The 115,343-nt window shown below is 56.9% G+C and carries 91 protein-coding genes, 7 tRNA genes, 1 other RNA gene and 2 pseudogenes (1 of these 101 running past the window's edge); 63 read left to right on the top strand and 38 right to left on the bottom strand.

Going from position 1 to position 115,343, the window contains the following annotated elements:
* Positions 1-73: the final stretch of a sulfide/dihydroorotate dehydrogenase-like FAD/NAD-binding protein gene (locus RQ935_RS06750; protein WP_311497711.1), read on the top strand. It extends 2,759 nt beyond the left edge of the window; the window shows 73 of its 2,832 coding nt (coding positions 2,760-2,832); its start codon lies beyond the left edge, outside the window; its stop codon occupies positions 71-73.
* Between the two features lie 207 nt (positions 74-280).
* Here the strand turns inward: RQ935_RS06750 and RQ935_RS06745 are convergent.
* From RQ935_RS06745 to RQ935_RS06735, 3 genes are all read right to left on the bottom strand, one after another.
* Positions 281-361: transfer RNA gene (locus tag RQ935_RS06745), tRNA-Leu, on the bottom strand.
* A 25-nt stretch (positions 362-386) separates the two neighbouring features.
* Positions 387-1,010 (bottom strand): hypothetical protein, encoded by a 624-nt coding sequence (locus RQ935_RS06740; protein ID WP_311497710.1) that lies wholly within the window; start codon positions 1,008-1,010, stop codon positions 387-389.
* Positions 1,011-1,025: 15 nt separating this feature from the next.
* Positions 1,026-1,784, bottom strand: a complete 759-nt coding sequence (locus tag RQ935_RS06735; protein WP_311497709.1) for a vitamin K epoxide reductase family protein — start codon at positions 1,782-1,784, stop codon at positions 1,026-1,028.
* Positions 1,785-2,073: 289 nt separating this feature from the next.
* On the opposite strand from RQ935_RS06735, the gene RQ935_RS06730 reads away from it, so the two are divergent.
* The 3 genes from RQ935_RS06730 (at position 2,074) to rpmG (ending at position 2,481) form a co-directional block, all read left to right on the top strand.
* Positions 2,074-2,146: transfer RNA gene (locus tag RQ935_RS06730), tRNA-Thr, on the top strand.
* Between the two features lie 37 nt (positions 2,147-2,183).
* Positions 2,184-2,257: transfer RNA gene (locus RQ935_RS06725), tRNA-Met, on the top strand.
* A 53-nt stretch (positions 2,258-2,310) separates the two neighbouring features.
* Complete coding sequence (rpmG, locus tag RQ935_RS06720) at positions 2,311-2,481, top strand: 50S ribosomal protein L33 (protein ID WP_295028487.1); 171 nt, start codon at positions 2,311-2,313, stop codon at positions 2,479-2,481.
* Positions 2,482-2,866: 385 nt separating this feature from the next.
* Here rpmG and RQ935_RS06715 read toward each other — a convergent pair whose 3' ends face one another.
* Positions 2,867-4,492 (bottom strand): cell wall-binding repeat-containing protein, encoded by a 1,626-nt coding sequence (locus RQ935_RS06715; RefSeq protein ID WP_311497708.1) that lies wholly within the window; start codon positions 4,490-4,492, stop codon positions 2,867-2,869.
* A 225-nt stretch (positions 4,493-4,717) separates the two neighbouring features.
* Between RQ935_RS06715 and trpS the strand changes: the two genes are divergently transcribed.
* Together trpS and RQ935_RS06705 are read left to right on the top strand one after the other, a co-directional pair.
* Positions 4,718-5,827 carry a tryptophan--tRNA ligase gene (trpS, locus tag RQ935_RS06710; RefSeq protein WP_399532174.1) on the top strand — a complete coding sequence of 370 codons (1,110 nt, stop codon included), beginning with the start codon at positions 4,718-4,720 and terminating at the stop codon, positions 5,825-5,827.
* Positions 5,827-6,156, top strand: a complete 330-nt coding sequence (locus RQ935_RS06705; RefSeq protein ID WP_282922634.1) for an isocitrate dehydrogenase — start codon at positions 5,827-5,829, stop codon at positions 6,154-6,156. The genes trpS and RQ935_RS06705 overlap by 1 nt, the downstream gene beginning before the upstream one ends.
* A 230-nt stretch (positions 6,157-6,386) precedes the next feature.
* Here RQ935_RS06705 and RQ935_RS06700 read toward each other — a convergent pair whose 3' ends face one another.
* The gene (locus RQ935_RS06700) at positions 6,387-8,975 is read right to left on the bottom strand and encodes a glycogen-debranching protein (RefSeq protein WP_298635782.1); all 2,589 of its coding nucleotides are present in this window, start codon (positions 8,973-8,975) and stop codon (positions 6,387-6,389) included.
* Between the two features lie 150 nt (positions 8,976-9,125).
* Positions 9,126-10,355, bottom strand: coding sequence for a tRNA 2-thiouridine(34) synthase MnmA (gene mnmA, locus RQ935_RS06695; RefSeq protein ID WP_298635411.1), 1,230 nt, complete (start codon positions 10,353-10,355; stop codon positions 9,126-9,128).
* Positions 10,356-10,440: 85 nt separating this feature from the next.
* Between mnmA and RQ935_RS06690 the strand changes: the two genes are divergently transcribed.
* From RQ935_RS06690 to nusG, 7 genes are all read left to right on the top strand, one after another.
* Positions 10,441-11,586, top strand: a complete 1,146-nt coding sequence (locus RQ935_RS06690; RefSeq protein WP_311497706.1) for a tyrosine-type recombinase/integrase — start codon at positions 10,441-10,443, stop codon at positions 11,584-11,586.
* 306 nt (positions 11,587-11,892) lie between these two features.
* Entirely contained in the window at positions 11,893-12,219 is a 327-nt protein-coding gene (locus RQ935_RS06685; RefSeq protein WP_297346675.1) for a hypothetical protein, read from the top strand.
* Positions 12,220-12,312: 93 nt separating this feature from the next.
* Positions 12,313-13,518: a pyridoxal phosphate-dependent aminotransferase gene (locus tag RQ935_RS06680; RefSeq protein WP_282921160.1), complete on the top strand. Its 1,206-nt coding sequence runs from the start codon at positions 12,313-12,315 to the stop codon at positions 13,516-13,518.
* 158 nt (positions 13,519-13,676) lie between these two features.
* Positions 13,677-13,752, top strand: a tRNA-Trp gene (locus RQ935_RS06675).
* A gap of 38 nt (positions 13,753-13,790) precedes the next feature.
* The gene (locus RQ935_RS06670; protein ID WP_311497705.1) at positions 13,791-15,047 is read left to right on the top strand and encodes a CapA family protein; all 1,257 of its coding nucleotides are present in this window, start codon (positions 13,791-13,793) and stop codon (positions 15,045-15,047) included.
* 192 nt (positions 15,048-15,239) lie between these two features.
* Positions 15,240-15,500: a preprotein translocase subunit SecE gene (gene secE, locus RQ935_RS06665; protein ID WP_282921162.1), complete on the top strand. Its 261-nt coding sequence runs from the start codon at positions 15,240-15,242 to the stop codon at positions 15,498-15,500.
* A 47-nt stretch (positions 15,501-15,547) separates the two neighbouring features.
* Complete coding sequence (gene nusG, locus RQ935_RS06660; protein WP_298635404.1) at positions 15,548-16,381, top strand: transcription termination/antitermination protein NusG; 834 nt, start codon at positions 15,548-15,550, stop codon at positions 16,379-16,381.
* Between the two features lie 434 nt (positions 16,382-16,815).
* Here nusG and RQ935_RS06655 read toward each other — a convergent pair whose 3' ends face one another.
* The 3 genes from RQ935_RS06655 to RQ935_RS06645 all read right to left on the bottom strand — a co-directional run bounded on the left by RQ935_RS06655 (position 16,816) and on the right by RQ935_RS06645 (position 18,141).
* The gene (locus RQ935_RS06655; protein WP_311497704.1) at positions 16,816-17,307 is read right to left on the bottom strand and encodes a hypothetical protein; all 492 of its coding nucleotides are present in this window, start codon (positions 17,305-17,307) and stop codon (positions 16,816-16,818) included.
* 185 nt (positions 17,308-17,492) lie between these two features.
* Positions 17,493-17,568, bottom strand: a tRNA-Lys gene (locus tag RQ935_RS06650).
* Between the two features lie 132 nt (positions 17,569-17,700).
* Positions 17,701-18,141 (bottom strand): HIT family protein, encoded by a 441-nt coding sequence (locus RQ935_RS06645; protein WP_282921185.1) that lies wholly within the window; start codon positions 18,139-18,141, stop codon positions 17,701-17,703.
* A gap of 147 nt (positions 18,142-18,288) precedes the next feature.
* Here RQ935_RS06645 and holA point away from each other — a divergent pair, with 147 nt between their 5' ends.
* Positions 18,289-19,377, top strand: a complete 1,089-nt coding sequence (holA, locus tag RQ935_RS06640; protein WP_311497703.1) for a DNA polymerase III subunit delta — start codon at positions 18,289-18,291, stop codon at positions 19,375-19,377.
* A gap of 43 nt (positions 19,378-19,420) precedes the next feature.
* Here the strand turns inward: holA and RQ935_RS06635 are convergent.
* Positions 19,421-20,095 (bottom strand): annotated as a pseudogene (locus tag RQ935_RS06635) (ComEC/Rec2 family competence protein); the annotation flags it as partial.
* A 942-nt stretch (positions 20,096-21,037) separates the two neighbouring features.
* On the bottom strand, positions 21,038-22,045 hold the full coding sequence (locus RQ935_RS06630; protein WP_311497702.1) for a ComEA family DNA-binding protein: 1,008 nt from the start codon (positions 22,043-22,045) through the stop codon (positions 21,038-21,040).
* A 180-nt stretch (positions 22,046-22,225) separates the two neighbouring features.
* Between RQ935_RS06630 and RQ935_RS06625 the strand changes: the two genes are divergently transcribed.
* Positions 22,226-23,701 carry a hypothetical protein gene (locus RQ935_RS06625; RefSeq protein ID WP_311497701.1) on the top strand — a complete coding sequence of 492 codons (1,476 nt, stop codon included), beginning with the start codon at positions 22,226-22,228 and terminating at the stop codon, positions 23,699-23,701.
* Here RQ935_RS06625 and RQ935_RS06620 read toward each other — a convergent pair.
* The 6 genes from RQ935_RS06620 to RQ935_RS06595 form a co-directional block, all read right to left on the bottom strand.
* Complete coding sequence (locus tag RQ935_RS06620) at positions 23,683-24,606, bottom strand: metal ABC transporter permease (RefSeq protein ID WP_311497700.1); 924 nt, start codon at positions 24,604-24,606, stop codon at positions 23,683-23,685. The genes RQ935_RS06625 and RQ935_RS06620 overlap by 19 nt on opposite strands.
* Positions 24,603-25,409: a metal ABC transporter ATP-binding protein gene (locus tag RQ935_RS06615; RefSeq protein WP_311497699.1), complete on the bottom strand. Its 807-nt coding sequence runs from the start codon at positions 25,407-25,409 to the stop codon at positions 24,603-24,605. Before RQ935_RS06615 ends, RQ935_RS06620 begins: the two co-directional genes overlap by 4 nt.
* Entirely contained in the window at positions 25,406-26,344 is a 939-nt protein-coding gene (locus tag RQ935_RS06610) for a metal ABC transporter substrate-binding protein (protein ID WP_311497698.1), read from the bottom strand. Before RQ935_RS06610 ends, RQ935_RS06615 begins: the two co-directional genes overlap by 4 nt.
* A gap of 89 nt (positions 26,345-26,433) precedes the next feature.
* The gene (locus RQ935_RS06605; RefSeq protein WP_311497697.1) at positions 26,434-29,355 is read right to left on the bottom strand and encodes a class I tRNA ligase family protein; all 2,922 of its coding nucleotides are present in this window, start codon (positions 29,353-29,355) and stop codon (positions 26,434-26,436) included.
* Between the two features lie 143 nt (positions 29,356-29,498).
* Positions 29,499-29,762, bottom strand: coding sequence for a 30S ribosomal protein S20 (gene rpsT, locus RQ935_RS06600; RefSeq protein ID WP_295027654.1), 264 nt, complete (start codon positions 29,760-29,762; stop codon positions 29,499-29,501).
* Between the two features lie 203 nt (positions 29,763-29,965).
* Positions 29,966-30,448 (bottom strand): hypothetical protein, encoded by a 483-nt coding sequence (locus RQ935_RS06595; RefSeq protein ID WP_311497696.1) that lies wholly within the window; start codon positions 30,446-30,448, stop codon positions 29,966-29,968.
* A 429-nt stretch (positions 30,449-30,877) separates the two neighbouring features.
* Between RQ935_RS06595 and lepA the strand changes: the two genes are divergently transcribed.
* The 6 genes from lepA to RQ935_RS06565 all read left to right on the top strand — a co-directional run bounded on the left by lepA (position 30,878) and on the right by RQ935_RS06565 (position 40,955).
* On the top strand, positions 30,878-32,728 hold the full coding sequence (lepA, locus tag RQ935_RS06590; RefSeq protein WP_311497695.1) for a translation elongation factor 4: 1,851 nt from the start codon (positions 30,878-30,880) through the stop codon (positions 32,726-32,728).
* On the top strand, positions 32,728-33,675 hold the full coding sequence (gene trmB, locus RQ935_RS06585; RefSeq protein ID WP_311497694.1) for a tRNA (guanosine(46)-N7)-methyltransferase TrmB: 948 nt from the start codon (positions 32,728-32,730) through the stop codon (positions 33,673-33,675). Before lepA ends, trmB begins: the two co-directional genes overlap by 1 nt.
* Positions 33,675-35,099 (top strand): radical SAM family heme chaperone HemW, encoded by a 1,425-nt coding sequence (gene hemW, locus RQ935_RS06580; RefSeq protein WP_311497693.1) that lies wholly within the window; start codon positions 33,675-33,677, stop codon positions 35,097-35,099. Before trmB ends, hemW begins: the two co-directional genes overlap by 1 nt.
* Positions 35,100-35,484: 385 nt before the next feature.
* Complete coding sequence (locus RQ935_RS06575) at positions 35,485-35,742, top strand: type II toxin-antitoxin system RelB/DinJ family antitoxin (protein ID WP_311497692.1); 258 nt, start codon at positions 35,485-35,487, stop codon at positions 35,740-35,742.
* A gap of 1 nt (position 35,743) precedes the next feature.
* Positions 35,744-36,004, top strand: coding sequence for a Txe/YoeB family addiction module toxin (locus RQ935_RS06570; RefSeq protein ID WP_311497691.1), 261 nt, complete (start codon positions 35,744-35,746; stop codon positions 36,002-36,004).
* 382 nt (positions 36,005-36,386) lie between these two features.
* Complete coding sequence (locus tag RQ935_RS06565) at positions 36,387-40,955, top strand: cell wall-binding repeat-containing protein (RefSeq protein WP_311497690.1); 4,569 nt, start codon at positions 36,387-36,389, stop codon at positions 40,953-40,955.
* A gap of 135 nt (positions 40,956-41,090) precedes the next feature.
* Here the strand turns inward: RQ935_RS06565 and RQ935_RS06560 are convergent, their stop codons facing one another.
* Together RQ935_RS06560 and RQ935_RS06555 are read right to left on the bottom strand one after the other, a co-directional pair.
* On the bottom strand, positions 41,091-42,242 hold the full coding sequence (locus RQ935_RS06560) for a hypothetical protein (RefSeq protein ID WP_311497689.1): 1,152 nt from the start codon (positions 42,240-42,242) through the stop codon (positions 41,091-41,093).
* Positions 42,239-43,126 (bottom strand): hypothetical protein, encoded by an 888-nt coding sequence (locus RQ935_RS06555; protein ID WP_311497688.1) that lies wholly within the window; start codon positions 43,124-43,126, stop codon positions 42,239-42,241. The genes RQ935_RS06560 and RQ935_RS06555 overlap by 4 nt, the downstream gene beginning before the upstream one ends.
* Before the next feature lie 195 nt (positions 43,127-43,321).
* On the opposite strand from RQ935_RS06555, the gene hrcA reads away from it, so the two are divergent.
* The 9 genes from hrcA (at position 43,322) to RQ935_RS06510 (ending at position 52,946) form a co-directional block, all read left to right on the top strand.
* Positions 43,322-44,359 carry a heat-inducible transcriptional repressor HrcA gene (gene hrcA / locus RQ935_RS06550; RefSeq protein ID WP_311497687.1) on the top strand — a complete coding sequence of 346 codons (1,038 nt, stop codon included), beginning with the start codon at positions 43,322-43,324 and terminating at the stop codon, positions 44,357-44,359.
* 69 nt (positions 44,360-44,428) lie between these two features.
* Positions 44,429-45,550: a molecular chaperone DnaJ gene (gene dnaJ, locus RQ935_RS06545; RefSeq protein ID WP_311497686.1), complete on the top strand. Its 1,122-nt coding sequence runs from the start codon at positions 44,429-44,431 to the stop codon at positions 45,548-45,550.
* Positions 45,547-46,449, top strand: a complete 903-nt coding sequence (locus tag RQ935_RS06540) for a 16S rRNA (uracil(1498)-N(3))-methyltransferase (protein ID WP_311497685.1) — start codon at positions 45,547-45,549, stop codon at positions 46,447-46,449. The genes dnaJ and RQ935_RS06540 overlap by 4 nt, the downstream gene beginning before the upstream one ends.
* A gap of 2 nt (positions 46,450-46,451) precedes the next feature.
* A complete protein-coding gene (locus RQ935_RS06535) occupies positions 46,452-47,462 on the top strand; it encodes a PhoH family protein (RefSeq protein ID WP_311497684.1) in 1,011 nt (336 codons plus the stop codon).
* A 2-nt stretch (positions 47,463-47,464) separates the two neighbouring features.
* Positions 47,465-47,917: an rRNA maturation RNase YbeY gene (gene ybeY, locus RQ935_RS06530; RefSeq protein WP_311497683.1), complete on the top strand. Its 453-nt coding sequence runs from the start codon at positions 47,465-47,467 to the stop codon at positions 47,915-47,917.
* 8 nt (positions 47,918-47,925) lie between these two features.
* Entirely contained in the window at positions 47,926-49,206 is a 1,281-nt protein-coding gene (locus RQ935_RS06525) for a hemolysin family protein (protein WP_311497682.1), read from the top strand.
* A gap of 42 nt (positions 49,207-49,248) precedes the next feature.
* Positions 49,249-50,256, top strand: a complete 1,008-nt coding sequence (gene era, locus RQ935_RS06520) for a GTPase Era (protein ID WP_311497681.1) — start codon at positions 49,249-49,251, stop codon at positions 50,254-50,256.
* Positions 50,257-50,463: 207 nt separating this feature from the next.
* Complete coding sequence (gene ilvD, locus RQ935_RS06515) at positions 50,464-52,344, top strand: dihydroxy-acid dehydratase (RefSeq protein ID WP_311497680.1); 1,881 nt, start codon at positions 50,464-50,466, stop codon at positions 52,342-52,344.
* A gap of 62 nt (positions 52,345-52,406) precedes the next feature.
* A complete protein-coding gene (locus tag RQ935_RS06510; protein WP_311497679.1) occupies positions 52,407-52,946 on the top strand; it encodes a hypothetical protein in 540 nt (179 codons plus the stop codon).
* A 1-nt stretch (position 52,947) separates the two neighbouring features.
* Here the strand turns inward: RQ935_RS06510 and RQ935_RS06505 are convergent, their stop codons facing one another.
* Positions 52,948-54,012, bottom strand: a complete 1,065-nt coding sequence (locus RQ935_RS06505; protein WP_311497678.1) for a hypothetical protein — start codon at positions 54,010-54,012, stop codon at positions 52,948-52,950.
* Positions 54,013-54,027: 15 nt separating this feature from the next.
* The gene (locus RQ935_RS06500) at positions 54,028-56,880 is read right to left on the bottom strand and encodes a DivIVA domain-containing protein (RefSeq protein WP_311497677.1); all 2,853 of its coding nucleotides are present in this window, start codon (positions 56,878-56,880) and stop codon (positions 54,028-54,030) included.
* Between the two features lie 237 nt (positions 56,881-57,117).
* Here RQ935_RS06500 and RQ935_RS06495 point away from each other — a divergent pair, with 237 nt between their 5' ends.
* Complete coding sequence (locus RQ935_RS06495; protein ID WP_311497676.1) at positions 57,118-57,567, top strand: ribose-5-phosphate isomerase; 450 nt, start codon at positions 57,118-57,120, stop codon at positions 57,565-57,567.
* A gap of 41 nt (positions 57,568-57,608) precedes the next feature.
* Here the strand turns inward: RQ935_RS06495 and RQ935_RS06490 are convergent, their stop codons facing one another.
* Positions 57,609-58,838 (bottom strand): hypothetical protein, encoded by a 1,230-nt coding sequence (locus RQ935_RS06490; protein WP_311497675.1) that lies wholly within the window; start codon positions 58,836-58,838, stop codon positions 57,609-57,611.
* A 222-nt stretch (positions 58,839-59,060) separates the two neighbouring features.
* On the opposite strand from RQ935_RS06490, the gene RQ935_RS06485 reads away from it, so the two are divergent.
* Together RQ935_RS06485 and RQ935_RS06480 are read left to right on the top strand one after the other, a co-directional pair.
* Positions 59,061-59,297: a ribbon-helix-helix protein, CopG family gene (locus RQ935_RS06485; protein WP_311497674.1), complete on the top strand. Its 237-nt coding sequence runs from the start codon at positions 59,061-59,063 to the stop codon at positions 59,295-59,297.
* On the top strand, positions 59,294-59,722 hold the full coding sequence (locus RQ935_RS06480) for a TA system VapC family ribonuclease toxin (protein ID WP_311497673.1): 429 nt from the start codon (positions 59,294-59,296) through the stop codon (positions 59,720-59,722). Before RQ935_RS06485 ends, RQ935_RS06480 begins: the two co-directional genes overlap by 4 nt.
* A gap of 15 nt (positions 59,723-59,737) precedes the next feature.
* On the opposite strand, the gene RQ935_RS06475 is transcribed toward RQ935_RS06480, so the two are convergent.
* Positions 59,738-62,527, bottom strand: coding sequence for a DUF3516 domain-containing protein (locus tag RQ935_RS06475; RefSeq protein ID WP_311497672.1), 2,790 nt, complete (start codon positions 62,525-62,527; stop codon positions 59,738-59,740).
* Positions 62,527-63,309 carry a fumarylacetoacetate hydrolase family protein gene (locus tag RQ935_RS06470; protein ID WP_311497671.1) on the bottom strand — a complete coding sequence of 261 codons (783 nt, stop codon included), beginning with the start codon at positions 63,307-63,309 and terminating at the stop codon, positions 62,527-62,529. Before RQ935_RS06470 ends, RQ935_RS06475 begins: the two co-directional genes overlap by 1 nt.
* 228 nt (positions 63,310-63,537) lie before the next feature.
* Between RQ935_RS06470 and gltX the strand changes: the two genes are divergently transcribed.
* The 5 genes from gltX (at position 63,538) to RQ935_RS06445 (ending at position 68,769) form a co-directional block, all read left to right on the top strand.
* The gene (gene gltX / locus RQ935_RS06465) at positions 63,538-65,076 is read left to right on the top strand and encodes a glutamate--tRNA ligase (protein WP_311497717.1); all 1,539 of its coding nucleotides are present in this window, start codon (positions 63,538-63,540) and stop codon (positions 65,074-65,076) included.
* Positions 65,077-65,187: 111 nt separating this feature from the next.
* Positions 65,188-66,813 (top strand): methyl-accepting chemotaxis protein, encoded by a 1,626-nt coding sequence (locus RQ935_RS06460; protein WP_311497670.1) that lies wholly within the window; start codon positions 65,188-65,190, stop codon positions 66,811-66,813.
* Between the two features lie 62 nt (positions 66,814-66,875).
* Positions 66,876-68,561: a methyl-accepting chemotaxis protein gene (locus RQ935_RS06455; RefSeq protein ID WP_311497669.1), complete on the top strand. Its 1,686-nt coding sequence runs from the start codon at positions 66,876-66,878 to the stop codon at positions 68,559-68,561.
* Positions 68,562-68,624: 63 nt separating this feature from the next.
* Positions 68,625-68,695: transfer RNA gene (locus RQ935_RS06450), tRNA-Gln, on the top strand.
* 1 nt (position 68,696) lies between these two features.
* Positions 68,697-68,769: transfer RNA gene (locus RQ935_RS06445), tRNA-Glu, on the top strand.
* 213 nt (positions 68,770-68,982) lie between these two features.
* Here RQ935_RS06445 and RQ935_RS06440 read toward each other — a convergent pair.
* Positions 68,983-69,711, bottom strand: coding sequence for an IclR family transcriptional regulator (locus tag RQ935_RS06440; RefSeq protein WP_298634121.1), 729 nt, complete (start codon positions 69,709-69,711; stop codon positions 68,983-68,985).
* Positions 69,712-69,855: 144 nt separating this feature from the next.
* On the opposite strand from RQ935_RS06440, the gene leuC reads away from it, so the two are divergent.
* From leuC to RQ935_RS06405, 7 genes are all read left to right on the top strand, one after another.
* A complete protein-coding gene (leuC, locus tag RQ935_RS06435; protein WP_311497668.1) occupies positions 69,856-71,256 on the top strand; it encodes a 3-isopropylmalate dehydratase large subunit in 1,401 nt (466 codons plus the stop codon).
* Positions 71,257-71,283: 27 nt separating this feature from the next.
* Entirely contained in the window at positions 71,284-71,922 is a 639-nt protein-coding gene (gene leuD / locus RQ935_RS06430; RefSeq protein ID WP_311497667.1) for a 3-isopropylmalate dehydratase small subunit, read from the top strand.
* Between the two features lie 83 nt (positions 71,923-72,005).
* On the top strand, positions 72,006-73,325 hold the full coding sequence (murA, locus tag RQ935_RS06425) for a UDP-N-acetylglucosamine 1-carboxyvinyltransferase (protein WP_311497666.1): 1,320 nt from the start codon (positions 72,006-72,008) through the stop codon (positions 73,323-73,325).
* On the top strand, positions 73,322-74,152 hold the full coding sequence (locus RQ935_RS06420; RefSeq protein ID WP_311497665.1) for a lysophospholipid acyltransferase family protein: 831 nt from the start codon (positions 73,322-73,324) through the stop codon (positions 74,150-74,152). The genes murA and RQ935_RS06420 overlap by 4 nt, the downstream gene beginning before the upstream one ends.
* Positions 74,153-74,189: 37 nt before the next feature.
* Positions 74,190-74,690, top strand: coding sequence for a DUF732 domain-containing protein (locus RQ935_RS06415; protein WP_282921226.1), 501 nt, complete (start codon positions 74,190-74,192; stop codon positions 74,688-74,690).
* Positions 74,691-74,732: 42 nt separating this feature from the next.
* Positions 74,733-75,860, top strand: a complete 1,128-nt coding sequence (locus RQ935_RS06410) for a D-alanine--D-alanine ligase family protein (protein ID WP_282921227.1) — start codon at positions 74,733-74,735, stop codon at positions 75,858-75,860.
* Between the two features lie 83 nt (positions 75,861-75,943).
* Positions 75,944-76,852, top strand: coding sequence for a RimK family alpha-L-glutamate ligase (locus RQ935_RS06405; protein ID WP_282921228.1), 909 nt, complete (start codon positions 75,944-75,946; stop codon positions 76,850-76,852).
* A 26-nt stretch (positions 76,853-76,878) separates the two neighbouring features.
* Here the strand turns inward: RQ935_RS06405 and glpK are convergent, their stop codons facing one another.
* The 4 genes from glpK to glpA are packed head-to-tail and all read right to left on the bottom strand — an operon-like array spanning position 76,879 to position 82,832.
* On the bottom strand, positions 76,879-78,417 hold the full coding sequence (glpK, locus tag RQ935_RS06400; RefSeq protein ID WP_311497664.1) for a glycerol kinase GlpK: 1,539 nt from the start codon (positions 78,415-78,417) through the stop codon (positions 76,879-76,881).
* A gap of 46 nt (positions 78,418-78,463) precedes the next feature.
* Positions 78,464-79,795: an anaerobic glycerol-3-phosphate dehydrogenase subunit C gene (locus RQ935_RS06395; RefSeq protein ID WP_311497663.1), complete on the bottom strand. Its 1,332-nt coding sequence runs from the start codon at positions 79,793-79,795 to the stop codon at positions 78,464-78,466.
* Positions 79,792-81,096 carry a glycerol-3-phosphate dehydrogenase subunit GlpB gene (gene glpB, locus RQ935_RS06390; protein ID WP_311497662.1) on the bottom strand — a complete coding sequence of 435 codons (1,305 nt, stop codon included), beginning with the start codon at positions 81,094-81,096 and terminating at the stop codon, positions 79,792-79,794. The genes RQ935_RS06395 and glpB overlap by 4 nt, the downstream gene beginning before the upstream one ends.
* Positions 81,093-82,832: an anaerobic glycerol-3-phosphate dehydrogenase subunit GlpA gene (gene glpA, locus RQ935_RS06385; RefSeq protein WP_311497661.1), complete on the bottom strand. Its 1,740-nt coding sequence runs from the start codon at positions 82,830-82,832 to the stop codon at positions 81,093-81,095. Before glpA ends, glpB begins: the two co-directional genes overlap by 4 nt.
* Positions 82,833-83,022: 190 nt before the next feature.
* On the opposite strand from glpA, the gene ssrA reads away from it, so the two are divergent.
* The 7 genes from ssrA to RQ935_RS06350 all read left to right on the top strand — a co-directional run bounded on the left by ssrA (position 83,023) and on the right by RQ935_RS06350 (position 91,423).
* Positions 83,023-83,394: a transfer-messenger RNA gene (gene ssrA / locus RQ935_RS06380) on the top strand.
* A gap of 1,101 nt (positions 83,395-84,495) precedes the next feature.
* Entirely contained in the window at positions 84,496-84,663 is a 168-nt protein-coding gene (locus RQ935_RS06375; RefSeq protein ID WP_311497660.1) for an excisionase, read from the top strand.
* A 158-nt stretch (positions 84,664-84,821) separates the two neighbouring features.
* On the top strand, positions 84,822-86,501 hold the full coding sequence (locus RQ935_RS06370) for a phage/plasmid primase, P4 family (protein WP_311497659.1): 1,680 nt from the start codon (positions 84,822-84,824) through the stop codon (positions 86,499-86,501).
* Between the two features lie 441 nt (positions 86,502-86,942).
* The gene (locus RQ935_RS06365) at positions 86,943-87,470 is read left to right on the top strand and encodes a plasmid mobilization protein (protein WP_311497658.1); all 528 of its coding nucleotides are present in this window, start codon (positions 86,943-86,945) and stop codon (positions 87,468-87,470) included.
* Complete coding sequence (locus tag RQ935_RS06360) at positions 87,442-88,977, top strand: relaxase/mobilization nuclease domain-containing protein (RefSeq protein WP_311497657.1); 1,536 nt, start codon at positions 87,442-87,444, stop codon at positions 88,975-88,977. The genes RQ935_RS06365 and RQ935_RS06360 overlap by 29 nt, the downstream gene beginning before the upstream one ends.
* A gap of 153 nt (positions 88,978-89,130) precedes the next feature.
* Positions 89,131-89,733 (top strand): DNA alkylation repair protein, encoded by a 603-nt coding sequence (locus tag RQ935_RS06355; RefSeq protein ID WP_311497656.1) that lies wholly within the window; start codon positions 89,131-89,133, stop codon positions 89,731-89,733.
* A 91-nt stretch (positions 89,734-89,824) separates the two neighbouring features.
* Positions 89,825-91,423, top strand: a complete 1,599-nt coding sequence (locus tag RQ935_RS06350) for a recombinase family protein (protein ID WP_311497655.1) — start codon at positions 89,825-89,827, stop codon at positions 91,421-91,423.
* A 345-nt stretch (positions 91,424-91,768) separates the two neighbouring features.
* On the opposite strand, the gene arsA is transcribed toward RQ935_RS06350, so the two are convergent.
* Both arsA and arsD read right to left on the bottom strand, forming a co-directional pair.
* Positions 91,769-93,535, bottom strand: a complete 1,767-nt coding sequence (gene arsA, locus RQ935_RS06345) for an arsenical pump-driving ATPase (RefSeq protein WP_311497654.1) — start codon at positions 93,533-93,535, stop codon at positions 91,769-91,771.
* A complete protein-coding gene (gene arsD / locus RQ935_RS06340) occupies positions 93,535-93,903 on the bottom strand; it encodes an arsenite efflux transporter metallochaperone ArsD (protein ID WP_311497653.1) in 369 nt (122 codons plus the stop codon). Before arsD ends, arsA begins: the two co-directional genes overlap by 1 nt.
* A 91-nt stretch (positions 93,904-93,994) precedes the next feature.
* Between arsD and RQ935_RS06335 the strand changes: the two genes are divergently transcribed.
* A complete protein-coding gene (locus RQ935_RS06335; RefSeq protein ID WP_311497652.1) occupies positions 93,995-94,741 on the top strand; it encodes a metalloregulator ArsR/SmtB family transcription factor in 747 nt (248 codons plus the stop codon).
* Between the two features lie 844 nt (positions 94,742-95,585).
* Here the strand turns inward: RQ935_RS06335 and RQ935_RS06330 are convergent.
* On the bottom strand, positions 95,586-96,077 hold the full coding sequence (locus RQ935_RS06330; protein WP_311497651.1) for a hypothetical protein: 492 nt from the start codon (positions 96,075-96,077) through the stop codon (positions 95,586-95,588).
* Between the two features lie 191 nt (positions 96,078-96,268).
* Here RQ935_RS06330 and RQ935_RS06325 point away from each other — a divergent pair, with 191 nt between their 5' ends.
* A complete protein-coding gene (locus tag RQ935_RS06325; RefSeq protein WP_311497650.1) occupies positions 96,269-96,664 on the top strand; it encodes an SdpI family protein in 396 nt (131 codons plus the stop codon).
* A gap of 67 nt (positions 96,665-96,731) precedes the next feature.
* Here the strand turns inward: RQ935_RS06325 and RQ935_RS06320 are convergent, their stop codons facing one another.
* Positions 96,732-97,037, bottom strand: coding sequence for a type II toxin-antitoxin system mRNA interferase toxin, RelE/StbE family (locus RQ935_RS06320; RefSeq protein WP_311497649.1), 306 nt, complete (start codon positions 97,035-97,037; stop codon positions 96,732-96,734).
* On the bottom strand, positions 97,034-97,339 hold the full coding sequence (locus tag RQ935_RS06315) for a type II toxin-antitoxin system RelB/DinJ family antitoxin (protein ID WP_311497648.1): 306 nt from the start codon (positions 97,337-97,339) through the stop codon (positions 97,034-97,036). The genes RQ935_RS06320 and RQ935_RS06315 overlap by 4 nt, the downstream gene beginning before the upstream one ends.
* Positions 97,340-97,739: 400 nt before the next feature.
* Between RQ935_RS06315 and RQ935_RS06310 the strand changes: the two genes are divergently transcribed.
* The 6 genes from RQ935_RS06310 to RQ935_RS06285 all read left to right on the top strand — a co-directional run bounded on the left by RQ935_RS06310 (position 97,740) and on the right by RQ935_RS06285 (position 108,123).
* Entirely contained in the window at positions 97,740-98,792 is a 1,053-nt protein-coding gene (locus RQ935_RS06310; protein WP_311497647.1) for an ATP-binding protein, read from the top strand.
* Positions 98,785-101,001: a S8 family peptidase gene (locus RQ935_RS06305; RefSeq protein ID WP_311497646.1), complete on the top strand. Its 2,217-nt coding sequence runs from the start codon at positions 98,785-98,787 to the stop codon at positions 100,999-101,001. Before RQ935_RS06310 ends, RQ935_RS06305 begins: the two co-directional genes overlap by 8 nt.
* 191 nt (positions 101,002-101,192) lie before the next feature.
* Positions 101,193-102,755 (top strand): class I SAM-dependent DNA methyltransferase, encoded by a 1,563-nt coding sequence (locus RQ935_RS06300; RefSeq protein ID WP_311497645.1) that lies wholly within the window; start codon positions 101,193-101,195, stop codon positions 102,753-102,755.
* Between the two features lie 11 nt (positions 102,756-102,766).
* Complete coding sequence (locus tag RQ935_RS06295) at positions 102,767-103,975, top strand: restriction endonuclease subunit S (RefSeq protein ID WP_311497644.1); 1,209 nt, start codon at positions 102,767-102,769, stop codon at positions 103,973-103,975.
* Positions 103,968-105,005, top strand: a complete 1,038-nt coding sequence (locus RQ935_RS06290) for a virulence RhuM family protein (RefSeq protein WP_311497643.1) — start codon at positions 103,968-103,970, stop codon at positions 105,003-105,005. The genes RQ935_RS06295 and RQ935_RS06290 overlap by 8 nt, the downstream gene beginning before the upstream one ends.
* Positions 104,989-108,123, top strand: coding sequence for a type I restriction endonuclease subunit R (locus RQ935_RS06285; RefSeq protein WP_311497642.1), 3,135 nt, complete (start codon positions 104,989-104,991; stop codon positions 108,121-108,123). The genes RQ935_RS06290 and RQ935_RS06285 overlap by 17 nt, the downstream gene beginning before the upstream one ends.
* Positions 108,124-108,334: 211 nt before the next feature.
* Here RQ935_RS06285 and RQ935_RS06280 read toward each other — a convergent pair whose 3' ends face one another.
* The 3 genes from RQ935_RS06280 to RQ935_RS06270 form a co-directional block, all read right to left on the bottom strand.
* Entirely contained in the window at positions 108,335-108,697 is a 363-nt protein-coding gene (locus RQ935_RS06280; protein WP_311497641.1) for a type II toxin-antitoxin system VapC family toxin, read from the bottom strand.
* A complete protein-coding gene (locus RQ935_RS06275; RefSeq protein WP_311497640.1) occupies positions 108,697-108,939 on the bottom strand; it encodes an AbrB/MazE/SpoVT family DNA-binding domain-containing protein in 243 nt (80 codons plus the stop codon). The genes RQ935_RS06280 and RQ935_RS06275 overlap by 1 nt, the downstream gene beginning before the upstream one ends.
* Before the next feature lie 236 nt (positions 108,940-109,175).
* Positions 109,176-110,405, bottom strand: a complete 1,230-nt coding sequence (locus RQ935_RS06270; protein ID WP_311497639.1) for a polysaccharide deacetylase family protein — start codon at positions 110,403-110,405, stop codon at positions 109,176-109,178.
* 154 nt (positions 110,406-110,559) lie between these two features.
* Here RQ935_RS06270 and RQ935_RS06265 point away from each other — a divergent pair, with 154 nt between their 5' ends.
* The gene (locus RQ935_RS06265) at positions 110,560-111,279 is read left to right on the top strand and encodes an ion channel (RefSeq protein WP_311497638.1); all 720 of its coding nucleotides are present in this window, start codon (positions 110,560-110,562) and stop codon (positions 111,277-111,279) included.
* Positions 111,280-111,410: 131 nt separating this feature from the next.
* A complete protein-coding gene (locus tag RQ935_RS06260) occupies positions 111,411-112,562 on the top strand; it encodes a cell wall-binding repeat-containing protein (protein ID WP_311497637.1) in 1,152 nt (383 codons plus the stop codon).
* Between the two features lie 29 nt (positions 112,563-112,591).
* Here the strand turns inward: RQ935_RS06260 and RQ935_RS06255 are convergent, their stop codons facing one another.
* Positions 112,592-113,008, bottom strand: coding sequence for a hypothetical protein (locus RQ935_RS06255; protein WP_311497636.1), 417 nt, complete (start codon positions 113,006-113,008; stop codon positions 112,592-112,594).
* Between the two features lie 131 nt (positions 113,009-113,139).
* On the opposite strand from RQ935_RS06255, the pseudogene RQ935_RS06250 reads away from it, so the two are divergent.
* A pseudogene (locus tag RQ935_RS06250) lies at positions 113,140-115,343 on the top strand (hypothetical protein); the annotation flags it as partial.

The following is a 115,343-nucleotide window of genomic DNA, read 5'->3' as shown; positions in this document are numbered from 1 at the left end:
CGCCATCGATTGGGACAAATTCCTGCCCCGATTCAACCAGTTCAAGGCCCAAGAAAAAGCCGCCCTCAAGTAGTTAATTTCCCACGGGTATCTGTTGCGGGGTGGTCGCTCGGGGGCGCTCGCGAGAGGCGGAAGGGGGAGTACCCCCTCGCGTTTTGCGCGACTATTGTCGCAAAACGCTCACCCCCCAGCCTCTCGCTGAGTCGCCCCCAACGCTCCCCGCCCCGCCAGACCTCGCGATACGCTGGAGGCCGCGAAAGCGGCGGGTAACAAACAGTAGTGGGCGAGAGGGGACTCGAACCCCCACGTCAAAGACACAGGAACCTAAATCCTGCGCGTCTACCAATTCCGCCACTCGCCCGGGCGCCTATACAGTGTAGCGGATTTCAAGCTAAATCCGTGAGCGTGATGTCCGCTAGGCGCGGGGTCGGCAAATCCTCGCCGGAATCAGGGGGAGCCGGTGTTGCTTTCTTGGCGGCGTCAATCAAATCTTCCAGCGGTTTCGCGTTGCGAATCCAGCCCTCGGGCGAAGGCCATTCAGCTTGCGGACCGGGCGGTTCCGAACCTGCCGCTACCTTCGCCAGCAGAGCGTTCCGCGCAAAACACCACTTGGCTCGGGCAAAATCATCCAAACCGCGCGAATCCAAAATATCCACAATCGGCGGCAGCATCCGCACACAGTTCGCGTAAGCCTGGGGAGAGGAAAACTGCCAAGTCGGGTAAACCCACTTCCGGTCCAGAGTCCGGAACCCCAGCAGACGCCCGTCCCGCACCGCTTTCATAATCGCTTGGCGGGACACTCCCAGCCAGTCGCAAACATTACCGGTCCGACAAACGGGCCCCACCAGACTGTTGAGCGACATCGGTGCCGCCAGGAAAGCCTGGGCAAAGCGCGCCAATCGGTGCATATTTTCCCGGCTAGCCTCAGCCGCGGCGCGCGGGCGAGCCAAGAGCATCGTGCGGATGGTCTCTAAAAATTGTTCCTCTTCGTCGGTTAGTTCTCTCCGCACCGCTTCGCCTTTCGGTCAGAATAAGTAAACAAGTTTGTCTGATAGCGTCACTGCTACCACCAAGACTATCAAAAGCAAGATAATCGCGGTAATAAGCCAGCGTTGCGCCACCCAAACGCGGGCGAACCCGGTGTCAGGAAATAGCCAGCCGAGCCGCATCAGCGCCGCTCCGAGCTGCACCCACAGGACGATTGTGCACATCCAGACGATAAAACAGAACGGGCACAACTTCGTGAACTCAAAAATGGATTGGTGCAGGAAAAACACAATCAACGCCAGCGCTGCGGTCAAGCCCGCCTCAATCAGCATCACCAGCCAGCGTGGCACCCTCCCGCCGAACCAAGCCAGGAACACGCCTGCCAAACCGGCGAACAAACCGACTCCGACCAGTGCGTTAGGGATGCCGAACAGCAGGTGAGCTTGCCAGGTCGTCAGCGACGCCGAGCAGCCAATCAGCGGATTCAAATCGCATCCGAGATGCGCCGTGGGCTGTTTCAGCGTCTGGATTTCGGACAGCACCAGTTCCGCGCTCGCCGCCATCGCGATGACCGCCAGCACAATCAGCAGCACGAGGGTGGGGACGCCGGGCCGGGTTGCGCGAGCGTCCGGGGTGTCCGCATCGGCCGGGTTTTCCGGTTCCTCCGGGGTCACAAGGGAGGTCGGGTCCGGTTTCGTCGCGTTCGTTGCAGCCGCCGCGTCCGGCGCGGGCATTGGCGCTGGGCTCGGCGAGTGTGAGGAATCCGGAGCCGTTGCGTCGTCGGGTTCTTGCTTCATGAGGATTATTCTAACTTTTTTGTCCGCTCACCGGACGTAATGTTCCTGAACAGCGCTAAAACAGCGCAGCAACTACAACGACGGCCGCAGCGCAGCTCAGAAAAATTGTCGCAGCACCACACACCCGAAATCGCCACAAAAAGACCGAAACCTCCGCAACTCACTTGTGCGCCCGAACCCAACGAACTCGTGACGGGTTTAGCCGACAACCCCACCGAAATCTGGCCCGAGCCGCTTGCCGAGTTCAGTTTGTCACGAGCGCCAGAATCCTGTAAACTAAACTTTCGTTGCCCCGGTAGCTCAGTCGGCAGAGCGTCTCCATGGTAAGGAGAAGGTCCAGAGTTCGATTCTCTGCCGGGGCTCGCTTCACGCTTGACGGTTCGCGCCGCTGAGCAGCGAGGCGGGGTAGCTCAGTTGGTGAGAGCGCACGACTCATAATCGTGAGGTCGAGGGTTCGAATCCCTCCCCCGCTACGAACCCGAAACGGGTAACCGCAGGGGATAAGCGATTAGAAAGAAGTAGAACAGTGGCTGCAAAATCGAAAGACATTCGCCCGAAGATTACGTTGGCGTGCTCTGAATGCAAGGAGCGCAACTACATCACCAAGAAGAACCGGCGCAACACCCCGGATCGCTTGGAGCTGAACAAGTACTGCCCGCGCTGCAAGAAGTCCACGTCGCATAAGGAAACCCGCTAAGCGGTTTTTCACAAGCTTCCCGGCGTCGCCGTTACGGTGACGCCGGTTTTTCGTGTCTTAAGAGCCCGGTCACGAGCGCGGAGCGCGGGTTTTGCGGGGTCACGAGCGCGGGGGTGGTGGTTTTCGGGGGGTTGTGAGCGTGGGGTGTTGCTATTTGGCGATTAAATCGGGGTTGGTGGTTATATATGTCAGCTACCCCGATTTAATCGCGGATTTCGATCGCTTTGGGGATGTGCTGAGGTACGAGTATGGGGAGGCGCGGAGGTGAGTCGCTTGGCGCCGATTCAATCTAGGTTCGGGGAGCCGCAGATAGGCTTAGGGAGCCAGACAGAGGTTAAGAAAAGGGGGGCGGCCGCAGCCGCCCCCCAAAACTTCTCAGCAGAACTTACTTCAGCAAGTCCTTGAACTGGTCAACCAGGGAATCAGAGACTACGCCGAAGCCGCCCAGTCCCTTGAACTTACCTGCCAGAGCAGCATTAGCAGCGCGAGCCGCCTTGGCGTAATCGGTCACCGCCGCGGGAGCGGAACCAGCCTGAACCAGCAGAACCGGGCCGGCCAACTCGGCCTTGTTGTCGAGGAAACCGGCCACGGTCGCATCAGCGGAGGCCGTGCCGTTAGCGGCGTAGAGAGCCTTAGCTTTAGCGCCGTTCGGGTACTGCGCCTTGGCAATTTCCAGGGCGGTCTGGTAGCGATCCGCACCAGCGATACGGGAAGCCTTGGCGCCCGCTCCACCCAAATAAGTCTGGATGGCAGCATCGGTCGGACCGGCTTTGGCATCATTTATGGCCTTCTTCACGTCAGCATCGGCGTAAGCGATGGCTATGTCAACCTGAGCCTCGGTTAGGGTCAGACCGCCCATGGCTTTGGTGGCATTATCAACGGCGGTTTTCGCATCAGCCTTTTGCTTATCAGTAGCGTTTTGGGCCAGGTCATTTTGAGCCTTAACTGCAGCGTCCCGGGTGTTAGCCAGGTCCTTCAGTGCTTTCAAACCTTTATAGGTCATGACCAGGTTGCCCTTGGCGTCTTTCTCAACTGCCTGAGCGTGATCCAGTGCAACCTGGGAACTGTCCAGGCTGGACTGGCCGTCAACCTTGAAGATCTTTTCATTGCAGGCTGTAGATTTCAGATCCGTGCGGTTAATGCGCGGCAAGCTGGCAGTAATTGCTGATTTATTGGCAGGGTCAATCTTATTGCAAGCCTTCATCAAATCATCAACAGTCTTACCGTCAGCAATGGTGTACCAACCATCGAGTTTCATCTGAGCTTCACGAGCCGCCTTGTCCAAATCAGCCTTAGCCTTAGCCTTCGCCTGATCCGGGTTCAATCCAGAACCACCGCCAGCACCGTTGGCGCTAGCCGCCGCGCTCAATTCCGCGGGCAGAACAGCGCCTTCGCCACCCAGAGCGACAACCTCGGAGGGCTTCAAACGCTTGATTTCATTCAGGGTTGCGGCGGGCAGAGTACCGGAGCCGTTGGTCAACAGAATCGGAGCGCCATCGGTCATGGTGCCACCGACCAGGGCATCAACCAGGGTCATGCCGTTAGCCAAGTAAACCTTGGCGCTGGTCTTGCCCTCGGGGAACAAGTTCTTAGAGATCTCGGCAGCCGTCCCAAAACGGTCCGGGCCGGCCAGCCGGGTCACGGTAGCTTTCCCAGCGACCGCCTTTACTGCGGCATCGCTGACCGCACCGGTGCCACCCAGCACGACAACCTTGGTGGCCTTCAACTTGGCGATGGCTTCGGCCACGTTCTTTTGCACGGTGGGCGAATCGTTCACCAGCAGAAGGGGACCGCCGGGCAGTTTGCCGCCGGCGACCGCATCGGCTTGGGAGTCGCCGCGGGAGAGGAAAACCACGTCAGAGGTGCCAAAAGCGCTGGCCACCGAAATGGCGGTGTTGTAGCGATCCGCGCCGGCGTAACGGTCAGCTTCAGTCGCCGCCACCGCGCTCATCGGCACGGTCATAGACAGGGCAGCCACGGCCGCCCCGAAAGTCAAAACAGACTTCTTCATGTTTGTATTTCCTAACTTGTTGGTTGGATGAATTCCAAACTCATCCTATTGATAACTTCTGAATCTCGCAGGGGATAGTAAAGTTCCTACACCCCTAATACGTCTCAGAAGAGTGGATTCTTACAAGCATCATTAACTATACCATACCTGTATTTTAGAAACGGCCATCGGACTTCGGTGGGTTAGACTTAAACGGTGAGTGAAGAAACGACTAAAGACGAAAACCTGGCGGCCAGCGAGACGGAAATCCGCGCCACCTTGAAAGCTGCTCAGGAAACCTCGAAAGCGATTGAAGCCGACATCGCGGCGGGAAACGTAGGAAAGTACCGCATTCTGACGGGGGATCGCCCCACCGGATTCCTGCACATCGGGCACTATTTCGGCACCTTGAAAACGCGGGTGGATTTGCAGAACCTGGGCATTGATACCACGGTGCTCATCGCGGACTACCAGGTCATCACCGACCGGGACAACCTCGGCAACGTGCGCGAATACGTGTTGAACCTGGTGGCGGATTACCTGGCGGCGGGGATTGACCCCGAAAAATCCACGATTTTCTGCCATTCTCAGATTCCGGCCATCCACGAAATGCTGGTCATTTTCCTGTCCCTGGTGACCGAGGCGGAGCTGCACCGCAACCCGACCGTGAAAGCCGAGTTGGAAGCCGCCGAGCGTCCCATGTCCGGGCTGCTGCTGACCTACCCGGTGCATCAGGCCGCGGACATCCTGTGCGCCAAGGCGAACCTGGTGCCGGTGGGTCAGGATCAGCTGCCGCACCTGGAGCAAACCCGCGTGGTCGCCAAGCGGTTCAACAAACGTTACCCGCAGCGCGACCCGCAGACCGGCAAGAAGACCGGGCGCGGCGTGTTGCCGATGGCACAGGGCCTGCTGGGGCAGGGCGCGATGATCCTCGGCACTGACGGCCAAAAGATGAGCAAGTCGCGGCATAACACGGTGGAGCTGCGCGCCAGCGAGGACGACACCGCGAAAATCCTGAAAAAGGCCGTGACCGATTCGGATCGCCAGATTACTTTCGATCCCGTGCATCGTCCCGAAGTGTCGAACCTGCTGCTCATTGCCTCGCTGTGTACCGGGCAGGCGCCGGAGGACATCGCTGCGGAAATCGGAGCGGGCGGCGGCGGGGCGCTGAAAGCCCTGGTGACCCAGGCGCTGAACGAACACTTGCGCCCGCTGCGCCAGCGGCGCGCCGAACTGATGCAAGACGAAGGCTACTTGTGGGGCGTGTTGGCCCGCGGCAACGAAAAAGTCCGCGATGAAGCCAGCGACGTGCTACGTGAGATGAAAGCCGCTATGGGAATGAACTACGGGGTGTGATGGAACCGGACGACAAAAAACCAGAGGACCTGATTCGGCGCCGCGACCATGCCCAGGCCGTGGCAGACCGGATGGTGGAGCGCGCCCTGTGGATTATCAACTTGGATAATCAAGGCGCGTCAGTGAGCCCGGAAACCCGCGATGAGCTGGTGGATGAGACGACGGATATGCTGCTGGAATGGGCTTATGAGGTCGGGGAAGATTCTTTCCGGGCCGGGGAGTTCAAAGGGCGTCCCGGGGCGGCAGGGGAAAACAAGCCCTACCCGTCCTCGCCCGCGAAGGCCAATCCCAAAAGTCTGGGGCGCCGCGACTATCTGTTAGACGAATAGGCGCATTCTTCGGCGCATTCACAAGGGTGGGTCACGAGCGCGTCCGGCGGCTCGCCGTCCACGTCACCGGTGACCCGGCCTCACTTGTGCGCTAACCCTGAGAGCGTACGTTTGCGTTAGCTCGCCCGCCGCGCTGGTTTTCGCGCGACCCCACTACACCGCAGGTCACACGGCCTTATGCGCCACACACCGACACGGCACGCACCGGCGCAACGCACTGACGCGGCGCCCTAGTGCTTTTGGACTTTGCGCAAGGTGTTCAGCAAATCGATTTTCTCGTCCCCGGAGGGATTGTCCGGCACTTCGGCAAAGAAAATCCGCATCGAGAACGGCGCCATCTTGGATCTCATGCCGCGCACCGTCACGGGCAGCTCGGAAATGACTTCCGCCAAACGGATTCCGGAACCGGGGGTGACCCCGACTTCCTCGGCAAACAGCGCGACCGGGTCGTTCGTGTCTTGATGCCGGGCAGAGGGCGCCGCGGAGTTTAAACCGGTCAACAGCTGCAGCTTTTCCCCCGCGCTGCCTTCGCGGGCGCTCGGATCGGGCCAGGTGGAATCCCACACCAGCCGAAACACGCGGGAACGCGCCCGCGGGGGGTTAATCTGGACTTCGTCATTGGTCCCGTTAATCATGACCAGCAAATCCACGTCGTCCCAGGGGGCTCCGGAACGTAGCATCTGGAGGACGCGGTTGGCGGGATCGTGCCAGGCGCCGGGGGTCAAATGTTCGCCTTCGCGGTTGTACCACGACAGGTCTTGGAGCTTATCCCCGGCCTGGGGCATCCCGGAGGCGAACTCATCGGGGCGCATGACCGGGTGTTCGGCGCGCAAATGCAACAGGTAGCGGGCAGTTTCAAACAGTCCCTTTTGCCAGGGTTGCCAGCGCCAATCCAACCAGGAAATCGGCCCGTCCTGGCAATAGGCGTTATTGTTGCCGTTCTGTGTGTTCCCAAACTCGTCCCCCGCCAAAATCATGGGGGTGCCGGAGCTAATCGCCAGGGTGCCCCACAAGTTTCGCAAGGTTTTCAGCCGGTTTGTGGCGACTTTTACCATCTCGGTGCGGTTCAGCGGGTCGCCGTGGAAGGGTGTGGTGGGATCCATGCGGCTAAACCGGCGGGAGAAACCTTCGCCAGACTGCGGGTCGGGGCCGATTTCCGCGGCAGCGCTGGGTAGGTCCTCGTCCCCCAGTTCTTTGCCACTCAGCACGTGGCCTTCGTGACCGTGGTTCCACGAGTTATTGTTGTTCGTCCCGTCCCGGTTACCTTCCAGGTTGGCTTCGTTGTGTTTGTGGTCGAAAGTCACCAGGTCAGCCAGGGTAAAGCCGTCGTGGGCCGCGACAAAGTTGATGGACGCTCCCGGACCGCGGTTGTATTCGGCGATGTTGGAACCGTACAGGTCAGCCGACCCGGAGACGCGGGTGGCGAGCTCGTGCGGGCCGTGGGCGTGACGGCCGTGGGCCAGCGCCGCCGCATCGGTGAGCCAAAAACCCCTGATGCCGTCGCGGTAGCGGTCGTTCCAGTCCGCAAAAGGCGAGGGGAAGTTCCCGGTTTGCCACCCGTTCGGACCCATGTCCCACGGCTCGGCAATGAGTTTGCAGCCAGCCAGAACCGGGTCCGTCGCCATGCCCACAAAAGAAGGATGGCGCAGGGCGTACTGTTCACGGTTGCGCCCCAGCGTTACCCCCAAGTCGAAACGGAAACCGTCCACCCCGACTTCTCCGGCCCAATACCGTAGGGAATCCAACAGCAGCGCCACCGACTCGGTGGACGTGAAATCGACCGTATTGCCGCAGCCGGTGAAGTCTACCATCTGGTTGGGGTAGCCGTGATTCCACACGTAGTAACATTGCGGATCCAAGCCACGCAAGCTGAGAGACGGTCCCAGGGTGCCACCCTCGGCGGTATGGTTATAGACCACGTCCAACAGGATCTCGATACCGGCCTGGTGTAGCAGTGAGACCATGCCGCGGACCTCGTCCAAGACGGCCTGGGGGCCTTGACGCTGGGCGGCTTCGGTCGCGTAGGTCGGTTCGGGCGCGAAATAGCTCAGAGTCGAGTAGCCCCAATAGTTACTCAGGTTACGTTCCGCCAGAAACGGTTCGGGCATCTTGGCGTGAATCGGCAGCAGCTCAATAGCGGTCACGCCCAAGTTTTTCAGGTAATCAATGGTGACCGGGTTCGCCAAACCGGCGTAGGTACCCTGCAGTTCCGGGGGAATTCCGGGCAGTTGCCGGGTCAAACCTTTGACATGCGCTTCATAAATGACGGTGCGCCGCCAAGACGTGCGCGGCCGATCCGCTACCGGGAAAGAATGCGTGTTCACCACGACCGACAGTGCGTTGTAGTCCGCGGAATCCAACGGATCCATAGTGAGTTCGCGAGTCACGGGCTTTAGCTCGGCATCGACCTGATGGGCGTAAAGCTGGGGGCTGAGAACGGGGGGCTGCGTAATCGCTTTCGCGTAGGGGTCGAGCAGAACCTTTTGCGGGTTATAGAACACTCCCGCGTCGGGATCCCACGGCCCATAAGCCCGATATCCGTATACCTGACCGGGACGTACGCCACGAATGTTGCCGTGCCAAATCCCGCGGAACGGTCCGCGCAGTCGAATCCGGCGTTCGGACTGGTAGCGCCCGTTTTCGTCCGGAGAGTCGAACAGGCACACCTCTACCGCCGTGGCTTGGTGAGAATAAACGGAAAAGGCGACCCCGGATTCTGTAATAGTGGGTCCCAAGTGGTGTGGGTCGAGTTTCGGTTCCTCCGCGACCACGTCAGTGGGAGCAAATGTCGGTGTCGTCCCCTTCTTCTCGACAGTCATAGGTTCGACATTACCGGGAAAACGTCTCGCGTGCCGGACATTGTGAGCTTCGCCTAACTTGTGGCGGGTAATTCTGGCTTTTTCCGGTCGCGAGTTCTCTGCCGTCGCCCGATTTCAGTTACTGACGTTTTTCGTAAATGAGTTCCGGGGTTACAAGTGTGGTCCGCTGTCGGTAGCGGTGATGGTCGCCTGGGCGATAACTCGGTCTCCCCGGGGACTGTCCTGGTAAAGCACCAGGGATTGACCTGGCGCCACTCCGGTAACCTCATCGGCGGGCTGTAGCACCACCCGCAGTTCGATTCCGCCATCCCCGGTTTCCAGATACACGCCCTGCGGGGCGACGGGTTTGCCGTGGGCACGGAACTGGATAGTCAACCCGGGCGGGTCCAACTGACCCTCACCAGTTGCGCTGAGTCCCAGCTTGGTGGGGTCTATCAGCCAGTTCACCACCGGCCCGGCGTGAATTTCCGTGACCGTCAGCGCCTGGCGGGGAGCCACAAACACCGTGTTCGTTTCCGGATCCGTACCCTGTACGTAGCGGGGAGCGCCGTCCGCGTGAGGCCGGGGAATATGCAGGCCACGGCGCTGTCCGACCGTGTATTGGAAAGCGCCGTCATGCGAGCCCACCACCGCTCCGTCCTCGTCCACAATGGGACCCGGCGCCGCCCCGATACAGCCGCGCAAAAAGCCGCGCGTATCCCCGTCCGGGAGGAAACAAATATCAAAAGAATCCCGCTTGCCCGCCACCGGAATCCCCAGTGCCTCAGCTTCAGCGCGGGTGGCGGCCTTGTCCGTCACGTCCCCCAGCGGGAACACGGCTCGTGCCAACGCTGCGGCTCGTGCCCCTGCCAAAACGTAACTTTGGTCCTTGCCCATCGCCGACCCGCGTAGCAGGGCGAAGTCCGGAAACGCGCCGTCCGCACCGGTCTGGGGAACTCCCGCCGGAATCAACCCTGCCTGGCCGGGCCGCCACAGTCGGGCGTAGTGGCCGGTCGCGACATAATCGAAACCTTCTCGCAGGGCGCGTTCGATGACGTAACCAAACTTGATGAAACGGTTGCAATGCACACACGGATTCGGGGTCAGTCCCTCGCGATAAGCCTGCACAAACGAATCCATCACGACCCGGTTGAACCGCTCGGCCAAGTCCCACACCTGCAACTCGACCCCCAGGAAATCTGCGACCCGGCGCGCATCAGCCAGGGCATCGACCGGCTCGGCAGAAGCGGCAGGACGCGACCACGGGCGGGAGGGGGACTCCAACTGCATAAAGAAGCCCGAAACTTCGTGACCGGCTGCTTGCAAGCGTGCGGTCGCCACGGCGGAATCCACCCCGCCGGATAATCCCATTAAAATTTTCGCCAAGTTTTTCCTCCTCAGTGACCTCACATTCTACCGTTTCCCATTGTGCTGGCTCCCGCCAGCCCCGAGACCTCGGGAATTTGCCTACTTGAAAGGGAAAACAATGGAAGAACTGACAACCACCGAACCCCGCGCTGACTTCGAACCGCGCACTTTCGCCGATTTTGGCCGGATTTGGCTGGAAAGCCGGGTCGACCTCAAGCCGACCACCCGGGCAAGTTATCGTTCGATGCTAAACACGGTCAACCTGGAATTTGGGGAACAGGCTCCGAACCAGGTCAGCTACCTGCAGGTCGTCTCCTGGGTTGCGAAGCTCGCTCAACAGGGCGTCAGCCCTACCGGGGTGCGTCAGGCTTATCAAATCGTGGGGCAGGTACTGGCGTTGGCCAACCGGTTGGGGGCCATCGAAAGCAACGTTGCGGCCGGGGTGCCGCTGCCGACTGTGTGCCGCACCGGACGCCACCGCTACTTGACTGTGCTGCAGCTAGAATCCCTGGCGCTGGAAATTGGGTGGTGGCGGTTGACCCGCGAACCCTCGGGGGTTATTTTGCCCGGCGGTTTGGGACAGAATGTGGTGTTTTTGCGCAAGAAAGGTCGCGGCGGGTACCTGACTCGGCGCAAGTCCCGGGCGGGGGCGATAGACGCGGGGTTGGCCTCGCTGGCTCGGGCGCGCGGTGGGCAAACCCCTGCGCCGGGTGGCAATCAACTGGAAATTTTGGTGCGTTTGCTGGGGTACACCGGTTTACGTATTGGGGAAGCCCTGGCGTTGACCCCCGCTGCGGTCGACTTGGAACGCCGCGTGATTCGGATTGAACGGGCGGTGTCGGAGGTGTCGGGGCGGCAAGTATTCGGTACTCCCAAGAACGGGCGCACCCGGGTCGTGCCGATACCGGATTTCTTGCGCCGCGACTTGCGGGTATTGACCCGGGCGGCGTGCGGAGGCGACGATTTCCTGTTCGCCACGAAACACGGCACCCCCCTGCGGGCCTCCAACCTGCGCTTACACTTCGACATGGCGGCGCTCGCGGTCGGACAGGCCGGACTGCACATACACGACCTGCGCCACACCGCCGCCACTTTGGCGGTGTCGGCGGGAGCTAACGTGAAGGCGGTGCAGCGCATGCTGGGGCATTCCTCGGCTTCGCTGACCCTTGATGTCTATGCGGACTTGTTTGAACCAGACTTGGGCGATGTCGCCGGGGCGTTGAGCCGGATGCGGCAAACGACTCTGCGCCGGGCTGCCGCCTAGTGCGAACGAGTTATACACATGGCCTGTGGAAAAAATGTGGATGAAGGAGTTTCCGGCGGAAAAGTGCAGGTAAACTCCAGGTTAATAAAGGGGTGAAAAAATGGCGTAATATCAGGTGAATTGCTGCAAATACCCAGTTCAGAACCCTGACGGCGGTGACGGGTTTGTTAATACAAACCGATGTGCGATTTCCCCAGTAAACTCTGCAAAACTGTCCCCAACACCTGTGGATAACTTGTGGAAACTGTGCGCAGGGAGACGGGTTTTCGTCCTGTTTACCTAGGCTGGCTTTGATAGGCTGAAGCCATGAACGAACCTTTGGCGGGCACCAGCGGGCTGCCTGATGATCAGCCGGTGACCGGAGAGTGCCCCGAGCATGGCGCGGGTAGCCTGCCGGGGCGGCCCTCTACCAGCCGTGAAGAATACAACCGTGTCGTTTTTCTGGCGCGGGTCGTGTTGGGATTCACGGTGGTGGCGGCGGCGACGCTGATAGTCATTGCTCTCACGGCGCACCGGGACTATCCCTCCATCGTGGTCAGCATCGTGATGGTGGCGGCGGCTGTGTTCTATTACGTCAGGACGACCCGCGCGGTGAAGCGGGATCTCGATATCGGCCCTGAACTGGGGGAATAGGTTTTTTCGCGGTCGCAGCTGTCCTGTGGCCCACCTAGGCTGGACCCCACGAAAACGGTGCGCTGCCCTGACGAAAAGTGCAAGAATGGGGGCATGAGTAAAAATCGTGTTTCTGCGCGCCTTGCCGCCATTGCCCCGTCCGCGACCCTCGCTGTCGATAGTAAAGCGAAAGAACTGAAAGCTGCCGGAAAGCCGGTCATCGGCTTCGGCGCTGGTGAACCGGATTTTCCGACCCCCGATTACATAGTGGAAGCCGCCGTGGCGGCCTGTAAAGACCCCGCGAACCACCACTACACCCAAGGCAAAGGGATGCTGGTCACCCGCGAAGCCATCGCCGCCAAGACCTTGCGCGACTCCGGCTACGAAATCGACCCGAACAACGTCATCGTCACCAACGGCGGGAAACAATCCGTGTTCCAGGCTTTTGCCGCCACCGTCGACCCCGGCGACGAAGTGCTGCTGCCCGCGCCCTATTGGACCACTTACCCCGAGGCGATTCGCCTGGCTGGCGGCGTTCCGGTGGAAGTTTTCGCCGGTGCTGACCGGGACTACAAAGTCACCCCGGAGGACTTGGAGGCGAAACGCAGCGAGCGAACCAAAGTCCTGCTGATGTGTTCGCCGTCCAACCCGACCGGCACGGTCTACACCCCCGAGGAGCTGACCGCCATCGGCCAGTGGGCTGTGGAAAAGGGCGTGTGGGTCATCAGCGATGAGATTTATGAACACCTGCTCTATGACGACGCTAAGCCTGCTCACATTCTGAAGCTGGTTCCGGAACTGGCGGACACCTGCGTCATTGTCAACGGCGTGGCGAAGTCCTACGCCATGACCGGGTGGCGTCTGGGCTGGATGAACGGCCCGACTGATGTCATCAAGGCCGCCACGAACTTCCAGTCCCACCTGACTTCCAACGTGTGCAACATTGCCCAGCGGGCCGCCATCGCGGCGTTGAACGGGCCGCTGGATGCGGTGGAACAGATGCGTCAAGCCTTTGACCAGCGTCGTCAGACCATCGTGCGGATGTTGCGTGAGATTGACGGTTTGCAGGTACCGGTGCCACGCGGCGCGTTCTATGTGTATCCCGACGTCACGGGGTTGTTTGGGCGTAGCTTGGATGGGGAGCGTATCGAGTCCTCCTCCCAGCTGGCGGCCATGATTTTGGACAAGGCCGAAGTTGCGGTCGTTCCCGGTGAGGCTTTCGGCCCCAGCGGCTTTATCCGCATGTCCTATGCTCTTTCCGATGCTGACCTGGTTGAAGGGGTTGGCCGGGTGCAGGATTTGCTGGCAAAAGTGAAGTAGATTTTGGATTTCACCGGGGGCGGCGCGTTGGGGTGTTGCCCCCGGTGAAATGTTTTAATCCGGCTCGGTATTAGCGCGCTTGAAAGTTATGGCAGATTTGCCTTATCATTGAGGACGCTGCGTTTTTCGTTTCCGCCCTGCGGGGCTTACGCAAAACTAGGGAAGTGGCGCAATTGGTAGCGCAACGGTCTCCAAAACCGTAGGTTGCAGGTTCGAGTCCTGTCTTCCCTGCCACTTGGCTCATACAGTTTCCAACGTTTCCGGGAGTGTCTGTGTACCGAAGCCGACCCAGTACCGCCCTTTTCCTGCTGTTTTTCCTGGCGGGAATCGTCGCGCTGGTCGCGGTCGCGGCGGGTCTCGGAGCTGTGAATCAACACCACACACCGGCCCCAGTGACCTCAGCCGCGACCCGCACTCCTGCGCCTCTGGCTCCAACCACCCTAACCGTGGCGATGACCGGGGACATTTTGAGCCACGGCTGGGTCACAGCGGCGTCTCGAGAGGCGGACGGGCAATATCACCTAGAGAAACTGCTGGCAGAGGTGAAGCCCTACCTGGAACGCGCCGACCTGGCCTTGTGCCATCAAGAAATTCCCTACGGAAAACCCGGACAAGCTCCCCACGGCTACCCGATTTTCAACGCCCCGATGGATTGGGCAAACGGCCTGGTCCAGGTCGGTTATGACGGCTGTTCCACGGCGTCGAACCACAGTTGGGACCAAGGGACTGCGGGTATCACCCACACGTTGGAAGTGCTGCAAAACGCCGGGCTGGGGACGGCTGGGACCCGCGCGAATGTCGAGCAAACCCCTTGGCAAATGTATGAAATTCACAAGGGGGGACGCACCGTACACGTGGCACACCTATCGTTTACGTACGGGTTGAATTTTGAATCCGTGCCGGAAGTGGACCATCACCCTTACCTGGTGGAAATCAACGATGTCGAGCAAATCATCGAGTATGCTCGGCAAGCCCGCCAGGCCGGGGCGGACATCGTGATCGTCAGTCCCCACGGCGGCAGCGAATACGTCTATGAACCCCAGCCCCAACAGCGGCAATGGGCACAGGCTCTGGCGCAATCCGGGGTCGTGGACGCCTATGTCGGCCACCACGCCCACGTTCCCCAGCCAATTACGCTCACGCCCGGAGGAGTGCACGGTACCGGGATGTGGACCTATTTCGGCACCGGAAACCTGCTGACCAGCCAAACCCCCGATATGGGAATCGGCACTCAGATTGAGTCGATTGCGTGGCTGAGCTTTGACATCTCCGGGTCGGAGAAACACCCGCAGGTCACTCTCAGCCAAGCGGCGTGGGTCCCGGTCGTGCTGGACCGCAGCCGATTCCACGCGGTTCCCGTCCACGATTTCGATGGCGGAGCCGCCCCGCCCGGCTCGCGTCTCGATGCCGCTACCGTCCAGCGCTACCATGAGGAACTGGTGAAAGTGATGGGAACTGAGGCGACAGAACTGAAGTCCCCGCCTCCTGCTCCGGCTGAGCCCGCTGCGGTGACGGTCTTGGCACGTTAGACGCCGCCGAGCCGGTCGCGGGGTCAGCCTCGCACGAGCCGCGTACCAACCGAGTAACAGCCCCGTACCGGCCGCGGACGATTGGCTTTAGGTACGGTTTTCTACTATGATTTGACACATCCCCCCGTTAATTTGTTTAGGGTGAAGTGTGCCCGCGGCGGGGAAAGAAATTGCCTACAGGAGGAACAAATAATGGCAGAAACCGAAGGTGCCATTCAGCCGGCGAAAAAAGCCGAAGCTACCCCTAGCGCTGATCAGGAACTTGGTTTTTTCGCGCGTATCATGCAGTTTTTCCGCCAAGTCGTGGATGAGATGAAAAAAGTTGTCTATCCCACCAGAGAAGAACTGTGGCGCTACTTCTTGGTCGTGATTGTTTTCGTGGCGATCATCATGACCGCGGTCGGGTTGATGGATTTGGGCTTCGGAGCCCTGACCGACCTTATCTTTAGCTAGGCCTCTTTGGTCTTTTCAACATCATCGCCCCACGAGGAATATCAGTAATGTCAGACGAGAACGAATTGCAAGAAAACGCTGCTGTGGCTGAAGAAGCCCAGCTGGAGCCTAACCAGGCCGCCGAGGCCGCCCCGCCCGCCGAGGACGCTTTGGCGGCTGAACCGGACCTAGAGGAAGTCCCCGCGAACGTGGACCCCGCAACTGGTGAAATCATCGAGGACACCGCGGATGCTGCGGAAACCGAGACGGAGGAACTCGACCCGAAGCAGGCACTCGAAGTTGAGCTACGCGCTTTGCCGGGCCGGTGGTACGTGGTACACACGTACTCTTCCTACGAAAAACGTGTGAAACAGAACATTGAACAGCGCGTGGCGAATAATCCCGGCATGGAAGATTATGTCTACCAGGTCGAGATTCCGATGGAAGAACATGTCGAAGTCAAGGCCAAGAGCCGCAAGGTCGTGCAGCGTCCGCGCATTCCAGGCTACGTTTTGGTGCGCATGGACATGGATGAGAACTCGTGGCGTCTGGTGAAGGACACCCCGGCCGTGACTGGTTTTGTGGGAAACCAGCAAGATCCCGTGCCGCTGACGTTGGCGGAAGTGGTCAATATGCTGGCTCCGACCGCCAAGGAGGCCGCGAAAGTGGCGGTGGAAGACGGTCAAGTCGAGATTTCACAAGCGACGCAGCGAACTGCTCCGGTGGCGACGGATTTCGAGGTGGGTCAGTCGGTGACTATTACCTCCGGTCCGTTCGAGACGCTTTCCGCGACGATTGCCGAGGTCAACGCCGAAACTCAGAAGCTGACCGTGTTGGTCACTATCTTCGAGCGCGAGACCCCGGTGGAGTTGAACTTCAACCAGGTCGCCAAAATCGACTGATTTTTCAGGCTTGGCGGCGGGCGCGGGACTTCCATCCTGCGCCCGCCCGGGCTTTCCGAGTGTTCTCAGATGTTCCAAGAACACTATGGTTTAAGATTTAAGAGAATCCCATCGCTGGGTGCTACTGTTGGTGCGGTACCGAGCATCTCAGCCTATCCACTTTTTTCTCACCCGGTTAAGGTATTTCCTTTGGAAATCGCGCTTACTCTGGAAGAAAAGTAGGTCCGTGTGTGTTGCTGATTTGGTCTGGAATTTTAAGCGTGTCAACTCTATGGTGCAGAAGTAATCCGCGACCTGCGCTAAACGGTATTCACGAAACCCGCCCGGCTTAAATACGGAAACCTGTCGCGCTAATGCTTGAGTAAACACCTCTCGTAAGGCCATTTCAACGGTCGGTTGACCGCCGTCGTAGTAAATCTTTACCTGGTCAAAACCTAGCAGCCACTCAAGTTGAAACTACGCAATGCCTCTGGCAAAACCGTTTGCAGAGCCTCCAGTCCAGGCGCGGTCTTTCGTTCAAACACGAAAGACCGGTAATGAATCGGGAGCCGCAGAGCAAACGCATTGAAGGCAAATAGGTATTTCAAACGCAACGCCACGTCTAGATTCTCGTAATCTTCGTTACCGCGTAGTAAAGGCGAAGAATGCATGGGGATGTCAGTGAGACCGCGAATCCTCAAAGCCGATTCATAATCAGATATTGGCCCGGTCACATCCTCGGATTGGTCATGCAGAACCAAAGTTAACAGGTAATAGCCACTAGTGTCGGCCTCGGTGCCGGATTCGTCAGCAAAGATACTCAGTTCTCGCACGGTAATCGAAAAAGATACAGTTTGAGCCGGGACTTTCACCTCCCGGCTCAGTGAACGGTTCGTCCACAAACTTGGCAGCAGATACTCTCGCATCCACCAACTCAAATTTACCATGTTCCTCGACTACCCGGCAATAGCCAGGATTCATCTCCGCTGGTAATCGGCAAATCTGTCTGCTTACCTCATGTAGAACCTACGACATGTTTTTGGGTGGAGCTGGCTCTAGTAAGAACCCACAATTGGGCGTGGCAAAAATAGGACGCAAATGGGAAATTTTGGTGAAATTGCAACGATTTTAGTGGTACGCCATCAGGGACTCGAACCCTGAACCCACTGATTAAGAGTCAGTTGCTCTGCCAATTGAGCTAATGGCGCTTTGCGTTTTTGGCGCGGTTAACTATGCTAACGCTCCGGGCGGGGATTGACAAATTGAATGTGCCCCAACTCGGGGTTTAACTTCTGCAGATTTGATGCGCTGCCGCCAGTCCGCTTTCTGGCGTGGCCCGACTATCCCAGGGATTCCAAAGATTCGGGGACGTTCGCGCCAAAGCCTAGTTCGATCAGAGCGCCGCGCAGTTTGTCGCAGCTGGCTTTGATTGCGTCCGCAGAGCCCGCTGCTTTAGCATCGGGATGCAGCACCCGCATGGAATCGGTCGGAATGACATGAATATGCAGGTGGGGGACATCAAAACCGGCGACGACGATCAAGGCGCGCGACACGTTGAACGCATCGCGCCCGGCTTGTCCAATAATCTGAGCCACCTGGGACAGGTGCGCAATCAAAGCCGGGTCGGCGTCCAGATAGTTGTCGACTTCCTCACGCGGCACCACCAGCATATGACCGTCGCTGCGCGGTTCGATGGTGGCGAAAACGACGCACTGCTCATCTTGCCAGACAAAGTTTCCGGGGATTTCGCCGTTGATAATTTTCGTAAATACGCTGGCCATGAGGTGTTCCTTTCGTTCGCAGAAGTCCGGTCGGGCGGCTATTGTGTTTAGCGAGCGCATCAGGTGGGGGCGGATAGCCCTCCCGGTGTCGCTCCGCTTTTATAGTAGGGGAATTTTTGTCTCCCGGGGGGCATGTAGAGTTAAAGCGTGGCAACAAAGAAGAATGCTCAGAGAGGCTCCCGGGCTGGTTTCGAGCCGTGGTCGCGCGCAACGCTAGCTCCGGTGGTGCTGCTACTGGGCAAACAACGGGTTTTCGCCCAGCGCGCTATAGCCAGCTTGCGCGCTGCGGCCCTGGCCAGCGCCGAAAAGGCCGGGGCGATGGAACCCCCGGAAATCACCGAGGTCAACGCCCGGACTTATGAATCGTCCCGCCTGAGCCAACTGACTTCCCCCTCTCTCTTCGGGGGAATGCCGCTGGTTATCGTTCCCGGACTGGAACAGGCCAACGCCGAGTTGCTCCAGGATTTAGAAGCCTACCTGGCTAGCCCTGCGTCGGATGCCTACCTGGTGCTGTGGCACGCGGGAGGAAACCGCGGGAAAAAGGTCTTGGACCTGTGCAAAAAGGGAGCTGCGAAGGTCTATGCCTGCGATGAGCTGCGCTGGCCGGAGGAGAAAGCTCAGTTCCTCCAGGCCGAGGCTGGTCGGTTGGGACGTCCCATCAGCCAGGACGCGGTAGCGGCGCTGGTGGCGGCGCTGGGAGACGAATTCGAGGAATTGCTCTCCGTGACGACCCAGCTGTTGCAAACGGTAGGGGATCCCGCTCAGCCGTTGAGCCTGGCTGAGGTCGATCAGTACCTGCAAGGGCGGGTGGAGGCGACTGGGTTTAATGTCGCCGATGCGGCCGTGACCGGCAATGTTGGCGAAGCGTTGCGCCTGTTGCGCCACGCTTTGGCCACCGGGGTAGCGCCGGTGTTGATTGTTTCGGCGATGGCCACGAAACTCCGCCAGATTTTGACCTCGTTTTCCACCCAGTTGCCTCCCGCGGTGGCGCAGATGGACCTGGTGGACCCGCCTAAGCCTCTGTTCGGACGGATTGCCCAGGGAATCCACGCCGTTGCGCCGCGCTGGGACGATGAGCGGCTGGGCTTAGCCATCCTGGCGGTTGCCCGCGCGGACGAAGCGGTAAAAGGGGCCTCGCGGGATCCCGAATACGCCCTGGAAGCCATGGTCTTGGCGGTGTGCCGATACGCCAGCGGCGTGCGCGAGCCAGTTGGGACGCCACCCACGCGAAGCTGAGTGCCACAATCAACAGCCCGGTCACGCCCGCCGCTGGGTTTTCCAACCAGTCGACTTCCGCTCCCGGTCGACTGGCAAAGAACCTGGCCACGCCGGAAATCCACGCGGCAGCCCACCCGGTAACGTGCGCCGCGCCCTGTTCCAATAACCGCAAAGGCACCGCAATAGCGGCAAATGACGCGGCCGGGAGTCCCGCCACGGCTGCTAGTGCGACCAGTCCCAGACCGCCCACGGTCACTATGGAGGACACCGCCCCGGTCAACAGGTTCGCCGGCAGGGAGTAAACCTGCAGCTTCCCGCGCATGACCAGCATTAGCGGCGCACAAGCCAGCTGTGCACTGAGGGAAACAGCCAGCGGCAGAGCAATCAGGCGCGGCAAAAACCGCGCGCACCAGGCCGCCAAGTAAGGCCCGCCGGTAACGATGGCGCCGGTCGCCACTACCGACAGAGCAAAACCCCAAGAAGTCGCTTGGAACGGCTGCACCAGCAGCATTCCGATGATAGCCGCGGACAGGGAGGACACCGAGCGGGAAGGGCGGGCTATCCCCAGTCCTACCAGCGTCAACGCCCCCATCGCCGCCGCGCGGGTGACGGAGGCGGAACCTTCCAGCATGGCCAGGAAAATTCCCATAATCCCCGCTGCCACTACGACTTGCACTCCGCGGCGTTTCCGAGCGGTCAGTCCCAGCGCCACGGCCAGCACCACGCTGAGATGCATTCCAGACACGGCAGTCAGGTGCGATAAGCCTGCCACCTGCATAGATTCGCAGTCCAGGGGGTCTTGGACGGCGGTCAGCCCCAGGCTCATCGCCATAATCATTCCCGCCGTTGATTCCGAAAGCTCCGCCGTGGCCTCGCGTAGGCGCTGGCGCACCGCATTGACAAACATAAAACGCCCGGTCGGAGGTCCGATAATTTCGGGAGGGGTCGGAGACTTCGCATAGCCCAGGTATTGGGTGGATAGGTCCCGACTGGCCATACCGGTACGCAGACGTACCCACGAACCAAGGGGGATACCGTCCCAACCAGCCCCTTTGACCTGCAACAGGGCTCGGGTGGGGTAGGTGGAGCCGTGCCAAGTCAGGCGGGTCGCTCTCAAGTCAACGCGGTAACTGTTCCTCCTGCTCAGTTTCGGAGTGGAGACGACCTGGGCTTTCACGTCAAAACGGGCGGTCGGTTGAGCGCCAATGACTGCTATGCTATCGCGTGAATCTAGCTCCAGACGCAGCGCCAGCGTCCCAAAAACGATGGCAATGACCAGGGCGGTAATCAGCAGCGTAGCCAGCCCGGAGCCGCGCGGAAACAGGCGATGGCGCCGGCGGGCGGGCGTTTCCGGGTAGCGATTCACCGCGCGGGCGGGCGTTTCCGTAGCGCGTTTCCCCACGCGGATGGGCGTGAGCGTGCCACGCCTGCCCCCACGGGCTTGTGACCGGTGCAACCACCCCAGTGCACCCGCCGCTAGGGCCGCGACCAGGGCGAATCCAACGCTCACCACCAGCGCGACACGCTCCCCGCGGCTTCCCGCCACCAACAGCGCCACCCACAGGCTTACCGCCGGAATTGCCAGGCGCAAATCCAGCGGGGCGGGGCGATAGTCCTGGTCGGTGCGCAGCCGCCGGACAATGAACGCGGTTTCGTCCTGTGCGGTCATCACAAATCCTCACACGCACACGTGGTCGCGCAGGCGCTCCATCAGCGCTGGGCCAATCCCGCTAACTTCGTCTAGCTGATCCACCGAGGCGAACCGCCCGTTGGACTCGCGGTAATCCACAATGCGTTGCGCCAGGGCGGGGCCGATGCCGGAAAGGGTCTGCAGAGCGCCCAGATCCGCCGTGTTCAGGTTCACTTTTTCGCCTTGGCTATCCGCTGACTTTGTGCCCGAGCCCGGTGCGCTACCAGTGTTTCCACCCGCGCTCGGCGGGGGAGTTTCCCCAGGTCGAGCCACATAAATCATTTCTCCGTCCGTGAGAGGACGGGCTAGGTTCAGGGTGCTCAGATCCCCCTCGGGCAGGGCTCCGCCCGCCGCTTCCAGAGCATCGGCTACGCGAGACGGGTCCGCCAGGTGAACCACTCCGGGATGGCTCACCGCTCCGGCCACGTGAACTACGACTTCAGCGCCGTTTGCACCGGGCAGAAACAGGCGCGGGGCGGCCCCCGGCGAGGGCGAAGCACCTGCCTTGCCCGCCGCGGTATTGCCGGCTTTCCCCTCAGCGGCTGCCAGCGCGGCACCCGGGCTCGCGGAACTGCCCGTTTTGGAATCCGTTTTCCCTGTGGCGTCCCCGGATAGCACCCCGGCAGGCGGGGACGCGGGCGGGGCGGCAAACACCTGCCAACCCACTACCAAAAGCCCACTTACCAGCATAAACGCCGCTATTAAAGTCGCTACCCGCGGGCTGGGTGCCAGGCGTAACCGCTGTTCGCGCTCGGCCACGGGCCTGACCTGGAGACTGCTTTCAAAGCCCTGAACCAGGTCCTCAGCCCGCCCCGCCAGGTTACCGCGAGTTGGCGGGTTCCCATCCAAGCCAAAATCGGGGGGCGGCGCAGGACGGCGCGCGGTTCGGTAATCAGGCTCGGCATCGTCCAGATAGCCTACGCCCGCGGCTCTGGCCCGCTCAAAAACACTGGCAGTGAGCCGGTCGCGGTCCGTTTGTCCAAACTTATTTAGCATCCTGACTGCCTCCTCTATCGTGCCGGGAACTGTCCGCCCCTTGCTTGTGAAACTAATCGCGACCCACCGGCGCGGAAAGTCGAAAATGTTTTACCTGTGGAAAACCCGGAATTACCCGCCCCTGTGGAAAACTTTTCGAAAGGCAGTTTTTCGTTGCTATAGCCGGGATAAACTGAAGCAGTGAAAAAACAGAAACCGGATTTAAGCGATTCTGCGGCCGCGGTGCGCCAGCCCCGCTTGGTCGAACGCATCATCGGCGCGGTCATTTTGGCCCTGGCGGTGGTGGTGTTGGTGACTGCCACGACACAGTGGCTTGGTGATACCGCCCGGATTCGCAGCAACGCGGAAGTGAAGAAAATCACCACCGTCGCCCCGTTGAAAGAAGCCTGGACCCTGGCCATGCCCGCGAAAATGAAGGATCCGCGCACGGTACAGGTGTGGGACTACGCCGATTCCCAAGACTCTTTGGCGGCCCAGGACGCCGCTACCGGCGTGACCGCTAAACTGGCTGAAAACGAACAGCTTGTGCTGGTGAAAGGCACTGATGGCAAGGCTCAAACCCAGGCTATTGCGCTGATTGACGAAACGACCGGCACCGCGAAATGGTCGAAAACCTACGATGACCTGCCCCTGGACTATTGCCTGAAACAGCTGTGGCAGAGCTCGATTACCTGCGAATCGGACGCCGCAAAAAAGGTGGTGCGTATCGACCCCAGCGGCAACGTTGCGGTGGGGGACTTGCCGCAGGGTATTTGGGATTTAGCGACCGGCGAACACGTGTTAGGGGCGATTTTTGACCAGTTCCTGGTGGTTCCTATTGCGGTTGCGGAAGGCAATTCGGCCGGGGTGCAGGCGGTGTACGTCACGCCGGACTTTGCGTGGAAAGGCAAGTTCCCGCTCATGGTGCCAAACGCCCAGGCCGCCCAACCTCTGCTGGTGCAAACTCGGGGGTCAGTGACCTTGCTGGGAGTGACGACTTCCAATCAAGACGGGTCTAACCGGCAAAATACCTGGAGCTATTCTCAAATTATCAACATGAAAATCGGTTCTCTCGACACCTCGAAACTGGGGTCTGCCCCCCAGATTTCCATGCTGGAAGCCGGTTTTTTCGCTTCCGCTGACCCGCAAAGCGCCGCTGAGGTGCATTGGCAAATTCACGGTTCTGACGGTGGTGTAGTGGGTGAGGGCAAGTGCCCCTCTGTAGCCGCTCAAGCCCTGCACGACCAACTGCGCGCCGGGCTGCGGCTGGACACTGACAGTGCTATGGCAGTCTTAAAATCTGGGAAAGTTCCCGTGCTGATGCCCAACCGGACGTATTTCTTGGCGGATGGCAGCGATACTTGCGCGTCCTGGCCAGGCTGCGCGGCCAAAACCTGGACCACTGGGGACGGCGTCACCATCAATCTGAAGGCTCCGGGGACCCCGCTGGCTTCTGACGGGTCAAAAGCCGTGTTCACCGAGGGTAACGGCGGGCTGCTGAGCTACGGGGTCGTTGACGGCAAGTTCCTGTGGGAAGGCATCGCCCCGCCCTTGAAAGATGCCGCCACCACCGGCGATACGTTTGTTTTCGGGTCTGGATTGGGTCAGTTGGCGCAGCTGGGTGACCTCAACAAGGGTAGCGCCAAGGCAGTATTGCGTTACCTCACTTTGCCGTAGGGGGTTGTCTCAAGAAGCAACCTGTTTTGCGGTTCCGGGTCAGGGCTGGGGGCGGCAGTCTGCGCGCCATGATAGCGCTGTAACCGCTGTTGCCGAAGCAAATCAACCAGCCAAACAATCAGGAACAATACTCCCTCAAGCAGCACGACTGTGGCTCCTGAAGCCGTGTCGAACCAGTAGGAAATATAGGCCCCCAGCACGACGCAGGATACGGAAAGCAAAGGAGCTATCCATAACATAGCGTTGAACCGGTTTGTGAGCAGTCGGGCAGTTGCGCCAGGGGTAATCACCAGTGCCACGATGAGGATTGCGCCCACTGCCTGCATCGCCACCACGACCGTCAAAGAGAGAGCTACCAGCAGCAGAGTTGCCAACCAGCTTGTAGAGATGCCGATAGTGTGGGCATGAGTCTTGTCGAAGGCGTACAGCACCAAATCCCGCTTTTTGTATAACAACAGCACCAGAGCGAGTGGACTCAATATCAAGACCTGCCACATATCAGCTCTGGTAATACCGAGCATGTCGCCAAACAAAATATGGTGCAAATCAATATGACTGGGGAACAGGCTGATTAAGACCAGGCCGGAGGCAAACATAGTTGTGAATACCACCCCAATAGCTGTGTCTTCCTTGACCCGTCCGCGTCCCCGCACAGCGCCAATCAATCCCACCACCAGCAAAGCTGCCACGAGAGCACCTATTGCAAAAGGTGTTCCCAACAGGTAGGACACGACGATTCCGGGAAGAATTGCGTGGGACAGGGCGTCACCTAACAGTGACCAGCCAATCAGGACCAGCCAGCAGGACAACACGGCGCAAACAGCTGCCGCGACTCCGGTGACGATGATGCCGCGGAGCATAAACTGCTGTGTCCACATTTCGATTAAGATTTCATAAAAATTCACTGTCCACCTCCTGACGTGGTGGGATTTAATCCAAACGCTTTCGCGAGATTCTGCGGGTCCAAGGCTCCAGCAGGATTGCCTTGATAAACCACACGGCGATATAACAAAACCACCTCATCGCAGAGCTTTTCCAAAGAAGCCAAATCGTGGGTTGAAACCACTACAGTGGTCCCTTTTGCAGAGATCTTTCGCAGCAAATCAACGATATTGGTTTCGGAATATTTGTCTACACCGGCAAACGGTTCATCGAGGAGCAGGAGCGGTGCGCCTTGGGCAATTGCGCGCGCGATAAACACCCTTTTCTTTTGACCGCCGCTCAACGCCCCAATTTGGCGCTGTTGCAAATCTTGCAATTCCACCATTTCTAACGCAGCTTGCACCGCCGCCAAGTCTGCAGATTTGGGACGACGGGTCGGTCCCATAAATCCATACCGCCCCATCATGACGACTTGGTTTACGTTAACCGGGAAGTCCCAATCGATTTCCTCGTTTTGTGCAACATAACCAATCAGTCGCTGTTTCCGGGCTTGGTTTGCGTCAATTCCGGTAACTTTAATGCTGCCCTTTTGATACGAAACGCTGTTGGTGATGGCTTTGAACAGCGTCGATTTCCCCGATCCGTTCATCCCTACCAGACCACAAATTTGACCGCGCGGCACGGTTAAACTGGCACCTTCCAGTGCCACATTAGCCCCGTAACGAACATGCAAATCTGAGACTTCTAATATAGGTGGGGCTGAATTTGGGCTGGGTTCAGCTTCAGCCCCACCTGGCTCTATGCGGTTGTCGAGAGTATCACTCATTTCTGAGTCAACCCTTGGGTAATCAGATCTGCGTCGTAGCGCAACAAATCCAGATAGGTCGGAACGTCTCCATCTGCGTCTGACAAGGAATCAACATACAATTCCCCACCAAATTTCGCCCCCGTTGCTTCCACAACGGGTCGCATTTTGTCTCCCACGGTGGACTCGCAGAATACTGCGGGAACGTGGTTTCGCTTCACGTAGTCTTCCACTTCCGCTACGCGAGAGGGAGTGAGGGCTCCTTCTGCATTTACGCCCCACAGGAATTTCTCGTTTAGGTTATAGTCCCGAGTCAGATACGAGAAAGCTCCCTCACAGCTGACTAAAGTGCGTTGTGACGCGTCGAGATGAGAAAGAGTGGAGGTGATGTCCTCGCCGACTTTTTCAATCTTGGCGCCATACTGTTCGGCATTTTCCTGGTACTCGGAGCAGTTCTGGGCATCTAAATCGCAGAAGGCTTTTGCCATATTTTTCACGTAGAGGGCGCCGTTTTTCGGGCTCATCCAAGCGTGGGGATTGGGCTTACCCTTGTAGTCGCCTTCGGTTATCGGAATAGGCTCCACGCCCTGCGAAACATTGACCTTTTTGGCATCCAGGTCGGTGGTAAACTTCGTGAACCAGCGTTCCAAATCCAGCCCGTTATTTAAAATCAGTTTCGCTTTCTGCGCCGACTTTAAGTCCGAGGGCGTGGGTTGATAATCGTGGATTTCCGCCCCAGGTTTGGTGATAGAGCGGACTTCCAGGTGGTCTCCGGCAACATTTTGAGCCATGTCCTGCAACACCGTAAATGTGGTGAGGACCAGGGGTTTGCCTGGTGCGGCTGAATCTGAGCTGGCGCTGGGAGTCCCGCTGCACGCACCGAGAGAGGCTCCCAGGCACAAAATCGCAGCTACAGTCAAGGTTTCTTTAATTTGCTTGTTTTTAATTCTCTTCATGGGCATAGCCTAAGTTAGGTATACCTAACTTTGCAAGCCGGAAACCGTTGAAATCCCGTAATTTAGCGATTTTTTTGTACTGACAAATCCTACAAAACCAGGGATACGAGCTTCGGGGCACGTACGATAACCCGCTTTGGTTCGCGCCCGTCCAACAACTTCACCACGGCCGGTTCCGCCAGGACTTTTGCCTGCAAATCCGCCTCGGAAATCTCGGGGTCCACCGAAACTTTCGCGCGCACCTTACCCGCCACCTGCACCACGCAAGTGACCTCCTCAGCAGCCAACAGCGACTCATCGGTCACGACCGGGAACGCGGCCCGGGCGATACCACCCTGGTGACCCAAACGTTCCCACAGTTCCTCCGCAATGTGCGGAGCGATGGGGGCAACCATCACGACCAGCGCTTCTGCGGCCTCACGCGGCACCCGGGGCAACCCGGTCAAGTGATTGTTCAACACAATCATCTTGGCGATAGCCGTGTTCACGCGCAGATTGTCGTATTCCACAGTGACATCGTGAATGGTGCGAGCCAGCACTTTTGCGGTCGCCAAGTCCGGGGCGTCGTCGCTGACGGTGAGCGCGCCGGTGTTTTCATCGACGATATTGCGCCACAGCCGTTGCAGGAAACGCTGAGAACCGACCACCGCGCGAGTGTCCCACGGGCGGGACATATCCAGCGGTCCCATCGACATCTCGTAGACCCGGAACGTGTCCGCGCCGTAATCCGCACACATCTGATCCGGGGTGACGATGTTCTTTAGCGACTTGCCCATCTTGCCGAACTCGCGGTTGACGGGCTGGCCCTTCCAGGTAAAGCCGTCCTCTTCGCTGCCCTCCACTTCGTCAGCCGGGACGTATTGCCCGCGCGAATCCGTGTAGGCGTAGGCCTCAATCATGCCCTGGTTGAACAGGCGATGGAACGGCTCTGAACTGGACACATACCCCAAATCGTAGAGCACCTTGTGCCAAAAACGTGCGTACAGCAGGTGCAGCACCGCGTGTTCCACGCCACCTACGTACAAATCCGTGCCGCCGCTGAGGTTGCCCGCTTCGGGGCGCGGACCCATCCAGTAGGCTTCGTTGTCGGGGCTCGCAAATGCCGTGGAGTTGTCCGGGTCGGTGTAGCGCAGCTCGTACCAGCACGAGCCCGCCCAGTTCGGCATGGTGTTTTGGTCACGAGTGTAGGTCTGCTTGCCTTCGCCTAGGTCCAGTTCGACGGTCATCCAGTCCGTAGCGCGGCCCAGCGGGGACTCCGGGGTGGAGTGGGCGTCGTCGGGGTCAAAAGTCCGGGGCCGGAAGTCAGACACTTCGGGTAGCTCCAAGGGGAGCATGTCCTCCGGCAGGGCGTGAACCCGCCCGTCAGAGCCGTAAACCACGGGGAAAGGCTCGCCCCAGTAGCGTTGCCGAGAAAACAGCCAGTCACGCAGGCGGTAGGTCACGGTCTTTTCGCCCCGACCGGTTTGCGCCAGCCAGTCACTGATTTTCGCGATAGCCTCGGCCTTGTCCAGCCCGTTCAGGCTGATTTCACTGTTGGCGGAGTTCTCGATGACGCCGTCGCCGGTCCAGGGTTCCTCTTGCACATCCAGGCCGTCCGGGCCGGAAATAGTTTGGATAATGTCCAGGTTGAACTTTTTGGCGAAGGCGTGATCGCGTTCGTCGTGGGCGGGCACGGCCATAATCGCGCCGGTGCCGTACCCCATCAAAACGTAATCCGCCACGAAAATCGGCACCAGGGAACTATTGACCGGGTTTGTCCCAAAAATGCCGGTAAACACGCCGGTCTTTTCGGTGAAGTCGGTTTCCGCAGTCCGCTCGCTGTCGCTCTTTGCGCTGGCTTGCGCCCGGTAGGCCGCCACCGCTTCGCGCGGGGTAGCGTATCCGCCGGTCCACTCCGGTCGGGTCCCCTCCGGCCAAGCATCCGGCACCCGCAACTCCGCGTCCGCACAATCCTCGGCGCCCACCAGCGGGTGCTCGGGGGAAATGACCATGAAAGTCGCGCCGAACAGGGTGTCGGGCCGGGTCGTGAAGACCTGCAGCGTTTGCGGCTGCGGCCCTTGACCGGCCTCGACCTGGAAGTTTACGGTGGCGCCGAAAGACTTGCCGATCCAGTTGTGCTGCATGGTGCGGACCTTGTCGGGCCAGTCAATCGTGGCCAGGTCGGCATCCAGCCGGTCCGCGTAGCGGGTGATGCGCATCATCCACTGGCGCAGTTTCGTCTTAAACACGGGGAAGTTGCCGCGTTCGGAACGCCCCTCGGCGGTGACTTCTTCGTCAGCCAGCACCGTGCCCAAGCCCGGTGCCCAGTTCACCGGCGCGTATGCCACGTAAGCTAGGCGCTCGGCGTCAATGAGTTCCGCCTGTTCCACCGTGGAAAGCTCGGCCCAAGCCCGTCCGTCCGGGGTGGGGCGCGTGCCGTCCTCGTACTGCTTCACAAGGGTGGTAATCGGCCGGGCCGCGCCCTTTCCGGAGCCGTCGCGGCGCGGAGCTTCGGGGTCATACCAGGAGTTGAAAATTTGCAGGAAAATCCACTGGGTCCACTTGAAATAATCCGGGTCGGTCGTGGCGAAAGAGCGCCGCCGGTCGTGAGACAAGCCAATGCGTGCCAGCTGTTTGCTCATGTTGGCGATATTGTCATGCGTGGTGATGGCCGGGTGCTGGCCGGTTTGCAGGGCATATTGCTCGGCGGGCAGGCCGAACGCATCGTAGCCCATGGTGTAGAGCACGTTCTTGCCTTGGGCGCGCTGGTAGCGGGCGACTACGTCGGTGGCGATATAGCCGAGCGGGTGTCCCACGTGCAGACCTTTGCCGGAGGGGTAGGGGAACATATCGAGGATGAAGTATTTTTTGTGTTTTGCCAGGTCGCCGGCCAAGGAGCCGCTGGGGTTATCCGCGTTAAAAGCGCCGGTTTCGTCCCAAATCCGTTGCCATTTTGCTTCCAGGTCCCCCGCCATCTCAGCCGTGTAGCGGTACTGCGGGGTGTCTGGGGTTTCCGGGGTATTTTCAGCCATTATTCCTCTTCTTTCCGACAATCAACGTATCCAGTTTAGACCAGATGATATACGCGACTTAAACCGATTAGTTTGTGCGCTGTTGTGGGCAAAAAGAAAACGTCCACCGAGGTGGACGTTTTCAAACAGCTTAGAGAAACCGGTTACTGCATGGCAGCAACGCGGGTGGCCAGCTTGGACTTGCGCTGAGCCGCCTGGTTCTTGTGGATGACACCCTTGGAAGCTGCCACGTCGAGGTGACGGGTGGCCACCTTCAAGTTGGCCTCGGCTGCGGCCTTATCCCCGGCCTCGATAGCCTCGCGGGTCTTGCGCACCAGTGTCTTTAGCTCGGAGCGCACGGCCAAGTTGCGCTGGCGCGCCTTTTCGTTGGTGCGAATCCGCTTTATCTGAGACTTAATATTTGCCAATGTTCTTCCCTCAAAAGTATTGATTTTCGCCGGTTTTGGCGACACACAAGGAAATATCCTACGCCATTTTGCGCCTTATTCGCAAATCGGCTGTGAGAACGATGAGCTAACGGATTCAGGCTACGTCCCACGTTCGTGATGCCGCTCATCACCTAGATGATTTGTGCTGGTTTTCGGTGTCTGCACACCGATACGGGACACGTTCACGAGGGCGTTTCTTGATTGGTTTCAAAAATAACTGCGGCGATGCGGGTGTCATCGTTCGCGATGAACAGTGCTTGTTCTGCCTGAGGAAACAGCGAGTTCGGAAGTCCCACAGTTTGGAGCCCCACACCTGAATCACAGGCCCCGATTTCCGCTAGCCGACGTAATTCGCTGTCGTGCCGAAGCCAAATAGAAACCGGGGAGGGCGAGTCTTGTGCACACCGAAAAGCAATCTGGCGATAAGAGGACTCCTCCTTGACAGGCTTCAAATCCAGGTGCTTATCCGAACGGAATGATGCCTGCGCGAGGAATTGGGTAGGCATCCAACTTTCTTGAACCTCCTGTTTAATGTCGGAAATGGACAGCTTGGGAGCCGCCGCCTCACTCGGAGCAGAATCGCGCTGGGAACACCCCGACAAAACAAACGGCAAAGCAAGGACTAATAAAATCGCGATAAATGGTTTGAAAGACAGCTTTGACATGGATTCCCCCTAGACTTTGAGTTTCGCGGGTGTACTGCCCGACATAGGTTAACGAGTGGTGTAGATGCGGGATATATCCTGGCTGGCGTGATAAAACCGGCGTTCCCGTGGCGCGGGGAACCCCCGGTGACCTGCAGCTAAGAAGTGGCTAACGCGTCCTGGTCAGCGAACAATCTCTGCGGCGAGATTAGAGATGTTTCAAGGTAACAGATTCCGTGTCTCTGCGCAATAGTCCAGCAGTCCCAAATTATTCCTGACCGGAGGAACGCCGCACCGGGCAATAACCAGGACGATTGCCAAAACTCGTACGCGAAGATCCTCCGGTGAACTTCGCGGCGGGGGATCCAGCCCCTTACAGCCCGCTAAAGATTGGGCAAACGGGGGAAAAATGACAAAATGGAATGTCTAGCGAGAAAGATAAGGAAGTCCATGCCCATTCCTGGTGATGCCCTGTTACAGTCGATTGCGCCCGCCGCCACCGACCCGTCCCTGATACGTAACTTTTCGATTATCGCCCACATCGACCACGGTAAGTCGACGCTGGCGGATCGGATGCTGCAGCTAACCGGGGTCGTCTCGGACCGTGAGATGCGTGCCCAATACCTGGACCGGATGGACATTGAACGCGAACGCGGCATCACCATCAAATCCCAAGCCGTGCGGATGCCCTGGCAGGTTGGCGACAAAGCCTACGCCCTAAATATGATTGACACCCCTGGTCACGTGGACTTTACCTATGAAGTCTCACGTTCCCTGGCGGCTTGTGAAGGGGCGGTCCTGCTGGTGGACGCTTCCCAAGGCATCGAGGCGCAAACCCTGGCGAACCTGTACTTGGCCTTGGAAGGGGACTTGACCATTATCCCGGTGCTGAACAAGATTGACTTGCCCGGCGCGATGCCGGAAAAGCACGCCGAAGAACTGGCGAACCTCATCGGGTGCCAGCCCGAGGACTGCTTGCGAGTCTCGGGCAAGACCGGTGAGGGCGTGCAGGCCCTGCTGGACGAAATCGTCTCCCAAGTGCCGCCCCCCGCCGGACAACCCGACGCCCCGACCCGCGCACTCATTTTTGACTCGGTTTATGACACGTATCGTGGGGTCGTGACCTACGTGCGCGTCATGGACGGCTCGCTCACAGCCCGCCAGAAAATCAACATGATGTCCACCGGCACCACCCACGAACTGCTGGAACTGGGCGTCATCAGCCCCGATCCGATTCCCACGAAAGGTATCGGGGCGGGTGAAGTCGGCTACCTCATTACCGGGGTGAAGGACGTGCGCCAATCTCGCGTGGGCGACACCGTCACTTCTGCGGAAAAGGGCGCTAGCGAACCTTTGCCGGGCTACCGCGACCCGATGCCGATGGTGTTTTCGGGACTGTACCCGATTGACGGGACCGATTTCCCGGTGTTGCGTGACGCGCTGGACAAGCTGAAACTCAATGATGCGTCCCTGACTTTTGAGCCGGAATCATCGGCCGCCCTGGGGTCGGGTTTCCGTTGCGGTTTCTTGGGTTTGCTGCATCTCGAGATTATTCGCGAGCGTCTGGAACGCGAGTTCGACCTGGTGCTGATTTCCACCGCCCCGAACGTGGAATACGTGGTGGTGGCGGAAGACGGCACGGAAACTCACGTCATGAACCCTTCTGAGTTCCCCGAAGGTAAGGTCAAGGAGGTGCGCGAGCCGGTGGTGGCGGCGACCATCCTGACCCCCTCGGACTTTGTCGGTCCGGTCATGGAACTTTGCCAAGATCGGCGCGGCGCCATGAAGAATATGGAGTACTTGAGCTCGGATCGGGTGGAACTGCACTACACTCTGCCCTTGGGCGAGATTGTTTACGACTTCTTTGATCAGCTGAAGTCCCGCACCAAGGGCTACGCCTCGCTGGACTACCACCTGGACGGAATGGCTCCGGCCGACCTGGTGCGAGTGGACATTTTGCTGAACGGGGAACAGGTTGACGCGTTTTCCGCCATCGTTCACAAGGACAATGCCTACAGTTACGGGACCGCGATGGCGACGAAACTGCGCAAACTCATCCCGCGCCAACAGTTCGAGGTGCCTATCCAGGCAGCTATCGGCACTCGCATCATCGCCCGGGAAAATATCCGGGCGCTGCGCAAAGACATGCTCGCCAAGTGCTACGGCGGCGACATCAGCCGGAAACGCAAACTGTTGGAAAAGCAAAAGGCCGGCAAGAAACGCATGAAAGCCATCGGGCGGGTCGAGGTTCCCCAGGAGGCTTTCATCGCCGCGCTATCCAACGAGGAGCCGAAAAAGTAATGGGCAAAACGATTCGAGCCGACGCCCAGTCCGGCGGGGACGACGAAACCCCTGACCGCCAGCGGCCTTACCCGCGGGTCAGAACTTTTGCCCGGCGCGGGGATCGCATGGGCCAAACTCTGGAAAAGACCTTTGAAAAGTACAAAGACGCCTACCTGTTGGACGTGAAACGCGGGGCGGGGCCGACCATGGTGGCCGAGGGGGAGCGCCTGGACCCCCGTGTCGTGTTTGGCCGCGAGGCTCCGCTCATTGTCGAAGTCGGCTGCGGTAACGGCGAGCAAATCACCCACGCTGCCGCGCTGCACCCGGAGAACAACTACTTGGGATTTGAAGTGTGGCTGCCGGGGGTGGCGAAAATCGTCTCCTCCGCCGTGCGCAACTACGACGGCTTGCCCAATCTGAAAGTTGCGGACGTCGATGTCCTGCAAGCCCTGCCCATTCTGCTCGGTGAGGCGACGGTACACGAAATGTGGACGTTTTTCGCTGACCCGTGGCCGAAAACTCGCCATCACAAGCGGCGTCTGGTGGCACCAGAGTTTGCGGCCATTGTCGCCCGGCTGCTGGAAGACGGGGGGCGGTGGCGCCTGGCGACTGATTGGGACGACTACGCTTGGCAGCAGCGTGACGTGGTTGAGTCCACCCTCGGGTTGTCCAATCCGCACGTTGGCCAGCGTCCCGACGCAAACGATCCACAAGGCCAGCGCGGCGGTTTCGCGCCGCGTTTCGACGGTCGGGTGTTGACGGCGTTCGAGCGCAGGGCGGCTCGTGAGGGCCGTGACGTGCATGATTTGTGTGTGGTGCGCCTGGCGCGCGGCTCAGCGGAAGAACGTGAACAGGCGGCGTCGTTCCAGGTGACGGTCCGTTTGGGGCGGGTTAGCGCCACGGAGAAGCCCGCCGAGTCTGGATTTGCGCCCAGCGAGCCGTGGTACGGGGCGGACGAAGCCTGATGAGTTCGCCGCGCACGCTCTGCGCCTACGTGCATGTGCCGTACTGTCTGCGGCGTTGCGGCTACTGCGATTTCAATACGTACCCGAATCTGTCGCTGGGGCCTGGTGTGGAGGGCTACGCCGCGGCGTTGCTCCGTGAAGTCGGCCTGTACGCGCCTGATTGTTCCGGTGCTGAGGCGGTGTGCCAGGACGGGGGTCACAAGGGTGGTCGTCACGAGGGTGGTGTCGGTGGCGTTGGTCCCGGTGACGCTGGTGCTGTTCACCAGGACGGCCGGGCGCTGACCAGCGTGTTCTTCGGCGGTGGGACCCCAACGGTCTTACCGGCGGCCGATTTGGTCCGAGTCTTGCGTGGCCTGAGCGAAACTTTCGGGCTGGCGACCGATGTGGAAGTCACGACCGAGGCAAACCCCGACACGGTGACGCCGCAGTATTTGGAATCCCTGGCGGCGGGCGGTTTTACGCGGGTGTCTTTTGGAATGCAGTCGGCCATTCCCGCCGTGTTAGCGACTCTGGACCGGACGCACCAGCAAAAGCACCTGGTAGCAGGCGTGCGGGCGGCGCGCGCGCAAGGACTCGAGGTCAGCGTGGACCTCATCTATGGCACGCCGGGAGAGACCTTGGCTGATTGGCGGGCCTCCCTGGATGCCGCGCTGGAACTTGGGGTGGACCACGTGTCCTGCTACGCCCTGGTCATCGAGCCGGGGACCGCGCTGGGACGCGCCCTCGCGCAAGGGGAAATTGCTCCGGTGGATCCCGACGACCAAGCGGATAAATACGAGCTGGCTGATGAGACGCTCAGTGCGGCGGGCCTGGAATGGTACGAGATTTCCAACTGGGCGCGCCCCGGCCACGAATGCCGTCACAACCTGGCCTATTGGCGTGACCAAGATTGGTACGGTTTCGGGCCCGGCGCCCACTCTCACTTGGGTAGCGCGCGGTTTTGGAACCTGCGCCATCCCGCGAAGTGGGCGCAGTCCCTGCGGGCGGGCCACCGGCCTGTTGACGGCCAGGAAATCATCACCGGCGAAAGCGCCCGCCTGGAAAAACTCCTGCTGAATCTGCGCCTGCGTCAGGGCCTGGATTTGGGCGAATATGCCCGCGAATTCGGGGTTGACGCGGCGGCGTTGCTCTCCGAGGCGCACGAGTTAGCTCAGGAGGGCTTGCTGGACGGCGCGTTGCTGCCCGGTGCTGACTCGCTGCCGGACTGTGATTTGGTGCAAAAGGGCGGTTCGCTGCCGGTCGGACAGCTTTCGCGAGGGGACGGGCTGCCGCAGGCGGACGGGCTGCCGCGGGGGGACGAGCTTTTGTACCAGGACGGGTCGGCCCTCGATGCTCTGACCAGCGGCGCGGGTCGGGCGGTGCTGACCCGAAGTGGCCGCCTGCTGGCCGACACGGTCATTCAACGCCTGGCGGGGGTGTCATAGAGGGGTCCAGTCTGCGAACGTCCGCGACACACCGCAGCCGAACTTCCCACTTACTTCCCACTTAACTTCCCCAAGTGTTATGTTAAGTGGGAAGTTCGGGTTAAGCACCAGGCGCAAAGGGGCGCCAAAGGCCGGTTGACGTGGTCTTATAGTGTCTGGCAGGGCGCGTCCGCCCGAACATCCTCGCCGCGTCCGGCGAAAAACTCTGGATAAAACTAGCGAAAAACTCTGTATGGCGAGGTCACGTGCACTCGGGCGGATGGGGTGATGGTCGTTCCGCTTGCGGCCCTGCGAAACTAAGCCCCGCGTGGTGGTGAGACTTGGCACAAATTCATGAGTGAATTAGTAGTGCATTAGTTGTATAATAGTGTGCGAGGTGAGTGCAATGGCTACAGCAAATGTGACGATTCGGATGGACGCGGAGTTGAAAGCGGCGATGGAAGAACTTTGCCGCGATCTGGGAATGAACATGACCACTGCATTTACGATTTTCGCAAAGAAAGCGACCGGGGAAAATCGCATCCCGTTTGAGGTTTCACGTCCCGATCCGTTTTATAGCGAGTCGAACCTGCGTAATTTGCGCGATGCAAAGTCTGCGCTGGATGCCGGTGAAGGCGTGGAACACAACTTGATTGAGGAGTGAAGTGCGTCTCGTTTGGTTTGAAGGGGCTTGGGAAGATTACCTGTATTGGCAAACACAAGACAGGAAGACATTACGCCGAATCAATAAGCTGGTGAAGGATACTCAGCGGGATCCACGTTCTGGATTGGGCAAATCCGAGCCGCTCAAGGGGGAGTTGTCGGGGTGTTTTAGTCGGCGTATAGATGAAGAAAACCGGCTAGTCTATCGTCTTAGAGGGGATACTTTAGAGATTCTGCAGTGCCGAGGACACTACCATGACTAGAGTCTTCGGGTGGGGATTGGAAATGTCACGTGCACTCGGGCGGACGGGGTTATGGTCGTTCCGCTTGCGGCCCTGCGAAACTAAGCCCCGCGCGGTGGAGAGCGGGGCTGCGGGCAGGATTTGTTCGGACATGGCGGTCAAGGTTTGGTAAAGCAAAAACCAGATTTGCCCGTTTGTGGCCCTGCGACCAGCGCTTTGAGGCGCTGACCTGCAATTATGGAAAATCACTGGAATGTATGCGAGTTTTCGCTGAAATGAAGCCAAAAGGCTCAGAATTGGACGTGTGTAGCCGAACAAATTATTTGAGTGTTCGGAACACTGTGCTGACCCCGTCCGGAAGGGGCAGTGCGCGAATCCATGGATGGTATTCGAGGAGGATAAAGTGGAGACATACAGCCACGTTGTAGTGAAGAAGATGCGCCGCGCGGGCATTGTGGGTCTGTTTGCGGCTGGTTTAGCTTTTACGGGTGTCGCCCCTGCCAACGCTATTAGCGGGGGGAACTTTCAAACCCAGGATTTGGGTCAAAATGGTCAGGCGGTGGCCTTATTGCAAGTCCCTGTCCCAGGAGCTTCCACCCTGGCGTATCGGAGCTGTGCAGGCGTGTTGACGAAGCCCGACGAAGTGCTGACCTCGAACGACTGTTTCTCGTTCGCGAATGACCCGTACAACGATATTTTCAACCGCGGAAACTCGACTATGGAGGCACTAGCTCAACAGACCGCGCGCATCACCTTCGGTAAGGATGCAGTGAGCAATACGAATGCGGATAAGCGCGTGTATTTCTCCGTGCGTGTGGAACCGTTCAACCCCACCACTCTGGGCTTGGCAGTGGTACAGCTGGATCGTCCGGTAGAGGGAATCACTCCGGTGACGAAAGCTGAGGGCATGGCCAAGGATGGCGATGGCTTGAATATGGTGGGTTGGGAATCGACCGACTTTGTGCCTCATCCGGGTTCGTTCACCAAGAACATCACCAGTTCTGATTTGCGTATCGCCTACTACCGTGGCGGCGGTGCCGGTTACTACAGTTCTCCCCAGTCATGGCAGACCTTCCTGGATCAAAATAAAACCGTCCCTAAACTGGATATGCCAGGAATTAACGACAAAAACGGGGTGGTTCCGGCTTTTGCCATAGCGGGATGGCGTCCGGCAAAAGAAGTCAATAAGGAACTCGGTACGCCTGTGCTGACGGGGGATGGCAAGCTCCGGGGTATCCTGGTGGGCTACGATGCTGCGGGCGACGCGGTGTTCCTGGATGCCGGTGAACCGAGTATTGCGGACCAGATTTTCCGCGACCACACCCCGCCTGTTTTGGTCAATGCCAAGGACGCTGAAACCGAGGCGGCTCTGGCGACTCAATACAAAAACTTGCGGGATATGCTGTGCTCCGCTCCGGCCAACGATGTAGAGACCGCTGTTCACGACGCAGCTATAGCCGACTTTAAAAAGGCAGAAGACAAGTATTTAGCGCCCGATGGTGCCAAAGCAAAGTACGACAAAGAGAAGCCAACTTATGACACGGCCAAGACGAAGTATGAGGCAGCCAAAGCAACACATGACGCAGCTGCGTTAGTTTGGCAAAAAGCTGAGGAAGACTGGGCTAAAGCTCAGAAAGACTTTGACGATGGCAAAATCGACGAAACTGCAAAGCAGGCCGCGTTGGCCGACTATAGTGCGGCTCGGACTGCGTGGAAGCAGGCGGAAGACACTTTCAAGACAGAGAAAGCTGCTTGGGGTAGGGCAGAGTCTAATTTTAAGCCTCTTAAAGAGGCTTATGAGGCAGCAGAAAAAGACTACAAAGCCGCCCAAAATGCTAAGAAGAAAGCAGACACCGAATTTAACTCCACCACAAAGAGAACTCCTATTCTGGATAAACTGGACAAACGTTCGGCTGAAGCAGCGACTGACGCGGCTAATTTGGTCAAAAGCTACAATGAGGCGGTGGGTAATGACCCAGCTTGGGTTTACAAAATCGATCCGCCAGTCACTGACCCCATGCACGCTCCGGTTTATGGCCTTACGACTGTAGATGATCCCCTGTATTTCCCGAATATGGCCACTGACCCAATCACATGGTCACAATACTGCCAGTCAACAGAAGGGGTTAATACCCTGGATATGTCGATGCTGTTCAAGCGTTCCGTGGCTGACCGGGCGGCATACCAGGCCGAAAAGGACAAGATTACCCAGCGTGTCAAGCAAGCTGAGCAGGAAAAGAACTTGGCCGACCAGAACCTAGATAAGGCTAAAAAACTGGAAGAAAAGAAACGTCAGCTGTTCAATGTTGATATTGCTGATCAACAGGCCAAGAAAGAGTACGAAGATGCGCAGGCTGCCACGAAGGTAGCTCAGCAAGAAGCTGACGCAAAAACTTCGGCTTGGGAAGTGTTGAAAGACCTGGAAGACCAGATTGTCAAAGGTCTCGATCCGGTGATTTTGGATGCTGAGAATGCTACCAAGAATGGCCTGGCAAATACGGCCAGCATGGTCAAAGCTGCTCAGGACAAGTGGATTGGTGAGGACACTGCGAAGCAGAAAGCGTTCGCTGACGCCCTGGATAAATACCTGCAGGCCAAGAAAAAGCTGTATGAATATGAACAGGCCAAAATCACCAACGCTAAGATAGACGCTGAGAATGCCACACATTGTCACCCCAATCCCACCCAACCTACCCAGATGATTTGCGATGCGCCAGGCTATCCCAAGGCTAGAGTGCCGGAGAACAAGCTGAGCGCTGCAGAGGAGGAAATCCTCAAGATAGATCCGAAGGACTCCTACCTTAAACCCGGTGCCGCTGATGCAAAGATGGAACGTGATTTGGCGGGAATCAAAGATTCCCTGAATAAAGCCGTCCCCATCATGCTGGAGTCGCGTTACCAAATCTGGAATATGAAGCGCATGACAGAAATGCTGCAGAAAGGCGAAAGCCTGAACGATGCCGACAAACAGCAGATGCAGCAGGAAATCATCGATATCCTGAAGAAACAGACTGACCTGGGAACCAAGATTCGTAGCCAGCATGGCAAGATGCAAGAGTCGTGGAACGAATTGGAAAAGCTCTATGCGTCCCTGCCTCAGGAAGTTAAAATCCAAATGGACAAGAAGGGCTACAAAGAGGCTGTCAAGAAGTACAACGACGCCAAGCTGTCCTACGGGGGTGCCGAATCCGATTTGGCTAACCTGGCTGAAGTGCAAAATGACTTGGCTGACGCAAATACCGCCGCCAAGATGGAATCCCTGTTAAAGAAGGCCAGCAACGCTTACGCTAACTTGACCGACATTCTGCGTTCCTTGGAAGATGCCACGAATGCGCTGGACAAGATTAATAACTACGGTCAAGCTGTGGTGGATGGCAACGTGCCGAAGGATAAAGATCCCGACCCGACTTGGGGTATGACCGAGAAACAAAAGAAGGCCTACGAGGAGGCTTTGGCGAAACAGAAGGCCGCTGAAGAAAAGGCTGCCGCCTTAGAAAAGGCAGAAGCCGATAAGAAGAAGGCCGCTGAAGAAGCCAAGAAGAAGGCTGAACAAGAAAAGAAGGACAAGGACAAGAAGGCCAAATCCGAAAAGGACAAGAAGAAGGACGAGCAGGACAAGGAACGTCTGGCTCGGGCGTTGTCCAAGAACACGCTGCGTGCAGATGGTTCCGACCGAGTGCTTACTGCTATTGCCGCTTGGAAGATGGGTAAGTTCCCCGGCGACTCGGTAGTCCTGGTGGACGGCAACGTTCATGCTGACGGCTTGTCCGCCACCCCGCTGGCCGCGGCTCTGCACGCCCCGGTCCTGTTGACCACTTGGAAGACCGGCCTGGAACCGGCGCTGCTGGATCAGCTGAAGGCTTCTGGCAAGAAGAACATCTATCTGGTTGGCGGTCAGGTGCCGATGAACCCCTACGACGAGTTCGAACTGAACGAGGCGGGGATGACGGTACACCGCATTGCCGGGCCGGATCGCTTTAGCACCGCTGTGTCTGTAAACCAGATGACTGAACCGCTGGTGGGTGCTGCCCCCCGGAAGCCGTTGAACCTGTACATCGCTGACGGTGTCGGTTTCCCGGATGCTTTGGTTGCCGGGGCGGCCGCTGGACGCACCGGTTCCCTGATGCTGTTGAGCAAGGGCAACACTTTGGATCCGAACACCTTCGGCTATATCTCGGCGTTGGGTCAGACCCGCCCGTTGACGATTACAGCGGTTGGTGGTCCGGCGGTGCACGCCGTCCAGAACACCCCGTGGCCTACGACCATGTCGGTGAATATTAAACCGATTATGGGCAAGGATCGTTACGAAACAGCCGCTTTGACTGCTGGTACTCAGGCGGGAACCACCGCGGCGGTGCTGGTCACCGGTCAGAACTTCCCGGATGCTTTGTCCGGCGGTGCTTTGGCCGTGGATCAAAATGCGGCTTTGGTGCTGACCAAGACCGAGGAACTGCCTCCGTCCTCTTACCAGGCGTTGCAGCGCTACGGCGCGAATAAGACCATCGTGGTCGGTGGTCCGGGAGCAGTCAGCGCGAAGGTGGCCGAACTGGTCAATGGCGCGGCTCTGGAAAATCCGGATTCCGTCAACGTGACCGGAACGCTGAAGGAACGCGAGGAAGTGAAGGCGGCTGCGGCGGCGAAACTGGCCGAGCTGCAAGAACGGAAACTCGAAGCCATTAAGAAGGGCGATTGGGACACTCTGGCCGAAATAGAGAAGGAGAACCAGAAGGCTCAAAGCGCTTTGAGTCGCTACAGTACTCCGAGCCGGGCGGCCGCTGGGACGCGCACTCCGGCCAGTGCCGGGACAAACAACTCTCTGGATTATGTCCAGAGCCTGCTGAGGTCCGGAAACTCGATGCAGGACGTGTTCAACAAGATGGGCGTGAGTTCCATCAGCCAGTTGGCGCACCTGATAAACACGGGTTCTCCAACCGCGGCGAGCATGCCGTATCCTAATCCGACATTCTCCTGATGAGACAGATTATCCGGCCGGGTGGGCAACCATCCGGCCGGATTTCTTTTGCCCTTGTGGGGGTCACAAGACCGGGATGTCGGGGGGTTGGTTTCGGTGGGGGATTACCTACCGTTTCGCGCTATAGCCGAGCGTTTAGTCATTGGTGAGGGGCGAGGGGGTGAGCGGAAATGGCGAGCTGTGCGGCGGCAGGATACGGGCCAGAATCCCACCCAGGATGGCCGTGGCCACCAACAGGGAAGTCAGGATGGCGGAGGCTGTCCGCATGGCTGCGTCCGCGTCAAAAGCCACCAGCAGGAACGGTGCGGTCACGCCCACAGCCAGGGTCGCCCCGGCTTCGGAACCGATAATTTCCCCGGCCACTATGGACAGGACCAGGGTGAAAGCCAACAGTATCATCATGGAGGGACCGCCCCCGGCCAGGAAGTTCCGGGGAGCTGGCAGGGCGACTTTCAGGAACGAGGCTAGCCACCAGGCTCCGGCCACGGTAGAAGCGACGTAGGCGACAATGAGCAGCGCTCGCACCCCCGCGTCTTTTAGCCAGTGTGGACGTGGCGCACTCAAAAGGGCCGCAACCAGGACCGCAAGCCACACTACGGCCCCCAGTTCCACGATTCCCCACGGTGAAATCAGCAGCAGCAGGAAAGTCACCACAACCATCGCAATAGGAAAGATGAGTTGACGCCAGGCTTGTGAGCGCGAGGACGAGCGGCGGGTGGAGCCGTCCTCCGAAACTTCCGCTGTCGTTTTGGCAGTAGTCTTCCAGGATTCCCCGTCCGTGGAACGCATCTGTTTGAGGGTCATCTGGCTAATCTTGGGAGCGGAAAACACCGCCGCGCCCCCCGCCAACAGCGCCATTGGAATCAGCACCAGCAGCATCTGGAACAGCAGGAAATGGTTGTCGGCATAGACGATAGTTCCGGCCGTGACCAGCAGAGCCACTGTAGTCATCGGTAATCCTTGAATCGAGTTGCTCCAAGCCTCGCGCCGAGCCGGGGTGGCCTGGCGTCCACAGACGAGGTGCAGGGCGGTGAAATACTTCTCCATCAGCCCCGACTCGATGAGAGTTCCCGCCACGCCTCCCCAGATGAGCAGACCCACAAGGCTGAAGTTAGCGAAGGGTGTGACCACGCTCAAACTGGCCGAAAGCAGTGAGCCGTGACCTCCGCCGACAAAAAGGCTACCGACCAGAGCCGGCAGGCCGAGGGCAAAAATGACGGGGACCCGCACCAGCAGCAGGATCGCAGCCAGGACGATGACAATCAGGGTGGCAGTAATTCCGGTCATTTGGCGCCTCCTTTCCGCGGCGCCTTGCCTTTGGTGCCGGTGCCGGGTTTCCGGATAGCCCCCGGTTTCACGGGGGTGACTTTCAAGCGTTGGGGGGCGGGTTGGGCTCCGCGGGCCGCACCCTTAGCTGCGGTTTTCGCAGAGGTTTTCACCGCAGTTTTTGGTTTCGCGGTGGTACGTGTGGCCTGGCTGGGGCGAGCGCTCGTAACCGGCTGAGGCGAAGGCGAACTGGCGGAATCTTCGGAAAACGCTTTGAGCAGGACAACTAGCGAACGAACGCCCAAGACCAAAAAAGTTATACCTAAAATCAGTATCGGAATAAATTGAACAGCCAGGGGAATCCCGACAATCATCAGGGGCTGATCCCCTGACACAAAGCAGGCGTAACCGCCGAGAAACAGGATGACCAGTGCAAACAGTATGGTGGCCAGTGTTTCCAGCAACACGCTGAAGCGGGGCTGCACCCCCGTAAAAGCAATGCGAGGCAATCCCCAAGCCAGATAGGCTGCGATAATCGCGGCCGCCGCCACCCACACCGCCAGCACCGCCGAGTACTGCTCCACCGCTAACATGAGTTTCAAAGCGGGCGAGTTCTGATGGTTTAACCAGGTTTCCGGAGCGGCCAGGAACAACCCGCCCTTTCCCACATGAGCCCAGCGGCTCACTCCGTGAATGATGGCTAAAACCGCAGCCAGCGCCGACAGACCCATCATGGCCAGCCCGGTTTGGTTCAACCAGACATTTTGCACTGGGGTCTCGGTTTCGGAGGAACCGGCAGAAGGCGAACTGGCCGAAGAGGTCGCGTTCGCCTGGTTCTGTGGGTTTGCCGCGGAACGGGCCGTACTCGGTTTAGGGAGTGAGGAAGACGAAGAATCTGGGCTCATGTTTAGATTTTACAAGGACAAGGAAGGCAAGTGTGGACAAGCGCGGTGAAAACGCGAGGGTTGCGTGCTTTTGGGGGCGTGCGGTGGGAGTTTTGTGCCAAAGCGGGGTAAGATTAGCAATCGGAGGTTGTGAGTGCTAACGCAAGTTAGGTAGCCAACCGTGGTGCGGACTCAAGGACAGGAACAGGAGGAACGATGGCAGACAAGGCGGCGGATCGACGTCTGGGTGTGCTGCGAGCCATCGTTTCCGACTATGTCGAAACTCAAGAACCAGTCGGCTCAAAGTCCCTGGTAGAGCGGCACTCGCTGGGGGTCTCCGCCGCGACCATCCGCAACGACATGGCCCAGCTGGAGGAAGAAGGCCTAATCCGCCAGCCCCACACTTCTGCCGGGCGTATCCCCACCGACAAGGGCTACCGCTACTTCGTGAATCAGATAGAGGCTATCAAGCCGCTTTCGGCTCCCGAGAGAAAGGCCATCACCGAATTCTTTACCTCCGCGGTGGGGTTGGAAGACGTGATGGAGCGCACGGTGCGTCTCTTGGCGCAGATGACGCATCAGACAGCAGTAGTGGAGTTCCCGGCGTTCAACCCGTCCGGTTTGCGCCACCTGGAGCTGGTGCGTTTGGGGGCGGGCCCGGACTGCAAAGTGCTGGCTATCATCATTTCCGAAACGGGACGGGTAGACCAGATTCTGGTGAACCTGCCCCACGAGGTCAGCGAGACAGACCTCAGCTCCATCGGTACCCCGCTCGCTGCCGTGTTTTCCCGGTCGGACACCCCCGCCCAACAGGCCGCTTTGCAAGAATGGCTGGCTACCGTGGGCAATCAAGCCTTGCGTGAAAACGCCACCATCTTGGCGCAAAATATCGCCGCGGCTCTGGAACAAGGCGCGGTCGAGACGCGGATTGTGATGGCGGGGATGGCAAACCTGTCACGTTCCGGCGCGTTCAATGAAACCCTGACCGCCCTGGTGGAAGCGTTGGAAGAACAGGTCGTGCTGCTGAAACTGTTCGGTGAGATGCGCGAAGCCGAACCGGTGAACGTGATTATCGGTGAGGAATCCGGCCACGAGGTGTTGAAAGAAACCGCCATCGTGTCCTCCAGCTACGCTCCGGCCGGTGCCGGTCAGGCTCATGTGGGGGTTATCGGGCCAACTCGCATGGACTATCCCGGCTCTATGAGTTCGGTGCGGGCGGTGGCGAGGTACCTGTCACGAATCTTAAGCCAGTAAAACCAGAGCCGCCCGGGGCAATGACCGGGGACTCGGCCAGACAAATGAGACAAATAGGAAAGAAAAACTTTGAGCGACTACTATGAAACCCTCGGTGTGAGCCGTAACGCCACGCAGGACGAAATTAAGAACGCCTACCGCAAGTTGGCGCGCAAACTGCACCCTGACGTGGCTGGCCCTGAACACGAGGAAGAATTCAAAGAAGTCAGTGCCGCCTACGATGTGTTGGGCAACCCCGAGAAACGCCAGCAATATGACCTGGGCGGTTCCGGGTTCGGTGCGGGCGGATTCAGCGGATTCAACGGGGCGAACGCTGCCGGATTTGGATTTGCCGACATCCTCAACGAGTTCTTTAATGCTGCTTCATCGACCAGCGGCCCCACTCCGCGTGGAGGACGCGGCCAAGACATCCTGACCACCATTGACGTGGAACTGAAAGACGTCACGTTCGGCACCGAGCGGGAAATTAAGATTAACACCTTCGTGAAATGCAAGACCTGCAAAGGCAGCTGCTGCGCGGTGGGGACCCGCCCGAAAACCTGTTCTACCTGCGGCGGGACCGGTTCCGTACAACGCATGGCGCGGTCTTTCCTGGGCCAAGTCATGACGACCGCCCCGTGTGGGACCTGCAAGGGCCACGGCACCATCATCGAACGTCCTTGTGCGGATTGCTCTGGGGAAGGCCGGGTGCGCGCCACCCGCAACATCAAGGTGGAAATCCCCACCGGGGTGGAAAACGGGACCCGAATTCGCCTGTCCGGCGAGGGTGAGGCCGGACCTGCCGGGGGCGCGGCGGGCGACTTGTACGTTGAGATTCACGAGCTACCCCACGAAGTCCTGCAGCGGCGCGGCGATGACCTGCACACTTCCTTGCGAATTCCCATGACCGCGGCGGCGCTGGGGATGGAGTTTTCCCTGGAAACCCTCGACGGAACTAAGAAAATCAACGTCGAAGCCGGATCCCAGCCCGAGTCCGTCATCATTATGAAGGGTCTGGGGGTCGGTCGACTGCATCGCCAGGGGCGCGGCGACCTGTATGTTCACCTGAATATTGAGGTTCCCACCGGCCTGGATCGCCGTCAGCGCGAGCTGCTCAGCGAACTGGCGCGACTGCGTGGCGAGGAGTCCCCGGCTCCCACCGACAGTTCCTCTGGCAATACTGGCGGGGCGCACCGTAAGGGTCGGCAATGACCCGGCAAGCGTTTTGGTTTTCCGGTGAAACCGCGGGGGAAACGGGCGGGTCTCTAGCCGCGAACTTTACGGGTTTAGACGGCTATCGCGAGGGCGAGGAAGTTTCCATAATCGGTGCGGAGGCTCATCATGCCACGGTCAAGCGGCTGCGGTTGGGTGAGGTTGTTGATGTGGTCGACGGGTTGGGTCGGCGCGCCGGAGCGGAAGTCGTCGCGTCAGGGAACTCGGGGTTGCGGTTGCGACTCATTGAGGATGCGGTGTGGGACCCGGAACCGACCTTGCGTATCACCCTGATTCAGGCGTTAGCCAAAGAAAAGCGCGATATGCAGGCGCTGGAATCCGCGGCTGAAATGGGGGTGTGGCGGGTGATCCCCTGGGGGGCCACGCGCTCGGTGTCGCGCTGGGATACCGTGCCCAAGCGTGCCAAAGGCCGGGAAAAGTGGCGCAACCTGGTGGTTTCCGCGATGAAACAGTCGCGTCAGGCTCGGCTGGCGGAAGTGTCAGAGTATCTGGAAAGCGGCGTAGATATTTCCTCGGGACAGCACGGGTCAGAAGCGCGGTGGGCCCGGCCGGTCGTGAAAACGGTTTTCTCTGAGGTAGAGGCGCTGGTGAAGGGTGGGGCGGTAGTTTTCGTCCTGCACGAGGTCGCCGAGGAACATCTGGCGGATCTGCTGGTTCCCCTGGCGCAGCCGGGGCAAACTCCGGAGGATATCGTGGTCATTGTGGGACCGGAGGGCGGTATCACGGTTCCCGAGCTGGCGGCTTTCGTAGAGGCCGGGGCGCGCCCGGCACTGCTGGGACCGACTGTGTTGCGCTGTTCCTCCGCCGGTCCCGCCGCCCTGGCCGTCATTCAATCCCAACTGGGCTCTTGGCGGGCAACGCCTGTGGAGAGTAGGTGACCATGGCTCAGAAACGAGTCGCTGTTGAGGTTCCTGACGAAATCCCGATGATTCAAGTCCTCGGGGTGAACGACGCCAACCTGCACAACTGGGAAGATGATTTCCCCACGCTCAACTTTTGGGTGGCCGGAAACCAGATTTTCATTCAAGGCCCTGACGCCGACCTGGAGCCTGCCACGCGGGCGGTGCGGGCCCTGTTCACGAAGCCGCACATCGAAAAACAAAATATACCGGATTATGGTTTTCAAATGAACCGGCGCGCCCCCAGCCCTCGCGCGCTGTCGGAGCCGCCCACCCGGGCTGCTGACGCCCGGTATCGGGCCGTGTTTGTCAGCCGTGAAAAAGTCATTCGTCCCCAAACCGAGGGTCAAGCCCGGTACGTGAACGACATCAACTCTCACACCATCACTTTTGGCATCGGACCGGCCGGAACCGGAAAAACCTACCTCGCGATGGCTCGTGCCGTGAAAGCGCTGCTGGAAGGGGAAGTGACCCGACTCATCTTGACCCGTCCGGCCGTCGAAGCGGGGGAAACCCTGGGGTTCTTGCCCGGCACCTTGACCGACATAATCGACCCTTACCTGCGGCCTCTTTATGACGCCTTGCGTGAGATGCTCGATACCGGCACCATTAGCCGCATGATGAGTGACGGCACCATCGAAGTCGCCGCCCTGGCGTATATGCGCGGACGTACTTTGAACGGCAGTTTCATCATTCTCGACGAGGCGCAAAACACCACGAGCGAGCAGATGAAGATGTTCCTGACCCGTCTGGGATTTGGCTCCAAGATGGTCGTGACCGGCGACATCACTCAGATAGACCTGCCCTCACGCCAGCCTTCCGGTCTGAAACAGGTCAGCGAAATCCTCAGCGATGTTCCCGACATCGCGTTTAGCTATTTGAGTGCAGCGGACGTGGTGCGCCACTCGCTGGTCGGGAAAATCATCAACGCTTATGAAACCTACGAAAGCCAAACCGTATCGCGCCGCCCCCAAGGCTATGGAAGGGAATAACCATGAGTGTGGAAATCAATAACGAAACCGCGTGGGAACTGGAGATGAGCGAGTTCGTTGACCTGGTGTCCTATTGCCTGGAACAGCTCTATGTGTCTCCCGCCGCCGAGGTCAACATCATGTTTGTGGATATTAAAACCATGACTGACCTGCACGTAAAGTGGATGGATTTGCCTGGTCCTACCGATGTCTTGAGCTTTCCGATGGACGAGCTGACGCCGGGGCGCGAGGGGATGCCCAGCGAAGCCGGGGTGCTGGGGGATATCGTGCTGTGCCCTGACGTTGCTGCCGAACAGGCACGCGACGCCGGTCATGCCCCTATTGAAGAAATGCTGCTGCTGACGGTACACGGATTGTTGCACCTGCTGGGATTCGATCACGCCGAGCCGGAAGAAGAAAAAGCCATGTTTACCCTGCAGCGCAAACTGCTGTTGAACTTCCTGGCAAATCGATAGGGGCCAGTATGCAGTTCTCCGAAGTGGCCGGTGCAGTCCTGACTCTCATCGCGACAGTGTCTTTTGGGCTGGCGGTTCCGCTGAGCCTGGGGGAGGGCGCCGTGTCGCGGCTGAGTGTCGCCTCGGCGGAAGATTTGGCGGAAGAAGGTGCGAAACACGCTCGGAAGATCTCGCAGCTAGCCGAAAATCGCCGTCTGGTGCTCGCCAGCTTGCGCGCCTGCCGTGCTTTCGTGACGACCGCGGCGGTGGGGTGCGGGGCATTGCTGGCGTCCCGACTGCCTCTTAGCTGGTGGCTGGTGGCGATGCTGGTCGTCGCTGTAGGGGCGTTATTGCTGGTGGTTCTGACTTTGCCGTGGAATCGGTTGGGGCGGCGCTATCCGAATACGACAGTGCGCTACCTGGCGCCGTTCCTGGTGGCGGCGTGGAATGCGGGTAAGCCCTTCGGGCTGCTACTGCGCACCGCGCGGGGCCCGTCCAGTCAGACTGACCAGGAAGCTCGTGATGAAGTCGCCGAGGACCTGCGCGAAATGGTCGACCAGATGGGGGAGCCTGACACCATTGAGGACGCCGACCGAGAGATGATTTGGTCCGTTTTCGAAATGGGACGCACCCTGGTGCGTGAAGTTATGGTGCCGCGCGTGGACATGGTCACGATTGAGTCCGAAAAGACTCTGGACAAGGCGTTGACTTTATTCGTCCGTTCCAGCTACTCCCGCGTGCCCGTCATCGGCGATGATACTGATGACATCCGCGGAATCTTATACCTAAAAGATGTATTACGTCGTGTCAACTCGGATCCTGCGTCGCGGCAGATGACCGCGGAGCAGGCCATGCGCGAAGCCAAGTTCATTCCGGAAACAAACCTGGTCGACGACACTTTGCGCGACATGCAGCAGAACAGCTACCACATGGCGGTGCTGGTGGACGAGTACGGCCTCATCGCCGGGCTGGTCACCTTGGAGGATCTGGTCGAGGAGGTCATCGGGGAAGTCTCGGATGAACATGACCACGCCGAGAAGGAACCTGAGCCGCAGCCCGATGGTAGCTGGATCGTCCCTGCGCGGTTTCCCTTGGTCGACCTCAACGATTTGCTGGACACCGAGATTGACGACGAGGACGTGGACACCGTGGGCGGCCTGTTGACGAAAGCTGTCGGAGTGGTGCCGCTGGTGGGGGCGTTTGCATCGGTGGACGGGCTGGAACTGCGGGCGGTAGAGGCAGAAGGGCGGCGCCGCCAGGTTTCCGCCATCTCGGTCCGGGTGGTCCCTCCGATGCTCGATGAAGATTAGCGGTCGCGGACAGAACACTCGAAACACAGTAGGATTTGCACAATGGATAACGTGAATTTTCCGGATTTGGATGCGTTGGATGCCGCGGGCGACGACGGGTCGCCAGACTTGGCGGCGGGGTCGGCGGGGCTGTTCACCCGCGATTGGCCCGAGGACTTTCGTGCCGGGTTCGCCGCCGTCATTGGGCGGCCCAATGTGGGCAAGTCCACCTTGATCAACGCGATGGTGGGGCGCAAGATTGCCATTACTTCGGCTCGTCCTGAGACGACGCGCCGGGTCGTGCGCGGGATTGTGCATCGCCCTGATTTTCAGCTCATTTTGGTAGACACTCCCGGCATTCACCGGCCGCGCACCCTGCTGGGACAGCGGCTGAACGACATGGTGGAGGACGCTTTTTCCGAAGTCGACGTGGCGGTCTTTTGCGTCCCTGCCGATCAACCCATCGGGCCGGGCGACCGGCGCATTGTGGACACCCAAGTGAAAACCGCGCACTTCCCAGCTATTGCGGTCGTCACCAAAACTGACGTGGCCACCCGCGAACAGGTCGCCGAGCAACTTCTGGCCGTTTCGCAGCTGCACGACTTTGCGGAAATCGTGCCGATTTCAGCTCGGCAAGGCACGCAGGTGCAAACGCTGATTGACCTGCTGGGCCAGCGCCTGCCGCTGTCTCCGCCGCTGTACCCGCGCGACCAGGTCACCGACGAGGACGACACGGCCATGATTTCCGAGCTGATTCGGGAAGCCGCCCTGGAAAGCCTCAGCCAGGAACTGCCCCACTCCCTCGCGGTGCAGGTGGAAGAGATTATCAAGCAACCAGGACGTTCCGGAGACGGGGAAACTTGGAAGATTCACGTCAACCTGTTTGTGGAACGCGACAGCCAAAAAGCCATCGTCATCGGGCGCAAAGGCAGCCGACTCAAGGAAATCGGCACTCAGGCTCGCCCCGAGATTGAAGCCCTAGTGGGGCATCATGTTTTCTTGGATTTACACGTGCGCACTGCCAAAGAATGGCAGCGCAATCCAAAAATGCTGAATCGTCTGGGTTTCTGAGCACAGCACCGGCCCACGCGAGGCCTCGCGGGTGTCGGCGCTAATGATATGCCCGAGGCAGTCAAAACCATTTCGATACTTAATATCTGTATATTTTCTGTTCGCAGCGGCGAACCAGCACATCCGTGTCGCCCCGTTTTCGTCGAACGTGCGGCGGATTATTACAATAGCTTTTGAGTATTAATAAAACTCTTAAAGGAGACAAACATGACACGCATACTCAATAGTGCAACGTCCACTACCGGGCGGAATATGGCGGGAGCTCGCTCTTTGTGGCGCGCCACCGGCATGAACGATGACGATTTTGGCAAGCCTATTGTAGCTATTGCGAACTCCTTTACTGAGTTTGTGCCCGGTCATATTCACCTGCGGGAGGTCGCGAAGGTTGTGTCCGACGCGGTGCGTGAAGCCGGGGGGGTGCCCCGCGAATTCAACACGATTGCTATCGACGACGGGATTGCGATGGGTCACGGCGGAATGCTCTATTCCCTGCCCAGCCGCGAAATTATTACCGACTCGGTGGAATACATGGTGCGCGCCCACACCGCTGACGCCCTGGTGTGCATCTCTAACTGCGACAAAATCACGCCCGGAATGCTCAACGCCGCGCTGAAGCTCAACATTCCCACCGTGTTTGTCTCGGGCGGTCCGATGGAGGCCGGCAAAGGTATACCCGCCGCTGACATTGTCGGACCGTCAAAAGGCGGGCGGGGCAACCTCATAACCGTCATGAACGCCACCGCCAACGACGACATCGACGACGCGGAACTGCAGCGAGTCGAGGAACTCTCTTGTCCGACCTGCGGATCTTGTTCGGGAATGTTTACCGCGAACTCGATGAACTGCCTGACTGAGGCACTGGGCTTGGCGTTGCCGGGCAACGGCTCCACCCTGGCGACCCACGTGGCGCGGCGCGGACTCTTTGAACGTGCCGGCCAGCTGGTGGTGGCACTGGCAAAGCGTTACTACGATGACGAGGACGATTCCGTGCTGCCGCGCGCCATTGCGACCCGGGAGGCTTTCGCCAACGCGATGAGCTTGGATATGGCGATGGGCGGTTCCTCGAACACGGTGCTGCACCTTCTGGCGGCCGCCCAAGCTGCCGAACTCGACTTTACGCTGGCGGACATCGCCCAGATTGGACGCACCGTGCCGACCTTGGCGAAAGTCGCCCCCAACCACAACGACTATCACATGGAGGACGTCCACCGGGCCGGGGGAGTACCGGCGCTGCTGGGCGAACTGGACCGTGCCGGGCTGTTGAACCGAAACGTGCATTCTGTGTGCTACCCCGACCTGGCCGCCTGGCTGGCGGACTGGGACGTGCGCGGTGGCACACCCAGCCCGGAGGCTCTCGACCTGTTCCACGCCGCTCCCGGCAACCAGCGCACTATCCACGCCTTTTCCGCCACCGCCCGCTTTGACACGCTGGACACGGACGCGGCGGCGGGCTGTATTCGTGACGTGGCGCACGCTTACGTGGCGAAAGGAGGGCTGACCGTGCTGCGCGGAAACCTGGCACCCGACGGCGCTATCGTGAAAGCGGCGGGCATTGACCCCGAACTGTTCCACTTCGAAGGCCGCGCTATCGTGATGGAATCCCAGGAGGAAGCCGTAGAAAAAATCCTCGACAAGACCGTGCAGGCCGGGGACGTAGTCGTGATCCGCTACGAAGGCCCCGCGGGCGGACCGGGGATGCAAGAGATGCTCTATCCCACGTCTTTCCTGAAAGGGCGGGGCTTGGGCAAAACCTGCGCGCTCATTACCGACGGACGATTTTCCGGCGGTACTTCCGGGATTTCTATCGGTCACATTTCCCCCGAAGCAGCCGCGGGCGGGCTGATTGGCCTGATTGAGGACGGGGACAAAATCATCATCGACGTAAACCGCGAGGAACTGACCCTGGACGTGCCAGATGACGAAATCGAGCGGCGCCGCGCGGCGATGGAGGCAAGCCCGCACCCGTGGCAGCCCCACCGCGACCGGGAAGTCTCTGACGCCCTGAAACTCTACGGCGCCACCGCCCTGTCAGCCGACAAAGGGGCAGCTCGTGACGTGACAGGCCTCCTGGCCAGGCTCGGCTTATAAAACAGCGATATTCGTGGGATACAGGTGGTACCATTTTCTCGAGATGTCCCTAAGGAGAAACTATGACGTACCCTAATCCTCCTCAGTATCCCCCTCAGCAGCCGATGGTCTACCCTGCGACGCAACAAGGGTCCTCAGTTAACCCTGTTTTGGTTGGCATCGTCGCTGGTTTGGGAATCATCATAGTGGGGCTGGCGGTCGTTTTAACGGTGATGTTCCTGGGCAAAGATAAGCCTGAAGCCAACACCAATGCGGCACAGCCGCAGGGTCAACCGACATCTACAGTGATGGTTAGCCCGGCACCGACCGTCACAGTGCAGCAGCAGCCTGGCCAAACTGTGACTGGGGGACAGGCCAAAAATATTCCTTGGCCGCCTAGCGGCGCTACCGCCACATGTGGCTCGACTATCGCGGTTAACAGCGTGACCAGCTGCGAATTTGCGGAAAATGTTGCTGACGCATACTGGTCAAGCGGCACGGGTACAGTCTATGCGTACAGTCCAGTCACGAATATCGAATACAAAATGTATTGCCAGCTTTCCCAGGCCAGCGTGGTGGTTTGCACCGGCGGCAAGAACGCAGTGGTTTATATCCAGCAGTAACTCAGCCCAGGGCGGCTATGAGCTTGTTCAACACGCCGATGCCGCCGTCGAAAGAGCCGGCTTGGGCGGCAATAGCCAGGGGCACCCGTTTGCCTTCACTGTTTTGGTACCAGCCCATCTGGCGCACCAGGTAGCCTCCGCTCACGCCCGGCCCCCAACCGCCCTTGAAAGTAGCACCGGGCAGCCGACCCATTCCCCAGCGTTGGCCGCCGCTGACTTGCCCCATATTGGACACCACCGGACCTGAACCTGCTAAACAGGGCAGTTTCATCATGAACCCCACCTGGGACGCGGTGGTCCAGGGAGTTTGCCCAAAAACTGTGAACCCGGAACGCAGCCGCACGGACGGGACTGTAGTCGAGTTGTCTCCGGCCTGACGCAGCACTTGGGTGACGACCTGAGCTCGAGCGGCGTCACTTGCGCCCAAGGACTGCCACAGTGCCTCGGCGGCACCGTTATCCGACTGACGCAAAGCCGCCGACATCGAGCCAGCCAGAGCCCCCGCCTTCCCGGCCTGGGACACCGCCACAGAAACCGGAACTTTTGAGGTCGACCACGCCACCCAGGCCTGCCCAGACCCGGCGGTTTCGATCTTGGAGCTGACCGGGTCAAACCAGGCCGCGGAAATGGTTGCTCCCGTGTCTCGGCCGACTTTTTCAAACGCCGCGCGTAAATCCTGGCTGCTGAGCCGCCCGGCGGCGGGAGATGTTAGTGCCGTGCCGTCACAGCCCTGAACTTGGGCGGCAGAAGGTGCCTGGGACGTAGGAGATTCACTCGGGCTCGTAGCCTGGGCGGATGGCGAAGCGGAACTGCTGGGAGTAGCTGTTTCAGATTTAGTGCCGGAAGCGGCAGAATCCCCCGGCTGCTGCGCGGTGGGGGAAGGACTGGAAGAAGCGCTCACCTCAGGCTGGCGAGCCAGCTGGGTAACGGCCACAGCTACCGCCCCTGCTACCAGCCCCCCGGCCAGCAGGGTTACCCCCAGCGCCACAAAGCCGCGCCGTATCCGGCGCCGCTTCTCGTCGGCGGCGTCGTAGTAGGGATTGCTGTGTTTCGCAGTGTGTGACATTGGAGAGAAAAACCTTCAAACGCGCGGAATGGTCAGATGAACACCCTCAAAGTCAGAGGAAGCCGAGGTCACTGGGACTTCGCGCCCATCCGAGAGACGCACAAAGACCTGATCGTCCGCCCCGAGGGGTCGCGAAGTGGCTACTGTCACCAGGTAACCCGTGGTAATCGACTTACGGCGCTGCTGAGCCTCAAGTTTCGCAATCGAAGCCGGCTTGGCCCGCGGACCGCCCTCGTCAAGGGCACCGTACACGGACGTGAAAGTATCCAAATTCGACCGATACCCAGCCAAGAAGTGCGGGATGAAACGTCCGTCCGGATCGACCTCTGCCAAAGGCTCCTCGCCTTGCAGCATGGGTCGCGGGTTGGAGTCCTCCGGGAAAATCGGGGCCGGCTGACCCGTCGCGGATTCATTATCCCCAGATTGGGTATCGACCATCGGAATATCCGGCACCGCATCAGGTACCGACGCGGCATTCTGCGCCGCCAGTTCCTCCAGCCGTGTCGCGGAAAGGTGTTCCGTGGCGGTTTCCTCCGAGGCTGGCTCGGCCGGCTCACTCGGCGCGGTCGTGGCGGGAATTTCAGTTGGCGGGACCGTGGCGTTACTGCGGGTAGGCGTCATCAGAACCCCCGGCACATCGGCCAGCTTCGGCTCCGGTTGTGCCTGGGGAGCGGCCTGTTCGTGCTCAAGTTTTTCGCGAATTTGACCCAAATCCATCCCCACTCCGGGGGTCGGCAGCGGGGGAGCCACCACATCTGTCAGTGGGGCTTTCAGGGGCTCACCCGGCGTGGCGTAATCCGGGTGTGTCGCACCCAAATCGTTGACCGAGGTGGGGGTGGTCTCGAACTGACCCATTTCTGCCGTTTCCAGTTTTGGCATCTGGAAAGTCGAAACGCTGGGCTCGGCGGGTTGGGCGGGGGCGGCGGGAACCTCGCTGGCCGGCTCGGGCTGATCCATCGCGGGTTCTGTCGGAGTTTCCGAACCGGGAGCTGGATAGGTTACGGGTTCATTTGCCGTGAAGTCCGGGGCAGCTGGCTGCGCGGCGGGCTGTTCAAAAGTCGACGGTTGCGGTGTGCCGCTCCACTCGTTAGGCGTAAATCCTTCGGTCTGGTAGGGGTTTGGCGCCTGCCAGGAACCGTCGGGGCTGCCGGGTTGCTCCGGCATCCCATACGGTAGCGGGGTAGCCGCGGGTGATTCCGGTGCAGCATAAGGGGACGGCGTCAAGTCGGCGTAGGGTTGAGTTGTCGACTCGGGGAAAGACTCCGGGGGATAGTAACCGGCAGGCTCCGCCGGAGCGGGGGACGTCGGCGCTTCTTCCGGGGTGGCGGGAGCGTAAAAATCCGCCTGTAAAGCCGCGGAATCAGCCTGCGTGTCGGTCAAATCTGCCGGCAAAGCGGAGGAGTCATCCAAAGTGATTTCTTCTGGATAATCATCGTCCAGGGATTCTTCCAGGTCATAGGACTTTTCCTGGTCAGCATCGAAGCTGGAATCGTAATCCGGCGTCGTTTCCGAGGCGGGAACCTCATATCCTGCCGAGTATCCAGGCTGTTCATAGCCCTGAGCATACTCGGACGGCGTTTCGTTCGGAGCTGCGGCTCCCAAGGGCGCGGCGGGAGTGACCGGCATGACCATCGTGGTGTCGTCCGGAATATAAGCCTGGTTTTCGTCCCCAGCTTGCGGCGAATAGCCGTAGCCTTCCGGCGTCGCCATGCCGTAGGGTGAGCCGTACCCGGTCTGGGGAGGATAGCCCGGATATTGACCGGCATTGTCTTGATAATCCGCGGGGTTTGCGGGCATCGGCTGACCATAAGCGTCATAACCGTAGGACTGGTAAGGGTCGTATCCGGCTTCGGGATAGGGTTGAGCAGCTGTCGCGTCAGTACCTTCCGGTTGCTGGGCAGTTTCGGGATATTGCGGAACTTCGCCCCATTCGTCGCCAGCCCCCGGGATGGCGTCTGCCGGGGCTGTTGCGCTACTGGGTTCGCCGGCCGGTTCTGTCGCAGTCTCCGGTGTGGGCAAAGCCTCGTTGGTAGCATCCTGGCCGGCACCGCCCTCGACCGGGGACGTAGCTGCCTCCTGAGCCGGCGTTTCGGGGCCGGCTGACACCGGCGAGTTGAGCGGAGGAAAGTTGGGGGAACCTACGGCACCCGTTCCGCCGAAATCACCGTTTTCAGGCGAGCCAGTCCCGTAATCGGTGAACACCGCTTCTTCGAAAGAAACCGGCTGAACTGCGGGAATCGACCCGGTGGGAGTACCCAGAACGGAAGAACGCACCCCAGAGTCCTCGTCTGTCGCAGGTTCAGCCTCGGCGGGAACAGACGGGGCGGAAGCGGCGGTTTCTGGCGCGTTTTCCTCGACCGGAGTCGCGGTCGGAGCCTCTGCCGGAGCCTCGGACGAAAGTTCAATCGGGGTTACGGTTTCCTCGCCAGCGGGCATACCGTTGTTGGGCAGCTCGCCAGAGGCGGCGGCTTGTTCGGCGGCCTCGGCTTCCAGCGCTGCCCCGTCCACCTGTAATACCTGGTAGCGCTGGTCTGAAGGGGGGATGCCGTACAGCTTTTCGTATGCCTCCAAAGTGGCGGCGACCTGATCCAAGTAGTCATCCACGGCGTCTTGGTCGTAGCCCACGCGCATTCGGGTGTAGTCGAAATCGACCTCGCGCACATCCCGGCCGCGGACAGTAATGTAAGCCAAATCCACCTCCGCTTCGGGCGCGGCATTCAGGGCTTCGTAATAGGAAAGGACGCGAACCACCTCATCGAGGTAGTCGTCAATCTGATTCTGGTCGTACCCATCGCGGAACTTTGTCGCAGGGAACTGAGCCGAAAAGATATCTTCACTGGTCAGCAGCTGCGGGGCATCCTCGCTCATGTACCGGTCCTTTCCATTCTGCATCTTCAGCAGCGCAGCCTGCCGCTCTGAGAGGCTCTGGCTTTGCGCATACATACTTCAGTAGGGAATTTTACCCGGAGTTGTGGGAAATCGTTGGCGATTAGGGGGTTTGGGGACGAATTGGGCAGTTTTACAACGCGTCGAAAGATTCTCGATAGGATATAAATGTTCTTGGCTGTGCCCAGGCAGGCCAGATTCGACACGAGAGGAAATTCTATGCGCGTACACATTGGTACCGACCATGCCGGATTCGAGTTGAAACAGCATCTGGTGACTTGGCTGCGGGAACGCGGCTATGAAGTTGTCGACCACGGACCTGCCGCCTATGACCCTAATGACGACTACCCGGGCTTCTGCATTGCCTGCGCCGAGGGCGTGATGGCGGACGCGGGTTCTTTGGGAATCGTGCTGGGTGGCTCGGGAAACGGCGAGCAAATCGCCGCTAACAAGGTCAAAGGCGTTCGCGCGGCCCTGGTGTGGAACGAAGAAATCGCGAGCCTCGCTCGTCTGCATAACAATGCCAACGTGATTTCCATAGGCGCTCGCCAGCACTCCGTTGAGGAATGCGAACGTTTTGTGGAAGTATTCCTGACCACGGACTTTTCCGGCGAAGAGCGCCACTCCCGGCGCATTGGTCAGCTCAGCGATTACGAAAACCAGCGGTAATTGGGTTTTTGATTACATCAAAAACCCAATTACCTTTTGAATCAGCCCAAACTGAGGTTTGAGCTCGCCCCAACCAGGCAGTAGTCGTAGTAACCATCCGGGATGAAGCTGTGGCAGCGAGGTGTAAAAGGCTTCCTGTCGCCTACCATGACCCCTGACACCAAAGGATTCTTGTCTATAACAGCTAGCCATCCCGCCGGTTCTGCCAGCGTCTCGGCAAGTTCATCGGCGATGTCGTTTGATACTTCGACTTTGTATCCCTCATCTGTACCGTATTCATTATCGTATGTAATTTCCTCGTCTACATCGAACGGACCCGTGGCCATTATCAAAGAACCTATGTCCCGTTGGTTTTGCTTGCCGGCAAATAAAATCGATGTGTAGTATTGTTTTCCACCTAACTCAACAGCTGAGCACTTTTCATCATCGTAATACGTTTCTTCTACATAATTGCTGGTGATGTCGCATATATTGGTGTCGTAAACAGGTATAAGATTTACCATTAAAAGCTTTACAACGTTTCCTGTGAACTCAATCTTTTTCCCGGGAGTCTTATTTGTGGCAGTCGCACTTTCAATGAAGGTATGAACAGTGATTAAAGAATTGCCGGGTTCTCCTTCTGTGCTGTCATTATCAACATTCAGACCAAGCCCCTTCCACGTGAGATCGATTTTGTAGCCTTCGTCCGTTACTATGCGAGCCCAGCCGGTTTGCATCTTGGCGGCGGCCTCCTTACGGGCTCTTTCCTTTGCAGCTTTCTTTTCTTCCTGGTTTGCGGTGATGGCCTCAGTGGCTTGAGTCAAGGCAGTGGTGGAGTCGGTAACCTTCTGAGTGACGGTGTTCATGTCTTCGGTTTGCTGGGTAATCCCCTTGGTTGTCCCTGCCATCTTGGGGGATTCACAAGGCGTTACGGATTTTGCATCTGCAATGGCTTCTTCCAAATCTCCGATAAGCGCCTCGTTGGTTAAGGTCTCGGGGTCGGTTTCGATAGCCATCGCGGCCTCGCTCAGCGCCGCCGCAAAATCACTGTTGGCAGTTTCGCACGCAGATGTGGCATCTTGAAAGGCGTTAACTGCTTCCGTTCGCTCCGCTGCGGGATCCAGGACAAGGAACTTAATGGCCAATCCCGCAATCAGAATCACAGCAAGAACAACTATGCCAATAATGAGCGCCAGTCTCGAGCTCTTTTTTTGCGGTTGTGCCCCAATTGCGTTCATCGATGGTGGGTTGTCAAAGTTCCCGAGATTTGCGGGGGGTACCTCATCGGTCATTTTTGACTCCTTGCATCGCTCGGATTTGCTTTCAGGTTAACACACATTAGGCGCATATTTTCAAAATACCCGTCGAATAAATCTGTTCGACTTCTTGCACCTCGCATACCGCAAGTGCTCCCGAAAAGGCGACCGGAAGGGCTATTGACTCCACTGAAAAATCCACCATGGCTTTGCGCGCATCATGATGCATCTGGTGGAATTCTGCGGTAAAATTGGGGTATGAGGACGACGATTACCCTGGATGAAGAAGCCGCGGCGGCTGTGGCTGCGCTGCGCCGCGATACTGGCATGGGGCTTTCGGATGCAGCCAATACCTTGATTCACCGCGGGGCAGTGAAGCGCGAACAGACCTACCAGGTTCCGAATATCCACCATTCAATGGGTGCAAAAATCCCACTCGATAAGACCTGCGAAGTCCTTGAATACCTGGACTTCCTGGAGGGCGACCGTCGGTGATTCTTGACGTAAATGTCCTGGTATATGCAGTCGATGACACAGCGTCACAATGTAAAGTTGCCCGAAAATGGATTGAACGCAATCTGACCGGAAATTCTCGGATTGGAATCCCCTGGCAAACCATCTGCGGCTTTATTCGCATCGTGACGAATCCGCGGATTTACAATCAACCGCTCACCGGTGAGCAGGCTTGGGCAATTATGGACGGATGGCTGGCGTCCCCTGTTGTATGGGTGCCACCAGCGACCGAGAGAACCGCCAGTATCTTTAAATCCCTCATGCTTGACGCTGGTCTTAGCGGTGCACGGGTAATGGATGCTGCTTTGGCCGCGGTAGCCATCGAGCACGGCGTCCCCATAGTGTCCGTCGATTCTGACTTCGCGGCCTTTCCGGGGCTACGCGTCATCAACCCATTCGAAGGCTGATTCTGTCTGGCTGACTCAGGGGCGTTCCAGAAGACCGATGGGTGCCCAGACGGGATGGCCGGCCGCGTTTGAGGCAACCGAATCCAGGGCGGCGTACAGGGCAAAGTCCAGGTCTTCGTCGCCATCCACAATGATTAACTCCGCCAGCCACAGCGGGTTTTCTGCGGTTTCGGGGTTCAATAGGTTCCCTGCACCGGCCGGCAGGTCAGCCTCGGTGGGCTGGGTGATGACGTGGAAATTGCGCTGGTGGCGGGCCTCCCCGACCGTTTCCATGAAGTCGTGGGCATCCCAGTAGGCTCCCAGCTGCCGATCCCAGCCCGCTTCGGTAATCGGGGGGATTTCCGCCAGTGACCGGGACACTCCGCCCTGGTCAGAGCGCAGTTTCGTTTCCATTGCGGTAAGCCGCTCGAACTCGTCTCCGCCCAGCATATCGAGCCAGCGGAACAGCTCCCGGTGCAGCTCGGTGCCGAGTTTGGCGGGGTTGAGGCGGTAGTCAAAAGTTCCGTCCGGGCGCTCGCCAAAGGCCAGCTCCGTTTCGTCCTGCCCGCCAGCAGAGGTGGTGCCGTCCAGGTTTGCTGTTTTGCGCAGTTCTGGATTTTCCAGGAATTTCCATTCATCCAACAGGGACGAGTCGACTTTGTCGATGGTGTCGTTGAGCCAATCCAGCACTTCGATAAACCGTTCGGTTTTCAACGGTTCGGGCACAATCTGGGTCAGCGCGCGCCACGCATCAGACAGGTAGCGCAGCAATACTCCCTCGGAAAACTCGATTTTCAAGCTGGCCTCAAAAGCCTGGAAAGTCTGACCTGTTTCCACCATCTCGCGAATGACGGATTTGGGGGAAATGAAGTATCCGCGCGCCCACGGATTCGCCTTGACGTAGGTCTCAAAAGCGGCTTCGAGTTCCTGGCTTAAGGGTTTGGGGTAAGTCGTCCGCTCCAAGGCATTTTGCCGTTCGTCATAGTCCGCCCCGCTCGCTTTCAGTTCCGCAAATACCCGGTCTTTCGCAGCGCGTTCCTGGGCGCGCAAGATGGCATTGGGGTCGTCCAAAACGGACTCCACCACAGAAATCACATCGAGAGTGTCCCCGAACGCTCCCCCGGCAGCGGGCGTATCCGCGCTGGAAGAGTCCGCGTGGTCCGTAAACGCCTGCAAATAATCCAGGGCAAACGGCGCCAAGTCTTGATTCAGGGCGAACGTCTCGGGCAGGTCCGCCGTCAAAGTCCAGTTCCTGTGCTGCGGACCGCCCGCCCCGGTGCCGGAATCGGCGCTGTCACCGTGCGCGAGCTGCCCTCCGGAAATGACCCCGGAATCCTCTAGGGATTCCAGAATGTGTTGCAATGTGTCCGCAAAGGGATTGCGATCCTTCGCCGGTCCGGCGGCGCGTGGCACGTTGTGGTTGCGGTACACCAAAGTGTTGAGGTTCTCGGCCTGGTCGCCGGGCCTTTGCAGGGTGTTCAGCACCATCGCGTGCGTAATTTTCCACCGCGGCACCATCGCTTCGGGTTGTGATTCCGTCAGGCGGTTGAAGGTCCCTTCCGTCCAGGAAGTGCGGCCATCCGGCGCTTTCTTTTTCTTGATTTTCTCAAGTTTCTTTGCGTCCCCGTCCGCCCGAGCGAGCGCGATAGCATTGTCGATTTCCCACTCCGGGGCTTGTGCCACCACATATCCCACGGTGTCAAATCCGGCGCGACCCGCTCGCCCGGCAATCTGGTGGAACTCACGGGAATTCAGGTGACGCTCCTTGTTCCCATCAAACTTCACCAGGGAGGTCATGACGACGGTACGGATAGGGACGTTGATGCCGACCCCGAGAGTGTCGGTTCCGGAGATGACCCGGAGCAGGCCGGCCTGAGCGAGTTTTTCGACCAGCCTGCGGTAGCGGGGCAGCATTCCCGCGTGGTGAATCCCGATGCCTTTCAGCAGCAGCGGTTTCAAGGTTTTCCCAAAAGAGGAATGGAACTGTACGGTGTTTACTTGGTCTTTGAGCTGGGCGGCGGTGTCGGGATCCAGACCCAAGCGCAAATCCAGGCTGGCGATTCGTTCGGCTTCTTCCACCGCGGCACGTTGGCTGGGGTGCACCACGTAGGCCGGCAGCCGATCCTGATTGGCCAGACCCTGCAGGATTTTTTCCAGTGGTTCAGCCGCGTAGGACATCTCCAGCGGCACGGGGCGTTTGGCGGAATCGAGCACCGCGACTTCGCGCCCGGTGACTTCCCGCAGGTTCTTTTCAAACCACGAGGTATCTCCCAACGTGGCACTCATCAGCACAAACCGGGTCTTCGTCAGCGTCAGCAGGGGAGCCTGCCACGCCCAGCCACGCTCCGGGTCAGCATAGTAGTGAAACTCGTCCATCACCACGGTATCGACGTTGAGGTCATCTCCCCAGCGCAGCGCCTGATTCGCGAGGATTTCCGCCGTAGCACAGATAATCGGCGCATCGGCGTTGACCGAACCGTCGCCTGTAACCATGCCCACATTAGCGGCGCCAAACAGATCCACCAGGTCAAAGAACTTTTCGCTGACCAGCGCCTTCAACGGTGCGGTGTAATAGGAAACGCCGCCCCGGGCTAGTGACCACAAAATCGCGGCTACCCCGATCAGGGACTTGCCTGAACCGGTGGGGGTGGGCGCGATGAGGTGCTTATCCTCCAAAATCAGGTGCTCGGCAGCCTCCTGCTGGTGAGGATAAAGCGGGCGGCCGGTAGATTCGGCCCATTCCTGAAACGCGAGCAGGACCTCGACGGGGTCCGTGAGTGCGCCGCGATCCTCCAGGTCGTCCAGCAGTTGATTGAGAGCCTCCATCAGCGGCGCACCGGGTTGCTCAGTTGGCCCAAGCCCTCGATTTCGCAGGTCACAGTGCAGCCTTCGGTGAGCGGGCCAACACCGGCGGGGGTGCCGGTGAGGATGACGTCACCGGGCAGCAGGGTCATGGCTTGGGAAATGTAGGTCACCAGTTCGCCCACCGGGTGCATCATATTGGCGGTCGTGTCGTCTTGGCGGGCCTCGCCGTCCACTTCGCTGCGGATGCGCAGGTTTTGCACATCGAGTTCAGGATTCACGGTAATCCACGGCCCGAGCGGGCAAGCGGTGTCAAACCCTTTGGCGCGCGTCCACTGTTTGTCAGCTTTCTGGGCATCGCGAGCGGAAACATCATTACCGATGGTGTAGCCGAACACGTAGTCTTTCCAGTTTTCGGGGTTAATATCCTTCGCGACGTGTTTGATGACCACACCTAGTTCGACTTCGTGATCGACATGGTTGGACCACTTCGGCAGGACAATCGGTGCGCCGGGGCCAACGACCGAGGTATTGGGTTTGATGAACAGAATCGGGGCATCAGGCACCGCTGAACCGAATTCGCGGATATGTTCCAGGTAGTTTTTCCCCACGCACACGACTTTCGAGGCGGGAATGACCGGGGCGACCAGGCGCACGTCCTCCAGCTGCAAAATTTGGCCGGTGGGGGTGATTTTATCGGGACTGTACAGGGGGTTTTCCGCCAAGACCGTAATCCGGTCCGTGTCGTCCTCCATCACGCCAAAACCGTAGGTATCGTCGCCTTTATCAAAACGTATAACTCGCATGGGGTCAGTTTATCAATCGCGGAACTCAGCGGATACTCGCTGGGTTGCGCCTAAAGGTGGAGAATAGCCGGGTAGCTGCCATTATTGGCAGCTACCCGGCTATTTTCCCCTTATAATGCACGCGCATCCCGAAACCCACCAACCGACGAGCGTCAAAATCAGCCGGAACAGCGATTCGAGGCTCCTCGGAAAAAAGCTTTGAGCCGGGGATATATGATTGACTCTGTGATGAATACCGAATTGCCTGAAGTCTCTGCAATCCCCGTGCCGCCTGCGGACGGACCGAAAACCCGCGTGCGGTTCTGTCCTTCCCCGACCGGCACCCCCCACGTCGGCATGGTGCGCACCTGCCTGTTCAACTGGGCTTATGCGCGTTCCCAAGGGGGGACTTTCGTGTTCCGGATTGAGGACACCGACTCGGCGCGCGACTCCGAAGAATCCTTTAACCAGATTCTGGAATCCTTGGACTGGCTGGGCTTGGACTGGGACGAAGGCATCAACGTGGGCGGTCCTCACGGCCCTTACCGCCAATCAGAGCGCATGGATATCTATCGCGAAGTGGCTGGTCAGCTGCTAGAAGCGGGCTTTGCATACGAATCTTTCTCGACTCCCGAGGAAGTCGAGGCACGCCACCGCGAACGCGGCGAGGATCCGAAGCTGGGTTACGACGGCTTCGACCGCGACCTCACCGCTGCCCAGCGGGAGGCGTATATCAAGGAAGGCCGTAAACCCGTGCTGCGTCTGCGAATGCCGGACGAGGACATCACCTTCACCGACCTGGTGCGTGGTGACATTACCTTTAAAGCCGGCTCCGTGCCCGATTACGTTATTGTCCGCGCCAACGGGGAGCCGCTCTACACTCTGGTGAACCCAGTAGACGATGCGCTGATGGAGATTACCCACGTCCTGCGCGGCGAGGACCTGCTGTCCTCCACCCCCCGCCAAATCGTGCTTTACCGGGCACTTTATGCCCTGGGGGTCGCGAAGTTCATGCCTTATTTCGGGCACCTGCCTTACGTGATGGGCGAGGGAAATAAGAAGCTCTCGAAACGCGATCCGGAATCGAACTTGCTGCTGCATAAACAGCATGGAATTATTCCCGAAGGCTTGGTCAACTACCTGGCGCTGCTGGGTTGGGCCTACGCCGCGGATAACGATATTTTTAGCCGCGAACAGATGGCCCAGGCTTTCGATATCCGAGCGGTAAACCCTAATCCGGCCCGGTTTGACCTTAAGAAATGCAACGCGATTAATGCCGAGCATATCCGCCTTCTGGACGAGTCCGATTTCACCCGTCGGACGGTGCCGTTCCTGGCGGCAGCCGGTTTAGTCGAGGCAGCGGAATACGATTCCCTGAGCCAGGCGCAACGTGCCGTGCTGGATCAGGCGGCACCGCTGGCGCAAACCCGCATTCAGCAGCTGGACCAGCTCCCGGGACTGATTGGATTCCTGTTCCGTGATGAAGTGGAATACGACGAAAAGGCCGTCTCGAAGTTGAAAGGTGAGCCCGCCGCGATTCTGAAGGCGGCTGCCGAGGCCCTGGAAACCGATGGCGACCAGGCATTTGCCGACGCTGAGACAATTCACGAGGTCTTGAACGCGGCGCTGATTGATGGCTTGGGAGTTAAGCCACGCGTAGCTTTTGCGCCTCTGTTCGTGGCCGTAACCGGTACAAACGTATCCATCCCGGTTTTTGACTCCATGCGTATCCTGGGGAAGCAAGAAACTCTGCGGAGAATCAGGAAATTTATCGATTTCTTAGGTTAACTTTCCTTGCAGGGGGAGTTTTTCTTGATAATTCTCTAAAAAGCCCCAATTTTCCTTGATATTTTAATATACTTAACTCCGATAGTCCGACACTATCCGATTGACACAGCTGTGAATAATCAGGAGTTACAAGTGAAAACAAAGAAGCTTTCTATCGCTATGAAGACCCACATCATAGTACTGCTCGCGGCAGTGCTGATGGGGCTGATGTTGATTTACATGGTCATCTCACTGCAGGCATACCGGGGAGTATTCCAAAAAGAGGTTGCCAGCTTTGACGAAGTAGAATTGGTCGAAGACGCCAGAATCAACTGGTCTAATCTTCGTTCCCAAGACATTATGTTGCTCACCCAACTGCAAGCTGGAAAGATTGGGAACCTGAGCGGCTCAGGCGATACCGTCAACGAGGTCAATGAGTTGCTGGGTAAGGTCAATGATGGCCTTGGCAGTCTCGAGAAGGCCTCGTTGACCAGCGAGCAAAAAGCCCTGGTAGCGGATATGCGCTCCGCCGTGGAAGACTATTCCGCAGCGTGGGGTCAGTTCACCCAAAACGCGGTCGGCGATGAAGCCCAGGCCGTGGATGCCTCGAATGTCTTTGGTCGGTACCAAGAAGAAAATGGTTTCATTTTTGCGGATAAGTCTCGTGCTCTGTTGGACACTTACCAGGCCGAACGCGAGGCTTCCGCACAGGCGCGAGCCACTACCGAAAGCACCACCATCATTATCTCTATCGTTATCCTTATTGTTGGGGCGGTGTTGGTTTTCTTGATGGTGCGTTTGCTGGTAGCTCCTATGATTAAGTCGGTTCGCTCCCTCTCCGCTGGAATGGACAAACTGACGGAAGGCGACTTCACCGCCGAGGTGCAGCGTCACAGCAGGGATGAGGTCGGCGATATGGGCGACCACTTCAACGAGGCTATGGGCGGCTTGCGTCAAAGCCTCACCGTAACCATCGGGACGGCAGAGAACGTCGGCAAGATTACCGAAGGGATTGGGGAAGGTTCTCGCGGAGCAGTGGGCGCTACCCAGAAAGCTACCGACTACATCAACAGCGGGGCGGCGGCAGCTGAGCAAGTTTCCCGCTCTATTCAAACCGTCGCCGCCGGCGCGGAGGAAATGAGCGTATCGATCAAAGAAATCTCTTCCAACGCCAACGCGGCTGCCGGAGTGGCCAAGGAAGCTTCGGAAGTCGCCCAGCAAACGAATGAAACCGTGGCTAAACTCGGCGAGTCTTCTCGCGAGGTTGGCGAGGTCATCGAGACGATTACGGCGGTAGCGGAACAGACGAACCTCCTGGCTCTGAACGCGACTATTGAGGCCGCACGAGCGGGAGACGCCGGACGAGGCTTTGCCGTGGTCGCTAGTGAGGTCAAGGACTTGGCGGCAGAAACGGGACGAGCCACTGAGGAAGTCGCCGTGAAGGTCGAGCAGATTCAGACGGACACCGAGGCCGCGGTGGCCGCCATCGAAGAAATCTCTAATATCATCGCCTCCATCAATGATTACCAGACCACCATTGCGGCGGCGGTTGAGGAACAGACCGCCACGACCAATGAAATGAGCCGGTCGGTTTCGGAGGCTGCTGACGGTTCCACCACCATTGCGGAAAATGTTGCGGATATCGCCCGCAACACCACGAACTTGGCTGACAGATTCGCTGATGTGGACCAAAAGATGGGCGTGCTGGCCACGGAGTCGCACGACTTGGTTACCCGCCTCAATGAGTTCAAACACTAGGGAGGACGATTGTGACTACGGATTTGCAAAATACAGCGAACTCGAATACTGGAGAAAAGAAAATGAGTGATGCGGCTGTTAAGAATGCTGGTAAAGCGCGGGTTAACGCCAAAGGAAAGAAAATGCGGCGGATGCCCTTGGTAGTGCAGATTGGCGCCATCGGAGTTTCCGGTATCGCCGGTCTGCTGGTGATGCTGCTGCTGTTCGTGGTGGGGGTGCGCATCTATGGCAACTCCACGGAAACCTATGTAGCTGAACAGACTCAGGTTGAGGCGGCCCAGGCGATGCACTATGACATGACCCGTTTGATTGCCTCAGAACGCGAGCTCAAACGGATTGGCACGTCCCAGACCATCAGTCCCGAAGCGCGCGAAGGCTTGATGAAAGCGGCTACTGAGAACGTTAAGCACTTCATGGAGCTGACCGATCAGCGCTTGGAGGAAATGTCAAAGATCAAGGATCAGAACATTGCCCCGCTGGTGGCTCAAGCTACGGACGTGATGAAGAAGTTTGAAGCTGAGGTCAATCAGATTACTGAACTCGTCAACCAGGGTAGGGGCGAAGAAGCCGCGGCTATTGATGTGCTGGACTTGGCTAATCAGCTCAGCGACCTGGTCCCGCAGATTGTTAAGGGATTGGAATCCAAGATGGATGCCGCTACCCTGCAATCACAGGCGGTTGCCACGATTGTCTTGGTTGTCATGTGCGTCGTCTACCTGGTGGTGCTGGTTGTTGCGCTGCTGATTGGGTTCTTTGTGCGCCGCGTGCTTCGCAAGACCGTGGCGAACACGGGCGATTCCATTGAGTCGTTGTCGAAGGGCGACATGACCGATGAAGCTGAGATGCTGATGAATGACGAGCTGGGCGACGTGGCGATGAAACTCAATGAGAGTTTGGCGACCCTGCGTCAAGTGGTGGGTTCTGCAGCCGCGATGGCTCGGAAGGTCAATTCGGTGGCTAAGGATGTCGGCGACGGCATCGATGAGGGCTACAAGGAGACCGAAGAAGTCATCGCACAGACGCAGGTTGTGGCCGGTGCTGCCGGAGATGTGACGCAGTCGATTCAGACCGTGGCCGCGGGCGCCGAAGAAATGGGTGCCTCGATTCGCGAAATCTCTTCCAACGCTAACGAAGCCGCCAGGGTGGCGAGTGAAGCGACGGAAGTCGCGAAGCGCACCAGTGAGACGGTGTCTAAGCTCGGGGTGTCCTCGCGCGAAATCGGTGACGTGGTGAACACCATTACCGCTATTGCCGAACAGACGAACCTGCTGGCCCTGAACGCGACTATTGAGGCCGCTCGTGCCGGGGACGCCGGTAAAGGCTTCGCGGTGGTGGCTGGTGAGGTCAAGGATCTAGCCCAGGAAACCGGTAAAGCTACCGACGACATCACCGCCAAGATTACGGCTATTCAGGCGGATACGGATGGTGCGGTGGCAGCAATCGAAAAGATTTCTGACATTATCAATCAGATTAACAACTACCAGACCACTATCGCGGCGGCTGTGGAAGAACAGACTGCCACTACGAACGAAATGAGTCGTTCTGTGGCAGAAGCTGCGACCGGCTCGGCTTCCATTGCGGAAACCATTTCCCAATACCAAGAGATTGCTCAGGAAGCCGGCAAGGGTGTGGAAACTCTCCAGCACGCTTCGGACGAATTGGTCGAGGCCTCACAAGCGATGTATGACAACATTTCGATGCTGGTTTACGAAAAGAAAGGCGATGCCGATAACTTGCCAAATGCCTAACTACTAGGGTAACCTTGACACTCGGTGCGAAAATCTCGACAGAGGTTTTTGCGCCGAGTGTTATGGGGTATGGTGTAACGGCAGCACTAGTGATTCTGGTTCACTCAGTCTAGGTTCGAATCCTGGTACCCCAGCGCCCCCATCGTCTAGCGGCCTAGGACATCGCCCTCTCACGGCGGTAACATGGGTTCAAATCCCATTGGGGGTACTACCTCTTGGAAGAGGTCTCAAACTGCATAAATGTTTGCCAAAACTGCGCGGAAATCGCGCAGTTTTTTGGTTACACCCTTCCGGTTGTCCCAGACGCTGGAACTGGAAAACTGATTGAAAACTATAAATTCGTACCGGTGTGCCGTATCCGAATCGACAGGAGACAATCGTTTTGTGACGGGGTCACAAGGGCGTGGGGCGGACTGGCCGGTTACTCCTCGTCGCGGCGCAGGAATTCGCTCAGGCGGTTGGCGGCGGCGACGACGGCGGTGCCGTGGGTGCGGCCGGGCTGGCGGCCCAAACGTTCGATAGGTCCCGAGACAGATACGGCGGCGACGACACGTCCGGTGGCTCCGCGGACCGGGGCGGACACGGAGGCGACGCCGGGTTCACGTTCCCCAACCGATTGCGCCCAGCCGCGCCGACGCACTTCTGAAAGCATAGTGGCGTTGAAGGCCGCACCGCGCAGCCCCCGGTGCAGGCGTTCGGGTTCCTCCCACGCGAGCAAGATTTGGGCGGCGGATCCGGCCTGCATAGTCAGGGTCGCCCCCACCGGAATCGAGTCGCGCAAACCGATGGGTCGTTCGGCGGCGGCCACGCAAATCCGCTGGTCGCCTTGACGGCGATACAGTTGGCAAGACTCGTGAGTATGGTCGCGTAAGGCAGCCAGCACCGGCGCGGCGACACTCAGAAGTCTGTCGTCCCCGGCTGCTCCAGCCAGTTCCGCCAGGCGGGGTCCCAATGTGAAGCGACCTTGGGAGTCCCGGGCCAGGAAACGATGATGCTCCAAAGCTACCGCCAGGCGATAAATGGTGGGCCGGGCCAAATGCGTGGTGTCCACCAGTTGAGCCAGGGTCGCGGGACCGGCCTCCAAGGTCGAGAGAATCAGTACTGCTTTGTCGAGTACCCCTACACCGGAATTTGCGCTAGACTTGTCCATAACTTGATATTGCCATCTCACAATGTGAAATGCAAGTTGGCTGGTGATACCAGGTAAACATTGATAACAACAGGAAAACCCGCGGAACCCCGCACCGTCCCAAACGGGCGAATGTTCCGGACTGCGCAACGAAAAGAGGCAAAAATGGGTGAGACGCTTGCACAAAAAGTATGGCGCGACCACGTGGTGAAAAAAGGTGAAAACGGAGCGCCGGATTTGCTCTATATCGACCTGCAGCTGTGCCACGAAGTGACCAGTCCGCAAGCCTTTGACGGGCTGCGCCAAGCCGGGCGGAAGGTGAGCCGCCCTGAACTGACGCTGGCCACCGAGGACCACAACACCCCGACAACAGACATTGACCGTCCCATCACCGACCCGACCTCGGCACTGCAGATTGAAACTCTGCGGAAAAACGCGGCCGAGTTCGGGCTCCGCCTCCACTCTCTGGGTGACGCTGACCAAGGCATTGTCCACGTGGTCGGGCCGCAGCTGGGGCTGACCCAACCGGGAATGACCGTAGTCTGCGGCGACTCGCACACGTCTACCCACGGGGCTTTTGGGGCGCTGGCTTTTGGAATCGGAACCTCGGAGGTCGAGCACGTGTTGGCGACTCAGACCCTGCCGCTGGCTCCTTTCAAAACGATGGCAATCAATGTTTCCGGACACTTGAAACCGGGCGTGACCTCAAAAGACTTGATTTTGGCAATTATCGCGAAAATCGGCACCAACGGCGGGCAAGGTTACGTCCTGGAATACCGCGGCTCCGCGATTGAGGATTTGTCGATGGAAGCGCGGATGACAATTTGCAATATGTCCATCGAGGCCGGGGCGCGTGCCGGCATGATTGCCCCGGACGACACGACTTTTGCGTACTTACAAGGCCGTCCGCACGCCCCCGAGGGAGCGGATTGGGACGCTGCCGTAGCGTACTGGCGAACCCTGCCGACCGATGCGGACGCCCAGTTTGACGCCGAGGTCGATATTGACGCCGATGCCCTCGAACCATTCGTGACCTGGGGTACCAACCCGGGCATGGGGGTGGCGTTGAGCGGGGAGGTGCCCAACCCCGCCGCGCTGAGTGATGAAACCGCACGCCTGACTGCGCAGAAGGCCCTGGCATACATGAATTTACAGCCCGGCACAAAAATGCGTGACATCAAAGTGGACACGGTGTTCATCGGCTCGTGCACGAACGGGCGTTTGGAGGACTTGCGTGCCGCCGCCGAGGTCGTGAAGGGCCATCACAAGAGCCCGGACGTGCGTGTGCTGGTGGTGCCGGGGTCCGCGCGGGTGCGTCTGCAGGCGGAACGGGAAGGCCTCGATCAGATTTTCCGCGATTTTGGTGCCGAATGGCGCAACGCCGGTTGTTCCATGTGCTTGGCGATGAACCCGGACAAACTCGCGCCCGGCGAGCGTTCAGCCTCGACGTCCAACCGCAACTTTGAGGGCCGCCAAGGCAAAGGCGGGCGCACCCACCTGGTGAGTCCGCTGGTCGCCGCCGCTACCGCGATTCGCGGCACCCTCAGCGGCCCCAACGACCTATAGATTCAGCTTAAAGAAAAGGAAAAACAAATGGAAAAGTTTACGAAACACACCGGCGTGGGAGTTCCGCTGCAGGTCACGAACGTGGATACCGACCAGATTATTCCCGCGGTTTATTTGAAACGCGTAACGAAAACCGGGTTCGATGACGCGCTGTTTGCCGCCTGGCGCACGGACCCGAAGTTCGTGCTGAATCAAGAGGCTTACCGGTCGGGCACCGTTTTGGTGGCGGGTAAGGACTTCGGCACCGGATCGAGTCGCGAGCACGCGGTGTGGGCGCTGCGCGATTATGGTTTCAAAGTCATTCTTTCGCCGAAATTCGCCGATATTTTCCGGGGTAACGCCGGAAAACAAGGTTTGGTGACCGGGGTCATCAGTCAAGCCGACTGCGACCGGCTCTGGGAGATTCTGCAAGCCAATCCGGGGGCGGAGGTTTGCGTGGATTTGGAGGCGCGTACCGCCAGCGTTGGGGATTTTACCTGCAGTTTTGCCATAGACGATTACACGCGCTGGCGTTTGATGGAAGGGCTGGACGATATTTCGTTGACCCTGCGCGACGAGGAGGCCATCGCCGCTTACGAAGCGCGACGCCCGTCTTTCAAACCCAAGACGCTACCGGCCAAACACCTGCCGCCCGAGCCGGTTCAATCCGCTCGTCCCGTGAACTAGAGCCGGGCACGGCGACCCTACGCGGTGTGCGAGCGCCGCGGGGTAAAATAGGAGGAACCTATTGAGTTGACGGAAGGAAGCCGATGTCGGTTTTGCAGGTGAACGGCGGGCGACCGCTGCAGGGAGAGATAACCGTGCGGGGAGCCAAGAACCTTGTCCCCAAAGCCATGGTGGCCTCGTTGCTCTCACCGGAAACATCCCAGCTGGCATCCGTGCCGGACATTCGCGACGTCGAAGTGGTCACGAAACTGTTGAACCTGCACGGGGTAGAGGTCGATTTCGACAAAACCGAGGGCGTGCTGACGATGAATCCCGCCAAGGTTGCCGCGGCTTCGGTGCATGACATCGACCGGCACGCCGGCTCGTCACGTATCCCCATTTTGCTGTGTGGACCGCTGCTGCACCGTTTGGGCCAGGCGATTATTCCGAATCTGGGCGGCTGCAATATCGGCGGGCGGCCCATCGATTTTCACCTCAATACTTTGCGGGCTTTCGGCGCGGAAGTCGAGAAACTCCCCAACGGCATCCATCTATCCGCACCCAACGGGCTGGAGGGTACGAAAGTCGAGCTGCCCTATCCGAGCGTGGGCGCCACCGAACAAACCCTGCTGACCGCGGTGCGGGCGCGGGGCATCACCGAGCTGCGCGGGGCGGCGGTGGAACCCGAAATCATGGATTTGGTCGCTATCCTGCAAAAAATGGGCGCGATTATTTCCGTGGACACCGACCGGGTCATCCGCATCGAAGGTGTCGATGAGCTGCGCGGATTTACCCATACCGCCCTGCCGGATCGGATCGAGGCGGCGTCGTGGGCTTCCGCGGCGCTGGTCACTGGCGGGGATATCACGGTCAAGGGCGCTCGCCAGGCCGACATGATGACGTTCCTCAACACGTTCCGCAAGGTCGGCGGGGATTTCGACATCACCGAGGACTCGATTCGGTTCCGACGCGGCACCCAGGGTGATTTGAAGTCGATTGTTCTGGAAACCAATGTTCACCCCGGTTTTATGACCGACTGGCAGCAGCCGCTGGTGGTGGCGTTGACGCAGGCTCAAGGTTTGTCGATTGTGCACGAGACCGTGTACGAAAATCGTTTCGGTTTCACTGAGGCACTGCGCCGGATGGGTGCGCATATTCAGGTTTACCGCGAGTGTTTGGGCGGACTGCGGTGCCGTTTCGGGGCACGGAACTTTTACCATTCCGCGGTTATTTCCGGGCCGACCCCGCTGCACGGCACGGACATCGAGGTTCCGGATTTGCGTGGCGGTTTTTCGCACCTCATTGCAGCCTTGGCGGCGCAGGGAGTCTCGAATGTTTCCGGAGTGGACATCATCAACCGCGGCTACGAAAACTTTATGAACAAGCTAAAAGCTTTGGATGCACAGGTGGAGCTGCACTCATGACGAAATCTTCCGGTTCTGACCGCACCAGGCTGGTCGCGCAGTTTTCCCGTCCCTTCCGGCGCAACCGGGCGGGCCGTCCCGCGATGGGATGGGTGTATTTCTGGGCTTCACTGCCGGTGCGTGCGGTGCTGATAGCGCTGATGAAGCGGCACTATGCCGGGGTGGAAAACCTGCCTGAAAGCGGCGGATTTATTGCCGTGTCCAATCACGTCACGGAAATCGACTCGGTGACGTTTTCGCACTTCCTGGTGGCTAATCACTATTCCCCGCGAATGCTGATGAAAGAAGAAATGATGCACTGGCCGGTGGTGGGCTTTTGCGCCCGACACTCGCGGATGATTCCGGTGTTTCGGGAAACCACCCACGCGGCAGATTCCCTGATTGCCGCCAAAGCCGCCCTGAGAGTAGGGGAGTGCGTGGGGATGTTTCCGGAAGGGACCCTCACTCGTGACCCCGACCTGTGGCCGATGAAAGCCCACACCGGCGCGGCACGATTGGCGTTGGAAACCCAGGTTCCGGTGGTGCCTGTCGCCCAGTGGGGGGCGCACAAGACCTTGCCACCCTACGGGAAACTGCACTGGCCACCCCGTGGTCGAGTGTCGCTGGTGGCAGGTCCCCCCGTCGACTTGAGCGACCTCTACGGGAAACAGGACGATCACGAGGCCGTGATGGAGGCGACCCGGCGGATTATGGCTGACCTGACCGACCTTCTGCGGGGTCTGCGACCTGGTGAAGAACCCCCCGTGAAAGTGTGGGACATGAAAGTCGACGGCGACCGCTACGGACGTAAGAAAAAACGTCCCAAAGGCGGGAAAAAGTCGCGTTAGACCTGTTGGAATACCCGGAACAGAAAGGGGGCGAGCGTTGCGAAACTTCGACGATGATGCCGAAGACACCGGTATCTGGGACAAGAGAACCAAAAAAACCGTGATTGGCGCTTTCATTTTCTTTGCCGCCGGATTGTTCCTGGCGTGGGAATTTGGCAATATCAATGGCAATAATCCAGAGCAGCGTCCCGCCGACGCTGCCGCTCGTGAGGAAACCTATTGGAAACAGATTACTTTCCTGAACCCCGGTTTCCCCGCTGAACTGCGCAAAGAAGTCACCAAAATGGGATGGCGGGCGTGTGGAAAGCTGGAATCCGGCTGGGATCCCACTCGGGTGCTGGCATTCATTGCCGAAAGCGACAACGGCTCCGGGTCGGACAAGTTGCCGATGCCGGCCACCCAGGTGCAATTCTGGATTGGGGTGGAGCAATCCGCAGCGATGTCCCTGTGTCCCGAACAGGAATCGAAACTAGACGGTTGGCTGGAAAACTTTGCCCCCAAACCGGCTCCTACGCCTACGGTAACCGAGCCAGCCTAAAGGAATTCAAGAAAAACCCCCGAAAGGACTAAAGTTTTACCCATGAGTGAAGGCGAACAAAAGACCCGGGTAGCGGTTATTTTCGGTGGACGCAGCGGGGAACACTCGATTTCTTGCGCCACGGCAGCGGGTGTACTCGACCATATCGACCGCACGCGTTTTGAACCGATACCAATCGGAATCACCAAGGCCGGAGCGTGGGTGTTGATGCCTGACGAGTCCGATTCGCTGCGTCTCCAGGACGGGCAGGGGGCTGAGATTGAGGATAACGGGACTTTCGTGGCGTTAGTGCCGCAAAACCAGCATTTATTCTTTTGGGATTCCCGCACCCCCAGCGCTCCCATCAAGGACCTGGGCCGTGTTGACGTGGTGATGCCGCTGCTACACGGACCTTACGGAGAGGACGGGACGATTCAGGGTCTGTGTGAGATGGTTGGCGTGCCCTATACCGGTTGCGGGGTGGGCGCCTCCTCTAACGGAATGGACAAGGGGTGTGCGAAAGTTCTGTTGGAACACGGGGGGATTCCCGTGGGACGCTACCACGTCATCACGGACTTTGATTGGCGCCACCGCGCGGACGAAGTCCCGGCTCCGATTCTGTCGTGGGGGTTGCCGGTCTTTGTGAAGCCGGCGCGTGCCGGGTCTTCCTTAGGGGTCACAAGGGTGGATTCGTGGCAGGACTTTGAGGCTGCGGTCGTCGCCGCTCGCCGCCACGACCCGAAAGTTATCGTGGAAGCCGCGGTGCAGGGCGCTCGTGAAGTTGAGTGTGCTGTTTTGGAGGGGCGTGCCGGGGGAGCCCCCCGCACCACCCCGCCGGGGGAAGTCGTGATGGTTTCCACTCCTGGAATGTACGATTTCCAATCCAAGTATTTTGCCAACGAGGCGGTGCGATTGCAGATTCCAGCCCAGATTCCCGCCGGTGTCGCGACGCAGATTCAAAACTATGCCCGCCAGGCTTTCCAGCTTTTAGGCGGGGAGGGCCTGAGCCGAGTGGACTTTTTCTATGTGCCCGATACCGGGGAAATCATCCTCAACGAAGTCAACACCATGCCCGGAATGACGCCCTATTCCCTGTATCCGGGAATGTGGGAGAACGTGGGACTGTCCTACACCGACCTGGTCACTGAGCTGATTGAGCTGGCTTTGGCTCACCCGCAAGGGTTACGGTGAGGCGGACGTAGCTATCGTCCCGCCCGGAGCGGACCCCTCAGCCGAAACTACAGATAGAATGAATATGAATCGAAAGGACAACGATGTCAGATAATAAAGTCATTTTGGTGATGAGCTCCGAAACTCCGCAAGGATTGGCAGGTGACCAGGACTTATGTGATGCTTTGCGCGACCACGGAATCGAACCGGTCATGCGCAGCTGGGACGACCCCAGCGTGGATTGGTCAGAAGGTCGGTTCGCAGTGTTGCGTTCGACCCCGAACTATGCGCATCGCCGCGAGGAGTTTCTCAAGTGGGCGCATTCCGTACCAAAGTTGCTGAACACCCCCGAAATCTTGGAATGGAACACGGATAAGCACTACCTGCGCGAGCTACAAAAGTTGGGGATGCCCATCATTCCGACGACTTGGCTGGAACCCGAACGAAACCTCACTAAACATCAGGTTCACTCCCGTTTCCCCGCCTTCGGCGACTTCGTGGTGAAGCCGACCATCTCCAGCGGGGGGCGCGGCGTGGGACGCTACACTTCGACTTCCGCCAATTCGCGGCGCGAAGCTATCGAACACGCGATGGACCTGCTGTCTGCCGGTTCAGGCGTGATGATTCAGCGCTACTTAGAGGAAGTCGAGACACAAGGCGAAGTCTCGATTGTGTACTACAACGGGGTCATCTCCCATACGGTGCAAAAGGGCGCTATGCTGCACGCCGCCTGCGAGGGCCCGGAGCCGGAACAGATTGTCACCGCCCGTTATTCCAGCCAGGAAGAATGGGGGTGGGGCGAGCAGGTTCGCCGCTACATTCACGACTACATTAAGTTGACTTCGGAACACGATACCCAGGTACTTTACGACCGGATTGACATGGTAGCTGACGGCAAAGGCTCGTACTATGTCATGGAAATATCGCTGGTAGAAGGCAACCTGTACCTGGATTCCGCCCGGGAGGCGGTGGAACACTTCGCGGATGCCATTATCCAGCGTTACTACTGGTAAGCCGGTTTTTCGCCAGCGGTTGAGGTTTACCGGACGTCGTCGTCGACCCAGTCAAAAGTCCGGGTCACGGCTTTCTTCCACAAGCGCAGGGTGCGGTCCCGTTCGTCAGGTTCCATGGTGGGGTTCCATCGGTGGTTTTCCTGCCAGTTGTTGGTGACGTCCGCGGTGCCGCTCCAAAAACCGACGGCGATGCCGGCGGCGTAGGCTGCGCCCAGAGCGGTCGTTTCAGCGACTGTTGGTAGTACCACGGGCACACCCAAAATATCGGACTGGAACTGCATCAGCAGGTTATTTGCCGTCATGCCGCCGTCAACGCGCAACTCGCCGAGCTTCACGTGAGAATCGGACTCCATCGCGTCCAAGACTTCCCGGGTCTGGAAAGCGGTGGCTTCCAGGGCGGCGCGAGCCAAGTGTCCTTTTGTGTTGTAGCGGGTCATGCCGACAATTGTTCCGCGGGCATCCCCCTTCCAGTAGGGCGCGAACAGTCCGGAAAACGCCGGTACGAAATAGACCCCGCCGTTGTCTTTCACCGAGGAAGCCAAGTCCTCCACGTCCTCGGAGGCCTCGATGATGTTCAGGTTGTCCCGCAGCCATTGAATCAGCGAGCCGGTTACCGCGATGGATCCTTCCAACGCGTAAACGGTAGGCTCATTGCCAATCTTGTAACAAACCGTGGTAATCATGCCGTTTTCCGAAGGCATCGGGGTGGTACCGGTATTCATCAGCATGAAACATCCCGTGCCGTAAGTGTTCTTTGCCATCCCCGGCTCAAAACAGGCCTGGCCAAAGGTCGCGGCCTGCTGGTCACCCAAATCCCCAGCCACCGGCACTCCAGCCAGCAAACCGTCTTGGCGGCATTGACCGTAAACTTCTGACGAGGAACGAATCTCAGGCAGCATATTGAGGGGAATCCCGGCCTCCTGACAGATGTCCTCGCGCCACTGCAAAGTGTGAAGATCCATTAGCATGGTGCGCGATGCATTCGTCACGTCGGTGACGTGCAGGCCGCCGTTGATGCCTCCGGTCATGTTCCAGATGACCCAAGTGTCCGGGTTACCGAACAGCAGTTCGCCCCGTTCGGCGCGTTCGCGCGCTCCCGGCACGTTTTCCAAAATCCACATAATCTTGGTGATGGAGGCATAGGTGGACAGGGCTTCGCCCACTAGCGGACGCCACCGGTCCGGCCCGCCGTTTGCCGCCAACCGGTCCACCAGGTCTTGGGAACGAGTATCCTGCCACACGATTGCGTTATAGATGGGCTGACCAGTGTTTTTGTCCCACACGATCGTGGTTTCGCGCTGGTTGGTGATGCCCAGGGCGGCGATGTCGTGGTGGTTGAGCCCCATCCCGGTCTGTTTCGTGGCGTTCGCCAAGGCGCGGCCCACGACTTCCCGCACGTTGTACCAGATTTCGGTCGCATCGTGCTCGACCCATCCGGGAGAGGGAAAAATCTGTTCGTGCTCCATCTGACCGACCGAAACTATGCGCCCGTAGTGGTCAAAAATAATGGCTCGAGATGAAGTCGTACCCTGGTCAATCGCCATCACATATTTTTTCTGAGACATCGTTGTCTTCCTTTCACATCGTTTCCTGTCGCCAGACTGAGCCGTTTTAGCGGACTGCGCCGGGGGAGCCGCCCGCGCCCTGACTCGCCAGTCCCAGCGCACGAGCGAGAATCTCGATGGGGTGAACGACTTCGGCGCCGGTTCCTTTCCGAATTTGCCAGCGGCACGTTTCGGTGTCGCAGGCCGCCAAGTGGGGGTTCACGGTTTTAATCTTTGCAAACAGAGGCTTGCCGATGGCTTGCGCCACGTCGAATTTTTCTTTCTTTAGTCCGTAGGTCCCGGCGATACCGCAGCAGGGCTGGCCCGATTCCACCACGTGCACGCCGGGGATGGTTTCCAGCATCCGAATCGCCGGTTTGCCGATACCCTGGGATTTCACCTGACAGGGTTGGTGATAGGTTAGGGTCAAGTCCAGCGGGCGCAGGTCGCTTTCCGGGAATTCGCCCTCGTCCATCAGATGCGCGATGAATTCGGAAGTCTCGAACAGGCGTGCGCCCACGTCTCGCAACACAGCATCTTCCAACCCCATGATCTCGCGAGCCTCGTGGCGCAACATTCCCGCGCAAGACCCGGAGGAAGAAATGATTGGCAGGTTCTTCCCGGCGCGTTGCAGTTGGCGTGCCAGCTGCAAGACATGGCGCGAAGCATCGTTGAACAGCCCGTTTGATTGTGACGCCAGCCCACAGCAGCCCTGTTTCGGCACGATGACGCGATACCCCAGATGCTCCAGTACCTCGACCGTTGCGATGGACGTGGATACTTCAAAGTACGCTCCCGCGCAGCCGTGGAAGAACACAATCGGGCCGCGGTGCCACTTCGTTTCAGAAGGCAGGTACATGGTCGACTGGGGACGGCGCGGGACGTAGGGGCCGCCATAGACCTCCTTTTCGTGCCGCTTCCACCAGGTCAAGAAGCTGGTGGATTGAGCCACCGGGGTGGGGGCGTCAGCGTGGACTCCGATGACGGCCTGCACAAGTTTGCGAATCGGCCGATTCCCTAGCGCCGCGTTGGCGATGGGGGCCAGCGGGGTCAGCAGTTTGCCTTCCAGCTCAGTTTGGGTAATCAGGCGGTCGCGTAAGGGCATATTGTCGGCCTTCATGACGGCACGAGCTTGGGCGTTGAGCTCGGCAATCTTTACTCCGTGGGGACAAACGGTAGTACAGATGGAGCAGCCCGAACAGTAGTCTAGGGACTTATCGACTGACTGACCTTTGCGGAACCGTTCCGCTTGGGGACCCACGAACTTGGGCCCGGAAAAGTTCGGAGTGACCCGCATGACCGGGCATTGGGTCTCGCAGATGGTGCATTTCAGGCACTGATCCAGGGAAGTGCGCGCCAGGTTTGCTTTGGCGTAGTCGAGTGCGGTGATTTCCGTCATGACCGGCTCCTCTCTAAGGACGCCAACGATTGCACGGCTGCCCAGGCACTGCCCAAGGCGAGACCCTCTCCGGAAAGTTCGCGCCACGGCGCGCAGGCCCCCAGCATTTCGCCCAGGCAATAGACATTGTCATAGAGCCGGTGACCGGATGCATCAACGGGACGCATCGTGGCGTCGACCGCCACTCCTGACATCAGCACCCGTTCGAGCTCCTGGCGATTTTCCCGGTCAATCTGATGAATGGAATTGAGGTAGCCGGTAGCGTCGGGGGCGGGGGTGAACACGGGAAGATTAAAGACCTTTTCTTGGATATTTAAATGTGAGTCACGCTCAAAGTTGCCCGAGGTCATTCCGCCCGCTGCGTCTAATACCGCGTCAACTTCCACTTCGTCCACGCCCCCGGCGCGTGCGACCCGCAGCGCGGTCACGGTGCCGTCCAGGCTGGCGGCGGACATAACCTCGCAGTTGGTGTGGATGTCGACGCGGGCCTCGCGGCAGCTGTTGACCAAGATGTCGTAGGCGCGTCGGCCCAAGATAGAGGGGGGAACGGTGGGAACTTCGGCGACCGGCGCGTTGACCAAGGCTTGAAATTCGCGAAAAGTTTGCGGGCTCAATCCCAGCAGGGCGGGGATGAGGATGGTTTCCCCGCTTTGCACGGTGTCGTTGAGCAGGGTGGCGAATTTTTGGCGCAGTTTGGCGGCTTGCTTCGGGTCCAGGTCAGTGACATCAAAGTTTCGGGCGTAGTCCGTGGCGGTAACATCGGCTTCGTTTCCGCGTCCGCTCAAATCCAGGGTCACTGCCCGCGCCGAAAGCGAGAACCGCTCAGAGCGATTGAGGTTGTCGGCGATGAGGGTCGCGGGAAAATCTTTAAATTGTTTGAGGCCCACTACCAGCAGCTTCATCTGGTCGCGCAGGGCTCCCGCAGCACAGGTTTGGGGCACCAGATAGGTGGGGCGAACGGAACCTAGGGCAGAAGCCAGGAATGTGTTTGTGTTCGTGGGGTTGGCCGGCGCCCAAAAACCGGGCAGGGCTTGGCAATACCATTCCATCCCCGCTCGTAAGTGTTCGGTCCCTATCAGACGATAGGGGTGGTATTGCGGTAGGTCGTTAACAGCTTGGTAAGGGTCGCCAACCACCGGGTCAGAACGGTCGGGGAGGTAGCCCAACAGGTCGCCCGTACCGGCGGAAAGCGCCAGGCCACCGAGGCCTTTGGTATATACCGTAACTCGGTATCTTTTTTCGTGAGCCATGAGGGCAGCGCTTAAACCAGCCAACCCCGCACCGATTACAGCGATTTTCATCGGGCACCTCCTGTCGGTTCGTCACGACCCGTGCCGTGATTCAAAGCCAGGTCGCCGGTGGCGCGGCTGGATTCCGGGCTGGGGCCGGGCAGGTGTTCCAGATCCAAAGTGCCTAAAATCCATCTCTGCAAAGCCATCTCACGAGCCAGCGCGCCGTAGAGAATAGGAGTGATTCCTCCCAAGCGGTTGGACAAAAACAGATTCAGCATGGTGGTGCTGATATCAGCGCGCGTTGCGGCGGAGCAGGGGGCACCCGAAGTGGTACCAGCGTCGGGGGTCGGGGTTTCGGGGGTCGTTGTGGAAACGGGCGACGCTGGGGGATTCTGAGAACGGAAATCGTGGATAATGCCCGCGGTGCGCGCCCCGCAGAAACTGCCCTGACAAGGCCCCATGCCGATGCGTAGCTGGCGGCGCAAATCGTCGATGTTTACCCGGGGATTTTCCTGTAGCGCCTCCAAAATCATCCGCTGATTGACCAGTTCGCATTCACAGATAATGGGGTCATCGTGGCGGTCTGTCTCGCGGGCCTGCAGCCGGTCGGACAAATGACTGAAACGGCGAGCTTGAGCGGAGGGGACGGGCTCTTGTGCGGTGGTACAAACCCGATTGTCGCCCAGCTGGTGACACATAATGTTCACGACCTTTTCCGCCATCAGGCGGTAAGTCGTGAGTTTGCCGCCCACGATGGTCAGGAAACCGTGAATATTGTCGCGCTCCAGGTGGTCCAGAATGGCCATGCCGCGAGTCATGTGCCGGGTGTCTGTGGCGCTGACGCGCGTATCTCGCAGCAGTGGGCGAGCGCCAGCCCAGACGTGCAGGGGGCGGGCTTGGCGCAAGTCGGGAACCATTTGCTCGCCCTTGTCGAGCATTTGTTGGACTTCCTCCGGCTTGATGGCCAGGAAATCCGGTTTGACGGCGGGTTGGTCGGTAGTCCCGATGATACAGATGGGGTGGGCCGGCACCAGGATGTCGCCGTCCCCGGACAGGGCGCAGCGGTTGATGACGTGGTGCACCAGGCGTTGATTGAAACCAATCATGATACCCCGACCGGGTATAATTTCTATATCGCTGGCACCAACCATTTCGGCAATCTGACCCGCCCACGGTCCGGCCGCATTGATGACAAAGCGACAATCAACGTGAACGTCAGTACCGGTCTTTTCATCCCGAGCTGACACAGCGCAGACTGCACCGTCCTTGACAGTAATCGATTCAACCCGGTGATAGGGCAGGATTTTTGCGCCGTATTCCTGGGCGGATTCTAGGGCGCCCCAGATGAGTTTCCATCCGTCAACCCCGCCGTCGTTGACCTGGAAAGCGCGTTTGATCTGTGGATTCAGCCGTGGTTCCGTCTTGAAAGCGGTACCGAGTGGGATTTCTTCGCATTTCACACCCGCTTTGAGTGCGGCCGGGAGGAAACGATCCGCATAGTCCTCGGGGTCATCGGGGGTCAGCACAAACAGGCCACCCACGTCCTCCAACGCATCGGCGTTGATACGGCGCAAAATGGCGTTTTCATCGGCGCACTGTGTGGCCGATTCGGGATCAGAAATTACGTAGCGCCCGCCCGAATGCAGCAGTCCGTGGTAGCGGGCGGACGTCCCTTGCCCAATATCGGCGCGTTCCAACAGGATGACATCGTAGCCGCGCATTGCCGCATCGCGCACGACCCCGGCACCGGTAGCTCCGCCTCCGATAACGACGAGGTCAGCGCGCAGACGGGTGGGGGTACTCATAGTAAAAGCCTAGCTGATGTCCAGTGAGATGGGGGCATTACGCGCTGGCGGCACTGCCAGGGCGGAAGTCGTTCGGACATATACAGAGAATCGTTACTGCGAATATGCGTCGGGTACGCCGAGCTATGGACAGAATTCCGGGCTGGGTTTACAATGGAATACTTGCCATTGGCAGGGATAACTGAATAGCGGGGGTGATCGGTTTCGACGGTCGGTAGTATCTTGAGAGAAGCGGGTCGAGGAGGTGTCCTCATCTCGTAAACGATGGATACGAAACAATAAGTGCTGAACGTAACAGTACTGAATCCTTCACCTTGGCTGCTTAATCCAAGGGAACTGATTCCGTCAGCCCGCAGTTGCTCTAGCTGCGGATCCTGGCGTCGTTTTTAGAGCCACTGGAATCGCCTGGGTTACTTAGGTTGGTTCGAGATTTTAGGTAACTTTAGCCCGATGTAGCCCGGTCTGTGGGCGGCATGGGGCCGAGAATCTAAAACAGACTGCACCCGGAGAAGAAGCAAGTATTCCCGATCGGACAGGGGTTCAATTCCCCTCACCTCCACCAGAACGCGAAGCGTCGAACTCTATTCTTTTTCAAGAATGAGTTCGCGCTTGTCTATAAATTCGAGGGTTGCTAACGCAGCCCTCGTTTTTTTGTTTGCAGGAAAAGGAGGATTTCAAGAACAAAAGACAGAACGTGTGCCTCACGGCGATGCCGCGCCGCTCGCCACACGAAGAAGAAGAGCCGGGCACAGGGAAAAGGCGGGGGTGTCCGTGGGTTTTTCGTTTGTTCTTGATTTTTGGCACAATTAGCTGTGCCAAAATAACACCTCGTTTATCAATGGATTTGATACATTGTATCGACCGTTGGCACAGAACGTTTTTGACTCTGTGCCAGACTTTTTGTTGATGGTCAAAGGATTCAAGCCCGTGGCACAGCTGGCACAGTTAAATTTAACTCCCTATAGGAAATTTTATATATACACGCCTCTCTTACCTGTGCCTAGTAATTTTTTTCTTATAGGGATTTGAAAAAATGCTGTGCTAGCTGTGCCATGAACCCAGACGCCTTGATAGCGTTGAAAAACTCCGGCACATTGCCCTGTGCCAAGGATTTTGAAAAAGCACCTCATTTTTCGCCTTTTCCCTTGTGCCACAAGGGCGGTAGGGCTGGCACAGCTAATTGTGCCAAATTGTGCCAGTATGAGTGCGGACGGGGTGCGAAGCGCCATCAAAAAATATTTTCTACCTCTTTTTCTGTGCCTTGATTTCTTGGATGCCTTGCCTGTGTTGTGGTTTATCGAAAATGGGTGTTTTCAGGCCTGTGTTTGAGCAGTTCACGGGCTTAAAATGTCTTGATTAGTTGACTTATTTTTGGTATAATTGACTCAGAATTAAATAGTTCACGAGTGGTTATCGCACTTGTGCAACCCTGTTTTTCTGTTCTGGGGAGCACTTAAAAACGACCTACGCTCATATCGCACGAATGGTAAACGGGCGGTGAACCTTTGGGAGAAATCCTATCGGTTTGCCGCCCGTTTTTGTTTGCCAAGAAAGAGAGGAAATAGATATGTCAAAAGCTACGAAGACGAAGCACACGAAGTTCGGAGACCTTACGTATTCCGAGTATTCAAATCTGATGGCGGCTCTATCGCATAAGGATTTGATGACCATGGACGAGGCGACGGTGTTCTTTGACATCGGGCGCGCACGCTTGCAGCGCATCATCCAATTGCCAGAGGTTGATTTCGTTGTCATGAGCGGCAAGAAGAAGCTCATCGCACGTGAAAGATTCCGCGACTACATCCTTGCCGGACACAACATCAATCCCTGATTTAAGACAAAAAGAAAAGGTTGCCCCCTGCCGTGCTAAGCAAATGGGACAACCAACTTCAACTTGTGTAAAGGATACCATAAAACGGCTGGTAATGCAAGGTATTTCCTCTACATGGGTTGAGTGAGAAGTCAAATCCTGAAAGGAGGAAATAAGGCATGAATCAAACATTTGACGAGCTTGTCAGCTCGATTACAGAAGACTATCTGGAGCAGGTCGATTTGGGCAATCCGCCTTCTCAGGCAACGATAAAGCGTGAGCTGCTAGATGAAATCAACCGCGAGGTCAACACTTACAACAAGGGACCGGAAGACCCGCCGGGGTCTGGCGAGTTCCCTACGCCCAAGAAGGGCAAGGAGAAGTACGACATCCTCAAGGCGCTGCCGCCCTCTGAGATTGGGCGCATTCTCATCGTCGTCCATCGCGTATGCCGCGTGGCATTTGGTGATGCGAGCGATGAGGATAACTGCCTTGTGGGTGTGTATGTGACCGAGGGAGAGAAACTCGGCACCTATGACACGAGCGAGAAGGCAATTCGACGCCTCATCCGCCAGTACAACAGGCAAATCAGCAGCCATGACATCGACGAGGTATATGCCTTCCTGAAGGACGAGGCACCGCTCAAGAAGATTTGTCGTGACCGCGACCTTATTGCTGTGGGTAACGGCATCTATGATTATGCGAACAAGATGCTTATGGACTTCGACCCGGAGCTTGTGTTCACGACGAAGTCTCATGTGCACTTCGTCGATGGCGCGATAAACCCGCACATCACCATGCCCGATGGCGCGAATTGGGATGTCGAGAGCTGGATGCAATCCCTCTCCGACGACCCAGACGTGCAGGAGTTGCTCTGGCAGACGCTGGGAGCAATCATCCGCCCTAACGTGCCTTGGCACAGGTCGGTGTGGCTCTACTCGAAGTCAGGCAATAACGGCAAGGGGACGCTGTGCCGACTGATGAGAAACCTCTGCGGTGAGGATGCTTGCGCTTCCATCTCAATCACGGGCTTTGGCAACCAGTATGGGCTGAGTGCCCTCACGAGGGTGTCAGCTGTCATTGTGGACGAGAACGACACGAGCGCTTACCTCGACAAGGCGGCGGCTCTGAAGGCTGTCATCACGGGTGACCCCGTGCTGGTAGACCGCAAGTTTAAAGACCCGCTCAGCCTCGTCTTCCATGGGTTCATGGTGCAGTGCATCAATGCCCTTCCGCGCTTCAAGGACAAGTCGGACTCGGCGTACCGTCGCTTGCTTCTCGTTCCGATGGAGAAGCGCTTCGAGGGTTGCGAGCGCAAGTACATCAAGGACGACTATCTGGGGCGTCAGGATGTGCTCGAGTACGTTCTCTACAAGCTGCTGGCGACGACGGACTACTACGAGCTGGTAAAGCCTCAGGCGTGCCTTGACCTGCTGGAGGAGTACAAGCAGTTCAACGACCCTATCCGCGAGTTCATGGCGACGGTCATGGACGAGCTGAAGTGGGACTTGGTGCCGTGGCAGTTCCTCTACGACCTCTATGTGAAGTGGTTCGCCCGCAATAATAGCGCTGGAAAGCCTGTTGGTATCAATCCATTTCGCGACGAGGTTCGCTCATTGCTCGTCGATTATCCAGGGTGGAACGAGACGGAGAATCCTGTGCGCTCCACAGACCGCATGGACGCACCTGAGCCTCTCATCGCCGAGTATGATGTGCGAACTTGGATGAACGGTTCATACACAGGCAGTGACATCCAGAAGCGGTGCCAGCCGGACATACTGAAAGACCGATACAGAGGTCTCGTGCGCGAAGCATCGGCGGTCTCCTCAAGTGACGATTTCCCGTCCGAGGAGGACTGACATGCTCGCAGCAAGTCGCTTGATTTTGGTCTCCGTTCTGGCGTCTTCTTGGTCTCTTTCTGACCAAGATCGCACCAATATGAGACCAACAAGCGTCCCGAAACCGAAACTATGCCCGTCCGTTTTCGGTGGGGATGCCGTCGATTTTTCGACGCGGGATGACGCTCCGTCCCTTCATCTGGTGGGCGTATCTACACCTCGATTTCCAGCGAGGCAGTCGTGCCTCACGTGCCGAGTCGTCGGCACCATCAGACCCGTGCTTGGGGTCTGGATTTCGGGGTCGAGGGGCGAAGCCCCCGCAAGCTACATCCTGCGTCAAGTCCGAGCGAAGCGAGGATTTGTACGCACAGGATGTCTGCTTGCGTTAATTCCCTTTTCTACGCAATTTGCGCATGACGCAGAAGCGTCATGTTTCATCAATTTACAAGGAGGATTTCAGCTATGAAGAAAGATAAGAAACATGCAGGTAAGATACCTGCTTCCAGCGAGAGAAAACGCAAGTCGGGCACGGTCAAGATTCGCGTTACCGAGTCCGAAGCAGCGGCGATTAAGTCGAAGGCGAACCAGTGGGGCGTGACGGTGTCGCAGTACCTTCGCGATGCGGCGTTAAACCACGAGGTGCACAAAATGATTATCACGAATAATTCCGACCTCAATTTGCTTACTGCCGAGGTGAACAAAGTTGGTATCAATTTGAATCAGATTGCCCGCCGTTTGAACGCGAGCGAGAGCTACCGAAAGTGCTTCGGTGTGAGTCCGATGCGAGAAGCTGAGGTGCTATCTGAACTGAAGGATTTGCAGACGAAATTCGCGAGCATCGACAGGCAGCTGCTCGACGCACGAGAGGAGTTCTCGCGTGAGCAGACCGACAAGATTTTCGACTATGAGGACTACATGAGGGCGAAGGATTTCTGGTTCCCGAATGACGGAGGTGAGACAGATGGCGACGACATACATCCATCCGCTTGAGAACGCGAAAGCGAGCATGATTTACACCGAGCTTGGCAACGGCGAAAAGAAGAAGATACATGAAGTCGAAGGCACGACGAGGGCTGCCTACGAGGTTGGTGACATGCCCAGAGATGACATGGCGATATATGCCGAGGAGATGCACAAGAGGCACCCTGCATCGCGTTATGAGGCGTTCGAGGTGCGCGTCTCCTTCTCGCCTGACGAGCTGAAGGCTGGAAACAAGTCGGACGAGCAGATGGCAGGTGAGCATAGCTACAAGCTGTGCAAGAAGCTCTATCCCAACTCGATGTGTTACGTCACCGTGCACAACGACGGCAAAGGTGGATGTGTTCATGCACACTGCCTCGTCGTGAACCATGACGAGGTGACAGGTCAGACGCTACGAGATAACCGACGACATTTCGAGGTCAAGAATGCGAGCGACGAGCTTGCAGCAGAGGAGGGCTTGTCCGTCATCGGAACGCCCAAGTTCGAGCGCGAAAAACACAAGGAAGGCACGACATGGACTAAACGTCGCGAGAGCTGCGATGCGTTCGAGCAAAGGCTGGGCGACCGTGTGCAGCGGGCGCGTGATGAATCCAAGTCCCTTGACGAGTTCAAGCATAATCTCGGGGTCTACGGCGTCGAGCTGATGGAGCAGAAACGCAAGGGCAAGGACGGAGAGGAACACGAGGCATGGTGCTACAAGATGATGGACATCTACGGTGACAAGCCCCGCAAGCGCCGCCGCAAGGCAAAGCTTTTAGCCGACGACCTGGCGAAGGACTCCATCGAATCCTACTACGACCAGAAACAGGCAAATAAGGCTGTAGAAGACCAGAAGCCGACAGTTATACCAATCTATCAGGAAAACGCCTCAGAAGACGTTACAGAACCTATTAAAGGTTATACGAAGGATGAGGTGGCTTATTCCCTGCTTGATGATTACAAGGTCGATTCTGAGGATGTTGAGAATTTCACAGATGATTTAGCTTCCCAGTATCGCATCAGAGCGATTCGTGAAGGCAGAAATCTAAAGCGCGATGCTGATTATGCTCAAATCAAACTTGCGCAGCAGACACCAAACAAGACCGCACAGAGCCTGCAAGCCGATATGGATGAGGCTCGTGCTCAATTCAAGGCTAACAAGGCGAATCTGGACGGGCTAAAGCACCAGCAGGCACCAAGCCTCTATGGTTTGCGCCTGTGCTTTAAGATGGCAAGTCAAAAGAAGAGCAAAACAGCGTTTGAGCGCATGCTCGATGATATGTTTGCGCAGATGATGGCAGCTCTTGTACGTCAGATGATTGAAGAGCAGAAGATGCAGGCACTTGAGGAGGCAGAGCAAAGCCTCTACGAGTCTCGCAAGAATATGTGGGATGCAGAGAAGAGGCTCAAAGCTGCGAACCGTGCGATTGACCATGAAGCGAGCCGAACGAGCGGCAGGCGGGTCACAAGCCAGATACAGGGCGTCTACGACGCTGAGAAGGCTAATCAGAAGCCAGACGATGTGCAGTTCGAGTAAAAAAATTAGCGGCTCCCGTGGTGGGAGCCGCTATCTGTTTGCATGTGATTTCGCTTGATAAAAGAATTGAAATAGCAGGTCAGACATGATATAATACCATAAAATCAAATTTGAATCTTTATCAGGAGGCGAGGCTAATTGAAGGAATATATTTTGAATTTAGAAAAAGAATTCTCTTTGATAGAAAATGGTTTTAAAGAGCAAGAAAAAAGAGCCTTTGCTGATTATAAATCTAATAATAATGAGCGTAGCAAAAAATTAGCATTTTTAGCTTATGAATCCAATGTTTATCAAGTAAGAATGTATGGTGTGTTTCTATTTGGATATTTATCATCAGATGAAGAAATTTTAAGATTTATGAGAGATGAAGTTTCTAAAGACGATAATTGGAGAGTTCAAGAAGTATTAGCAAAAGCATTTGATGAGTTTTGGAAGAAAACAGGCTGTGAAAATGCACTTTCGATTATCGATGAATGGTTACAAAATAGCAATCCAAATACAAGAAGAGCAGTTACAGAGGGTTTGAGAATATGGACGAGTAGACCGTATTTCAAGGAAAATCCGAATGAAGCTATTGAAAGAATTGCAAAATTAAAAGAAGATAGTAGCGAATATGTAAGAAAATCTGTTGGAAATGCTTTAAGGGATATTAGTAAGAAATTCCCAGAGTTGATTAAAATTGAACTTGATAGTTGGAATTTAGAAAGCAAAGAAATAAAACAAGTTTACAAGCTGGCGAGTAAATTGATTGTGTGACGACTCTGAGTTTGTGTGACAAAAGCATGTCTTATTTGCCCAGGTTGCCATTGCGACTTGGGCCTATTTTTCTAAGGAGGTGACCTTATAGGTGGCAAAGACAAAGAAATTTGTTCAGAACGATAATAACCTTGCCATCGCCTATTACCGCTACTCGTCAAGCTCTCAAAACGATGCTTCTATCGAGGAACAGCAGGAGCTGGTGCAGCTTTATGCGTCTGAGCACGGTTACAGCATACTCAAGGAGTATGCAGACCGTGCGATGTCTGGGCAGGACGATAACAGACCAAATTACAAGCTGATGCTTTCAGAGGTCGCAAAGCTGCATCCTGCCGTTCTCATCATGTGGAAGAATGACAGACTGGGTCGAGACATCTTGCAGTTGACCTATGCCAAGAGAAAGATTCGTGAGGCTGGGTGCAGCATCGAGTATGTTGCGGAGAATGCGCCTGATGTGAGCACATCGCAGGGCAAGTTCACCGAAGCGGTGATGGATGCGTTCGCGCAGATGTGGAGCGATTCGTCGCGAGAGAACATCGAGCGAGGGCTGAGGTATAACGCCAAGAATGCATTGTCCAACGGTCAAAAGATATTGGGCTACAGAACGGCGGCGGACAAGCGTTATGAGATTGACCCTGTGAAAGCGCCCGTGGTGCAGAGAATCTTTCACGATTATGTTGACGGCAAGCCAATGCAGCAGATAGCCGACGAGCTGAATGCTCAGGGCATAACCACAGCTCTTGACAGGAAGTTCACGGTCAACGGGCTGAGGAGCGTGCTGAAGAACGACAGGTACACGGGCGTCTACAAGTACGCGGACATCGTCATTCCTGATGGGATGCCCGTCATCATAGACAGGGACTTGTTCAACAAGGCACAGGCAATGTTTGCCTTGAACAAGCGCACAGGCGCGGGAAAGCGGTCAAAGCACGTGAAAGACGAACCGAGGTACTGGCTAACGGGAAAGCTCTTCTGTGGCGAGTGCGGAAGCTCCATGCAGGGTGTCTCCGGCACGAGCAAGACGGGCGCGCACCACTTTTATTACTACTGTAAGGAGCAGAGGCATAAGCGGTGCGAGAAGAAGCCAGTCAAGGCTGCGTTCATCGAGGGACTGGTACAGCAGCTACTGAAGGAGTTGCTGAGCGATTCCGAGAACCTGATGTCCCTTGCTGTGGACGCGGCGGCGTACTACAAGGAGTGCTACGTCGAGTCGAGCTACCTTGAGAGCCTTGAAAAAGAGCTGGCTGATACGCGGATGGCTCTTAAAAATCTAGTCAAGGCGATTGAGGCGGGGATTTTCAGCGAGACCACGCAGGAACGCTTGCAGGAGCTTGAGCGACGTAAGAAGGCGCTGACGGACGCCATCGAGACGGAGAAGGCGAAGAAGGAACTTTCCGAGGACGAGCACAGCATCAAGGCATACTTTGGCAAGTTCCTGTATGCGAACCTTGATGACCATGAGGTGCGAGATATGGTCTTGGGGTATTTCGTCGATAAGATTTACCTGTACGACGACAAGGTCATTCTGACGTGCAAGTATTCGGATGCTGACTATGAGGTGGACTGGGAGGACTTCCAGAAGGCAAAAAAAGCCGCAAGCGGTAAGGTTCGACCTTCCCGCGCTCAACTCCACCACGTTCAAAACCTCAGCTTTTGCTGGGGTTTTGGACGTTTTAGTTTGGGGAATTGAACCCCTGTAGCGCGATGGCAGCGGCGGTAAGCCGCGTGAGCCATCGCGCAACAGTGCGGAGGCGATTAAGCGAAGGCAACGATTTGCCTTCGCCGCCGGAGCACCTCTAAGCGCGCTTGTGCGCTAAAAACGGCTAAATGTAACAGCGAGGGAATTGAACCCCCGTCGTAGACGCTTGGCGGCAGCGGCGTGAGGATCTGGATGAGCCGGTGCGTATCGCCTGGTTGCAATAACAAGGATCAAGCCATTCAAGTCTCAGAATAAAAACAGCCACCTCGTCTGTCCAACAATTTATAACTGGCAGAAGAGACGAGGTGACCTATACTACTTAGCTTCGGTAAATCGCTATTTGCATAGTTCGTGGTCGAGCATGACGGGCAGTTGAACCACTTGTACCCCTGCCTGATCAGCGACCGAGTTAATTATCTTCTGTTGCGCATTGGCTCGTCGTAGCAGGAACGGCGATGACGTCTCGGTTGCCGGGAGCGACTGGTTGATCACCCATGCCCACGGCTCAATACCTGCTCGCGACAGGTCGGCTGCGAGGGATTGTGCCTCGAGCATTGGCGTGGTTTCTGGCAGTGTCACGAGGATTGGTCGGGTCACTTCCGTATTTTGCAGGTGTTGGAGCGTGGTTGCGGAATCGTCACGTCCGGATTGGCGCATGAGTTCGCGGTGGTAGGACCCAGTGGCGTCCAGTAATAGCAGGGTGTGCCCGGTGGGGGCGGTGTCGAGGACGACCCACTGGTTTTGAGCCGTTGCTACGACCTCAGAAAATGCTTTGAAAACGGCCACTTCTTCCGTACATGGGGAGCGCAGGTCTTCCTCCAACTGTGCGTATCCGTCGGCATCGAGAGAAGCGCCTTTGGTGGCGAGCACTTCTTCACGGTAGCTAGCCGTCACCGCGTCAGGATCGATAGATGACACCGTCAAACCTTTGATGCGATCTTCGAGGGAAACATCGAGGTGATTCGCAGGATCCGTGGTGGACAGATGCACTGGCTTGCCGCGCTTAGCGAGCTCCAACGCCAGCATTTGCGCCACGGTGGTTTTCCCTACCCCACCTTTGCCCATACACAAGACGAGTTTCGGTTTCCCCTCTGCTAGCTCATCCACCAGATGGGATAAACCAACGTGCAGCTCGGAATTGGACTGCGCAGAGCCCGGCTCTAGTGGGGGACCCGCGCTCGAAGTTGCGTCGCCGTCAGCCTCGCCCAGATGTAACAGGCCGTCTACCCCCATCACCGGGTTGGCATTCAACTCAATCCGTACCGTTGGAACACTATTGATTGCGCTCAGCTCAGTATTTGTGGCAAGGCCATCAAGTAGTGCCTGTTCCCGGGCGTAAATAGACTCCGACAGCTGATCGGTAGCGGCGCTCACTGGCAGGATTCCGTTGATCACCAACAGTGCGGGTTTGATTCCCATCTCAAGTAGTTCACCGGTGGAACGGTTAGCTTCTTGCAGGGTCGAGATTTGAGCCCTGGCCACCAGAACCAGTGAAGTTTGTGCCGGGTCAGACAGAGCTGCGACCGCCTCGTGATAGGTTTGCCGGTTCTTCTCTAGCCCTGAAATCGGCCCCAGACACGAGGCGTCACCCGCGCCTTTATCAATGAAACTAGACCAATCACCGGGTAAGGACAGTAACCGCAGGGTGTGTCCGGTCGGGGCGGTATCGAAAATGATGTGGTCATAGTGGCTAGTAATGTCTTCGTTGGTTAGATAGTCGACGAATCGATTAAAACTAGCGACTTCAACCGTGCAGGAACCGGACAAGGTTTCTTCAGTTGTTGCTAGCACCTCGGGTGGCAGCAGGCCACGAACCGGACCCAGGATAGACTCGCGATAGCGCTCCGCCTCTGCCTCCGGATCAATCTCTAACGAATCAAAACTGATAGCGCCGGGCACAAGGTCGGTTAGCTCTGCTCCACCCGAACCGATCTCACGGCCGAATACCTGTCCAATATTCGAGGCTGGATCAGTTGATACTAGCAGCACTCGCTTACCTTCACCTGCCGCGCGGGTAGCTAAAGAGCAAGCAACCGTAGTCTTTCCGACTCCACCTTTACCGGTGAAAAACGCAAACTTGGTGCTCAGTTCAGGAAGGGACATTAGCAGCATCCGCTTCCGCCACAACAGCCAGACTCAACGACGGGCAAAGTTGTTTTTCCGTCCGGGGCTGCCCCCGCGAATTGACGGAGCTGATTAAGTTGAGGGTAAGAACCAGTAGCAACAATAGTGCCATCAACCACAGTAACTGGCAGGCCGTCTGTGCCAGCTACCTCCACATAGGTGCGAACCGGTTCGCAAGTCGCAAAATCAGCCGGGGCAGACGCCAAATTATGCCTGGTGACGGTAATGCCCTCTTTATCCAGGGTGGTCAGCGCCGCGTTGAAATCAACGAGAGCCTGATCTACGTCGGTTCCGCATACCCCGGAAGAACAGCACAAAGCCGGTTCATAGATATCGATTTGACGCACAGTTAACTCCTTACATTTCGATGATTGTCGAATCGATGTAAACCCTATCACACATTTCGACGTCCATCGAAACGTGTGATAGAGTCCTTGTATGACCAGCCAACACGCTCCGAATTGCTGCCCCGCACCTGCAATCGCCGGCGAAGGTCAATGTCAGGACGCGGCAGATATTTTTGCGGCACTCAGTGATGTCACGCGGCTGCAACTGGCTCTGTTCATATACCGCTGTTCACCGAACCCGGTGTGTGCATGCTCATTTCCCGAGGTTTTTAATATCGGTCGGTCAACCATTTCGCACCATCTCACCAGGCTGGTAAATGCTGGCATATTAGGCCGTGAACAGCAGGGTAAGTGGGCCTACTATTCGATCGCCCCGGATTTTGATACTCGACTCATTGACGTTGTCGCCAAACACGTGCCTCAACAAACCCCAAGCCGAAAGGGAGCCGCCGTGACCAGAATCCTTTTTGCCTGTCGGCAAAATGCGGGTCGCTCACAAATGGCAGCCGCCATTGCGCAAGAACTAGCCAATTCTGACGTGACCATCATGAGCGCAGGCACCGAACCGGCCGAGGAAGTACACCCCGAGGTGCGCGAGGCCCTCGCCGAAATAGGGTTAGAGCCGTTTGCGCAGCCAGAAAAACTTGATCCGGCGAAAGTGAAGATGGCAGATTGGGTAATCACGATGGGATGTGGCGAATCATGCCCAATTTTCCCCGGAACCCACTATGAAGACTGGGAGGTTGCTGATCCGTCGGGTGAACCCGTAGAGGTCGTACGCGAAATCCGCGACGAGATTACCAAGCGCGTAAGAGAGCTACTAACCCGAATCGCTTAACGAAATATCGCTTCACATCCCAAGCAATGCCGAAACATCATCAGTCGGAAAACGACGGTGACTAGCCAAACCATTGGAATGAACCCGCCACTCAGAATCTGCGCACACCTAAGGGTATTTGCACACACCCACCCCGATTTTGCACACACCTCGGGAGCAAATGCACACACCTAAAGCCTTGTATAAAAATGAACGTCGTAGTAACCACGTCCCTGTTGAAGTCAAAACAATTTCAGCAGGGATTTTTATGCTCTTTTCGGTCAGTTCCGGTTGTAAGGAAGTATCCCGCGTGGGGCTGATTGTGGGGTGATTCCAGAACAAACCTCCATATGCCAAGGACATAAAATCCGCCCTCGCGAGCCCCAGAAGCCTAGGCAGACTGGGGAACTAAAACTGTGGAACTCAGGCGCTAAGTGTCATTTCGTGTAAATTTGCGCCGAATCTAAGTGTCATTTCGTGTTCACAACGGGTCATTTAGGGAGGTGAGGCGCGAAAAATGGCGATGGATCTGCGGCCGCAAAATCTGCCCCATAGAGGTCAAGTCGGGACGCTATCAACGGCACACTTCTCTCGATAAATTCCGAAGCAAATTCGGCACCAACCTGGGTCAGAGCTATATTCTCTACACAAAAGACCTGATGGAGAAGGACGGTATACTCCACCTCCCCCTCTACATGGCGATGTTTCTGTAGCTCGGGACGTTCCTGCTAGTGGCATGTGAAAATTGAGCAGTTATTGCACCTGAAAATTGAGCACTTTTGTCTGATTAGGGGCATAATCTCGATGCACGATTGAAAGTTACCTGGTCTCAGAGTGGCCTGCGCGTGTTCGCGTTATAACCACATCAGCGGGTGAAGAGTGTGGCGATACCGGACAGGACGGCCGCCAAGAACGCTACTCCCACCGTGCTGAGCAGCCATTTTTTGAGCTTGTCGCGGGCTCTGATGTAGGGCTTCAAATCCTCCGTACCGGGGATGACCCACGCATTGGTGCGCCCCACCCAGTATTCATCGATAAAGAAACGGTCGATGAGGCTCATGATGAACAGGATCGCCGCTATCTGCCAGAATCCCGCCAGGAACCCTCTGGCGCCGTTGATTGCATAAACGCAGACCAGCACGTAAATGATGTAGCCAGGGACACAGATTGCTTTGAAAATCGCGCGGCCGCGCTTGATTCTCTCGGGCGTGGTCAGTCCCAGCTTCACGCACCGTTCCCGCACATCGGGAGGGTAAAGATACACCATATCCACCGGGCTTTTGCGGATACCGATGACGCAGACCAGAACCAGCAGCGCGCCCAACACGAGCCCTTCAAAAACGATTCGTAACACCATCGTTACCCTCCGATGCGCTAGCCGATTTGTATATTGTGCCTCATCGCGCCCGCCCTCGCTGTGATTGAAGCGCTGTCTGCCGCAAAGTCCCGCTCGTTCTTCCTCAACCCGTACTATAGCGTTCTAGGGCGGAATGTTCGCTTGTTATACAATGGAATTGGCATTGTCCATCGGGTTCAAAGGGGGCTGTCGTGTTAGTGGTGTTCTGTGCGGTGTGCCTGGTGGCTGTCGCGGTGTTTTTCGTAGTCATCTACGCCAAGGCGAGGGCGCGGACGCTGCCTTTGAACGAGGCTATCGGGTTTCGCACCAGAGCCATCATGCGCGATGAGTCGACCTGGGAGCGCACCCACCAGCGCTTTGCGCCTGTCTTTTTGGCAGATGGGCTGCTGTTTGCCTTTGCCGGGGTATGGTTGGCGCTCTCGGCCTTCGTTGCGGCGTTGAAGGGCAGCGCTAGTTACGTAGTTCTAGCGGCGATGTGCACGCTGTTGTTGATCACTGTTGTCGGGGGCGTGATGGCGAACCGCTTCGCGAGCAGGGAGCCCCGGCCTGGGAGCGATAGCGGGAAGCGCGACGGCGAGGACGGCTAGCGCCGGGGGACTAATGGAATTCTTGCCACTTTATCGTCAAAGAGATTACGCTCTTGCGAAAAAAAGCTTATAGTTCTTTCCCTTGGAAAAGTTCCTTGTGAGACCCGATGCGAATGAACCTGATTATCCGGGTCTTTTGTCGCTGGTGATAGACCACAACTACATCAAATGCGCCTTCTTGCAGATGTAAACCCCAATAGCCAGTGTAGGTTCCGCGTGTGTGCGTAAGTAGATGCGGGTCGTAAGTCGGCGGCACTTCTCCGAGTTCCTCGATAGCGTAAATCAGCTCGCGCATCTCATCTTTAATGTGTGGATAGCGTCGTACAACCTGCTTAAAATCCGTTTGAAACTGGCTGTCAAAGATAATCTTCATGAGAGGCTGTCCAGGAATTGCGCCGCCTGGTGGGCATCGTCAAAGACTGCCCCGGTCTCGGGTTTCTCGCCGTCAATCACCTTCTGGGCATCTTCGATGGCACGAGCGGTTTGCGCATTGGGAACGTAGGCGAGGGCAGGGCGGATGGGAAGTGCCTGTTCACGCACCGCTTGCTTTAAGAACATATTGAGCGCCGTGGACATATCAAGTCCCAGGGCCTCGAAAAGTTTCTCGGCAGATTGCTTGGTCTGTGCATCGGTGCGGAAGTTAATCCGGGCTGCAGCGGAAGATGCCAAACTCATCACCCCTTGTCCGTAAGTAGTACATTGTATATCCATTGTACGCCTGTTGGGTATATCGGTAAATAGGCAGTGCACAAGAGCGGGGGTAGGGGTAAGGGTCTAGCTAGCGTCGCGAGTAGCTGCTGTTCGGGGTAGGGGGTCTCTTTTTGTGTGAGGGGTTTGGTTTAGACTCGTAAGTGATGTGTTGAGTGCGGAAAACCCCACCAAAGAACGACCGAGAGAAGCGCGACGGCGATGGCGACTAGCGCCGGGGGGACTATCCGGAATTTTCGGATAGTTCGCCAGAGAGACTTGCGCCAGGTCGCGTGGCAAAAACGACGAAAAAGATAAAACATGTCCCAAAAAGACTTGCGTTCGTCCCAAGATGTCTCTATGCTTGTGTGTAGTGAAGGGAGATACCATGAAGAAGCGCAATGTTGTCAACCTTATCCGGTATCACGAAGATAAAAATGAATCAGCATTCCTGGTCGAGGCAGCCGAAATTGCGCGTAGCTTTGAGGCTGCCGGGGACGTGGAGTTAGCAGCGTATATTATGGCTCTTATTTCGGACGCTAACACTTTTGTTCCGCAAACGCTAGGGGAAGACGGGGGAGATTTTCTTCGAAGTTTTGAGTCTGCCTCAGCGTCATTGCCTCTTCCGGACGCTATAGCCATGGACGTGACCGGTGTATGCAATGCAATATCCCACAATATCGGGGTAAATAAGTTTTTGTTCCAAGGCCCCCCGGGCACCGGGAAGACCCAAACGTCTCGTCAAATCGCCAGGATAACTAATCGTGATATTTATCTGGTGGATTTTAACGCGGTTATTGACAGCAAACTTGGACAAACGGGCAAGAATATTGGTCACCTTTTCGCAGAAATAAACGAGATGCGGCACCCTGATAAAGCAGTGGTCTTGTTCGATGAAATAGATGCACTGGCACTCGACCGGGTAAACCATCATGATGTCCGGGAAATGGGTAGAGCTACTTCGGCATTATTAAAGGAACTCGACTCTCTAAATGAACAGGTGGTATTGATTGCCACTACCAACCTTTATGCGGCACTAGATAAAGCTCTCGTCAGAAGATTTGATTCCATTCTTGATTTTGGTCGCTACAGCAGGGATGATCTGTTAGAAATTTCTGAAGTGATGCTGAGCGGATTGTTGGACAAGTTCAAAAATGTGGCACACAATATGCGTTTGTTCCGAAAAATCATGAATCAAATGCAGAAGATTCCTTATCCGGGAGAGCTTGAGAATATGCTGCGAACTTCACTTGCCTTCAGTAAACCTGGTGATCTATACGATTATCTACGCCGTCTTTACTCCCAGGCTTGTCCGGATACTTCTATCAGGGATTATGCAACATTGAGTCGGCAAGGTTTCACGTTGCGAGAAATTGAAGTGCTTTCCCAGGTGCCGAAGACAACTATTTCCCGGGAACTACGGGAGGTGCGTGGTGAATAACCTGCTTCAGCTTAAAGGTCAGTTCCAAACCAAAGGTGCTCGGCGACCAGGTTTGCCTCAACTACCCAAGAATGGGGAAGTCAGTGCCGATCACCTGTTAGATTTGCGTCAACAGCTGATGGAAATAAAGGACTATTGGCAGAAAAAGCAGATACCCTTTAATCCATTGATCAGCGTTTACTATAAAAAAATAACGGCTAAAAGTAACCGGATTCGCCGCCTACTTGGCGGAGGCAGCTCTAAAGCTAGTAATTTCATTGTAGGAGCCTGCTTCGAGGGGAACTACCAGAACACCCACCATGTAATTACCTATTGTGTCAGCGAAACCACTGTTGATGATTCTATCGAAATGTTGGATAACTGCGCAGCAATTGTTGGACAACACGGTGGCACTATCAATTATGAAATACTGGAGCAGCTAAAAAAGACTCCCAGCAATCAGTGGAGTTATGAACCGTCCAAAAACAGCTTTTTGCAGGTAATCAGGGATGCTTATTTCGCTGAGCGTTTCAGCATACGTGCTCAGCAGGAGGCAGTTGACGGCTGGGTAGTTGTAAATCTTTACGATACCGGATACAGCGATGTTCGTGATTTTCTAGATGGTTTGGGTTTAAGAGTCACGCCTGACCAGGTTTTGGGAAGCGCTCTCCGGTTGAGCCCGGAGCAATACAGTGTATTGATAGGGAAATACCCCTTCCTGGTATCGATGGCGATTTCCGATATCTCCAAATTAACCCCCGAAGAGTTCAGCGGTGCAGGTATTAATCCTTTGGATATACCTAAACCAGGTCATGAACCCATCATCGGAGTGATTGATACCCCGTTTGATGAAAACGCGTATTTCTCCGATTGGGTTGAGTCGATAAATTTAATTCCATCTGAAATTGAAATACATCCAGAGGATCGTGCTCACGGGACAAAAGTTACATCGCTTATTGTCGACGGTCCAAGTCTAGTACCGGACTTGGATGACGGTTGTGGTCGTTTCCGGGTGCGGCACTTTGGGGTCGCTACGGGGTCGCGGTCGGATTCGTTTGCATTCATGAGGCGAGTGAATAGTATCGTGGAACAGAACCGTGACATTAAAGTATGGAACATTTCCCAGGGTTCTGTGCGAGAGGTTGCGCGTAACTTCGTGTCTCCTGAGGGAGCTATTCTGGATGAATTGCAATCTCGATTTGATGACATTGTTTTTGTGGTGGCAGGTACCAATCAAACGCAGGAACAACAACAGAAAATCGGTGCTCCCGCTGATTCGATTAATTCCTTGGTTGTAAATGCAACCTCATTTTCCGGTGAAACTGCCAGCTATTCCCGAAGTGGTCCGGTCTTGGAATTCTTCAAAAAACCTGACGTCTGCGCAGTTGGTGGGGATCGGGATATCCCCATGTTTACCTATGCGGGAAACGGGGGTTCATGGGTACAGGGGACTTCTTTTGCGGCACCGTGGATAGCGCGTAAAATGGCTTATTTAATGCAGATAATAGGATTTAACCGCGAAGTTGCCAAAGCGCTGATAATTGACGCGGCTGCGGGATGGGACTTTCGTGAGGACTATAAGCGAGGCTATGGTCAGGTTCCCATTCGCATAGAGGATTTGGTTAAGTCTAAAGATGATGAAATTAAATTTGTATTGACTGGGATGTCTGATTCTTATGAAACTTATAACTTCGATATTCCAGTGCCGGTTGTGAATGGCAAGCACCCGTATATTGCCCGCGCCACCTTGTGCTATTTTCCCCCGTGTGACCGCCGTCAAGGCGTGGACTATACCAGTACTGAATTGGATTTACACTTTGGGCGTATTGATGACAAGGACAGTTTGAGAGCGGTTAACAATAACCGCCAAGGTGAAAATGATGATTTCACTACTGAGGGCACAGCGCGTAACAGCTACCGAAAGTGGGATAACGTCAAACATATCGGCGAGAATTTTAGTAATGGTCAGCGCGGTAGGAAGGCCTACAAGACGCAGATGTGGGGGTTGAAAATCCGCAAGACCACCAGGTGGGATAAGCCTGCGAGCGCACCATTTGGAAATTTGCGGTTTGGAATAGTAGTTACTTTACGGGAAATGGAGGGTGTGAATCGCATCGACGAGTTTATTCAAAAGTGTTCGCTGCGTGGTTGGATTGTACACAGCGTAGACGTGCAAAACAGGGTGGATATCTACAATGCCGCCGAGGTCGAGATAAATTTTAAAGAATAACTTTTATCTTTACATGAAGAAATGTGCCTCCGGAACCCATCTTGCTATCGAAACAAATCGTTGGGTTTAGCGGGGGGATGGGAGAGCCGCGCGGCGCAAACAGTTGGTTTAGACTCGGAAGTGACACTTCGCGCGTTAGTGTCGCTTCGCGGGCGAGAAACTCCAATCGAAGGATAATTAGGAGAAACGGTATGGCGAAGAATACTAAAGCTAAAAAGAGCTTGGAACAGACCTTGTGGGAGGCCGCCGATAAGCTGCGGGGCAACCAGGAACCTTCGGAATACAAGCACGTGGTCTTGGGGTTGGTGTTCTTAAAGTACGTGTCTGATCGGTTTAACGAGCGGCGCGCCGAGCTTAACCAGGAACTTCGCGAGGACGGGATCGATGAATCTCAAATTGCGGACTTCTTGGAAGATCGCGACGAATACGCGGGGCATAACGTCTTTTGGATTCCCGAGGGTGCGCGTTGGGAAAATCTGCAAGCCAGTGCAAAACAGCCAGGGATTGGGCAGTTAATCGACGATTCGATGGTGTCGATTGAAAAAGAAAATCCCAGTTTGAGCGGGGTGTTGCCGCGCAACTATGGGCGGGAGGGACTCGACAAGAAACGCTTGGGTGAACTGGTTGACTTGATTGGAACCATCGGGTTCGGTACCGACACTGATCATGGTTCCGATGATGTGTTGGGTACTGTTTACGAGTATTTCCTGGGGCAGTTTGCCGGCAAAGAAACCGGTAAAGAGGGCGGAGCGTTTTATACTCCCCGCTCGGTAGTACAGACCCTGGTGGAGATGCTGCAACCATTTGCCGGGCGGGTGCTGGATCCTTGCTGCGGCAGCGGGGGAATGTTCGTACAATCAGCCAAGTTTGTGGACGCGCATGGAGGCAACCGTAATCAGTTGTCGGTTTATGGGCAGGAGTTTACTGACACCACCTGGAAGCTGGCCAAGATGAACTTGGCTTTGCGAGGGATTGACGCTGATTTGGGAAAAAAATCGGCGGATTCTTTTACTGAGGATTTACATCCTGACTTGCGGGCAGATTTCATTATCGCTAACCCTCCGTTTAATATCTCGGATTATTGGAGTGAGTCCCTAGCTGACGATCCTCGCTGGGCCTATGCCACCCCGCGTCCCGGAAACGCCAACTATGCCTGGATTCAACATTTCCTCTATCACCTGGCGCCATCCGGCACTGCAGGTTTCGTTATGGCGAACGGAGCGCTGTCTTCCGGTGATGGCACTGACCCGGAGATTCGCCGCGAGCTAGTCGAAAACGAGATGGTGGATTGCGTCGTAGCGATGCCGGACAAGTTGTTCTTAAACACCGGGATTCCCGCCAGCTTGTGGTTCCTATCCAAGAATCGCCACGGTAATGGACATCGTCCACGGACAGGGGAAGTCTTGTTTATTGACGCGCGCCGCATGGGGAGGATGGTTACCCGTGCCCGCCGAGAGATGACGAGCGAAGATATTAAGAAGATTGCGGGCACCTACAATGCTTGGCGCTCAAAGAGTGACCATGAAAAATATGCCGACGAACCCGGGTTCTGTAAAGTGGCCTCTCTAAATGAAATCGCGGATAACGATTTTGTACTTACCCCCGGACGTTACGTAGGGATTCCTGAAGTCGAACAGGATGACGAACCTATAGACAAGAAGATCGCGCGCCTAAAGCAAGAACTATTTGCCGAGTTTGAGCGCGGACGCCAGCTTGAAGCTGAGATTAAGCAAAGGCTGGGTGGCCTGGAATGAGTCTATTGCCCATGAAAACTTATCGCTTAGGCGATCTTGGCAAAATCGTCACCGGTACCACCCCGCCGAAAGCACATCCCGAGTGGTTTGCTAGTTCGGGAGTACCTTTCGTAACACCATCTGATATTAAAGCGAAAGATACAACGCTGAAAACAGCAAGATTTATTTCGAGCACTGGCGTAGGGGCATTAAGAAATAGAGTGCTTCCACCTAAAGCTATTTCGGTTGTCTGCATTGGATCGACAATCGGGAAAATGTCATACCTGCGTACCCCAGTTTGTACTAATCAACAAATCAATTCGTTGATTGTAGACACTTCGAAAGCCTCAAGTAGATTTTTATATTACCGAATGTGGGAAATCGCGGATTCTCTGAAGCAGGTTGCCGGAGGCTCTGCCAGCCCTATTGTAAATAAAACAGCATTTTCGCAATTAAAAATTGATTTGCCGGATATGCAGATTCAACAGGGCATTGCCGCGACGCTGGGGGCGCTGGACGATAAAATCGAGTCTAATATTCTGTTTGCACATAAGCTAAATCAGATTGCGAATACCTTGGTAGAGCAGAAGCTAAAAAATGACTCTACTAAATCATGTAAGTTGCAGGATTTAGTTTCTTTCAACAGGCAGCAAGTTAAACCGAATTCGACTGACGGTGTGCATTACGTAGATATTTCTTCGGTTTCGGTAGGGCGAATTAATACGGTTCAGCAAATGTCATGGGATGAAGCGCCATCACGTGCTAGAAGAGGAGTGTCTGACGGAGATTTAATTTTCTCCACTGTTCGCCCAGGTAGGCAAGCTTTTGCTTTAGTGCTTATGCCGCATCCACTTACTGTAGTTTCTACCGGGTTCGCAGTTATTAGGCCGATCGCTCCTCTTGGGTCCTCGGTGTTAACCTACATTGCCAGTAGAAAATCGTTCGCAAGCTACTTACAGAGCAATTCCTATGGCAGTGCCTATCCTGCAGTGAGTGTTTCCGCGATAGGGGAATATGAAGTCAATATTCCAACAGACGAACGAGCACTCAGGGAAATCGAATCAATGACCATGCCGATGAGAATTATGAGTCATTATAGAATTCTGGAAAATCAAGTTCTTGCCTCCCTCCGAGACACACTTTTGCCGGAGCTGATGTCGGGGCGGATCCGCGTTCCCGAAGCGCGGGAAGTTGTCCAGGAGGCTACCGATACCGAGCTGCCGGAGGGGGAAAATGACTAAGAAACTCATACGGCATTACTCGGGTCAGTTCCTGGTCTTCACCGCTCAGTCCGGTGTAGGTGTCGAAGTGCGCTATGAGGACGGCACTATCTGGTTATCCCAAGCCCTGATGGCTGAGCTATTTGACGTTGATGTTAGGACAGTAAACGAGCATCTTAAGACCATTTTTTCTTCCGGTGAGTTAAGCCCTGAGGCAACTATCCGGATTTTCCGGATAGTTCGCCAAGAAGGCTCTCGCCAGGTAGCGCGGCAGATCCAGCACTACAACCTAGATGCCATTATTTCCGTTGGCTACCGCGTAAATTCTATTCGCGCTACCCAGTTCCGGCAGTGGGCAACCGCTGTTCTTCGCGACTTTACTTTGCGTGGCTATATTATTGACCGCGACCGTATGGAGTCGGGGAAGATTCTCGGGCATGACTATTTTGAGGAACTACTCCAAGAAGTCCGCGAGATTCGTCTCTCCGAGCGCCGCTTTTACCAAAAAATAACCGACATCTATGCCACCGCAGTCGACTACAACCCCGATGCCCCCACCACCAAAACATTCTTCGCTGCCGTTCAAAACAAACTACATTTCGCGGTGCATGGTCATACCGCTGCCGAGTTGATTGCCCAGCGAGCTGACGCCGCCAAACCGCATATGGGGTTAACGACTTGGAAAAACTCTCCGGATGGGAAAGTTCTAGCCAGCGATGTTACCGTCGCCAAGAACTACCTCACGAAAGATGAATTGGCTGATTTAGGACGAATTGTTGAAGCCTATCTAAACCTGGCAGAATCGCGTGCCAAGCGGCATATTCCCACCACCATGGAAGAATGGGAAGAATTCCTGAACCAAGTACTCACTCTTGATAGTCGCGAACTCTTGGATAACGCCGGGAAAATCTCTAAGAAAATAGCTGACCAGAGAGCCAAAGAAGAACTGGAAAAATATCGGGTAATCCAAGACGTGGAATATCAATCCGATTTCGACAAGTTTGCTGCCGAAGCTTTGGAGGCGAGGGATGGCCATGACGACACTGAATGAAAACACCGTAGAGATTGCCGCCCTTAAATGGCTACAAGAAATCGGATATCAAACCGGGAATGTCTCAAAAGATACTCCGACGGGGGCAGTGCGCGAAAAACTATCCGATGCCGTGTTGTGGGTGCGCGTGGAAGATGCGTTGCGGCGTTTAAATCCCGGCGCCTCCTCGCCCATGATTACCGAAGCTCTAAAACGCCTGCAGCGCGCCGATTCCCAAGACGAAGCCTTAGAAAACCAGCGAATGCACGACCTGATGGTGCAAGGAATCCCGGTAGAAACTAGGGCGGGTGACGGTCAGACAGTAACGAAACTACTGCAGGTAATCGATTTCGATAATCCTGCCAGCAATGACTGGCTGGCTCTCAACCAGGTAACCATTATTCAAAACGGACACAATCGCCGCCCCGACGTTCTGATATTCCTAAACGGCCTACCGGTAGGGCTAATGGAGCTAAAGAACCCTGCCGATGAACACGCCACTATGCGTAACGCCTGGAACCAGATTCAAACCTATCGCCACGACATTCCGGTAGTTTTTACCCCCAATGTGGTCACCATAATTTCCGATGGCACCAGTGCAGCGATGAGTTCCTTCACCGGCGGATTTGAACATTACGCCCCCTGGAAAACTATGGACGGGCGAGAAGTAGTAACTAACCGTCCCGCCCTAGAAGTACTAATAAAAGGGGTCTTCACCCCGCAACGTTTCCTAGATATACTGCGCAATTTCGTGGTTTATTCCGATGAAGCCATAACCGACCCGACAAGTGGGCAACGCCGGTGCGCCCTCATCAAACGGGTAGCTAAATACCATCAATACTGGGCAGTAAACGCTGCCGTGGAATCTACGGTTAAGGCATCTGGTCCGGACGGGAACCGCCGCGGCGGGGTAGTCTGGCACACCCAAGGCTCCGGGAAAAGCTTCGAAATGGTTTTTTACGCCGCGAAACTGCTGCGCGACCCGCGAATGAAAAACCCCACCCTGGTATTCATCACTGACCGCAACGACCTAGATGACCAACTCTTCGGCGAGGTGTTCGCCCCCGCGCAGATTCTCCCCGAAAATCCGGTGCAAGCCACTGGCAGAGATAATCTACGGGAACTGCTGACCCGAGAATCTGGGGGAATCGTCTTCACCACCCTCCACAAGTTTGCTCCCGGCGAGGACGGTGACCTTAACCCCGTCCTCACCGATCGGCGGAATGTAGTAGTAGTTGCCGATGAGGCGCACCGCTCCCAATACGGATTTTCTGAAACCCTGGACGCAAAAGGACGGCTAAAAACTGGTTTAGCGAAACATATGCGCGACGCCCTGCCAAACGCCACCTTCCTGGGATTTACCGGTACCCCGATTGAATCTAATGACCGTTCCACTCGGGCAGTATTCGGCGATTATATAGACGTCTATGACCTCACCCGGGCAGTAGAAGATGGCGCTACCGTCAAGATATTTTACGAATCCCGCCTCGCCAAAATTAACCTCAGCGAGGATGCTCTGACCGGGGCAGATGCCCTCATAGATGAGGCTGCCAAAGACGATGTCAGCGAGTCCAGTGAGAAAGCCAAGAGCAAATGGTCGCAGCTGGAAGCCCTGGTGGGGGCAGGTTCACGTCTAGATGTGGTGGCGGCAGATATTGTTAACCATTGGGAACAACGCCGAGAAGCCATGGCCGGCAAAGCCATGATCGTGACTATGAGCCGGCGAATCGCCGTGGAACTGTACAACAAAATCACCCGGCTTCGCCCCCAATGGCATTCCGATGACCTGGATAAGGGCAAAATCAAAGTGGTGATGACCGGCTCGGCTGCCGATCCCGCCAGTTTCCAACCCCATATCCACTCCAAAGAGGAACGCCGCGACCTGAAACTACGCGCCAAAAACCCCGAAGATGAATTGGAAATCGTAATTGTGCGCGATATGTGGCTGACCGGCTTTGATTCGCCCTCCATGCACACTATGTATGTAGATAAGCCCATGCAAGGCGCCGGGTTGATGCAAGCAATCGCCAGAGTAAATCGAAAATTCAAAGACAAGCCCGGCGGACTAATCGTGGACTATATCGGGCTGTTTTCCTCCCTACAGAAAGCTTTGAGTGCCTATTCCTCTTCTGACCGCGAACAAGCCGGGGTACCCATAGAACAACTAATCCAAGTCATGGAAGAAAAATACGATGTAATCAAAGGAATTTTGCATCCGGTTACTTATGATTCTTCCCCCCAGCTCCCCGCCGATGAGCGCCTCGCCCAATACGCAACAGTGCTGGATTATGTGCTCTCCGATGAGGAAGTAACCAAACGTTACCTAGACCAAGTGTTAGCACTGGCGAAAGCCTATGCACTGGTATCCTCGCGTCCCGAAGCGTTGGAAATTCGGGATGATGTGCGCCTGTTTACCGATGTGCGCACGGCAACGCTAAAGATCCTTAACCCAGATGCAGGAGGATCCCGGCAGGGCAGCAGCAATATCGATTCCGTATTATCCCAACTGGTTAACGAGTCGGTTACCGCAGACCAGGTGGTAGACGTTTACCAGGTAGCCGGGATGGAACGCCCAGAGCTGTCTTTACTATCGGATGAGTTCTTGGATTCCATCGGTAAAAGCGGAAAACCAAACTTGCAGCTAGGATTGCTGCGCAGATTGCTGACGGATCAGATTCACACTCTGGCACGCACGAATCTGGTGCAGTCACGTAAGTTTTCCCAAATGCTTGCTGACGCGGTGAAGCGCTACACTAACCGCTCCCTAACAACCGCCGAGATTATCGCGGAATTGGTGGCTTTGGCTAAAGAAATGCGCGAAAATCAGAAACGGGCAGAGGAATTGGGACTCAGTGACGCCGAGGTCGCCCTCTATGATGCGGTGATTCAAAATGATTCCGCCATTTTGCAGATGGGGGATGAGGTTCTTAAAACCATTGCCAGGGAATTGGTGGAAACTATTAGACGCTCCGCCACTATTGACTGGATGCAAAAAGAATCAGTGCGGGCTCGGATGCGTTCGCGGATAAAACGACTGCTCGCTAAATACAAGTATCCACCCGATAAGCAAGAGGCTGCAGTCAAACTGATTATTGAACAAGCTGAGCACCTAGTGGATGAAGAATCCCTAGACCGCTGACGGCACTTTGTCTTCCTAGGCTAATTGAAACAAGTCGTAAAGAAAGATTTAACCTTGTCCTCTGTACTCCAGCTTTGCAGAGGTATGTGATCGCAGTTGCCAGCTTAAGCTCATTCTCAGCGTTGTTCGCAATAGATTTTTGCAACCTGCATTGTAAGGTTTGACTATTGCAGGGTACATTTCCAGGGATGCAGTTTGTGGAGAGCGTCAGCTACCGGATCTGTTCAATCCCTTCGCCTTCGCCCCAGGCTTTGTCCGCGGTCAGGACGGTGGCGCCCAGGCGTTTGCCGAGGGCGAGGCAAAGGCGGTCGCCTAGGGAAAGGCTCGTGCCGGGCTGCCACATCTGCGCCGCCGCGACCGCGTCGGATTCGCTGACCTCGCGTACTTTCAGCCCGTATGAGAACAGCAAATTCGTGGCCAGGGAAACGTCCGCCCCGCGGGAGATGAGCTTTTGGATGACTTCTGACCAGTTCGCGGCGCTTACTACGCCTTGCCCCAGTGCCTGCTCTACACGCTGCCAACCGGGTTCCTCCTGCAAAAACGCCAGCAGCGCCGAAGCGTCTAAGACAAACATTACGAAGATTCTTTCTGAGCCGCGCTGCGCCGTTCCGCGATGAGTTCCTGAACCAGGCTGCTCGCCCCGATTTGCTTCTTTACCAGCTGTTTGGCCTGTTCGCGGGTCATGGCGATGACTCCGTGCGGGGTTTCGAGCATCAGCAATTGAGTGCCTTGCTCCCACTTTTGATTGTGGCGCAGCGCCGAGGGAATGACCAGGCGCCCCCGGTCTCCCATAACGGTCGCATATGTGGTACTCATACTATGAGTGTACCACATGGGGAATTCGCGTGTACTCAAATGCGGACGTATGAACGGTCACGCAATGTTGAAAACAGAAATAAACGAAACCTATACGCCACTCAGACGTACTGACCGTCCCACTTGGCTTATGCGAGACCACCACCCGCCGCGCGGCCTTTTGCCCGTTACGCGACTACTTGGCCTAACGTACCTGCCCGACCTCACAACCGACCTGGTGAACGCCGCGAACAAACTCAGTTCGCAACCCGATGGTGCGCAGGATAGCTGCCGGGAGCAAGCGGCAGGAAGGTGTAGCCGTTCTGCTTGCCCCAGTCGATGACCTGGGGCATCGCGTCGACAGTGGTGGGGTGGATGTCATGGCAAAGGACTACTGACACCGATTTCCCCCTTACCCCGGCGGTAATCTTTTGAAAGACGGAAGCGCTGTTGGTGTGTCCCGAAGCGTCCCCGCTTTCCACGTTCCAGTCGAAATAGGTGTAGCCTTTCACGGCCATGAGTTTGGTCAGGCGGCTCATGATTCCGGGCGAGTAGCTGCGGCTCACGGTGTTGGAGCTGCCCCCGGGGAACCGCATCAGCTTGGTGTCCTGGCCGGTCTGCGACCGAATAACCTGCGCCATGCGGTCGAAGTCCGCCCAGTAGGCGTCGTCGCTGGCGTAAACCTGGGAATACTGGTGGGTATAGGTGTGGATCCCCACCGAGTGCCCTTCGCGGTAAGCGCGCCCAATCATGTCAGTGTGCCCCATCGTGTTGGTCACAAAGAACGTCGCCTTCACCCCTTTGGCTGCCAAAATATCCAACAGATGAGCCGTCGCCGGTCCGGGTCCATCGTCGAAGGTTAGATAGATAACTTTGTCCAAGCCTGCCGCTGGGTCTGCGTTGGGGGACACGGGCGGCATCACGGTGACCTGGCGAGTCGCTGTGCCCTGGTTTCCGCTGGAGTCCGAGACTTGGTAGCGCAGCGTGTATGACCCCGCCGCGTTCACGTTTACTTGGCCGTCGACCTGGACTTTCGCGGTCAAATCGCCGTCCACGTTGTCTGTGGCGGAATAGGAGTCCTGCCAGGGCAGGCCGTAGGGGAGGGTAATCTGTTCCCCGCCGTCGACCGTGATGGCGGGCGGTTGGGAATCCTGAACGGTCACTTTGCGGGTCTTTTTTCCCTCGACTCCGCGGTATTTCGCTGCATAAGTGATTTCATAAGTGCCGACTTTGGAAGTGTCGACTTTTCCGGTGGTGTGCAGCTTGAGGTCGTCGTGAGTAAAGGTGAACAGGGTACTGGTTCCATAAGCGGTGGCGCCGGGGTCTTTCCACGCGTCGCCGTATTCAACAGTGCTGGTGGAGTCGCCTTTCAGGGTGATGATGACTTCCCATTTGTTGACCAGGTAAATGGTGATTCCGCCGATTGCGGCGGCAACGGAAATCACAGCCAGGATACTGGCAATCCAAATCTTCGATTTCCTGCTCACTTAACCACCTCCCGCCAGCAAAACTTTACCAAAGAATCATGTCCTGATAAACCCTTAATCCAGCTAAATCCTTGGGAAATTCGGCACCTGAGCAGCCGTCTTTACCCACCAAAGACCGCGAAACCATCCTTGTGAACGGCATTATTATGTGCTTATGAGCGAATCTAAAAGGTTGGACACATGGGAGCGTTTCACGGATTGGCCGCTGTTGATTCTGGCGGTCCTATTTTTGGGGGCCTACGCCTGGGAAGTTATCGGTAACCTACAAGGCCGGGCCGCCAGCGTTACAGAGCTCATCATGAATGTGGTGTGGGCCGCGTTTGTCGCTGATTACGTGGTGCGGCTTTTCTTGGCGAAGCCGCGCTTCAAGTGGTTCATCACGCACCTGTTTGATTTGCTCATAGTGGCGCTGCCAATCTTACGGCCGCTGCGATTACTGCGGCTCGTAACTTTTGTGAAAGTACTTGGTCGCAAGGCCGGTTCGACCTTTCGCGGCAAGATAGCCCTGTACTCGGTGGCAAGCACGGCACTGCTGATTTTTGTGGCTGCGCTGGCTGTGCTGGATGCGGAGCATGGTGTCTCGGATGCGCTGATTACGTCTTTTCCACAGGCGATTTGGTGGGCTTTCGAGACGATTACCACAGTGGGCTACGGAGACTTGTATCCGATTTCCGTCACTGGCCGCGTGGTTGCCTTATGCCTGATGACAGGCGGGGTGGCGCTTATTGGTGTCGTGACAGCGACCTTAGCTTCGTGGGTTGTAGACGTGGTGAATGAAAAAAATGAGCAGGATCGGGCGGCCACCAGTGCTGAAATCAACGAACTGAAACAACAGATTAGTGAACTCACGCTGTTAGTGGAGTCGAAACGGTAACAATTCGCTGAGCTATGCAGGCTGGTCGAAACCAATTTCGCAGGTGGTCAGCCGAGCAGGGGGAGCTGTTGACAGAGATTTCTCACTCCGATTGGCACTTTTTTCGAGGCGTAAATCCTAGAATTCGTTTTATGTTTAAGAAAACTCTCGCCGGCGTTGCCGCCGCTGCTCTTGCTCTAACTCTGCAAATTCCCGCGCAAGCCGCGGGCACTCGTATTGCTGGCCCGGACCGTTATGCAACGTCCCTGGCTATTGCTCAGACGTACTTCCCCGCTGCGAAAAACGTGTTTGTCGCTACGGGAACGAATTTCCCCGACGCTTTGGCTGCCGGGCCGTGGGCCGCTACACAGCAGGCGCCCATTTTGTTGGTTGGCTCACAAATTACCGCCGATCAGCAGGCTTATCTGCAAAAGCTCGGTTCACCCAGCATTACGATTCTGGGCGGTGCCGGGGCGGTCTCGGAGCAAGTTGAGGCTCAGCTGACACAGTTCGGTTCGGTGCAACGAATTTCCGGAGCCAACCGTTACGAGACTGCCGAAAAAATTGCTCTGCAGTTCGGAAAAGCCGGGAAGCTGTATTTAGCGACTGGCACCGGTTTTGCGGATGCGCTGGCCGGGGGTGCGTTGGCCGCACAAGAGGGGGTGCCGATTATGCTTACCGGTCCGGGTGCGCAACAGTATGCGGTTTCGGTGGCTCAGCAGCTGGGCGCTACGGCTACTACGGCGCTGGGCGGTCCGGGTGCCCTTCCCGATGAATTCTTGGCGGGGCTGCCGAATCCGAACCGGATTTACGGAGCTAACCGATTCGAGACCGCGTCCCAAATTTTTGCTGCGAAGCCCGCTGCTAGTGCCTTCCTGGCGTCGGGAGTGAATTTCCCGGATGCCCTCTCGATTGTGCCCGCTGCCGGTCTGCAAAAGATGCCCTTGCTGCTAGCACAGCAGAATTGTTCGCCTGTTCAACCTTCCGTGCCGGTCACTTTCGTGGGAGGACCCGGTGCGTTGAGTGACAACTCCAATCTGCAATGTCAGGTCGCCCCGCAGCCCCAGCCGCAACCTAAACCCCAGCCAAAACCGCAACCACAACCTCAACCCCAGCCTTCTGGCAATGGAGGTGTGCAACCAATCGGTAAGGACTGCCCGGCAAACGCCCCAATCAAGGGGAACGCAAAATCCATGATTTATCACATGCCCGGTCAAAGTTTCTACGACCGCACTACTCCGGAGGCCTGCTTTGCTTCTCAAGCTGATGCGATAGCTGCTGGCTACCGCAAAGCAAAAGTTTGAGGCTGGGTCGTACCCGGCGGCGCGCCTGCTCAGCTGTGATCTAATGCTGCGCTCAAAATCAAACCCCCGGTGAGCACGATAAGCAACAGATAAATCCCTATTACTATCAGCATCCACAGCAGGGTGGCTTTGGCCCAGTTGGACTTGGCGGGCGAGGTTCCCGACCCGAAAGACCAGATGAGCAGCATAACGATGCCTACAATCGGCAGGGAAGCGAGGAAAATCGTCAGCATCCAAGGCCCCAGGCTGGTGTCATTATTCGGTTGCGCCGGAGTCTGCGAGGCGTAATAGTTCGGTGCGCCCGCGAACTGCTGAGGGGGGAGGCCGGAGTTTTGGACGGGGATTTGGCCTGTAGTCTGGGTCGGGAGCTGGCCGGCTGTTTGGTTCGGATTCTGTGGGGGTTGCTGGGGCGGTGGGAACTGGGCGGGATTGTAAGGGTTAGACATGGCTTCTCCTGAAGTGTTCCGGTGATGTAAACACAGTATCACTTGAAGATGTTACTGATTCGGGAAACGTTGCGTTGCAGGTTGTCCGTGTTGAGGAACGCTGAAGCCTTGAGTTAGGTCGGTCATCGGTAATGATGCTGTTCTGGGACAGTATTTTACTTTTTAGAGAGATATGTGTGATTTATTTACGCAAAGTTGACAGTTGTAGTGGAAAACGCTTAACAGTCAATGGCTATTCTTCGGATGCAATCAGCCATCTCTCAGTTTCTTTCAAGCAACTTCCAGGTGAGTGTGGTGGCCAACAAAGGAGAATGAATATGTTTAATCAGTCAAGAGCGCTAGGTTCACCCCGAAGGCTATTTCGGTTGGTGAGTATATTTTTCGTTTCATTACTGATCTTGGGGTTGACGGCAATCCAGCCTCCCAATCAGGCTCACGCCCAGGTGTATGTACAGTTTGTCAGCCCCAGCGATGATCCAATGAGTATAAATGACAGACTGTCGTCGCAGGACAACCTGTTTGTGTGGTACCGCGCAGATATGGGAACTGCTCCTCTTGCAGGCAATGGTGGTGGGGAAATTTGTATGGTGGATGCGACCGCGCAAGGTACAAATCCACCGTGCTTACCACGTTTCGAGGGTGATAGTAACTACATTAAAAAAATAGGTTACGGTGTGGCGAATCTGCAACACATTTTGATGGCTAAGGCACCAATCAAACCGGGAATTTACCAAATAAAAATGATGGTACAAGGAGCTCCGACTGGTTATTCGTCTCCGTTTACTGTCGATCCTTGTAGTTTGAGTGATAAAGAATGCCTAGCGGCAACGAAAATGAGCCAAGAAGCGGTGCAGCCGTATAAGGATTCGGCTAAGGAACAGTGGGGAAAGAGTTCTTGGGTTTGCAGTGGAACTAGCTTTATTCAATTCTGGGGCGGCAAAAAGGCAAAAGATTTAAAAAACATTCCCTCATTAGCTACTGATTTAGCATTTTGGGCTGTTAAAGAATTCACCGATTTAAAGCCTCAAGCACAAGCGATAGAAAAAGTTATTAAATACAAAAAGCTGGAGTATAAGCGTATTACCGGTAAAATAACTGAAGATGAGTATGTTACTAAATATGCAACTTCGAAGGTCAAGGAGATAGCTAAAGGTGTAGGTATTCCTTCAGGGTACGTAGATACGATGGATAATTTTTTCGTCGGGGGACCGACAGGAGCTGCAGCGTTGCAGCTGCTGAGAGATGTCAGCTGTGGACAGAAAGCGATGTACTGGGGGATTGCTAACGATCCGCCCCAGTATAATTACACCGAAAAACCAGTTGTTGTTAAACATGGTTTCGAACAACTACTCAAGGGCTCCCCGATAGACAGCACTCTGATTCATCTCGCTGATGAGATTAACTCTGCTCGTGCTGGCTTGGACGGTTTCGAGCGCTACCAAGGAGCCTTCGAGAAACATGATTGGAACGCGGCTGTTCAGCAACTGCGGTGGACTGCTGAATTTGTGAATAAACAGGCCGATGCCCGTCAGGCGGCTATAGACGAAGGAAACAAGGCTGTAGGTACAATAAACGCTGACGTGAAATTCGCGGAACTTTACGGAGCAGAATCGACCAGGAAAATTAACCAATTGTTTGATTTGTTCTCTGAGGGCGAGTTATCCGATGGATGGAAGGCCGTGTTGGCTGAAAACGGCTACAGCACGCAAGATATCGCGGATATGCAAGTCGCGCTTTCTCACGCTGGGGACTTGGAGGTTCCGACTCAGTCCGTCAAAGAAATGATGGATGTATATGTGGCATCACCGGAGTCAAAGTCCCTGGTGAGCGATTTGAGAACCTTTGCTGACAATTTGTTAGCGAACGCAGCCGGGTTGGAGGCTTTGGCAGCGGCGCAAGGTTCAATCCCTCCCGACCCCATCAATCCACAAGCCGTCGTGTATGCCCCGCAAGCTGTGGTTGAAACTCCTGGAACCAACACCGCAGACGTTGACTATGATATGCAAATCAAGGGCTCGCCTGAGCGCGTCACAAAGGTGCAGGCTTACGTGGATGAAAATCGGCTTTTCGACATGGATTTCGATGCTACCACTGGACATGCGAAAGGCGTGTTGGAGTCAATTCCGCTGGGTAGCTACACCTTGTACTCGAAAGTCACCTACGATAACGGCTATGTAGCCGCAGTGAATTTGGGTTCGCTTGCCGTAAAGCAGGGTGCGGCACCGACTCCGAATCCGAGTGTGGAGCCGACTCCGAATCCGAGTGTGGAGCCGACACCGGATCCGAGTGTGGAGCCGACACCGGATCCGAGTGTGGAGCCGACACCGGATCCGAG

It is taken from the genome of uncultured Mobiluncus sp., from assembly GCF_963511525.1.
Classification (GTDB): Bacteria; Actinomycetota; Actinomycetes; order Actinomycetales; family Actinomycetaceae; genus Mobiluncus.
Note: the sequence above shows the minus strand (reverse complement) of the source record. Positions and strands in the feature narration are given on the sequence as shown.

What these genes read in the sequence shown, in the direction of transcription:
- RQ935_RS06735 (WP_311497709.1), bottom strand. Translation starts at nt 1,784, where the DNA reads ATGAAGCAAGAACCCGACGACGCAACGGCTCCGGATTCCTCACACTCG.
- RQ935_RS06715 (WP_311497708.1), bottom strand. Translation starts at nt 4,492, where the DNA reads ATGAAGAAGTCTGTTTTGACTTTCGGGGCGGCCGTGGCTGCCCTGTCT.
- RQ935_RS06705 (WP_282922634.1), top strand. Translation starts at nt 5,827, where the DNA reads ATGGAACCGGACGACAAAAAACCAGAGGACCTGATTCGGCGCCGCGAC.
- RQ935_RS06700 (WP_298635782.1), bottom strand. Translation starts at nt 8,975, where the DNA reads ATGACTGTCGAGAAGAAGGGGACGACACCGACATTTGCTCCCACTGAC.
- RQ935_RS06690 (WP_311497706.1), top strand. Translation starts at nt 10,441, where the DNA reads ATGGAAGAACTGACAACCACCGAACCCCGCGCTGACTTCGAACCGCGC.
- RQ935_RS06685 (WP_297346675.1), top strand. Translation starts at nt 11,893, where the DNA reads ATGAACGAACCTTTGGCGGGCACCAGCGGGCTGCCTGATGATCAGCCG.
- RQ935_RS06680 (WP_282921160.1), top strand. Translation starts at nt 12,313, where the DNA reads ATGAGTAAAAATCGTGTTTCTGCGCGCCTTGCCGCCATTGCCCCGTCC.
- secE (WP_282921162.1), top strand. Translation starts at nt 15,240, where the DNA reads ATGGCAGAAACCGAAGGTGCCATTCAGCCGGCGAAAAAAGCCGAAGCT.
- nusG (WP_298635404.1), top strand. Translation starts at nt 15,548, where the DNA reads ATGTCAGACGAGAACGAATTGCAAGAAAACGCTGCTGTGGCTGAAGAA.
- RQ935_RS06655 (WP_311497704.1), bottom strand. Translation starts at nt 17,307, where the DNA reads ATGGTAAATTTGAGTTGGTGGATGCGAGAGTATCTGCTGCCAAGTTTG.
- RQ935_RS06645 (WP_282921185.1), bottom strand. Translation starts at nt 18,141, where the DNA reads ATGGCCAGCGTATTTACGAAAATTATCAACGGCGAAATCCCCGGAAAC.
- RQ935_RS06630 (WP_311497702.1), bottom strand. Translation starts at nt 22,045, where the DNA reads ATGCTAAATAAGTTTGGACAAACGGACCGCGACCGGCTCACTGCCAGT.
- RQ935_RS06615 (WP_311497699.1), bottom strand. Translation starts at nt 25,409, where the DNA reads ATGAGTGATACTCTCGACAACCGCATAGAGCCAGGTGGGGCTGAAGCT.
- RQ935_RS06610 (WP_311497698.1), bottom strand. Translation starts at nt 26,344, where the DNA reads ATGAAGAGAATTAAAAACAAGCAAATTAAAGAAACCTTGACTGTAGCT.
- RQ935_RS06605 (WP_311497697.1), bottom strand. Translation starts at nt 29,355, where the DNA reads ATGGCTGAAAATACCCCGGAAACCCCAGACACCCCGCAGTACCGCTAC.
- RQ935_RS06595 (WP_311497696.1), bottom strand. Translation starts at nt 30,448, where the DNA reads ATGTCAAAGCTGTCTTTCAAACCATTTATCGCGATTTTATTAGTCCTT.
- lepA (WP_311497695.1), top strand. Translation starts at nt 30,878, where the DNA reads ATGCCCATTCCTGGTGATGCCCTGTTACAGTCGATTGCGCCCGCCGCC.
- trmB (WP_311497694.1), top strand. Translation starts at nt 32,728, where the DNA reads ATGGGCAAAACGATTCGAGCCGACGCCCAGTCCGGCGGGGACGACGAA.
- hemW (WP_311497693.1), top strand. Translation starts at nt 33,675, where the DNA reads ATGAGTTCGCCGCGCACGCTCTGCGCCTACGTGCATGTGCCGTACTGT.
- RQ935_RS06575 (WP_311497692.1), top strand. Translation starts at nt 35,485, where the DNA reads ATGGCTACAGCAAATGTGACGATTCGGATGGACGCGGAGTTGAAAGCG.
- RQ935_RS06560 (WP_311497689.1), bottom strand. Translation starts at nt 42,242, where the DNA reads ATGACCGGAATTACTGCCACCCTGATTGTCATCGTCCTGGCTGCGATC.
- RQ935_RS06555 (WP_311497688.1), bottom strand. Translation starts at nt 43,126, where the DNA reads ATGAGCCCAGATTCTTCGTCTTCCTCACTCCCTAAACCGAGTACGGCC.
- hrcA (WP_311497687.1), top strand. Translation starts at nt 43,322, where the DNA reads ATGGCAGACAAGGCGGCGGATCGACGTCTGGGTGTGCTGCGAGCCATC.
- RQ935_RS06540 (WP_311497685.1), top strand. Translation starts at nt 45,547, where the DNA reads ATGACCCGGCAAGCGTTTTGGTTTTCCGGTGAAACCGCGGGGGAAACG.
- RQ935_RS06535 (WP_311497684.1), top strand. Translation starts at nt 46,452, where the DNA reads ATGGCTCAGAAACGAGTCGCTGTTGAGGTTCCTGACGAAATCCCGATG.
- ybeY (WP_311497683.1), top strand. Translation starts at nt 47,465, where the DNA reads ATGAGTGTGGAAATCAATAACGAAACCGCGTGGGAACTGGAGATGAGC.
- RQ935_RS06525 (WP_311497682.1), top strand. Translation starts at nt 47,926, where the DNA reads ATGCAGTTCTCCGAAGTGGCCGGTGCAGTCCTGACTCTCATCGCGACA.
- era (WP_311497681.1), top strand. Translation starts at nt 49,249, where the DNA reads ATGGATAACGTGAATTTTCCGGATTTGGATGCGTTGGATGCCGCGGGC.
- ilvD (WP_311497680.1), top strand. Translation starts at nt 50,464, where the DNA reads ATGACACGCATACTCAATAGTGCAACGTCCACTACCGGGCGGAATATG.
- RQ935_RS06510 (WP_311497679.1), top strand. Translation starts at nt 52,407, where the DNA reads ATGACGTACCCTAATCCTCCTCAGTATCCCCCTCAGCAGCCGATGGTC.
- RQ935_RS06505 (WP_311497678.1), bottom strand. Translation starts at nt 54,012, where the DNA reads ATGTCACACACTGCGAAACACAGCAATCCCTACTACGACGCCGCCGAC.
- RQ935_RS06500 (WP_311497677.1), bottom strand. Translation starts at nt 56,880, where the DNA reads ATGAGCGAGGATGCCCCGCAGCTGCTGACCAGTGAAGATATCTTTTCG.
- RQ935_RS06495 (WP_311497676.1), top strand. Translation starts at nt 57,118, where the DNA reads ATGCGCGTACACATTGGTACCGACCATGCCGGATTCGAGTTGAAACAG.
- RQ935_RS06490 (WP_311497675.1), bottom strand. Translation starts at nt 58,838, where the DNA reads ATGACCGATGAGGTACCCCCCGCAAATCTCGGGAACTTTGACAACCCA.
- RQ935_RS06485 (WP_311497674.1), top strand. Translation starts at nt 59,061, where the DNA reads ATGAGGACGACGATTACCCTGGATGAAGAAGCCGCGGCGGCTGTGGCT.
- RQ935_RS06475 (WP_311497672.1), bottom strand. Translation starts at nt 62,527, where the DNA reads ATGGAGGCTCTCAATCAACTGCTGGACGACCTGGAGGATCGCGGCGCA.
- RQ935_RS06470 (WP_311497671.1), bottom strand. Translation starts at nt 63,309, where the DNA reads ATGCGAGTTATACGTTTTGATAAAGGCGACGATACCTACGGTTTTGGC.
- gltX (WP_311497717.1), top strand. Translation starts at nt 63,538, where the DNA reads ATGAATACCGAATTGCCTGAAGTCTCTGCAATCCCCGTGCCGCCTGCG.
- RQ935_RS06455 (WP_311497669.1), top strand. Translation starts at nt 66,876, where the DNA reads ATGAGTGATGCGGCTGTTAAGAATGCTGGTAAAGCGCGGGTTAACGCC.
- RQ935_RS06440 (WP_298634121.1), bottom strand. Translation starts at nt 69,711, where the DNA reads ATGGACAAGTCTAGCGCAAATTCCGGTGTAGGGGTACTCGACAAAGCA.
- leuC (WP_311497668.1), top strand. Translation starts at nt 69,856, where the DNA reads ATGGGTGAGACGCTTGCACAAAAAGTATGGCGCGACCACGTGGTGAAA.
- leuD (WP_311497667.1), top strand. Translation starts at nt 71,284, where the DNA reads ATGGAAAAGTTTACGAAACACACCGGCGTGGGAGTTCCGCTGCAGGTC.
- murA (WP_311497666.1), top strand. Translation starts at nt 72,006, where the DNA reads ATGTCGGTTTTGCAGGTGAACGGCGGGCGACCGCTGCAGGGAGAGATA.
- RQ935_RS06420 (WP_311497665.1), top strand. Translation starts at nt 73,322, where the DNA reads ATGACGAAATCTTCCGGTTCTGACCGCACCAGGCTGGTCGCGCAGTTT.
- RQ935_RS06410 (WP_282921227.1), top strand. Translation starts at nt 74,733, where the DNA reads ATGAGTGAAGGCGAACAAAAGACCCGGGTAGCGGTTATTTTCGGTGGA.
- RQ935_RS06405 (WP_282921228.1), top strand. Translation starts at nt 75,944, where the DNA reads ATGTCAGATAATAAAGTCATTTTGGTGATGAGCTCCGAAACTCCGCAA.
- glpK (WP_311497664.1), bottom strand. Translation starts at nt 78,417, where the DNA reads ATGTCTCAGAAAAAATATGTGATGGCGATTGACCAGGGTACGACTTCA.
- RQ935_RS06395 (WP_311497663.1), bottom strand. Translation starts at nt 79,795, where the DNA reads ATGACGGAAATCACCGCACTCGACTACGCCAAAGCAAACCTGGCGCGC.
- glpB (WP_311497662.1), bottom strand. Translation starts at nt 81,096, where the DNA reads ATGAAAATCGCTGTAATCGGTGCGGGGTTGGCTGGTTTAAGCGCTGCC.
- glpA (WP_311497661.1), bottom strand. Translation starts at nt 82,832, where the DNA reads ATGAGTACCCCCACCCGTCTGCGCGCTGACCTCGTCGTTATCGGAGGC.
- RQ935_RS06375 (WP_311497660.1), top strand. Translation starts at nt 84,496, where the DNA reads ATGACCATGGACGAGGCGACGGTGTTCTTTGACATCGGGCGCGCACGC.
- RQ935_RS06370 (WP_311497659.1), top strand. Translation starts at nt 84,822, where the DNA reads ATGAATCAAACATTTGACGAGCTTGTCAGCTCGATTACAGAAGACTAT.
- RQ935_RS06365 (WP_311497658.1), top strand. Translation starts at nt 86,943, where the DNA reads ATGAAGAAAGATAAGAAACATGCAGGTAAGATACCTGCTTCCAGCGAG.
- RQ935_RS06360 (WP_311497657.1), top strand. Translation starts at nt 87,442, where the DNA reads ATGGCGACGACATACATCCATCCGCTTGAGAACGCGAAAGCGAGCATG.
- arsA (WP_311497654.1), bottom strand. Translation starts at nt 93,535, where the DNA reads ATGTCCCTTCCTGAACTGAGCACCAAGTTTGCGTTTTTCACCGGTAAA.
- RQ935_RS06335 (WP_311497652.1), top strand. Translation starts at nt 93,995, where the DNA reads ATGACCAGCCAACACGCTCCGAATTGCTGCCCCGCACCTGCAATCGCC.
- RQ935_RS06330 (WP_311497651.1), bottom strand. Translation starts at nt 96,077, where the DNA reads ATGGTGTTACGAATCGTTTTTGAAGGGCTCGTGTTGGGCGCGCTGCTG.
- RQ935_RS06320 (WP_311497649.1), bottom strand. Translation starts at nt 97,037, where the DNA reads ATGAAGATTATCTTTGACAGCCAGTTTCAAACGGATTTTAAGCAGGTT.
- RQ935_RS06315 (WP_311497648.1), bottom strand. Translation starts at nt 97,339, where the DNA reads ATGAGTTTGGCATCTTCCGCTGCAGCCCGGATTAACTTCCGCACCGAT.
- RQ935_RS06310 (WP_311497647.1), top strand. Translation starts at nt 97,740, where the DNA reads ATGAAGAAGCGCAATGTTGTCAACCTTATCCGGTATCACGAAGATAAA.
- RQ935_RS06300 (WP_311497645.1), top strand. Translation starts at nt 101,193, where the DNA reads ATGGCGAAGAATACTAAAGCTAAAAAGAGCTTGGAACAGACCTTGTGG.
- RQ935_RS06295 (WP_311497644.1), top strand. Translation starts at nt 102,767, where the DNA reads ATGAAAACTTATCGCTTAGGCGATCTTGGCAAAATCGTCACCGGTACC.
- RQ935_RS06290 (WP_311497643.1), top strand. Translation starts at nt 103,968, where the DNA reads ATGACTAAGAAACTCATACGGCATTACTCGGGTCAGTTCCTGGTCTTC.
- RQ935_RS06285 (WP_311497642.1), top strand. Translation starts at nt 104,989, where the DNA reads ATGACGACACTGAATGAAAACACCGTAGAGATTGCCGCCCTTAAATGG.
- RQ935_RS06280 (WP_311497641.1), bottom strand. Translation starts at nt 108,697, where the DNA reads ATGTTTGTCTTAGACGCTTCGGCGCTGCTGGCGTTTTTGCAGGAGGAA.
- RQ935_RS06275 (WP_311497640.1), bottom strand. Translation starts at nt 108,939, where the DNA reads ATGAGTACCACATATGCGACCGTTATGGGAGACCGGGGGCGCCTGGTC.
- RQ935_RS06265 (WP_311497638.1), top strand. Translation starts at nt 110,560, where the DNA reads ATGAGCGAATCTAAAAGGTTGGACACATGGGAGCGTTTCACGGATTGG.
- RQ935_RS06260 (WP_311497637.1), top strand. Translation starts at nt 111,411, where the DNA reads ATGTTTAAGAAAACTCTCGCCGGCGTTGCCGCCGCTGCTCTTGCTCTA.
- RQ935_RS06255 (WP_311497636.1), bottom strand. Translation starts at nt 113,008, where the DNA reads ATGTCTAACCCTTACAATCCCGCCCAGTTCCCACCGCCCCAGCAACCC.